Origin of the sequence: Streptomyces sp. NPDC059009 (genome assembly GCF_042740175.1) — a bacterium.
In the GTDB taxonomy this organism is placed as follows: domain Bacteria; phylum Actinomycetota; class Actinomycetes; order Streptomycetales; family Streptomycetaceae; genus Streptomyces.
Genome location: NZ_JBHYJB010000036.1, coordinates 1 through 115343, shown reverse-complemented (window position 1 = coordinate 115343; position 115343 = coordinate 1). Strand labels below are relative to the sequence as shown.

Below are 115343 nucleotides of genomic sequence, written 5' to 3'. Positions count from 1 at the left end.
GGGGTGCCCTGTTCGAGCTGCGGCTGCCGCTGGTGCGGCCCGGGGTCTGAGGGCCGCGGCGCGGTACGGGCCGGGGGACTGGTGTGCGGGGACGGTGCGGCGTGCGGGTGGGCCGGGGGTCAGGGCCTGCCGCGCTGCGCGCGTAGATGTTCGGCAATGGGCGCGAGCGCGCTGCGCAGCTCGCCCAGGGACTCGGGCGAGATGAGGTCCACGAAGTGCTGCCGCACGGAGGCGACATGGTGCGGGGCGACCTTCTTCATGGTCTCCATGCCCTCGTCGGTGAGGACGGTGTAGAGGCCGCGGCGGTCGGACTCGCAGTTCTCGCGGCGGACCAGGCCCGCGTTCTCCATGCGGGTGATCTGGTGGGAGAGGCGGCTCTTGGACTGCAGGGTTGCGGCGGCGAGATCGCTCATGCGCATCCGGTGCTCGTCGGATTCGGAGAGGTGCACGAGGATGTCGTAGTCGTTCATGGTCAGACCGAAGGGCTGGAGGTCCTTTTCGAGCTGATAAGTCAGCATCCTGTTGACCTCCACGTGAGTACGCCAGGCGCACTGTTCCTCGTCGGTCAGCCACTGCGGTGCCGTATCGGTCTCCATGGATTCGATTCTACCTAAGAAGTTGAAAGGTGAACGAGTGATGAGTGTGACACGCCTCGCACCCCTCTCGGAAAGGAGGGGTACAGGCGTTCGCCGTCACACTCCGCAGACTACCGCTCACAGGCCGAAGCGACGCTGGAGGTCCCCCAGTTGTCCGGGAAGGCGCGGTGTTCCCGGCTGCTGTCCCTGTTGACCCCGTTGCCCTCCCTGGGGCTGTTGCCCGGCTCCGCCGCGGCCGCCGGGCACCCCCGCCTGGTCCGGCACGGCGCCCGTCGCCTGCTCCGCCATGAGTGTCTCCGACGACTGCAGCAGGACCGTCCCCGCGCCCACGAACTCGAACTGGTGCTCCTCGCCCGAGCTCCCGCCGATCCCGGTCAGGGCCCGCACTCCGCCGAGGATGCCGGTCATGTATCCGTGGTCGTAGTGATGGCAGGGCGAGGGGCAGTCGGCCCAGCCTACGAGCGCCTGGGGGTCGACGCGGAGCGGGGGCTCCATGAACACCACCGGGCCGTTCGACGCGGCCACGAACTTGCCCGTGCCGATCAGCGTCAGGAAGCCCGGAACGATGGACTGCTTCAACGAAAGAGTTGGCTGAAAAGCGAGCAGATTGCCTGAGCGAACGGTGAGGTTGCCGTCGTCGAGGTCGTACGAATTCACATCGAAGGCCCGGTCGGCGAGGAGCATCTTGCCCTGGCCCTCGGCGACGACCCAGTCGCTCGCGTGCAGCGGCGAATGAAAGCTCGTTCGCACCAAGTGGTCGAGGCGGCCGTGTCCGATGCCGTTGAAGTCCACCCGCCCGTAGTAGGCGATCATCTTGCCCTTCTGCATGAACCACTGGTTGCCCTTGAGCTCCACGCAGAAGGTGTACGGGTTGACGTTGTCGTCGGACGGGAGCGTCATCGGGTCGAAGACGGCGGGGCCGTGCGCCATCGGGGACACAGGGGCGTTCACAGCTTCTCCTCCGATGCCTGGACGTAGACGGCGCCGCTTCCGGAGAGCTCCAGCTGGAACGCCTCGCCGGAGCCGCGCCCCACCATGTCGCGCCAACCGAGCGCCGTGGACAGCTTGTTGCGCACGTCACCGTGGTGCGCGACGTACGCCTGGGGGTCGACGTGGACCGGGCGCTGCGGGGTGATGGGGAGCTCGACGACTCCGCCGTGCGCCATGACCGCGACCGAGCCGTGGCCCTTCAGGGTCGTGGTGAACAGGCCCTGGCCCGAGACCTGGCCGCGCACCATGCCCATGACGCCGCCCTGGGAGCCCAGGAACAGCGTCCCCTGCTGGAGCGTGCCGTCGAAGGCGAGCAGCCGGTCGGCCTCCACGCAGAGGGTGTCCCCGGAGAGGCCGATCACCTGGATGTGGTGGCCGCCGTGCCCGAACATGACCGTGCCGGTGCCCTCGACCGTCATCAGCGGCGTCGCCTCATTGGCGAGCCTGCGGCCGATCATGGACATCAGCCCGCCCTGTCCGCCCTGCATGTTGGGGGTGAAGGAGACGTCCCCGCGGTAGGCGAGCATGGCGCCCCGCTGGCTGAAGAGCTTCTGGCCCGGGGCCACCGTGGCCTCGACCATCTTCGAGTTGATCTCGCGGAAGGGCATCAGACGTCGCCCCCGATCGTGTTGCGCTCACTGGGCTGGACATAGACGAGGCCGTCGCCCTCGAAGCGGATCTGGAACGCCTCGCCGCCGCCCTCGCCCATGAGAGTGCGGAAGGTCACTCCCGACTGGAACTTCTGCCGGAGGTTGCCCTGGTGCGCGATGTACGCGCCCGGGTCCACCGTCAGCGGATAGTCGCCGCTCACCCGCAGCGCCACCGCCGGGCCGTCCGACATGATCGCGGCCTGGCCCGTGCCCTCGACCGTCGTCGTGAACAGTCCGTTCCCCTGGGTGGCGCCGCGCAGGCCGGTGAACGTCGTGCCCGTGCGCAGCGCGGCGTCGGAGCAGAGGAGGTTGCTGGACTCGACGAAGAGCTTGTCGCCCTGCAGTTGAACAAGGCTGATCTCCGTCGCCCGGTCGGCGAACCAGCAGGTGCCGTTCCCCCTCACCTCCATCACCGTCATCTGCTCGCCGGTGAGACGGCGGGTCACCATGCCCCGTATGCCCTCGCCGCCGCCCGTCATCTTCTTGAAGGACACATGGCCGTCGTACGCGACCATCGAGCCGTTCTTCGCCTTGACGGCGTCGCCTGTCATGTCGACGGCGAGCACCCTGCTGCCTTGAAGCCGGAAGGTAGCCACGGCACGACGTTAGCGGCGGCAGAGCGCTCCGGAACAGGGCTTACGACCCTGACGCGACCCCCAAAATCGGACGGTTGAACCCTGACTGTCAGAATGGCTGAACCCTTGTGCATGCATTCACAAGATCAACCCCGACACCGAAGGTGCCCTGCCGTGGACATCAAGACCGCATCCGCACTCCGCCGACTTCGCCTGGTCTCGGCCCCCGAGGCCGTCTCCTTCCTGCTGCTGCTCGTCTGCTCGGTGCTGAAGCGGACCACGTCGTTCGACGGCGTCATGGTGATGGGCATGGTCCACGGCGTGCTCTTCATCCTGTACGTGCTCTTCTGGCTCGACGCCTGGAACCGCACGAAGTGGGACATCAAGACGGCCGCCCTCTACTTCGTCCTCTCCGTCCTGCCGACCGGCGGCTTCTTCGCCGAGCGCAAGCTCAAGCGCGAGGCCGAGGCCGCGGTGATCGCGTCGCGCGCCCGTCGCGAGGGGGTCGTGAACGCATGATCGTCGCCTTTTCCGTGACGCCGCTCGGCGTCGGCGAGGACGTGGGGGAGTACGTCGCCGACGCGGTCCGGATCGTCCGCGAGTCCGGTCTGCCGAACCGCACCGACGCGATGTTCACCTCGGTCGAGGGGGAGTGGGACGAGGTGATGGCCGTCATCAAGCGCGCCGTCGCCGTCGTGGAGGAGCGGGCGCCGCGCGTCTCCGTGGTCATGAAGGCCGACATCCGTCCCGGTGTGACGGACGGTCTGACGTCGAAGGTCGAGACGGTGGAGCGGCACCTCGCGCCGTAGAACCGCGACACCCTGACGTCTCCTGGGGCCCCTGCCGATTCCGGCAGGGGCCCTTCTGTGCTCTCCAGGTGCGCACCTTCGCACTTGAGCAACTGCTCAAACAGCTGTACCTTCTGTTTGAGCAGTCGCTCAAACACGTATTGACGTGGGGGTTCTCGTGAAGCAGCAGACGAAGCAGCAGACGCAGAGGCCGGGTCTCTATGTCGAGGCGCGCATCCGGGCGGAGCTCGACGAGCTCTGGGCGCGCACCCAGGAACCCGCTCGGCACCAGCGCTGGGACCTCCGCTTCACCGAGATCACGTACTTGCCGAAGGCCGAGGACGAGCCGCAGCACTTCCGGTACGCCACGCGCGTGCTGCCCTTCGTCACCGTCGCGGGCACGGGCATCTCGGCGGGAGAGCGGCGCCGCCCGGACGGCACCCGGACCTCCGCGCTGCGGTTCGCCTCGCCGCACCCGCTCTCGCTGCTCGCCGAAGGCAGCGGCTACTGGCGCTACGTACCCACCGAGGACGGCGTCCGCTTCGTCACCGGCTACGACTACCGGCCGCGCTGGGGCCGCTTCGGTGCCCTCGCCGACCGCCTGGCCTTCCGGCCGCTGATGGGCTGGGCCACCGCCTGGTCCTTCGACCGGCTGCGGCTCTGGCTGGAGCGCGGCATCACACCCGAGCGGGCGTTGCTGCAGGGCCTCGGCGAGGTGCTGCTGCGCCTCCTCGCGGTGCTCGCCGCCGTGCTCTTCGCGCCCATGACCGCGCTCGCCACCGCGGCGGTCGCCCTCATGCTGCCGCCGCTGCCCACCACGCCCGCCGCGCGGCGCTGTCTGCGCACCCCGCCCGAGCGCTCCCGCGCCCACGCGCCCCGAATCCTCGCCCGTCTCGCCACGCCTCAGGAGCAGCAGCAGTCATGACAGCCACTTCCTTCAGCGGCCCGGTCCCGTCGGTCTCCGGCAGCCCGGTCCCGTCGATCTTCCGCACCGTCATGGGCGCCGACTTCGAGCGCCTCCACCCGCAGCTCCAGCGGCGCTTCTCCGTGGGCCTGGCCAGTGCGGAGGCGTGCACCGGGCGGGGTGTGATGGACCGCATCTGGCACGGCCGGGGCTTCGTGAAGCCGTTCCTCGCGGTCGGCGGCACCCGCAACATCCTCGTCCCGCGCGCGGGACGCCGGGTTCCCTTCATCATCGAGAACGTGCCGTACACCGACACCTTCGGCCGTGAGACGGTGAGCTTCGTGCGCACCTTCGACCTGCCCGGCCGCTCCCGCCGCTTCGACGCCCAGATGGTCCTCGCCCCCCAGGGCGACCGGATCCTCGACTACCTGGGCACCCACCAGCACCTCGCCAGCGACCTCCACCTGAGCGCCGAGCCCGACGGCTCCCTGCTCATCCGGTCCGGCACGCACCGCTTCCGGGAGGGGCCGGTGGACGCCCGGGTGCCCGAGTTCATCGGCGGTGACGCGGAGGTCCGCGAGTCCTTCGACGACGCGGCGGGCCGCTTCCGCATCCAAGTCCGGGTCACCAACCGGTACTTCGGGCCGCTCTTCGGGTACGAGGGGTCGTTCACGGCGACGTATCAGGACGTGCGGGCGTGCGGGGTGCGGGCCGGGCTGCGGCCCGTGCGCGAGGAGGCGCGGGCGTGAGTCCTGCCGGGAACGGGAACGCGCCCGCGCGCAAGGGTTCCGCCAAGGACCCCGCCAAGGGGCAGGAGACCAAGGAGAAGCTCCTCGAAGGCGCCCTGCGCACCCTCACCGAGCAGGGCATCGCCAAGACCTCCGCGCGCACCATCGCGGCGTCCGCCGGGGTCAACCAGGCGCTGGTCTTCTACCACTTCGGGTCCGTCGACGAACTCCTCGCCGCGGCCTGCCGGTACGGGACCGAGCAGCGGGTCTCGCTCTACCGTGAGCGGCTCGGTGAGGTGCGGTCGCTCTCCGAACTCCTCGCGTTCGGGCGGGAGATGCATGAGCGGGAGCGGGCGGAGGGACATGTCGCCGTGCTCGGGCAGCTGCTCGCCGGCGCCCAGACCCAGCCCGCCCTCGCGCGGGCCACGGCGGCGGGGCTCACGCTGTGGATCGAGGAGATCGAGAAGGTGCTGGTGCGGGTGCTCGCGGCCACGCCGCTGGGGGAGTTCGCCGATCCTGCCGGCCTGGCGCGGGCGGTGGGGGCGTCCTTCGTAGGGATCGAGCTGTACGAGGGGGTCGATCCGGAGGGGGCGGCGAGCGGGTTCGACGCGCTGGAGCAGCTGGGGGTCGTGGCGGCCGCGCTGGAGGAGCTCGGGCCGGTGGCTCAGCGGGCGGTGCGGCATCGGTTGCGGAGGTCGGTGCGGCGGTGAGGCCGTGCCTGCGGCGCTTCTTTCCCCGCTGCATCTACTAGCGCGCTCCGCGCGCGGGCGCCCCTTCCCGAAACGCGACTCCGTCGCCCCTGGGGCGCCCTGATCGCGGCCTGCGGCCTGCTCGTCCTCAAGCGCCGGACGGGCTGGTTGCCTGCCGGAGCCCGTGGTGGACGGTCGCCGTACCGCGAAAGGCGCCCCGCAAAACCCGTCACGATAAATCGCTCGCACGGACGCATCCGGTTCGACACGCCGAGGAAACTCCACTTTTGTGTGGGTATCGGCTCGTTCGATCACCAGAACCTGGAGGGCGCTGTGCGGCCGGAGGGCTACGACTACGACACCCACAGCCGGCTCGCCGGACCGCTCACCGAGCCCCACGGCGGCGGCGAGGACGGCGGCGAGCCCTATCGGGTCCAGTACCGGTCGCTCCTGTCCCGCGAGCCCCACCGAATACGTGCCGTCCTGCTGATGACGCTCGCCCCGCTGCTCACCGGGGTCCTGCTCGTCTACCTCGTCTGGCCCACGCACTGGACCGAACGCGAGGGCGGCGACCGGTGGCTGATCGGGCTCGACATCACGATGCTCGTCGCGATCGGGCTGATCGAGCTGTTCATGCTCGTCAACGTCATATCCATCGCGCACGCCACGATGGTCGCCCGGGACCCGATACCCGTCGTGCCCGAGGAAGGGACGCGCGTCGCCTTTCTCACGACGTACGTGCCCGGGAAAGAGCCCCTCTCCATGGTGCGCGCCACCCTTGAGGGCGCGACCCGGATCACCCACAGCGGGCCCCTCGACGTATGGCTGCTCGACGAGGGCGACGACCCGGACGCGAAGGCTCTCTGTGCCGAGCTCGGTGTCCGGCACTTCACCCGTAACGGCGTCCCGGAGTGGAACCGCAAGAAGGGCCCTCACAAGGCCCGCACCAAGCACGGCAACTACAACGCCTGGCTCGCCCTGCACCACGGCGACTACGACTTCTTCGCCTCCGTCGACACGGACCATGTGCCGCTGCCCGGCTTCCTCGAGCGGATGATGGGCTACTTCCGGGACCCGGACGTCGCCTTCGTCGTCGGGCCGCAGGTGTACGGGAACTACACCTCGCCGGTCACCAAGGCCGCCGAGTCGCAGCAGTTCCTGTTCCACGCCCTCATCCAGCGCGCGGGCAACCGCTACCGCGCCCCCATGTTCGTCGGCACCAACAACGTGGTGCGGATCGCCGCCCTCAAGCAGGTCGGCGGGCTCTACGACTCCATCACCGAGGACATGGCGACCGGGTTCGAGCTGCACCGGCACAAGAACCCGCTGACGCGGCACCACTGGCGGTCCGTGTACACGCCGGACGTGCTCGCCGTGGGGGAGGGTCCCGCCTCCTGGACGGACTTCTTCACCCAGCAGATGCGCTGGTCCCGAGGCACGTACGAGACGCTCTTCAAGCAGTACTGGAAGGCGCCCTTCACGATGCCTCCCGGGCGGCTCTTCTCGTACTCGCTGATGCTCGTCTACTACCCGATGACGGCCGTCAACTGGCTCCTCGGCATCGTGAGTTGTGTGCTCTTCCTGTGGTTCGGGGCGTCGGGCACGCAGGTCGCCGCCTCTGTCTGGCTGATGCTCTACAGCGACGCCGCCGCGCTGCAGATCGGGCTCTATCTGTGGAACCGGCGGCACAACGTCTCGCCGCACGAGCCGGAGGGGTCCGGAGGGCTCGCCGGGATGGCGATGTCCGCGCTCTCCGCGCCCATCTACCTGAAGTCGCTCGGCGCCGCCTTCCTGCGCCGCCCGAGCCGCTTCGTGGTCACCCCCAAGGGGGGCGACGCCAGCCCGGACCGGGTGCTGACCTTCCGTATCCATCTGTTCTGGTCGGCCGTGCTCGTCAGCTCGCTCGTGGCCTCCTTCATGCTCGGCCACACCCACGTGGCGATGCGGACCTGGGCGGTGCTGGCCCTCGTCATCTCGCTCGCCCCCGTCACCATCTGGGGATGCACGCTGGTCAGGGAGCGCAGGCAGCGCAGGGAAGCGGCCCGGGAGCGGGCCGCCCAGCGGGCCGCGGACGGCGAGCCGGAGCCCGCCTTCGCCACCGGAACCACGACAGGAGGCAACTGACCCATGGCATACCGGCCTTCGAAGCGCACCAAGAAGACGCTCCTGGGAGTCGGGGCGGGCGCCCTCCTCGTGGGGCTCAACGCCCCCGCCGCGCTCTCCTTCGCCGAGGAGAAGTACCACGACTACAAGATCGCCCAGCCCGGCTACAAGAAGAAGTACGGCTCCTGGAAGCAGATCGACATCCCGGAGGAGTACCGGACCAACGCCATCCACGCCGCGCTCCTGCACACCGGGAAGGTGCTCATCGTCGCGGGCTCGGGCAATGAACAGAAGAAGTTCGACGCGGGGTCCTTCGACACCATCCTGTGGGACCCCGAGAAGAACACCTTCAAGAAGATCGCGACCCCGGAGGACTTCTTCTGCTCCGGTCACGCCCAACTCCCCGACGGCCGCCTCCTGGTGGCCGGCGGCACCGCGCGCTACGAGCTGCTCGACGGCGAGGTGCAGCGCGCGGGCGGCGGCATGCGCGTCAAGAACGAGAACCCCGACAAGGCCGTCGTCCTGAAGAAGGGCACCAAGTTCCGCTCGCCCTCCGGCATCGAGTACGTCTCCAAGTTCGACGTGAAGGTCCCCAAGGCCAAGCGGGACTTCGAGATCACGTACTCCCGTTCCGGAGTGATGCAGCCCTGGAAGACCAAGGTCACCGCGAGCGAGGCCCGCGTCTTCGTGGAGGCCCTCGACAGCGGCAAGCAGGCCGAGACCGGCAAGTCGGCCCAGTACGAGATCGAGGGGCTGACCGGGGAGGAGGCCGACAACACGTACGGCATCTCCGAGAAGCTCACCATGGACAAGCAGGACTTCCAAGGGATCAAGGCCGCCTACGAGTTCGACCCCAAGGCCGAGAAGTACGTGCCCGTCGAGCCCATGGAGAAGGCCCGCTGGTACCCGACCCTGGTCGGCCTCGAGGACGGCAAGGTCCTCGCGGTGTCCGGGCTCGACGACGTCGGCATGATCGACCCCGGCGACAACGAGATCTACGACCCGAAGACCAAGAAGTGGACCGACGGCCCCAAGCGCTACTTCCCGACCTACCCGGCGCTCTTCCTCACCAAGGGCGGCAAGCTCTTCTACCCGGCCTCCAACGCCGGGTACGGCCCCGCCGACAAGGGCCGTGAGCCGGGCCTGTGGGACATCAGGACCAACAAGTTCGAGAAGGTCCCCGGCCTCGACGACCTCGATCAGACCGAGACGTCCTCCTCCTTGCTGCTGCCGCCCGCGCAGGACCAGAAGGTGATGATCCTCGGTGGCGGAGGCGTCGGCGAGTCCAAGAAGGCCACCAAGCGCACCGCCGTCGTCGACCTCAAGGAGGACAACCCCTCCTTCAAGACGGGCCCGCAACTCCCGCAGGGCACCCGCTACTTGAACAGCGTGATCATGCCGGACGACTCGGTGTTCACGACGAACGGCTCCTCCGACTACCGGGGCCGCAGCGCCAGCAACATCCTGAAGGCGCAGTTCTACGACCCCAAGGAGAACGCCTTCCGCGAGGCCGCCGAGCCCAAGGTGGGCCGCAACTACCACTCCGAGGCGCTGCTGCTGCCCGACGGCCGGGTCGCCTCCTTCGGCTCGGACCCGCTCTACGACAACGAACAGAACACCAAGCTCGGCCACTTCGAGCAGCGCATGGAGATCTACACCCCGCCGTCCCTGCACAGGGCGGGCGAGAAGCGCCCCGTCCTCGGCGACGGACCCGAGACGCTCGCCGACAGCGGCCGCGCGACCTTCAAGACAGCGCACCCCGACACGATCGCCTCGGCCCGCCTGATGCGCCCGAGCGCGGTCACCCACACCACGGACGTCGAGCAGCGCTCCATCGCCCTCGGCCTCACCAAGAACAAGGACTCGGTGACCGTGGACGTACCGAAGGGCGACACCGCACTGGTGCCGCCCGGGTGGTACATGCTGTTCGTCACGGACAAGGACGGTGCCTCGTCCGAGGCGAAGTGGATCCAGGTGAAGTGACGGTCGGGGTGAAGCGACGGTCGGGGTGAAGTGACCGTCGGGGTGAAGTGGCCTGCGGTTAGGCGGACTTCGCGTTGCGGGCGAGCCCCAGCGCGTAGTCCGGCCACCACTTCCCGGCCGCCGGGCCGCCCCGGCACGGGCCGTCCGAGTCGCCGGGCCGCTTGATCCACAGGATGGCGTCGAGCAGCGGGTCGCCGGTGCGGTCGGTGGGCGGGGTGCCGAGGCCGCGGCCCGGCGGGTTGCACCAGGCGTCCTGGCGGTCGCCGGTCAGCGGGCCGCGGCCGTTGCGGCTGGTGTCGATGACGAAGTGCTTGCCGCCGAGGAGGCCGGAGAGGGTGCGGCCGTACGCCTTGGTCGTCTCGTCGCTCTGGAAGTTGGAGACGTTCAGGGAGAAGCCGTCGGCCTGGGCGACCCCGGCCCGCTGCAGCGGCTCGGCGAGCTTGTTCGCGTCGTTGATCCAGCCCGGGTTGCCCGCGTCGAGGTAGACCTTGGTCCTCGGCTGGCGCTTGAGCCGCTGGATGGCCTCGGAGAGCAGCTGGTAGCGCATCTCGTGGTACTCGGCGGGGGTGCAGCCGTCCACGATGTGCGGGACCGCGTCGGGCTCCAGGACCACCACGGCCGGGCTGGCGCCGATGCTGTTCGCGAAGCCGTCGATCCAGCTCCGGTAGTACTCGGGGCTGCCCGCGCCGCCCGCCGAGTGCTGGCCGCAGTCGCGGTGCGGGATGTTGTAGGCGACGAGCACGGTGGTGTGGCCGCCCTCGGCCGCGCCCGCGGTGGCCGCCTTGATGTCGGGGGCGGGGTTGTCGCCCGCGGGCCACAGCGCCACCGGGCGCTCGGAGATCCGCCGCAGCACCTCCGCGTCCTGGGCGCGGCCCTCGCCCTGCCACTGCTCGACCTGGCGGGCGGCCGCGCTGTCCGGGTCCACCCAGAAGGCGTTCTGCGGGGGCTGGGAGGGCCCGGTGGAGGGGCCGCGCACGGCGGCCGTCTTCTCGGCGTCGGAGCCCGAGGAGCAGCCCGCCGCGAACCCGAGGGCGGCGAGTGCCGTGAGTGCCGTGAACGTGCGGAGCAGCCGGTGCATCCAGACCCCTTGAGCGCGCGAAGGTGACGGTCAGTCAGCCCGGCAATCGTGACATAAAGGGCTAACCCGGCCCCTGCGCGACACCGGCACCGGTATCGGCACCGGCCCTGGTATCGGCACCGGCACCGGCCCCGGTATCGGCACCTCCCCCGGCGGCGAGCGCGATGCCGAGCGGCGTCCGCTCGTACAGGACCTGGTGCCCGTACCGCCGCGACAGCAGCAGCCCCGCGTCGCGCAGCGCCGCCAGATGGGCGGAGACGGACGACGGCGCGAGGCCGAGCCGGTGCGCGAGGCCCGTGGTGGTGGCGGGCTCCTCCAGGGCGGTGAGCACCGTGGCGCGGCCGCGGCCGAGGAGCCGTACGAGCGCGTCGGGCGTCTGGGCGGCGGGCTCGTCCCGCAGCCCGCCGATGCCGCGCACCGGATAGGCGAGCGTCGGCTGCCACGGCGGCTCGAAGCCGCTGACCACCTCGGGCCAGGTGAACACGCTCGGTACCAGGACCAGGCCCTGCCCCGCCAGATGGCGCACGTGCTCGTCCCGCCCCTCGACGGTGAGCGTGCCCGCGTCCCACGACAGGCGCCGGTCGAGCTCGGGCAGGAGCCCGCCGAGGCCGACCTCCGCGAGCCGCCGCGAGTGGAAGGCGACGTCCGCCTCCAGGAGGGCGCGCAGACGCGGCCAGTCCGGCTCGATCAGGGCGTGCCAGGCGGCCTCCATGGCGTCCGCCAACTCCCTTACGGCGCCTGCCGGATCGGCCAGCATGGCCCGCCCCTTCGGCGACTCGGCGGCGCCCGGCGTGCAGGCGAGCGCTTTCGCCATGTCGTCCCGGGCCGCCTCCGGATCGGCCGTCCGTACGGCTGCGATCTCCTCGTCGAAGCGGGCCGAGGGGGCGATCGGGGGCGCCCCGAGGAAGTCGGGGGAGTGGCCGCGCCGAGGCATCAGGAGCCACAGCGCATGGAGGTCGAGCCCGCGGCTCGCCTCCGCGACGCGGCGCAGCCACCTCGGGTGGTAGCCGTGCCGGTCGGGCCGCTTCAGGGTGCGGACCGCCTCCTGCGTCTCCCACAGCGGCGACACCGCGAACCGGCAGCGCAGCAGGTCGTCCTGCCCGAAGTGCATGCGGTGCGGCACGACGTCCCCCTCCCCGGAGCCTGAAGATTCGCCTGGGTCCGAAACTCTAGGGCGGTCGGCACGCACGCGTGCAGGGTGCCGTCATGCCAGCCGAACCCACCGGGTACACCCGGGTCTTCGCCGTACGCGAGTTCCGTGCCGTCTTCGCCGCGCACGCCCTCTCGCTGCTCGGCGTCATCGTCAGCGAGATCGCGCTGACTGTCCTCGTGTACGGGCTCACCGGCTCGCCGCTGCTCGGTGCGCTCACCTTCGCGCTCGGGATGCTGCCCTACCTGGTGGGCGGGACGCTCCTGTCCGGGATCGCCGACCGGTACCCGCCGCGCCGGGTGCTCGTCGTCTGCGACGTGCTCTGCGCCGGGTGCGCCGGGCTCATGGCGCTGCCCGCCACCCCCGTCGCGGGACTGCTCGCGCTGCGCTGCCTCATCGCCGTCGTCTCGCCCGTCTTCAACGGCACCCGGATGGCGACCCTCACCGATGTCCTCGGCGACGGCGACCTGTTCGTGCTCGGCCGCTCCCTGCTGCGGATCGTCTCGCAGAGCTCCGTCCTCGTCGGCTTCGGGCTCGGCGGCGTGCTGCTCACCCTCGTGACGCCGCGCGGCGCGCTCGTGATCACCGTCTGCACGTTCGCCGCGTCCGCGCTCCTGCTGCGGTACGGGACGAAACGGCGCCCCGCGCGCGGGGACACCGGCGCCGCCCTCGTGCGCTACTCCCTCGGCGGCGCCCGGCAGGTGCTCGGCAACCGGCGGGTGCGGGCGCTGCTGCTGCTCTTCTGGGTGCCGCCGATGTTCATGGTCGCCCCGGAGGCGCTCGCCGCCCCCTACGCGGACCAGATCGGGATCGGCGTCACGGGCGTCGGGCTCCTGATGTGCGCCCTGCCCGTCGGCACCATCGCCGGGGAGCTCTACGCCGGCTCCGCGCTCTCCACGGCCGCCCGGTCCCGGATCGTGCTGCCGCTCGCCGCCGTCACGCTGCTGCCGCTCGTCGCGTACGCGCTCACGCCCGGGCTCGGCCCGGCGCTCGTCGCCCTCGTGGCCGCCGGGGCCGGATCCGCGTACACCCTGGGCCTGGACCGGTGGTTCGTGGACGCCGTCCCGGAGGAGCTGCGCGGGCGGGCGATGACGGTGCACACGGCCGGGCTCATGACGGTGCAGGGGATCGGGATGGCGCTCGCGGGGCTCGCCGCCGAGTTCTTCGCGGTCGGCACGGTCGTGGCGGGTGCGGGCGTGCTCGGGAGCTGTTGCTGTCTGCTCCTTGTGGCCGAGGTGCGGGCCACCGCGCGCGGCGGCGCCCGGCCCACGGCAGGCGCGACGGGAACGCGCCACTCTGCACGGGAACACGCGACCGAATCCCGAGACGGGGCTGACCAGCATATGACCGGCGGGTAAGGTCGAAGCGTGCCGAAGCCGCTCAGCCTTCCCTTCGATCCCATCGCCCGCGCCGACGAGCTCTGGAAGCAGCGCTGGGGCTCGGTTCCCGCGATGGGCGCCATCACCTCGATCATGCGCGCGCACCAGATCCTGCTCGCCGAGGTCGACGCGGTCGTCAAGCCGTACGGACTGACCTTCGCGCGCTATGAGGCCCTGGTCCTGCTGACCTTCTCGAAGGCGGGCGAGCTCCCGATGTCGAAGATCGGCGAGCGGCTCATGGTGCACCCCACGTCGGTCACCAACACCGTGGACCGGCTGGTCAAGTCGGGCCTCGTCGCCAAGCGGCCCAACCCCAACGACGGGCGCGGCACGCTCGCCTCCATCACCGACAAGGGCCGCGAGGTCGTCGACGCGGCCACGCGCGAGCTGATGGCGATGGACTTCGGGCTCGGGGTGTACGACGCGGAGGAGTGCGCGGAGATCTTCGCGATGCTGCGGCCCCTGCGGGTGGCGGCCGAGGATTTCGAGGACACGTAGCGGGCCGGAAGACGGCGGGCGGGAGACCGGCCGGGGGCGCTGAAGATCGCGCAAAACGGGCCGTTACGCTCGGATACATGAAATCCAGCGTGCTGACCCGGTACCGGGTGATGGCCTACGTCACCGCCGTCATGCTCCTCATCCTGTGCGCCTGCATGGTGGCCAAGTACGGCTTCGACACGGGCAAGGACCTGACGCTCGTCGTCTCCCAGGTCCACGGCGTGCTCTACATCATCTACCTGATCTTCGCCTTCGACCTGGGCTCCAAGGCGAAGTGGCCGTTCGGCAAGCTTCTGTGGGTGCTGCTCTCGGGCACCATCCCGACCGCCGCCTTCTTCGTCGAGCGCAAGGTCGTCCGCGAGGTCCAGCCGCTGCTCGCCGACGCCTCCCCGGCCCTCTCCAAGGCGTAACCGGACGACCTCCAAGGGCGTAACCGGACGACGCGTCCCACCGCCGTGTGCAAGCACACGGCGGTTGCCCATCGACATTTACTAGGACGTCCTAGTAAATTTGCAGCATGGACGCTGACGCCATCGAGGAAGGCCGCCGTCGCTGGCAGGCCCGCTATGACGCCGCGAAGAAGCGCGACGCGGATTTCACCACGCTCTCCGGCGACCCGGTCGAGCCCGCCTACGGGCCCCGGCCCGGGGACACGTACGAGGGTTTCGAGCGGATCGGATGGCCCGGCGAGTATCCGTTCACGCGCGGTCTGTACCCGACCGGGTACCGGGGCCGGACCTGGACCATCCGCCAGTTCGCGGGCTTCGGCAACGCGGAGCAGACCAACGAGCGCTACAAGATGATCCTGGCCGCGGGCGGCGGCGGGCTGAGCGTCGCCTTCGACATGCCGACGCTCATGGGGCGCGACTCCGACGACCCGCGCTCCCTCGGCGAGGTCGGCCACTGCGGCGTCGCCATCGACTCCGCCGCCGACATGGAGGTCCTGTTCAAGGACATCCCGCTGGGTGACGTCACGACGTCGATGACGATCTCCGGGCCCGCCGTGCCCGCCTTCTGCATGTACCTGGTGGCCGCCGAGCGGCAGGGCGTCGACCCGGCCGTGCTCAACGGCACGCTGCAGACGGACATCTTCAAGGAGTACATCGCGCAGAAGGAGTGGCTCTTCCAGCCCGAGCCCCATCTGCGCCTCATCGGCGACCTGATGGAGCACTGCGCCCAGGGCATCCCGGCGTACAAGCCCCTGTCGGTCTCCGGCTACCACATCCGCGAGGCCGGGGCGACGGCCGCGCAGGAGCTGGCCTACACCCTGGCCGACGGCTTCGGATACGTGGAGCTGGGGCTCAGCCGCGGGCTCGACGTGGACGTCTTCGCGCCGGGGCTCTCCTTCTTCTTCGACGCGCACGTCGACTTCTTCGAGGAGATCGCCAAGTTCCGTGCGGCCAGGCGCATCTGGGCGCGGTGGATGCGGGACGTGTACGGGGCGCGGAGCGACAAGGCGCAGTGGCTGCGCTTCCACACCCAGACCGCCGGGGTCTCGCTGACCGCGCAGCAGCCGTACAACAACGTCGTGCGCACGGCCGTGGAGGCGCTCGCCGCGGTGCTCGGCGGCACCAACTCCCTGCACACGAACGCCCTCGACGAGACCCTCGCGCTGCCGAGCGAGCAGGCCGCCGAGATCGCCCTGCGCACCCAGCAGGTGCTGATGGAGGAGACCGGCGTCGCCAACGTCGCGGACCCGCTGGGCGGTTCGTGGTACATCGAGCAGTTGACCGACCGGATCGAGGCCGACGCCGAGCGGATCTTCGACCAGATCAAGGAGCGCGGGCTGCGCGCCCACCCGGACGGCAAGCACCCCATCGGGCCGGTCACCTCCGGCATCCTGCGCGGCATCGAGGACGGCTGGTTCACCGGCGAGATCGCCGAGTCCGCCTTCCAGTACCAGCAGTCCCTGGAGAAGGGCGACAAGAGGGTGGTGGGCGTCAACGTCCACCACGGCTCCGTCACCGGCGACCTGGAGATCCTCCGGGTCAGCCACGAGGTGGAGCGCGAGCAGGTGCGTGCGCTCGCCGGCCGCAAGGAGGCGCGCGACGACGCCAGGGTGCGGTCCGCGCTGGAGGCGATGCTGGCCGCCGCGCGCGACGGCTCCAACATGATCGAGCCGATGCTGGACGCGGTGCGTGCCGAGGCCACGCTGGGCGAGATCTGCGGGGTGCTGCGCGACGAATGGGGTGTGTACACGGAGCCGCCCGGCTTCTGAGCGTGAGCGGTCGGGCTGCTGAGCGCGCGCCGTCCGGAGGGTGAGAGCGAACCGTTCGGACAACTGCGTGACTTGAGTGGCCGGAGTGATCTGAGTTACAGGTGTTGTTCCCGGGGGCGCGGGTAGGCGCGGCCGCGTCCCTCCTTCCTGCCCCCTGGAGAACACCTGTGAGTCCGGACGCCCCCGGTCGCCCCGACCGCCACGCACGCACCGCCGCCGTCGCCCTCGGCGCCGCCACCCTCGCGGTGGTCGGCACCCTGCTCGTCGGCGGCTCCGAGGGGGTCCACGCGAGCCCGCCGCCCGCGCCGAAGGTCCAGGACGACTTCGACTCGCTCGGCCCCGAGGTGCGGGCCGCGAAGCTGGACGGCGGCCGCACCGCCCACTACGTCGACGCCGGCCCGCGGCGCGGCAAGCCGGTCCTGTTCATCGGCGGTACGGGTACCAGCGCCCGGGCCGCGCACATGACCGACTTCTTCCGCAGCACCCGCGAGGACCTCGGGCTCCGCCTCATCTCCGTGGAGCGCAACGGCTTCGGGGACACCGCGTACGACAAGGGCCTCGGCAAGGCCGACTTCGCGGCGGACGCCCTGCAGGTCATGGACCGGCTGCACGTGAAGAACTTCTCCGTCGTCGCGATCTCCGGCGGCGGCCCGTACGCGGCCGAGCTCGCCGCGAAGGCCCCGGGGCGCGTCTCCGCCCTGCACCTCGCCGCCGCCCTCCCGCCGTACGGCGCGAAGCCCGACTACTGCGGGCTCTCCGACGACGTGCTCACCGACGCGGTGCGGGACCAGATCAAGGACCCCAGGAAGTGGTGGTCCTTCCCCGACGACAGCCCCGTGAAGTCGATCCCGGGCTTCGCCGACACCGCGTACGAGGAAGGCGCCCGCACCTACAACCAGCGCGGCCAGCAGGCCGACCCGGCGCCGCAGGTGCACGAGCAGCGGCTGTACTGCGAGCGGCCGGGCCCCGACCTGTCGAAGCTCACGGCGCCCGTCTACCTCTACGGCGGCAAGAAGGACACGACCGTGCCCCCGTCGACGCTGAAGACCTGGCAGCAGAACCTGCCGGGCAAGCCCGTCGTGCGCACGTACGCCGACACCGGGCACGACGTGCAGTACCGGCACTGGGACCAGATCCTCGTCGACCTGGCGGGGCACGGGGACCGCACCGTCGTCTGCACGGAGAAGCACACGAAGGTGCTGCCCGCCGCCCAGGCCGACCGGCTCGTGTCCAACGGCAAGGCCACACTGGGCAGTTGTGCCTGGCAGAAGGGGAAGAAGTAGCCGTCAGCGCTGCGGCAGCGTCAGCCTGAACAGCGCGCCGCCGCCCGGTGCCGCCTCCGCCGTGAGGTCGGCGCCGTGGGCGTGCGCGATCTGCCGGGCCATCGCGAGGCCGAGGCCCGAGCCGGGCAGGGCGCGGGCCTTCTCCGCCCGGTAGAAGCGGTCGAAGACGTACGGGAGGTCCTCCTCGGCGATGCCGGGGCCGTGGTCGCGGACCGTCAACTCGCGCTCGGTGAGCGTGACTTCGACGGGCGAGCCGGTCGGCGAGAACTTGGCGGCGTTGTCGATGAGGTTGGTCAGGAGCCGGGAGAGGCGGGCCGGTACGCCGGGCAGGGACGTACCGGCGGCGGCCGGTGCGACGTGCAGCGCGAACGGGACGGCGGGCCAGTGGCCGCGCGCCGCGTCCACGACATGGGTGACCAGGGGGGCGAGCCGCACCTCCTCCAGGAGCGGCTGCGGCTCCTGGTCGCGGGCCAGCTCGATCAGGTCGTTGACGAGCCCGGTGACCTCGCGCAGCTGGCGGCCGAGCGCGCCCGAGGCCCGCTCGCGCTGGGCGGGGCTCAACCGCTCGGCGCGGGCGAGGAGTTCGGCGTTGGTGCGCAGCGCCGTGAGCGGGGTGCGCAGCTCGTGCGAGGCGTCGGCGACCAGGCGGCGCCGGGCCGCCACGGACTCCTCCAGCTCGCCGAGCATCGTGTTGAAGGTGGCGGCGAGGCGGGTCACCTCGTCCTCGCGCCCGCCCTGGCCCGGCGGCAGCTCGATGCGGTGGCGGGCGTCCCGGGTCGCCGCGATGCGCTCCGCCGTGGCGGTCAGCCGGGTGATGGGGGCGAGGCCGGTGCGCGAGACCCAGTAGCCGCTCACCGCCGCGAGCAGCACGCCCGCCCCGCCGACCGCGAGCAGCAGATAGGCGGTCTGGCGCACGCCGCGCTCGGCGATGTCGGCGCGCAGGGCGACCTGGAGGGCGGTGCCGTCGCCCTCCTTCATCGTGTACATCCGCACCGGCTTCCCGGCGAGCGTGATGTTCGTGTAGTAGGGCGCCAGTTGGCCCTTCGCGACCTGGCGGGTGGCCTGGCTCACCGGGAGCAGATAGGGCTTGGCGGGGTCCTCGGCGGGGTCGGCCGGGACCAGCTGTGAGCAGGCGGGGGAGCCCAGGAAGCGGCACTCGCCGGTGATGACGCCGAGCGTGCCCTCGGAGCGGTGCTGCTGGGAGATGAGCGTCGCCGACTGGGCGAGGTTCTGGTCGAGCTGCTGGTAGAGCTTGTAGCGGATCACGAAGAACGAGGCCACGCAGGCGCCGACGGCGACCAGGGCCACCGCCGCCGACGCGGCGACGGCCAGTCGGGTGCGCAGCGGGCGGCGGCGTCGCCAGCGGGCGCCGAGCCGGCGCCGCGTGCTCACGGGGAGCCCAGCCGGTAGCCGACGCCGTGCACCGTGTGGACGAGGCGTGTCTCGCCGCCCGCCTCCAGCTTGCGGCGCAGATAACCCACGTACACGGCGAGGGAGTTGGAGTCCGGGCCGAAGTCGCGGCCCCACACGGTCTCCTGGATCACCTCGCGCGGCAGGACCTGTCCGGCGTTGCGCAGGAGCAGTTCGAGGAGCGCGGCCTCGGTGCGGCTGAACTCGACGGGGCGTCCGGCGCGGTGCCCGGTGCGGGTCGCCGGGTCGAGGACGAGATCGCCGTACGTGAGGCCGGCGGCGCCGCCCGGGGCGGTGGGCTCGGGGGCGGTGCGGCGCAGCAGGGCGCGGACGCGGGCCACGAGTTCGTCGAGCGCGAAGGGCTTCACCAGGTAGTCGTCGGCGCCCGCGTCCAGGCCGTCGACGCGTTCGCTGACGGAGTCGAGGGCGGTGAGGACGAGGACGGGGGTGCGGTCGCCCGCGGCGCGCAGCTGGCGGCAGACGGCCAGGCCGTCCAGGACGGGCATCAGCACGTCCAGGACGAGCAGGTCGGGCTCCCAGCGGGCCACCGCGGTCAGGGCGCGCTGGCCGTCGCTCGCGCCCTTCACGGCGTGGCCCTCGATCGTCAGGGCGTCCTCCACCGCCGCCCGGACCTCGGGGTCGTCGTCGACGACCAGGATCTTCGCGGCCGTCATCCGCGCCACCCCCGCCGGTGCACCCAGCTCATGAACCTCGTGAACCTCATGAACCAAAGGTGCCAAATGCGGCTCTTAAAACCCTCTTAGGGCGGGGCGTGAAGCTCCGGTGCCATGCGAACGCCAACACCTTCACGTCTGTCCGTCGTCATCGGCGCGGGTGGCACCGGTGGGCACATCTACCCGGGCCTCGCCCTCGCCGACGCGCTGCGCCGCGCCGTGCCCGGCGCCGTCGTCTCCTTCGTCGGGACCCAGCGCGGCCTGGAGACCCGGCTCATCCCGGACGCCGGGTACCGGCTGCACACCGTCGACATGATCCCCTTCGATCCCTCGCTCGGCGCCAAGCGCTTCCTGCTCCCGGCCGCCCTCCTGAAGTCCGGCGCGCAGGTCCGCTCCATCCTGCGCGAGCAGCGCGCGCAGGCCGCCGTCGGCATGGGCGGCTACCCGAGCGCCCCCGTCATCGTCGGCGCCCGGATGGCGGGCCTGCCGAGCATGATCCACGAGTCGAACGCGGTCCCGGGGCGGGCCAACCGGTTCACCGCCCGGCTCACCCCGAACATCGCCGTCGCCTTCGACCGCAGCCGCGCACACCTGCCGGGCGGCGACGGCGCCGTCACCACCGGCATGCCCATCGCCGACGCCCTGGCCCGCCTCGACCGCCCCGCGCTGCGCGCCGCCGCCCGCCGCGAGCTCGGCGTCCCCGAGGGGGCCCGGCTGATCCTCGTCAACGGCGGCAGCCTCGGCGCCGCCCGGCTCAACGAGGCCGCCGTCGGCCTCGCCGAGCGCTGGCAGGCGCGCACCGACGTCCGGTTCCTCATCAAGACCGGACCCGCCGCCCTCGACCCGATACGGCAGCAACTGGCGTACGGGGGCGGGGACGCCGTCGCCCACGCCGTCCCGTACCTCGACCGCATGGACCTCGCCTACGCGGCCGCCGACCTCGTGGTGTGCCGCGCGGGCTCCGCCACCGTCGCCGAGCTGGCCGCGACCGGCGTGCCCGCCCTCCTCGTGCCCTATCCGCACGCCCCCGGCGACCACCAGACCCACAACGCCCGGGTCCTCACCGACGCGGGCGCGGGCCTGCTGCTGCCCGACGCCGAGACGACCGCCGAGCGACTGGAGTCCCTGCTCGGCCCGCTGCTCGCCGACCCGGCGCGGCTGAAGGCCATGGACGGCGCCGCCGACCCCGGCCCGCACGCCCGCGCCGCCGACCTGCTCGCCGAGCGGGTCCTGCGACTCACCCACCACAGCGACCACTTGAACACCCTGGAGTACGCATGAACACCGCCGCCCAGCCCTTCACCTGGCACGACCGCACCGTCCTCGTCACCGGAGCGGAGGGCTTCATCGGCTCCACGCTCGTCGACCTCCTCCTGGAGCGCGGCGCCAAGGTCCGCGCCTTCGCGCACTACAAGCCGTACGCGGAGAAGGGTCACCTGGCGCACCTCTTCGACGACCCGCGGGTCGAGATGATCGCGGGCGACGTGCGGGACGCGGGCCGGGTGATGGACGCCGTCGCCGGGTGCGACACGGTCTTCCACCTCGCCGCGCTCATCGGCATCCCGTACTCGTACGACTCCCCGGGCGCCTATGTGCAGACGAACGTCGTCGGCACCGAGAACGTCGCCGAGGCGTGCCGCCGCCACTCGGTGCGGCGCATGGTCCACACGTCCACGAGCGAGGTGTACGGCACGGCGCTCACCGCCCCGATCAGCGAGAGCCACCCGCTGCAGCCGCAGTCCCCGTACTCCGCGTCGAAGATCGGCGCCGACATGATGGCGCTCTCGCACTGGCACGCCTTCGAGCTGCCCGTCACGGTCGTGCGGCCCTTCAACACGTACGGGCCGCGGCAGTCGGCGCGCGCGGTGATCCCCACGATCCTGGCCCAACTGCACGCCGGGGCGCGGGAGATCAAGCTGGGCTCGCTCTCGCCGACCCGCGACTTCACCTATGTCACGGACACGGCGCGCGGCTTCCTCGCGATGGCCGAGGCCGAGCGGACCCTGGGCCAGGTGGTCAACCTCGGTGTGGGGCAGGAGATCTCGATCGGCGACCTGGCGCGCGAGCTGATCGCCGCGAGCGGGCGGGACGCGGAGGTCGTGGTGGACCCGGCGCGGCTGCGCCCTTCGGGCAGTGAGGTGGAGAGGCTGCTCTCCGACAACTCGCTGGCGCGGGAGCTTTCGGGCTGGGCGCCCGAGGTCTCCCTGCGGGAGGGGCTGAAGCTGACCTCCGAGTGGGTCGCGGAGAACCTCCACCTGTTCGCGGCCGACCGCTACCAGGTCTGAGCCTCTCCTGCCCACGCACCCTGCAGCCCGCCCAACAGCAGTGCCGTGAACCGGTGGGCCCACTCCACGTCCACCGGTTCCGCGCTGACCAGCGCCCGGTGCACCACCGCGCCCGCCGTCACGTCGAAGATGAGGTCCGCGGTGCGGCCCGCCGTCTCGGGGTCGGACTCCACGGGGAGTTCGCCGCGGGCCTGGGCACGCTCGCGGCCCTCCAGGACCAGCCGCTTCTGCCGCTCCACGATGGACGTGCGGATCCGCTCGCGCAGCGGGCCGTCCGTCGTGGACTCGGCGACCACCGCCATCAGGGCCGTCTTGGTCTCGGGGCGCCCGAGCAGCGCCGCGAACTGGAGCACCACGCCCTCGATGTCGGCCGCGAGGCTGCCCCGGTCGGGGAGCTCCAGCTCGTCGAAGAGCTCCGCGACCGCGTCCACCACGAGCTCGCTCTTGCCCGCCCAGCGCCGGTACAGCGTGGTCTTGGCGACCTTGGCGCGGGTGGCCACGTCCCCGAGCGTCAGCTTCGTCCAGCCCAGTTCGACCAGGGCCTGACGGGTCGCCTCCAGGATGGCCGTGTCCGTCGCGGCGTTGCGGGGACGGCCGCCACCGCGAGGGGCAGCAGCGGGCGGAGGGGGAGTGCGGCTTTGCATGGCCGCGACCATACCGGCCAGTACGGAGGAATCGGAGAAGAGGAGTCGGGCCGGATGAGTGAGGCAGATCACCGGGGGCGCCGTACCGGGGCGCCCTTGATCCAGTTACGCTACGACCCGTAGCGAAAACACCTCGCGACAACCACACAGCCACATACTTCGGCGCCAGGTGGGGACCCGGCGCCAACCATCGGCCTCCTTGGGGCTTACCGTCATGGGACCGGCACCGCTTGGGGGAGGATGTACTCATGCAGCCACGGAACATGTCCATGAGCGGAGTCGTCGACCTCGCCGCGGTGAAGGCGGCCCAGGAGGCCAAGGCGAAGGCGGAGCAGGCGCGCGCCGAAACGGCCCGGCAGGGCGGGGGCGGCGCCGTCACGCCCGCGAGTCTCGTCATCGACGTCGACGAGGCGGGTTTCGAGCGCGATGTCCTGCAGCTGTCCACCCAGGTGCCCGTCGTCATCGACTTCTGGGCCGAGTGGTGCGAGCCCTGCAAGCAGCTGAGCCCCGTCCTGGAGCGGCTCGCGCACGAGTACAACGGCCGCTTCGTGCTCGCCAAGGTCGACGTCGACGCCAACCAGATGCTGATGCAGCAGTTCGGGATCCAGGGCATCCCGGCGGTCTTCGCGGTGGTGGCCGGGCAGGCGCTGCCGCTCTTCCAGGGCGCGGCCCCGCTCGAGCAGATCCAGCAGACCCTGGACCAGCTGATCCAGGTCGGTGAGCAGCGCTTCGGCCTCACCGGGCTGACGGTCGACGGGGACGCCCAGGATGCGGAGCAGCAGCCCGCCGAGGAGCCCGCGGGCCCCTATGACGCGCTGCTCGAGGCCGCCGTGCAGGCCCTGGACGCGGGCGACCTGCCGGGTGCCGTGCAGGCGTACAAGAATGTGCTGGCCGACGACCCCGGCAACACCGAGGCCGAACTGGGCCTGGCCCAGGCCGAGTTGCTCCAGCGTGTGCAGGGCCTTGACCCGCAGCAGGTGCGCAAGGACGCCGCCGAGAAGCCCGCCGACGTGGCGGCGCAGATCACCGCGGCCGACCTGGACCTGGTGGGCGGCCATGTCGAGGACGCCTTCGGGCGGCTCGTCGAGACGGTGCAGCGGACGGCGGGCGACGACCGCAACGCCGCGCGGGTGCGCCTGCTCGAGCTCTTCGAAGTGGTCGGCCCGGACGACCCGCGGGTGATCACCGCGCGGCAGCGGCTCGCGCGGGCGCTCTTCTAGGGCCCGCGCCGGGGCCGGCGTCAGGACCGGGACCGGCGGCGGCAGTACGTCTGTTCTGCGCCGTTCTCTAGTGTCTTTTCGGACCTGTTCGCTGACCAGTCACTAAACGCGGGTGCCTGTGATGCCCACGTGAAAAGTCTGTCGACAAGCAGCCACAGTGGCCGCGCTTTACCAAATCTTGGTAAACGCGGCCGCTGTTACTTGGAGTAAGAGGACGGCAGTGATCTGTCCGCTTCTCAACCTTATTTTCCCCCTTCGTGACGCCCCTTGCTGCCACCGTCTGTTGCGGGCCGATGCCGGGCGGTCGCGCTTCGGTTATCCAGCCGTTACTAGCGAGTAACGAACCCCCTTGTGCGGGCGCCGAGAATGCACCACGATCGCTGACGCTCGGTCCAATTGACCCGCAGTCCGACAGCCGGTCGGGGCGCGGGGATTCTGGGTCCCCACCGAGTGGGCCGGCGACAGTGGCGCCGGCCGTGGACAGGGGGGTCTCTGCCGACCGGCAGGGCCTGTCCGGCAGGTTGTGCGTGATACGCGTCAGGCGCGACCAGTGGTTGTCGCTCGGGGGTGATCGCCGGTGCTAAGGGCGCAGTTGCGCGCCTCCGACGCGGGCGCTCTCCTTCCCGAGGACGTAGCACTTCTCCCATCCCTGCCCGGCTGAGCCGCCCGAACGGGAGCAGCCAGGGCCGGAGATGTACGTCCGAGAAGGAGGAAAGTCATGGAGTCCGTGACTCGTGGCGGAACCAGATGGAAGCGGTTCGCCGTAGTCATGGTGCCGAGCGTCGCGGCGACTGCCGCGATAGGCGTGGCCCTGTCACAGGGTGCGCTCGCGGCATCGTTCAGTGTGTCCGGTCAGCAGTTCAAGGTGACGGCTGACACCCTCGACGGCCAGGGATTCGTCCAGTACGGCGCCCTCGACAGCGGGAAGTCGGGCAACCACCCGGTGTCCGTCGTCGGCATCGACGAGGCGAAGATCACCAACCTGTGCCAGTCCGTGGTCGTCCCGGTGCCGGTCTTCGGCGACGTGTCGATGGTGCTCAGGGCCGGCGGCAAGGGCAACGACCGCGTCGAGGCCAAGAAGCTCTACATCGACGCCGACGACATGAAGGTCAAGAAGCCGACCTTCAACAACGTCGACATCGGCGTCTCGGTCGACCAGACGACCAAGGGCCCGGGCCCGTCCAAGGGCGACAAGTACGCCCCGGACTCGTTCGCCCAGCAGGCCGAGTCGGTGCACTTCGAGGGTGTCAAGCAGCGCGCGTGGGCGACCACCGCCGGCACCTTCAAGCTCTCTGGCCTGGGCATGTCGGTCAAGAAGGGCAAGCACGAGTGCTACTGAGGCAGTTGATGTCTCAGGCGTACTCGATGCGCTGAACGGCCGGGCGCGGGGGCCGCGACGGAACCTTGCGGAGCCGTCCCCGTGCCCGAATCCGACACACAGCGACACACAGAACCAAACGCCATTCCCCGAGGAGCTGTACGACATGAGCGCCGAAGCGCAAGCGGGCCTTGGCATCAAGCTCGGCCGGATGCGCCGATCGTTCCGAGGGTGGCGCGGTCAGCGCCCGTTCTGGGGTGGTCTGCTGACCCTGCTCGGCGGCATCCCGATCATGTACTTCCCGTACGCGAACCTGACGCTCGGCACGATGACGATCCGGATGGCGACCACCGCCGGTGCCGGTTCGCTGATCATCGGCGTGCTCCTGGTCGTGCTCGGCCTGACCATGTGGTTCCAGCCGCACTCCCGGGTGTTCGCGGGTGTGGCGGCGATCCTGCTCGCCCTGGTCTCCCTCGTGGTCTCCAACTTCGGCGGCTTCGTCATGGGCTTCCTCCTCGCGCTGATCGGCGGCGCCCTCGGCGTCTCCTGGGCGCCCGCGAGGGCCGCAGGCGAACCGGCGAAGGGACGGGCCGGCGGGGACGCCGACGGCTCGGACGACTCGGCCGCGGAACCCGCGGCCGCGGGGGCCGTGAACGGGGCGGGCGGTGCGACCGACGATCTGTCAGGAACGAGCCCGACGAACGGGACGAACGGGAGGCACCGTGCCGGCTGACGAGGTGCACCACGAGGACTCCGTGGAGGAGTCCCGTGCGAGAACCGGGCCGCGGCACGCGGCTCCCAAGAAGCCGCTGATCACCCGGCTGCACATTCCCGCGGGCAAGGCGATGGCCATCGCCGCCATGCCCACCGCGGTCCTCATGGGAATGGGCCTGACGCCGACGCTCGCCTCGGCGAAGCCCGGTGTGCCGAAGAACCCCTTCCAGGACGGCCCCTGCGTCACGGCTCCCGACAAGGACGCCGAGAAGGACGCCGAGGCCGACAAGAAGAAGGACGAGGCCGCCAAGGACGCCAAGGACAAGGCGGCCGCCGAGGAGGCCAAGAAGAAGGCCGACGACGCCAAGGACAAGGCCGAGCCCACCCCCGAGCCCTCCGCGGGCGACAAGGCGGGCACCGACTCCAAGGACAAGGCCGAGCCGACCCCGACGCCGTCCGCCGGCGACAAGGACGACGACGCGAAGGAGCCGGAGCCGACTCCCACGCCCACCGAGACCAAGAACCCCTTGGACCCGCTGGGTGTCGGCGACGCCATCAAGGACTTCTTCACCCCGGACGACAAGAAGTCCGAGAGCCCCGAGCCGACTCCCTCGGCCTCGGAGGAGTCCAAGAAGCCCGAGGACACGGCGAAGGACACGGCCGAGAAGGTCACCAAGCCCGTCGAAGACACCGTCGACAAGGTCAAGGACGGCGTCAAGGACACCACGGACAAGGCCGAGGACACCGCGGACAAGGCCGAGGACGAGGTCGACAAGGCGGCGGACAAGGCCAAGGACAAGGCCGACGACGCGACCCCGGGCGCCGAGGCCAAGGACCCGATGGCGCCGGACGAGAACGGCAAGAAGCCGTTCCCGTGCGTCGTCGAGAAGAAGGCCGACGGCAAGGACGAGAAGACGCCCGCCCCGATACCGGACGCGTCCTGGAAGCTGGAGGCCAGCTCCCTGCTCCTCAAGGGCGCCGACTACCAGGGCGTCGTGAATCTGACGACGGCCGGGGGCAAGCAGAAGCAGGCCCTCAAGTACGTCATCAGCAACGGCGTCGACATCGGCGATCTGCACCAGACCACCGAGGGCCCGAACGGCAGGAAGTTCCACCTCTACGGGGCCAAGGGCTCCACGTCCACGATGCGCGGAGCGCCGACGACGATGCTCACGGAGTCGATCTCGGGCAAGCTCTTCGGGCTCATCCCGATCACCTTCGACCCCGAGCACCCGCCGCCCATCAACATCCCGCTGATCTACTTCACCGATGTGACGGTCAAGCAGGCGGCGCAGTTCGACGGCAACCTGACGGTGCCCGGCCTGCACCAGTCGGTCACCGACACCGGTCCCGAGTAGCACCAGCAAGCCCGTACGTCCGGCATCCGTCCGGAACCGGTCCGGGAGCCGCACAGCACTGAGGGCGCCCCCCCTTCTCCAGGGGGCGCCCTCAGTGTCGTACGCGAGGCGCGAGGTGTACGAGGCTTACGCGGCCGGGATCAGTCGCGCTCGCCGCCGCCCAGGTGGTGCACCCGGACCATGTTGGTGGTGCCGGGAACGCCGGGGGGCGAGCCGGCGGTGATGACCATGGTGTCGCCCTCGTGGTAGCGCTGGAGCTTGAGCAGCTCCGCGTCCACCAGCTCGACCATCGCGTCGGTGTTGTCGACGTGCGGGACCACGAAGGACTCGACGCCCCAGCTCAGGGCGAGCTGGTTGCGGGTGCCCGCGTCGGTGGTGAAGGCCAGGATCGGCTGGGTCGCGCGGTAGCGGGACAGCCGGCGGGCCGTGTCACCGGACTTGGTGAAGGCGACCAGGGCCTGACCGTCCAGGAAGTCGGCGATCTCGCAGGCGGCGCGGGCCACCGAACCACCCTGCGTGCGCGGCTTCTTGCCGGGCACCAGCGGCTGCAGCCCCTTGGAGAGCAGCTCCTCCTCGGCCGCCTTGACGATCTTCGACATCGTCTTGACGGTCTCGATCGGGTAGGCGCCCACGGAGGACTCGGCCGACAGCATGACCGCGTCCGCGCCGTCCAGGATCGCGTTGGCGACGTCGGACGCCTCGGCGCGCGTGGGGCGGGAGTTGGTGATCATCGACTCCATCATCTGGGTCGCGACGATCACCGGCTTGGCGTTGCGGCGGCACATCTCCACGAGGCGCTTCTGCACCATCGGGACCTTCTCGAGCGGGTACTCGACGGCCAGGTCGCCACGGGCCACCATGATCGCGTCGAACGCCGCGACGACATCCGCCATGTTGGCGACGGCCTGCGGCTTCTCCACCTTGGCGATGACGGGGACCCGGCGGCCCTCCTCGTCCATCACCTTGTGGACGTCCTTGACGTCGTTGGCGTCGCGCACGAAGGACAGGGCGACCATGTCGCAGCCCATCTTCAGGGCGAAGCGGAGGTCCTCGATGTCCTTCTCGGAGAGCGCGGGCACGTTCACGGCCGCGCCGGGCAGGTTGATGCCCTTGTGGTCCGAGATGACGCCGCCCTCGATGACGATCGTCCTGACCCGGGGGCCGTCGACCTCGGTGACCTTCAGCTCGACGTTGCCGTCGTTGATGAGGACCGGGTCGCCCTTCTGGACGTCGCCGGGCAGGCCCTTGTAGGTGGTGCCGCAGATCGACTTGTCGCCGGGCACGTCCTCGGTGGTGATGGTGAACTCGTCACCGCGCACCAGCTCGACGGGGCCCTCGGCGAAGGTCTCGAGGCGGATCTTGGGGCCCTGGAGGTCGGCGAGCACGCCCACGGCGCGGCCCGTCTTCTCGGCAGCCGCGCGGACGCGGTCGTAGCGCCCCTGGTGCTCGGCGTGAGTGCCGTGGCTGAAGTTGAAGCGGGCCACGTTCATGCCGGCCTCGATCAGCGAGACGAGCTGCTCTTCGGAGTCGACGGCGGGGCCCAGCGTGCAGACGATTTTGGAACGGCGCATGGAGGCGATCCTATCGGTTTGTTTCGCTACGGAATATTCCGTCTGGTGGAATCTACAAATGGGCGGACAGGCGCTCAGGCGTGGGGAGTTCGGACCAGGGCGTAGGTCTGGGTGGCGATCTCCAGCTCCTCGTCGGTGGGCACCACGGCCACGGCGACCCGCGCGTACTCCGGCGAGACGAGGCGGGGTTCGTCGGAACGTACGGAATTGAGCTCACCGTCGACCGCGAGGCCCAGCTCCTCCAGGCCCGCGACGGCGGCCTCGCGCACCGGCGCCGCGTTCTCGCCCACACCCGCCGTGAAGGCGATGGCGTCCACCCGGCCGAGCACCGCGGAGTAGGCCCCGATGTACTTCTTCAGACGGTGGATGTAGACGTCGAAGGCGAGCTGCGCCTCCTGGTCGCCCTCGTCCACGCGGCGGCGGATCTCCCGCATGTCGTTGTCGCCGCAGAGGCCGATCAGGCCGCTCTTCTTGTTGAGCAGGTTGTCGATCTCGTCGGCCGACATGCCGCCGACGCGCATCAGATGGAAGATCACCGCCGGGTCCAGGTCGCCCGAGCGGGTGCCCATGACGAGGCCCTCAAGCGGCGTGAGCCCCATCGAGGTGTCCACGCACACGCCGCCGCGCACCGCCGACGCCGAGGCGCCGTTGCCCAGGTGCAGCACGATGACGTTGACCTCGGACGGGTCCTTGCCGAGCAGCTCGGCGGTCTTGCGGGACACGTACGCGTGCGAGGTGCCGTGGAAGCCGTAGCGGCGGATGCGGTGCTCGTCGGCCGTCTTCACGTCGATCGCGTAGCGGGCCGCGGACTCCGGCATCGTCGTGTGGAACGCGGTGTCGAAGACGGCCACCTGCGGCAGGTCCGGGCGCAGGGCCTGGGCCGTGCGGATGCCGGTCAGGTTGGCCGGGTTGTGCAGCGGGGCGACCGGGATGAGGCGCTCGATCTCCGCGAGCACCTCGTCGTCGATGACGGTCGGCTGGGTGAAGGTCTGGCCGCCGTGCACCACCCGGTGGCCGATCGCGGCCAGCTCGGGGGAGTCCAGGCCGAGCTTGTCCTTGCTGAGCTCGGCGGCGACGGCCTTCAGGGCGGCGTCGTGGTCGGCGATCGGCCCGAACTCCTCACGCAGCTCGCCGCCCCCCGTGAGGGGCTCGTGCTTGAGGCGGGAGTTCTCCTCACCGATGCGCTCGACCAGGCCCACGGCGAGACGAGCGCCGTCGCTCATGTCGAGCAGCTGGTACTTCAGCGACGAGGAGCCGGAGTTGAGAACGAGGACACGGGTCGAGGTCACTGCTGGGCAGCCTTTTCGGTGGGGGTCTGGGACTGGATGGCCGTGATGGCCACCGTATTGACGATGTCCTGGACGAGGGCGCCGCGGGACAGGTCGTTGACCGGCTTGCGCAGGCCCTGCAGCACCGGGCCGACGGCGATCGCGCCGGCCGAGCGCTGCACGGCCTTGTACGTGTTGTTGCCGGTGTTGAGGTCCGGGAAGATCAGCACGCTGGCCTGGCCCGCGACCTCCGAGTCCGGCAGCTTGGTGGCCGCGACGGACGGCTCCACGGCGGCGTCGTACTGGATCGGGCCCTCGATCTTCAGGTCCGGGCGGGAGGCGCGCACCTTCTCGGTGGCCTCGCGCACCTTGTCGACGTCGGCGCCGGAGCCGGAGGTGCCGGTGGAGTACGAGAGCATGGCGATCCGCGGCTCCACGCCGAACTGCCCGGCCGTCGCGGCCGACTGGACGGCGATGTCCGCGAGCTGCTCCGCGTTCGGGTCCGGGTTGACCGCGCAGTCGCCGTAGACGAGGACCTTGTCGGCCAGGCACATGAAGAAGACGGACGACACGATCGAGGCGTCCGGCTTGGTCTTGATGATCTCGAAGGCGGGCCGGATGGTCGCGGCCGTCGAGTGGACGGAGCCCGAGACCATGCCGTCGGCCAGGCCCTCCTGGACCATCAGGGTGCCGAAGTAGTTCACGTCCGCGACCACGTCGTACGCGAGCTCCACGGTCACGCCCTTGTGGGCGCGCAGTTCCGCGTACTTGGTGGCGAAACGGTCCCGCAGGGGGGAGGTCTGCGGGTCGATCAGCTGGCTCTCGGCCAGGTCGATGCCGAGGTCCGCGGCCTTCTTGCGGATGGTCTCCTCGGGGCCGAGCAGCGTCAGGTCGCAGACGCCGCGGCGCAGCAGCACATCGGCGGCGCGCAGCACGCGCTCCTCGGTGCCCTCCGGCAGGACGACGCGGCGCCGGTCGGCGCGGGCCTGCTCCAGGAGCTTGTGCTCGAACATCATCGGCGTGAGGCGGTCGGTGCTGGGCGCCGAGACGCGGCCCATGAGGCCGGCGGTGTCCACGTACCGCTCGAAGAGCCCGAGCGCGGTCTCCGCCTTGCGCGGCGTCGCGGCGTTCAACTTCCCTTCCAGGGCGAAGAGTTCGCCCGCGGTGGGGAAGGAGCCGCCGGTCACCGCGACGACCGGGGTGCCGGGCGCGAGGCGGTCGGCGAGCGTGAGGATCTCCCCGCCGGGCCGCTCGTTCAGAGTGAGCAGGACGCCCGCGATGGGCGGGGTGCCGGCGCTGTGCGCGGCGAGCGAGCCCACGACGAGGTCGGCGCGGTCGCCGGGGGTGACCACGAGACATCCCGGCGTCAGGGCATTGAGGAAATTGGGCAGCATGGCGCCGCCGAAGACGAAGTCCAGGGCGTCGCGGGCGAGCCCCGCCTCGTCGCCGAGCAGGACCTCGCCGCCGAGGGCGTGGGTGATCTGGGCGACCGTCGGGGCGGCGAGCGCGGGCTCGTCCGGCAGTACGTAGCAGGGCACGGGGAGCCGTGCGTCGAGCCGCTCGTGGATCTCGTCCCGGTCCTCGGCCGCCACCCGGTTGGTGACCATCGCGAGGACGTCGCAGCCCAGGCTCTCGTACGCCCGGTAGGCGTTGCGGGTCTCGGCGCGCACCGACTCGGCGGGCTGGTCCTTGCCGCCCACGACCGGGAGCACGGCGGCACCGAACTCATTGGCGAGCCGGGCGTTGAGCGCGAGCTCGTCGGGGAGCTGGGTGTCGGCGAAGTCGGTGCCGAGGACGAGGACGACCTCGTACTCCCTGGCCACCTGGTGGAACTTGTCCACGAGCCGCGAGACCAGCTCGTCGGTCCCCTGCTCGGCCTGGAGGGCGGACGCCTCGTGGTAGTCCATCCCATAGACCGAGGCCGCGTCCTGGGCGAGCCGGTAGCGGGCGCGCAGCAGGTCGAAGAGGCGGTCGGGGCCGTCGTGGACCAGCGGTCGGAAGACGCCGACCCGGTCGACCTGACGGGTCAGGAGCTCCATGACTCCCAGCTCGATGACCTGGCGGCCGTCGCCCCGGTCGATCCCGGTCACGTACACGCTGCGCGTCACGCGTGCTCTCCCCTTTCACAGCCCGTCGGGCTGGCTCGTCTCTCTGCTCGTCACTCCGGCCCGGCGCTCCGGCCCGTCTCCCCGGCCCGGCCCTCCGTGGCGGAGTGCGGCGGAGTGACCAGGTCGGGACCTGTTCGGGACTACCCAAAACACCCGATTTCGTGAGCTGTGTCCTCTTGACAATACCTCTGGTGGTGGCTAGGTCGCCCGCCGGACGAAGGCCCGTCCTGCCGGGACGAGAAGGCCCGCCCCAGGGGGACCAAAGGCCCCTGCCCCAGGATCGGTGGGAGTAGCCGCGGGCGGCGCCCCCCTTCTCGCCGTGGAACAATCGGACCGGCTCACAAGTACCAATAGCGAGCAGGAGACACAGCGCGATGCGTATCGGAATTCTCACCGCAGGCGGCGACTGCCCCGGCCTCAACGCAGTGATCCGGTCGGTCGTGCACCGAGCCGTCACGCACTACGGGGACGAGGTCATCGGCTTCGAGGACGGCTACGCGGGCCTGCTCGACGGCCGCTACCGCCACCTCGACCTGAACGCCGTCAGCGGCATCCTCGCCCGTGGCGGAACGATTCTCGGCTCCTCCCGCCTGGAGCGCGCCCGCTTCCGGGCGGCCTGCGACAACGCCAAGGACCTGGTCGAGAAGAGCGGCTTCGACGCGCTCATCCCGATCGGCGGCGAGGGCACGCTCACCGCGGCGAAGATGCTCTCGGAGGCCGGGATCCCGGTCGTCGGCGTCCCCAAGACGATCGACAACGACATCTCGGCGACGGACCGCACGTTCGGCTTCGACACGGCGGTGGGCGTGGCGACTGAAGCCATGGACCGCCTGAAGACCACGGCCGAGTCGCACCAGCGCGTGATGGTCGTCGAGGTCATGGGCCGGCACGCGGGCTGGATCGCCCTGGAGTCGGGCATGGCGGGCGGCGCCCACGGCATCTGCCTGCCGGAGCGTCCCTTCGACCCGGCCGACCTGGTCAAGATGGTCGAGGAGCGCTTCGCCCGCGGCAAGAAGTTCGCGGTGATCTGCGTGGCCGAGGGCGCCCACCCGCAGGACGGCACCATGGACTACGGCAAGGGCGCCATCGACCAGTTCGGCCACGAGCGCTTCCAGGGCATCGGCACGGCCCTCGCATACGAACTGGAGTCCCGCCTCGGCAAGGAGGCCAAGCCGGTCATCCTCGGCCACGTCCAGCGCGGCGGCACCCCCACGGCGTACGACCGCGTCCTCGCCAACCGCTTCGGCTGGCACGCGGTGGAGGCGGCGCACCGGGGCGACTTCGGGCAGATGACGGCGCTGCGGGGGACGGACATCGTGATGGCGCCGCTGGCCAGTGCGGTGACGGAGCTGAAGACGGTGCCGAAGAATCGGATGGATGAGGCGGAGTCGGTTTTCTAGAGCGCCGAGTTTGTTGCTTGTGGCTGTGAGCCCTTGGTCCCGGTGCGCCGGGACCAAGGGCTTCACTTTTCCCGGGACGTGTCCCTGTTCTTGTGCTCCCGGGTCACCTATGCGGCCAGGAGCTCCTCCAGGGCGTGCGCGTACTCCCGGAAGAGCCGGCGGGCGTCGGGCACGGCCGGGGAATCGGGGAGCAGGAGCGGGGCTAGGTGGGCTACGCGCCAGGTGCGGAAGGCGGTGCGGGGCGCGGTGGCGGGGGCGTCGTCCGTCGTCTCGGAGACGAGGCGGGTCCCGATGCCCAGGGCCTCGGCGATCAGCCGGGTGCCGCGTGTGACGTCGGGGCCGCGGGCGATCGAGGCGGTGACCAGGGCGTGGAGGAAGTCGGCCAGCTGGAGGTCGGCGCCCAGGCGGGTCATGCGGCGTACGGTGGCGGGGGCGTCGAGCTGGGATGGCCCGAGCCGGGACGAGATGTCCTGGTACCCGGAGGACCACATGAGGAGATACGGCGCTTCTACGGGGTGCTCGCGCAGGTAGCCCAGATCGTTGAGGATCTGCAGGGCCGGGGCGGTGAAGTCCCCGCTCTCCTGGATGAGTTCGAGGAGCCGGTCCAGCTCGCTCTGCCGCGCCGAGACGAAGGCGCTGACGGAGGCGTCGGCCAGGGACCAGGTGCCGGTCGCGGCGACGGCGCCGATCTGGATGAGGCCGCCGAGCGGCGCGAAGATCGAGCGGGCGAGGGCTTCTTCTGGGATGTTCCACTCTGTTGTGCTCAACTGGCCCACCCTTCGAGGTAGTTGTCCTCTGCGCTGCGTGTTCCGCCGCACGGTGCTCGAAGGGTGGATGCCCGGAGCGTGACAGTCCTGTATACGCCGTTGAGGGCGGCGGTCATGCTGGCGGCATGCGTAAATCCAGGGCAGCTGTGGGCAGTTCGGTGTTCATGGCGCTTGCGCCGGGCGTGGTGGCCGGAGTTGTGCCCTGGTGGCTCACGCGGTGGGAGTCCGGGGGCTGGTGGCTGCCCGTCCGGGTGTTGGGGGGTGTCGTGCTGGCGGTGGGCGCGGTGGTGCTCGTGCATGCCTTCGTGCGGTTCGTGGTGGAGGGGTTGGGGACGCCCGCGCCGGTCGCGCCGACTGAGCACCTCGTAGTGGGAGGGCTGTACCGGCATGTGCGCAACCCGATGTACGTCGCGGTCACTGCGTCGATCGGTGGGCAGGCGCTGTTGCTTGGGCGGCCGGTGTTGCTTGGGTACGGGGCGTTTGCTGGGGTGGTGATGTGGGCGTTTGCCCGGTGGTATGAGGAGCCGAAGCTGGTGGGGACGTTCGGGGCGGAGTATGAGAGGTATCGCGATGCGGTGCCGGGGTGGTGGCCGAGGGTGCGGGCGTGGCGAGGAGATATGTCTGTGGGTACGACATAGCTGCTCGGCCTCTGAGGCTTGGGGCGCTGGCTCCACTCCGGCATGCTTACGGGCCAGTTCTGAACTCACGGCAGCTCTGGGGACGCGAGTTCACGCAGGCGCCTGACCTCCTGCACGAGTCTGGGTACTGCGTCCCTTGCCATGGCAATGAATGCCGCGTTCTCGTCCCATTGACCGTCCGCGCTGTCCACGTAGCGAGGGCTCTGCACCAACGTGGCAGCGATGATCTCACTGTGATCGAATGCGGGCCGACGTTCGTCCTGTCCGGTGTCTCCCACTGTGCTCACGGCGACCAGATTCATGACGTGGTCGTCGTCCAGGTTTCGCAGAAACCAGGGGCCTTGCGTGGCGGCTGAGCACATCTCCTCGATCTCATCAAGATCCAGCCCACCGATGGGATCTGCTTGAGACATGCCGTTGTCGTCGTGCATGGCTGATGCATTTCTCCTGCGTCGGAGGTCGAAGTGGCGTCGAGCTCTGTGAGAGCCCCCGAGATTCAGGAACCGCGTAGTGAGTCAGAAGACCTCCGACTCGGTGTCCTCGCTCTCGTCGCCGGAATCCGGAGTATCAGGCCAAACCGGTGTGTAATCTCCGACGCGCTTTTCGTGTGCACTGTCTTCGTTTTTGGGGATGTCTGGTTGGGAGTTGTCTGGTGTGGCACCGTCGTGCTCGCGGTCGCTCGTACGCGACACGAGTGCGGGAATCACTTCTGCGTCTTCCGGAATCTCTGTTCGTGACAAATGGATTCCGAACATGCAGGTGTTGCACCAGAAAGAAGCGTAACCGATTCGTCCCGGGAGCTTCTCGGTGAACACCAACTCCAGTGTTTTGCATCGGCAGTTCGGGCAGGAGATTTCGGCGATGCGCAGGGGGGCCCTGTAGGCGCGTTCATAGACTGAGATCCAGTCGTTCCACTCGTTAGCCATTGCCATTTCCTCCCGTGTCGGGCCTGTTCAGGGGGTGATTCGTCCACCACTGGTCCTCGTGGGCATACGCTGCATCTTCCCATCGTTCCAGCTCCGCGACGTTGGTGGGTACACTCCCTCCTTGTCGGATCTGGTCGACGTGAAAACGCTCGTGCGCCAGCGTACGGGCCAAGGTCTCCTCGTCGTAGAACGCGTCCCGGTACAAGCGGATCTCAGAAGCCGAAGGCGTCGACCCCTGTAGGCCGGAAACCCTACGGTTGATATTGACGCGAATACCGGCCAGGTCGACGTTGTAACGCCCCGAGATCGAGCGAACGCTGTCCATGGTCATCGGCATGGGCGGCCCATTTCTCGGCCTTCGCCGAGCCCGCTGCAATACATCGTCGGAGCCGCCTGCACCTTCACGCCGCAGACCTCGGGCCATCGATTTGAGGCCCCTCCTGGCCAAATCCTTGAGGCCGCCCTTGGCTAGACCCTTGAGGCCCTTGGCGAGTTTGCCGACGGAGGTGATGCCCTTGCCGCCGGGTATGCAGTCGAGGGCGGCGAATGCGACGTCCCAGAGGCTGGCTTGTCCGTTGGCGTATTTGTTGAGGGTGTCGGCGAGGACGACGAGGGCGGCGACGACGACGATCGCGGCGAGGATGGGTCCGCCGATGATCATGGCGACGATGCCGAGGACGGCGACGACGACCTTGCAGACGGCGACGATGGTGTCCCAGTTGTCGGAGACCCAGTCGCCGACCTCTTCCCACCACTTGCGGTTGTGGATTCCGGCGTCGGAGGCTTCTTCGATCTTCTTCTTGGCCGTGCCCGCGGCGTCCTCGCGCATCTTGCGGGCGTCTTCCGCCATCTTCTTGGCGGCGTCCAGGGCGCCCTGCGCGTTGGAGACGTCGGACTTCGCTGTTGTCTGGGCCTGTTCGGCGGCATGCGCGTTGCGGGTGGCGGCCTTGACCTTGTCCTCGTCCGGCTTGGGGACGTCCTTGCCCTTGTCGCCGTCCTTGTCCTTGTACTTGTCGGCTTCTTTCCCGGCGCGGTCCACCCAGGAGTCGGCCGAGGAGAGCTTGGACTTTGCGGAGGACAAGTCGCCCTGTGCTTCACGGCCCTTGGCGAGCGCCTTGTCGGCCAGCGCCTGGGCGCGCTCCAGCTTGGGCCAGTAGTCCGCGAGGGCGTCGCCCGCCATCTCGTAGCTCTTCTTGAGCTTCTTGAGTTTGCCCGGGGCGTCTTCGAACTCGGCCGTGAAGGACTCGGCCGTCTTCCCCGCCCAGCTCAGGATCGCGTCCTCGCCCGCCATGCCCTTGATGTCGCGGAGTACGTCGGAGACGTCGTCTGCGAAGTCGTGCAGATTCTTGGCGAGTTGTCGAACTCGCTGTGGGTCGCCTGGAGTTGGGTCCTTGTCCAGGTCGAGTATGTGCCAGTCTGCCGGACGGTACGACACGTTCAGATACCCCCGTGGTACGTGTGCGTGTGGGCAGCTATCGATTGACTGCTTGGACCTCCTGGACCACCACGTTCTGGTCCGCACCGAATTCGCCGTCGGGCAGCGGCTTCTCCTCGTTCACGCCTGTTCCGGTCCAGTGGATCTTCCACGTGACCGTCGCCTTGAGCGGGAAGGTGCCGTCTCCCGATGAGCGGAGGTAGCGGACGCCGCAGGGTGGGGTCTCGTGGGACTTGCCCTTTGTGTAGGGCTCGCCGATCTGGTCGGTCTTGGTGTTGAGGGGGCAGACGCCTGAGGTGGGGTAGATTGCCGCGTCCTTGGTGCCTGGGTCGATCTTTAGGGAGATCGGTTCAGCTGTTGTCGTTGCCTGGATGTTCAGGACGGGGACGGAGGCCGTCACCGAGACCGGTTTAAATTCCGCCTTGTTCAGCCAGGCCCAGGTGGGGAGGTTGACCTTCGTCGTGTTGCCCTTGGGAGCGAGGGTCACCTTGGTGCCGGGGACGCGGATCTCGGCGTAGGCGAGTTTGGCGAGGACCTCCGGAGTGACTGCCTCGGGGATGTCGGCGGGGGGTGGGTCACCTTTGTCGACCCAGAAGGTTTCCTTGTCACAGTCGAAGGCGCCCGGCTCGGCCTCCCTGCCGTCCGGGATGTAGGAGTCCCACCAGTAGCCCTTGCCTGTCTTGTCCTTGTTGAAGTCCTTGTAGGGCTTGCCGTTCACGTAGCGGTCGCGTTGCTGCGCGTCCCATTGGTAGCCAGTGGACTCGGCTTCCCAGATCGGTTCGCGCTCCTTCTGGAGCTGGGCCGGGGTGTACTTCGGGGCGTACCAGCAGGGGGGTGGGGTCCAGTTGCCGGTCGGGGTGACGGCGCCGACCTTTCCGCCGGAGCCGTTCTTGGGGCGGTCGTACACGACGGCGCCGGCTTCGGCGCTGAGCTTTCCGTCGTCGGTGGCGCTTCCCTTTTCGTGGTGCCCCGGTGGGTTCTGCGTTCCTCCGCCGGGGAGGGTGTCGTCGGCGAGTGCCTGTCCGGGCAGGAGGAGAAGCAGCCCGGCGGCCACCGGCATCGCTGTCCTGCGTATCAAGGCTGACATTGGGCACTCCCACTCTGCGAGACGATCTTCTGGATGACCCATACGCCCTGCTTGTTCTTCCGGAGCGAGGTGTTGTAGACGACGTAGCTCTTCTTCGTCACCGGCGTCTTGTTGACCTTGTTGGTCTTCACGTTCCTGGCGAAAGCTCGGCTCTGGTCCTCGCAGTAGCTGAAGGTCGCGGCCCCGTCCTTCCTGACCGTCACGTTGGGCTTGTAGAAGCGGTACGTGCCCGTGGTGCGGAACTTCTGGTCCACGTACTTCTGAATGAACTCCTGCGTTCCGGCGGCGGCCTCGCCCTCGTAGTAGAAGCGGTATGCCTTGTCGAGCGCGTTCTGGTTGGCGATGGCCAGGTCCACGGCCTGGATGGACTGCTGGCTGTCCGAGAGGACCGCGTCCTTGGCTGCGTCGCCGGTCTTGGGCCAGGCGAAGGCGTAGTGGAGATCCGACGGCAATTCGATCTTGGGCCGTCCCGCGACTTCCTTCGATGCGCTCGGTGAAGGAGTCTTCTTTTCCTTCCCCGCTCCAGCGATCTTGTCGTCGTCCTTCGGCTTGTCGTCGCTGCCGCAAGAAGTCAGCAGCAGGGCCGCGGACGCGATGAGTGCGGCCGTCGTGAGGCGGAGAGGGCGGTTCACTGTCGGCTCCTGGCGGTGGGGTTAGCGTGAGCGAAGCCACGCTATCCGTGAGGAGTTGACGGCACCAGGGAGAAATTTGTTGTGGAGCGGGTGATTGGGGCAAGCCGGTGGGGAGTTGATGGTTCCGTTAGCGAGGGGTCAGCGGGGGATCAGTGGCCAGAAATGGTCCAGGATCGTGTCCAGGAATTCCTGGCCTGCCTTGTCTGATGTGTCGCGTTCCGTGGAGGACTGCGTGCCCCAGCTCAGGGTGCTGGCCGTGCGTGACTGGTACGTCTCGTGGAGGCGGCGCAAGGCCCGTTCCAGGTTGCGTTTCGGGACCGGGAGGAGTTTCGCGAGCGGGCGTACGTAGCCCTGCCAGCGGGAGGTGACCGCCGAGCGGAGGAGCGCGGCCAGGTCCTCTTCGCGGCCCGTCACCGTCATGAAGTCCTTGAGGGAGAGCGACAGTGCCTCCGCCAGGGCTGTCGACTGGCGGTCGTTGCCCTGCCAGGTGTTCGTCTCCTCCATGCGCAGGTATGCGTGGAGTTCCACGCCCGTTGTGCGTGCTACGTCCTCTGGGGCCAGGCCCCGTGCCAGGCGGTGTTCGCGGAGTGTCGTCGCCGCGCCCATCAGTTCGCTGGGGGAGCACCAGAGTGTGGCTGCCAGGGCCGTGAGTTCCGCGGAGGTCGGGGCGGTCAGGCCGCGTTCCCAGGATGTGATCGTGTCGGCCGTGATGTGCGTGAGGCCGTAGCTGGCGCGCATGCCGTAGGCCACGTGGCCCGGTGCCATGCCCAGTGCTTCGCGCAGGCGGCGTGCCGCGGGGAAGTTGAAGGGGGGCGTGGGCTGGCTCGGTTGCACGGGCACACGCTAGAGCCGGGCCGGGGGGAGGACTACGGTGCGTTCCTACGAGGATGCGGATCGTAGGAAGCTACGGGGTTGGGGCTTCTGTCTGTTGCCTAGCCCTTGACTGCTCCTCCGAGCGCGAAGCCGCCTCCCACCTTCCGTGCCACCAGGACGTACAGCAGGATCACCGGCGTCGAGTACAGGATCGAGAACGCCGCCAGTTCGCCGTAGACGACCGTGCCGCGGTTTCCGAAGAACTCGTTGATGCTCACCGATGCCGGCATTTGTTCGGGGGTCAGGAGCAGCATGAACGGGACGAAGAAGTTGCCCCACATCATGACGAAGGAGAAGACCGTCACCACCGCCACCCCTGGGCCCATCAGAGGGAGGACTATACGGATCAGGGATTGGAAGGGGGATGCGCCGTCCGTCCAGGCTGCTTCCTCCAGTTCCTTGGGGACTCCGTCCATGAAGTTCTTCATCAGCCATATCGCGAACGGGAGTTGGGACGCCGCGAAGAAGAAGATCGTGCCCTGCATGGTGTCGATCAGGTCTATCTGGACGAAGAGTGCGTAGACCGGGACCATGATCGCCGTGATCGGCAGGCACGTGCCGAAGAGGATCGTCAGCATGAACGGGCGGTTCAGGCGGGAGTGGAAGCGGGAGAGCGGGTAGGCCGCCAGAGCCGCGCAGATCACAGTCAGTAAGGTGCCGCCGCCGCACAGGAGCAGGCTGTTGAGGAGCGGGGTGAAGGTGATCTCGTCCGTCATCACCGCGTCGAAGTTGGCGAGGGTCAGGCCGGAGGGGGCCTTCACGCTGAGGTCTGCCTTGGGGTCCAGGGAGGAGAGGATCACCCAGGCCAGGGGGAGGGCGAAGGCCGCCGCTACGGCGAGTAGAGCCGTGTTCGCGGCTATTTTGCGGTTTCTGCGGTGGGATGCGAGCACCTCAGACCTCCGTGCGCAGCAGGCGCATGTAGATGAGGGAGAAGAGGGAGCCGACGACCAGGAGCAGCAGGGCCACTGCTGTGCCGTAGCCGATCATGCTCTTCACGAAAGCCTGCTCGTACATGAAGAGAGGGAGCGTCTGGCTGCGGTTGCCGGGGCCGCCGCGTGTCATCACCCAGATCAGGCCGAAGACGGAGAGGGTCTGGAGGGTGTTCAGCATGAGGTTCGTGCCTATGGAGCGGCGGATCATGGGGAGCGTGATGTGCCACATGCGGCGCCAGCCGCCTGCGCCGTCCACCTCTGCTGCTTCGGTGATTTCCTGGGGGATCTCATTGAGGGCTGCTGAGTAGACCAGCATCGAGAACGCCGTGCCGCGCCAGACGTTCGCGAAGGACACCGCCAGGATCGGGAGCGTGTACAGCCAGTTCTGGGACGGGAGATGGAGCCAGTCCAGGATGTTGTTCAGGGTGCCTTCGCGGCGGAAGAAGGCGTAGAGGAGGAAGCCGGCCACCACCTCCGGGAGTACCCAGGCCGTGATCACCACCGCGCCTGTGATCGTGCGGACTGTCTTCGACGCTCGCTGCATCAGGGACGCCAGGGCCAGGCCCAGGGTGTTCTGGCCGATGAGGGAGGAGAGGAACGTGAAGACGAGGGTGAGCCAGACCGCGTTCAGGAAGTCCTCGTCGGCGAACGCCGCGCGGAAGTTCTCGAAGCCGACGAAGGACGAGCTTGCCTGGCCCGTCAGTTGGAGGTCCGTGAAGGCTATGTACGCGCAGTAGCCGATCGGGCCCGCCAGGAACAGGAGGAGCAGGACGACTGCGGGGGAGACGGGGAGCGCGCGCAGGAGGGTGCGGGGCAGGGTGCTGCGGCGTCGTGTGGGGTGTTTGGAGGGTCGTCTGGGTGATGGCGGGCCCGGTGCCGTTTTGTGGACGCCGGGCCCGGCGGGGGGTGCGGTGGTCACTGGCCGGCTCGCTTCTCCCGTACGGGCAGATGAGGGGGCGTGGTTACTTTTTGATGACCGCGCCGTCCGTCGCCGACTTCACCTCGTCGTCGTAGCCGCTCGCCGCCTTGTCGACCGAGGCGTCCCCCGTCGTCACCGACTCCATCGCCTCCTGCATCGCCGTCGACACCTTCGGGTACGCCGGGTAGGCGGGGCGGTAGTGGGTCTGGCCCACCAGGTCGGTGAAGAACTTGATGCCGGGCTGCGCCTGCACGTACGCCGGGTCCTGCGCCACGTCCTTGCGGACCGCGATGCCCGAGTTGGCGATGTACCAGCGTTTGGCGTTCGCCGTGGTCTGCATGGTCTTGATGAACTCGAAGGCCAGGTCGGGGTTGCCCGCCTTGTCCGGGACCGCCCAGGTCCAGCCGCCCGACATGCTCACCTTGCCGGGTGCCTGCCCGTGCTGCGTGGGCATCGCCGCCAGGCCCAACTCCTTGGACCAGGTGGGCCATTCGTGGCCCGCGCCCTTCAGCCAGTCCTGGGGGAGCCAGGAGCCGTCGAGGTTGATGGCGAGCTTGCCCTCGGGGAGGAGTTCGCCGCGGACGCGCGTCGCCATGTTCGGGTCGAGGGCGTCGGAGACGTCGGGGCCCAGCTTCTCCTTGTAGACCGTCTCGACGAACTTGAGTGCGTCCTTGAAGCCTTGGCTCCCTGTGATCCACTTCTTTGACTGCGGGTCGTACAACGGGTCCTTGCCGGTGCCGTAGAGGAGCATCTCCAGGCCCTGCATCGCCGACGTCTCGCCGCCCGGCTTGCCCGTGTAGACGTTCAGCGGGATGACGCCGGGGACCTTCTTTTTGATCGTGCGGGCCGCCGACAGGACCTCGTCCCAGGTCTTCGGCTGCCAGTCGGTGGGGAGTCCCGCCTTTTTGAGGATGGACTTGTTGAACCAGAGGCCGCGGGTGTCCGTGCCGTCCGGTACGCCGTACGTCTTGCCGTCGGCGGCCTTCGCGGCGGTCTTCGCCGTGTCGATGAATTGGCCCCAGTCCTTCCACTTGGAAAGGTAGGGGTCCAGGGGCTTCAAGTATCCGCTGGTGATGTCGGAGTTGATGAGGAACGTGTCCTCGTACACCAGGTCAGGGGCGGTCTTGGGGGAGCGCAGCATCTGCTGGAGCTTGGTGTAGTAGTCGGCGTCCGGCGCCTTGATCGGGACCAGCTTGACCTTCTTGCCGGGGTGGTCCCTCTCGAACTGCTTCTTCATGGCGTCCAGATAGCCGTCCATGACCCGGATCTTGTTGTCCGTCGACTGCTTGAAGGACACCTTCACGGTGTCGGGGTCGCTGCCCGAACCGGAGCCGCACGCGGTGAGGGTGCTTGCGGCGAGCAGGGCGCCGAGGAGCAGCGGGACGGAGCGGGTGGAGCGGAGGGTGGAGCGAGTGGTGGGGCGGGTGGTGGGGCGCACGGGCACGACCTCCTCCTGGCCTACGCGGCTGGGGGGATGGATGCCGCGTGGGGCTGCGAGGTGAACGTAAGCGGGGGCTCGGAGCAAGGTCAATGGGCGTGCGTGGGTGCCGCGTTGATGCGTGACAACGTTGTTATTCGGGGGTGGAGGCTGGAGGGAACCTTGGCTGTGCCCTGTTAATTGGAGTGCTGGGGTGGGTAGTTGGGGGTACTTGGAGGAGTTTACGGGCGTGGGGTGCGTGTCCAGCGGTAGCTCAGCTCCGGGCGGCCCACCTGGCCGTAGCGGGGGGTGCGTTCGGCGCGGCCCGCGTCGACGAGGTGTTCCAGATAGCGGCGGGCCGTGATGCGGGAGATGCCCAGGGTTTCGGCGGTGGTTGTTGCTGTCAGGCCCTCGGGGTCGGCCTGGCGGAGCGCCTGGGTGACCCGTTCCAGGGTGGGGGCGCTCAGGCCCTTCGGGAGCTCGGCGGGGCCCGGTGCGCGCAGGGCCGAGAGGGCGCGGTCCACCTCGTCCTGGCCGCCCGCCTCGCCGGTGGCCGCGCGGAACTCCGCGTACCGGACGAGGCGGTCGCGCAGGGTCGCGAAGGTGAAGGGCTTGAGGACGTACTGGACGACGCCGAGCGAGACACCTTCTCGTACGACGGTCAGGTCGCGGGCCGACGTCACGGCGATGACGTCCGCGCGGTGGCCCGCGGCGCGGAGTGAGCGGGCGAGCTGGAGGCCGTGGCCGTCGGGGAGGTTGAGGTCCAGGAGGAGGAGGTCGACGGGTTCGCGGTCCAGTGTGCGTTGCGCTTCCGCGCCGGTGTGGGCGGGTTTCGCTATCGCTGTGAAGCCGGGGACTCTGTTGACGTAGAGGACGTGGGCGTCCGCCGCGACGGGGTCGTCTTCGACGACGAGTACGCGGATGTCGGGTGCCGTCTTGGTGGGGGCTGGACTCATGGGTGGGGCTCCCGGCCTTTTTCGGGGCTTGGCCTCTTGTACTGCGTTCCCTCGGGGGTGGGTGTTTCTTCGGCGCTCCGCGCCGGGGCCTTGGCGCTCCGCGCCGCCTCCCCGCCGCTCCGCGGCGCATCTCCCACCCGCCCACCCGGCACCCTGCGACCCCCCGCCGAACCAGCCCCCGGCAGTCTCACCGTGAATTCCGCGCCGCCCTCCGGAGCCCCGGACACCCTCAGCGTCCCCCCATGCCTCCCCACCGCCTGCCGCGTCAGCGCGAGCCCCAGCCCCCGTGTCCCCTTCGTCGTCTTCGTCGTCCAGCCGCGGCGGAACACCGCCTCCCGGTGAGCCGGATCCACGCCAGGGCCTGTGTCCGAGACGCGGAGAAGGAGGGCGCCCTCGTCGGCGCGGGCCGTGACCGTCACGTGGGCCCGCGGGGAGCCCTGTGCCGCCTCCACCGCGTTGTCGATGAGGTTGCCGAGGATCGTCACCAGGTCGCGGGAGGGGAGGGCGGACGGGAGGACCGCGTCGTCGATGCGGGTGTCGGGGGAGACCAGGAGCTCCACCCCGTTCTCGTTGGCCTGGGCCGCCTTGCCGAGGAGGAGTGCCGCGAGGATCGGTTCGTTGACCGCTGCCACCACGCGGTCGGTGAGGGCCTGGGCCAGTTCCAGCTCGGCCGTGGCGAAGTCCACCGCCTCGTCGGCGCGGTCGAGTTCGATGAGGGAGACCACCGTGTGGAGGCGGTTGGCGGCCTCGTGGGCCTGGGAGCGGAGGGCGCGCGTGAAGCCGCGCTCCGAGTCCAACTCGCCTGTCAGGGCTTGGAGTTCGGTGTGGTCGCGGAGGGTGACCACTGTGCCGCGGCGTTCGCCGCCGGAGACGGGGGAGGTGTTGACCACCACCACCCGGTCCGCGGTGAGGTGCACCTCGTCGACGCGGGGCTCGGCGGCGAGGAGCGCGCCGGTCAGGGGGGCGGGCAGGCCCAGTTCCGCCACGTTGCGGCCGACCACGTGGTCCGTCCCGCGCACCCCGAGGAGGTCGCGGGCGCCGTCGTTGATCAGGGCGATGCGGCGCTGTCCGTCGAGCATCAGCAGGCCCTCGCGCACGGCGTGCAGGGCGGCCTGGTGGTAGTCGTGCATGCGGCTGAGCTCGGCGGCGTTCATGCCGTGGGTGTGGCGGCGCAGGCGGGCGTTGATGACGTAGGTGCCGACGGCGCCGAGCAGGAGCGCCGCCGCGGCCACGCCGAGGAGCGTGAGGAGCTGGCCCCGGGCCCGCTCGCTGATGTTCTCGATGGTGATGCCCGCGCTGACCAGTCCGGTGATGCGGCCGCCGTCGTGGACGGGGGTGACCACGCGCACGGAGGCGCCGAGGGTGCCGGTGTAGGTCTCGGTGAAGGTCTCGCCGCGCAGGGCGGCCGCGCGGTGGCCGAGGAAGCGTTCGCCGATGTGGCGGGGGTCGGGGTGGGTCCAGCGGGTGCCGTCCGGGGCCATGATCGTGACGAAGTCGACGCCGGTGTGGGCCCGCACCTGCTTCGCGTACGGCTGGAGCTTCGCCGTGGGGTCGCTGCCGCGGATGGCCTCCCGTACCGAGGGGGTGTCGGCGACGGCCCGCGCCGTCGCGGTCGCCTGGCGGCGCGCGGACTCCTCCGCCTGGCGCCGGTCGCTGACGTAGGTGAACAGGGCGCACCCGGCGACGACGATCGTGACCAGCACGATCTGCATCGCGAAGAGCTGGCCCGCGAGGCTGCGGGGGCGGTGTGGACGGGTGAGCGGCACGCTGCCAGTCTGCCTTCACGTATAAGCGTGAACTAAATGAACGTAAGGGTGACCGTCCTCACAGGGCGGGAGATAGTCGCCGGGATCGCCAGGACGTGAGCCGCACGCACTGCGCGTACGCGAGCCGGCCACGGCCGGGGCACATGGCTCGGGCCGGGTACGGCCGGAGCACTGGGCATGACGACATCGAAGGCTGACGACGCAGTCGGCAAGGAGGCACCCGTGACCGAGGGACAGGGAACGGCACCCGCCGCCAGACGGGACCGCACGCACTATCTCTACATCGCCGTCATCGGTGCCGTGTTCCTCGGCATCGCGGTCGGCTTCATCTGGCCGGACTTCGCCAAGGAGCTGAAGCCCATCGGCACGGGCTTCGTCGCGCTCATCAAGATGATGATCTCGCCCATCATCTTCTGCACGATCGTGCTCGGCGTCGGCTCGGTGCGGAAGGCCGCGCAGGTCGGCAAGGTCGGCGGGCTCGCGCTCGGCTACTTCATCGCGATGTCGGCGGTGGCGCTCGCGATTGGCCTGATCGTGGGCAACATCCTGCACCCGGGCTCCGGCATGGACCTCACGAACTCGGTGAAGGAGGCCGGGCACACGGCCGCCGACGAGGCGAGCGAGGGGCCCGTCAAGTTCCTGCTCGGGATCATCCCGACCACCATGATCTCGGCGTTCACCCAGGAGAAGGTCCTGCAGACCCTCCTCGTCGCGCTGCTCGTCGGCTTCGCGCTGCAGGGGATGGGGGCGGCGGGCGAGCCGATCCTGCGCGGGGTCGGCCACATCCAGAAGCTGGTCTTCCGTGTCCTCGCGATGGTCATGTGGGCCGCACCGGTCGGCGCGTTCGGCGCGATGGCGGCCGTCGTCGGGGAGACCGGCGTGGACGCGTTGAAGGCGCTCGCCACGATCATGATCGGGTTCTACGTGACCTGTGTGCTCTTCGTGGTCGTGGTGCTCGGCACGCTGCTGCGCCTGGTCACCGGGGTCAATCTCTTCAAGCTGCTCAGGTATCTGGGCCGGGAGTTCCTGCTGATCCTCTCCACGTCCTCGTCCGAGTCGGCGCTGCCGCGGCTCATCGCGAAGATGGAGCACCTGGGGGTCAGCCGGCCGGTCGTCGGCATCACCGTCCCGACGGGGTACTCCTTCAACCTCGACGGCACGATGATCTATCTGACGATGGCCTCGCTGTTCATCGCCGATGCCATGGACCAGCCGCTGGGCATCGGTGAGCAGATCACCCTGCTCCTGTTCATGATGATCGCGTCCAAGGGCGCGGCGGGCGTGTCCGGTTCGGGCATCGCGGTGCTCGCGAGCGGGCTGCAGTCGCACAAGCCGGCGCTCGTCGACGGGGTCGGGCTCATCATCGGCGTCGACCGCTTCATGAGCGAGGCCCGCGCCCTCACCAACTTCGCGGGCAATGCGGTGGCCACGCTCCTGATCGGTACGTGGACGAAGGAGGTCGACCGGGAGCGGGTCGCCCAAGTCCTCGACGGGAAGCTGCCGTTCGACGAGAAGACGCTGCTGGACGACGGTCACGGGGACGTTCCGGAGCAGCGGAAGCCGGAGCCGGAGGCGGTCACCCAGCGTTGATCACTGAGAGGTGATCCGGGCCACCAGCCGGGTGGCCTCGGAGGCGGGCAGGCCCGCCGCGGTCAGGAACGTGACCGCGGCGGCCCTGCCCGCCTCTTCGCGTGCCAGGTCCCCCGCGTTGACCGCGTCCATCAGGCCCAGCATCACGTGGTCGCAGACGTGCGAGAGCGCCTCGGCCGGTACGGGGGACTGGAACGCGCCCTGCTCCTGGCCCCGCCGGATCACCGCGGCCCCGGCGGCGCGCACCGGGGCGAGCCGTGCGTGCAGCCCCTCCACCGTGACGCTGCGCCGGGCCAGGGAGAGCAGCAGCCGGTAGCGGTCGGCGACCTCCCAGACGGCGAGCACCGAGCGGGCCAGGGACTCGGCCGGGTCGTCGACGCCCTCGGCGCCCGCGTGGTGCGCGTCGAGCACGGCGGTCATGGCCTCGTCCACGAGCGCGCCGACCAGCGCCTCGCGGCTGGGGAAGTGGCCGTACACGGTGCGCCGTACGACGCCCGCGGCGCGCGCGATCTGGTCCATGGACGCGTCGGGGTCCTGGAGCAGTTCGGCGAGGGCTACCTCAAGGATGCGGCGGCGGTTGGCGTCGGCTCTGACGCTCGCCTTGCTCGGGTTCGTGGGCCCCTGGCTCGGGTTCATGGGCCCATTCTGCCCCGCGCCCCGCCACGAGTTGCACACTGCTGTGCAAGTTCGGGTAAGTTGCACAGCAGTGTGTAGTTGCACAGCCGTGTGCAGAATGTGAGGGGTGGCTGCCGATGCCTTTGCTGATCAACGAACCCGTCGAGCGGATGGAGAAGCCGTACGCCCGCCGCTGGTGGGCCCTCGGCGTGCTCTGTCTGAGCCTGCTGATCGCCGTGATGGCGAACACCGCGCTGACGGTGGCGGCCCCCGACATGACCATGGACCTCGGCCTGTCCAGCTCGGACCTGCAGTGGGTCATCGACGCGTACACCGTCCCGTATGCCGCGCTGATGCTGCTGCTCGGCGCGATCGGCGACAAGTACAGCCGCCGGGGCGCCCTGGTGCTCGGGCTCCTCGTGATGTGCGGGGGCGCGGCCGCGGGCTCGCTCGTGGACAGCGCCGCCGCGGTCATCGCGGTGCGCGCCGTGATGGGCGTGGGCGCGGCGCTCATCATGCCCGCGACGCTCTCGCTGCTCGCCTCGACGTTCCCGCGGGCGGAGCGGGCCAAGGCGATCACCATCTGGGCGGCGACGTCCGGCATCGCGATCGCGGCGGGCCCGCTGATCGCGGGCGCACTCCTTCGCGACAACGGCTGGCACTCCACGTTCCTGATCAACATCCCAGTGGCGGCGGTCGCGATCATCGGCGCGTTCGTCCTGGTCCCGCCGTCCAAGGCGGCACAGCACGGCCGCATCGACTACGTGGGCGGGCTGCTCTCGGTGGTCTGGGTGGGCTCGCTGATCTTCATGATCATCGACGGCCCGCACTTCGGCTGGGGCGCCCGCGCGATCGGCGCCGCCGTCGTGGCGGCCGTGGGTCTGGTGCTCTTCGTGATCTGGGAGCTGCGCCACCCGCGCCCCGTCCTGGACGTGCGGAAGTTCGCGGGCCGCGCCTTCGCGGGCTCGAACCTGGCCGTCGCGCTCTTCTTCCTCGCGGTCTTCGGCGCCTTCTACTACCTGACCCAGCACCTCCAGTTCGTCCTCGCCTACGACCCGTTGGAGACCGGCGTACGGATGCTGCCGCTGGCCGGCGCGGTCTTCGTCGGCTCGGCGGTCACCGGCATCCTGGCGCCGCGCATCGGCGGCAAGATCATGGTGGTGGCGGGGCTCGTCGGCGGCACGGTGGCCCTCGCGCTGCTCACACAGATCGACGGCGCCTCGACGTACGGGGACTTCGTGGCGCCCCTGATCATCCTCGGGCTCGCGCTGGGCTTCGCGGTGTCGCCGTGCACGGACGTCATCATGGGCGCCTTCCCCGAGTCGGAGCTCGGCGTGGGCGGCGCGGTCAACGACACCTCCCTGGAGCTCGGCGGTTCGCTGGGCATCGCGGTGCTCGGCTCGGTGCTCGCGAGCTCGTACTCCTCGCACCTGACGGACGCGGCACAGGGCACGAAGCTGCCGCCCGAGGCCCTGGAGACCGCCAAGGACTCGGTGGGCGCGGGCAACGGCGTGGCCCAGGCCATCGCCGAGCAGGCCCGCGGTCTCACGGAGAAGGCGGCCCACGCGAGCTCGCCCGAGCAGGCCGCCCAGCTGAAGGCGCAGGCCGAGCAACTCACCCACGGGGCCGTGCAGATGAAGGACGCGGTGGGCTCGGCGTTCTCGGACGCGGTGGCCCACACGAGCCTGGTGGGCGCCGTGCTCCTCGGTGTGGGCGCGGTCGTGGTGGCCCTGGTGCTGCCGGGGCGGCGGTCGGGGGCGGAGGGGGCGACGGGTTCCGCGGAGCCCGAGGCCGCCGAGGCCGCCGCTCCTGTCGCCGAGCGGGCGGACGCGGTCCGCTAGCCTCGTGGTCCTCGGCCCCGCCCGGTTCTGAGCTGGGCCGATGACCGACGGGGGAAGGGGAACTGCCATGGCGCGCAAGCCGGTCCGGGCGGCGATAGGCGAGGTGTGGATCACGTGCCAGGTCTGCGACGGTGATCTGTTCCGCGACCGGGAGGTCAAACTCAACAGCTCGGGCGCGGAGTTCATGAACCTCGCGTGGGCCAACGAGTCCGCGACCGGGCTGATCTGCTGGATCTGCGGCTATGTCCACCTGTTCGCGAACCGGGACATCAAGCTCTACAAGGCGGACAAGTGAGTCGGGGCGCCGCCGCCCGGTCGCCGTGCCTCGCCTGCGAACTGGCCGACGGGCGGGCCGAGTTGCCCGGCGGCACCGTCCTGCGGACCGCGCTCTGGACCGTCGAGCACTGCGTCGGCCCGCTCGGCGTCGGCACCCTCGTGGTCAAGCCGCTGCGGCATGTCACGGGGGTGCACGAGCTGACCGGCGCCGAGGCGGCGGAGCTCGGTCCCCTGCTCAGCCGGGTAAGCGGCGCCGTCCGCGAGGTGGTTGAGGACTGTGAGCAGGTGTACGTCTGCCTCTGGTCGCACGCGGGGCGGGTGCCGGGCCACCTCCACTTCGTCGTGCAGCCGGCCCGCACCGCCGACCTCGACCGGCACGACGCGTACGGGCCCGCCCTGCAGACGGCCCAGTTCGCGGCCGGTGAGGCACCGGAACCGGGCGCCGTCGCCGAGGTGTGCGAGCGGCTGCGCGGCCTGCCGGTCTGACCCGGCCGACCCGTGCGGCCGCGTTGACGGTGGCGCTGCTTCCGGGTCACGCTGAGGCGTGGATGACGCGGCGCAGCCCGCCGGACGGGCCGATCTCGAGCGTGTGGGAGACCTGTTCCAGGAGTTCCTGGAGGCCGTGGCGCGCCGGGGCCGGGGCGAGGACCAGGGGCGTGAACTCACTGCCCGGCTGCGCGAGCACCTCGGTTCGGAACCCGGCGGGACACCCGTCCTCAAGGCGACCTACCCGGCGTACGACCATCCCAATGTGCACCGCGCCCTGGAGCGCTGGTTCACCACGGACGGGCGGACCCATGAGCTCATCGGCCTGACGGGCGCCGCGCACCGCGGCATGTACACCCTCTCCGAGATGCTCGAATCGGCCGACCGCTACGACAAGTTCGTGGTCGGCGCCGTCGACTACGCCTATCTCCCGGTGTCGCCGGACGAGGAACTCGCCTGCGTCTCCTTCGGGTTCTACCTCGGCACGGACGGCGCCGACCGCTATGTGGTGCTGCTGCGCGGCCCGAACGACGAGTACGGCAGCGAGAAGGTGCAGGTCGAGGTGATCGCCCCGGCGCGGGACGCGGCCCGGCGGCTGCTCGGCGGCATCGACGCGCTGATCCGCGCGGACAACATCTACCGCGGCCAGGTCCTCTCCTTCGAGGGCTCCGACTTCGGCGACGGCCTCGGCCCGTTCCGCTTCCACCGCAGGCCCGGCCTCGACCGCGACCGGATCGTGCTGCCCCCGGGGCTGTTGGAGCGGGTGGAGCGGCAGGTCGTCGGCGTCGCCCGGCACCGCGACCGGCTGCGGTCCGCGGGCCAGCACCTGCGGCGCGGCCTCCTGCTGTACGGGCCGCCGGGCACCGGCAAGACGCACACGGTGCGCTATCTGCTCTCCCACCTCCCGGACTTCACCGTCGTGCTGCTCGCCGGCTCCGGCATCGACCGGATCGGCTCGGCCTGCGCCCTCGCCCGCATGCTCCAGCCCGCCCTCGTCGTCCTGGAGGACTGCGACCTGATCGCCGAGTCCCGCGACTACCCCGGCGAACACTCGCTGCTCTTCGAGGTGTTGAACGAGATGGACGGCCTCGGCGACGACGCCGACGTGACCTTCCTGCTCACCACGAACCGCGCCGACCTGCTCGAACCCGCCCTCGCCCAGCGCCCCGGCCGCGTCGACCTCGCCGTGGAGATCCCACTGCCCGACGCGGCGGGGCGGCGCGCGCTGTTCTCCCTGTACGGGGGCGGGCTCGGCCTCGCGCCGGAGGCGGCCGGGGAGATCGTGGCGCGGACGGAGGGCACCACGGCGTCCTTCATGAAGGAACTGGTGCGCCGGGCGGTCCTGATCGGCGCCGAGCGCGCCGCGGGCCCCACGTCCCCCGACGACCTGCGCACCGCCGCCGACGAGCTCCTCTCCGACCGCGACCTCCTCACCCGCCGCCTGCTGGGCGTGCCGGGCGAGGAGGACCCGGAGGAACCGGAGGGCCCAGAAGGCATGGAGGACATGGAGGACCTCGACGAATAGCGCTGGCCTTGACCCCGGCGTCAACGTCTACCGTCGTACGCATGCGAATCGGCGAGCTCGCGGCCCGCGCGGGGACCACCACGCGGACGCTGCGCTACTACGAGACCCGGGGCCTGCTGCCCGCACGGCGCGGCGGCAACGGCTACCGCACGTACGACGAGGACGATCTGCGGCTGCTGCGGCAGATCAAGACGCTGCAGGACTTCGGCTTCGACCTGGAGGAGACGCGGCCCTTCGTGGAGTGCCTGCGCTCCGGGCACCAGGAGGGCGACTCCTGCCCGGCCTCGCTCGCCGTCTACCGCAAGAAGCTGGCCGAACTCGACGCGCTGATAGGCGAGTTGAGCGCGGTACGGGAACAGGTCGGCGCGCAGCTCGTGCGCGCCGAGGCGGCGCTTCCGGGTGGTCCGGAGCCGCGCTGTGAACTGCACGGGAAGGGTGAGGGGCGATGAAGGCAGCCGGGGTGGCCGAGGTGAGTGACGCGGATTTCGCGGGGGAGGTGCTGGGGGAGCGGGGCAGGCCGGTCCTGGTGGAGTTCACGGCGGACTGGTGCGGGCCCTGCCGTCAGCTCGCGCCCGTACTGAGTGAGATCAACCGCGAGGAGGCGGACCGGATCAAGATCGTGCAGCTGGATGTGGACCGGAGCCCGGAGACGGCGATCGCGTACCGGGTGCTCTCCGCGCCGACCATGATCGTTTTCCGGGACGGTGAGCCGGTGAAGCAGATGGTGGGGGCGCGGCCGAAGCGGAAGCTCCTCGCGGACCTGGCCGACGTGCTCTGAGAACTGATGGGCAAAGAAAAAGCCCCGGACGAATTGACGTCCGGGGTCTTTCTCTGCGTATATTGGATTCTTTCGCGAAGCCCTGTCCAAATAGACATGCGGGCATCACGGGAAGCTTTATAAGAGCACTGTAACTGGCGAGGGGCTGAATTGTCAACCGAGGAATTGCGGGAAGAGCAGCAATTCGTCTCCGGGCTGTACGCGCGCCTGGACGCGCTGCGCGAGGAGGCCGAGACCGCCGTGCAGGCGTCGTTGTCGCAGGTCGGCAACGGTCTTCAGGCGCGCCTCGAGCGCGATGTGATGGTGGCGGAGCGGTCCGGACTGCTCGCCGCCCTCAATGCGGGCGAGAACGGACTGTGCTTCGGACGGCTCGAATTCCGGGACGGCCGTGATCACCACATCGGCAGGATCGGAATCCGCGCCTCCGACACCGAGCGCACCCCGCTCGTGATCGATTGGCGTGCCGAAGTCGCGCGGCCCTTCTATCTCGCCACCGGGCACACCCCCATGGGCCTGCGGCGGCGCCGCCACCTCACGACCGAGGGGCGCGAGGTCACCGCGCTGCACGACGAGATCCTGGACCTGAGCGACACCACCCGCACCGGGCACGAGGGCGCCAACGCCGACGAGGTGCTGCTCGCCGCCCTCGACTCGGCGCGCACCGGCCGCATGCACGACATCGTGCAGACCATCCAGGCCGAGCAGGACCGCATCATCCGCGCACCCCATCGTGGTGTGCTCGTCGTGGAGGGCGGGCCCGGGACCGGCAAGACCGTCGTCGCGCTGCACCGGGCCGCCTTCCTGCTCTACGCCCACCGTGAGCTGCTCGCCAAGCGCGCCGTCCTGATCGTCGGGCCCAACCCGGCCTTCCTCGGCTACATCAGCGAGGTGCTGCCCGCGCTCGGCGAGACCGGGGTGCTCCTGTCCACGGTCGGGGAGCTGTTCCCCGGCGTGACCGCCACCGGCACCGACAGCCCGGCCGCCGCCGAGGTCAAGGGCCGCGCCGAGATGGCGGACGTGCTCGCCGGCGCCCTGCGCGACCGGCAGCAACTGCCCGAGCCCGGCGCCCCGTTGCTCATCGAGCACGACGACGGCGAGCTGGTCCTGGACTGGACGATCGCCTACGAGGCGCGGGAGAAGGCGCGCGAGGCCGACGTGCCGCACAACCTCGCCCGGCCCACCTTCGCCTTCCACGTCATCGACGCGCTCACCCGGCAGGTGGCCGACCGCATCGGGGCCGACCCGTACGGCGGGCCCAACTTCCTCGGGCCCGACGACCTCGCGCAGATCGGCAAGGCGGTCGCGGCGAGCGCTGAAGTGCACGCGGCCATCCAGGAGTTGTGGCCGGTGCTCACGGCGCAGCAGTTCGTCACGGACTATCTGGAGGAGCCCACGGGGCTCGACGAGACCGATGCCTTCGTCATCCGGAGGCCGCACGGCAGCGCCTGGACGCCCGCCGACATCCCGCTGCTCGACGAGGCCGCCGAGCTGCTCGGCCACGACGACAGCGCCGAGCGGGCCGCCGCCGAGGCCGAGTGGCAGGAGCAGGTCGCCTACGCGCAGGGCGTGTTGGACGTGTCGCGGGCCTCGCGGACGTACGAGTTCGAGGACAAGGACGAGGAGGACGCCGAGGTCCTGCTCGCGCACAACATCATCGACGCCGAGCGGATGGCCGAGCGGCAGGAGGAGCTGGATCACCGCAGCGCCGCCGAGCGGGCGGCGGCCGACCGGACCTGGGCGTTCGGGCACATCATCGTCGACGAGGCGCAGGAGCTGTCCGCGATGGCGTGGCGGCTGCTGATGCGGCGCTGCCCCACCCGCTCCATGACGCTCGTCGGCGACCCGGCGCAGACCGCCGAGGCCGGCGGCTGCGGCTCGTGGGAGTCGATCCTCCAGCCGTACGTCTCTGACCGGTGGGAGTACACGCGGCTCGGGGTCAACTACCGCACGCCCGTGGAGATCATGGACGTCGCGGCCGAGGTGCCGAGGGCGACCGACCCCGGCTTCCGGCCGCCGAGTTCGGTGCGCTCCACCGGCGTACGGCCGTGGGCGCGGCAGGCCGACGACCTGGCGGCCGCCGTGGCCGACGCGGTCGCCGAGGGGCTGCCCGAGGAGGGGCGCCTCGCCGTGATCGCCCCGCGCGAGCTCCACGGTGAGCTCGCCGGAAAGCTCCCCGGGGTGACGGCCGGGGAGGCCCCGGACCTGACGCGGCCGGTCGTGCTGATCGACCCGCGTCAGGCGAAGGGCCTCGAGTTCGACGCGGTGCTCGTCGTGGAGCCCGCCCGGTACGGCGCCAGCGATCTGTACGTGGCCCTGACCCGGGCCACCCAGACGCTCGGCGTCCTGCACCGGGAGGGGCTGCCGGACGCGGTCGCGGCGGCACTCACACCGGCCGCAGCCACACCGTAGCCAGCGGGGGCAGGGTCAGCTGGAGGCTCGCGGGGCGGCCGTGCGCGCCCCGCGAGTCCGGCTTCAGGGGGCCGGGGTTGAGGATGTCGCCGCCGCCGTAGCGGGCCGCGTCCGTGTTCAGGACCTCCTGCCAGGCCGTGAACTCCTCGGGCACGCCGAGCCGGTACTCGTGCCGCACCACCGGTGAGAAGTGCGAGACCGCGAGCAGCGGCGTGCCCTCGGCGTCGTAGCGGAGGAAGGCGAAGACGTTGTCCTCGGACGCGTCGCCGTCCACCCAGGCGAAGCCGCCGGGGTCGGTGTCGCGCTGCCAGAGCGCGGGCTCCGTCCGGTAGACCATGTTCAGGTCGCGGACCAGGTCCCGCACGCCCCGGTGGTCCGGCTCCGCCCCGTACGCCGGGTCGAGCAGCCACCAGTCCGGTCCGTGCGCCTCCGACCACTCGGCGCCCTGCGCGAACTCCTGCCCCATGAAAAGGAGTTGCTTGCCCGGGTGGGCCCACATGAAGCCCAGATAGGCGCGGTGGTCGGCGCGCTGCTGCCACCAGTCGCCCGGCATCTTGGAGACCAGCGACCGCTTGCCGTGCACGACCTCGTCGTGGGAGATCGGCAGGACGTAGTTCTCGGAGTACGCGTACACCATCGAGAACGTCATCTCGTTGTGGTGGTACTTGCGGTGGACCGGCTCGTGGGTCATGTACTCCAGCGAGTCGTGCATCCAGCCCATGTTCCACTTCAGGCCGAAGCCGAGCCCGCCGAAGCCGCCGGGGCCGCTGTGGTGCGTCGCACGGGTCACGCCGTCCCAGGCGGTGGACTCCTCGGCGATGGTGACGACGCCGGGGGAGCGGCGGTAGACGGTGGCGTTCATCTCCTGGAGGAAGGCGACGGCGTCGAGGTTCTCGCGGCCGCCGTGCACGTTCGGGGTCCACTCGCCGTGCTCGCGCGAGTAGTCGAGGTAGAGCATCGAGGCGACGGCGTCCACCCGCAGGCCGTCGATGTGGAACTCCTCGCACCAGTAACTCGCGTTGGCGACCAGGAAGTTGCGGACCTCCGTGCGGCCGTAGTCGAACTCCAGGGTGCCCCAGTCGGGGTGCGCGGCCCGCGCCGGGTCCTCGTGCTCGTACAGGGGCCGCCCGTCGAACTCGGCGAGCGCCCAGTCGTCGCGCGGGAAGTGCGCGGGCACCCAGTCCATGAGGACGCCGATGCCCGCGCGGTGCAGACAGTCGACCAGGTACTTGAAGTCGTCGGGGGTGCCGAGCCGGGCCGTCGGCGCGTAGAAGCCGGTGACCTGGTAGCCCCAGGAGCCGCCGAAGGGGTGCTCGGCGACGGGCAGCAGCTCCACGTGCGTGAAGCCCAAGTCTGCTACGTACGGAGGGAGTTGGTGGGCAAGCTGGCGGTAAGTGAGGCCGGGGCGCCAGGACGCCAGATGGACCTCGTACACGGAGAACGGCGCCGCGTGCACGGGCCGGTCCGCGCGCCGCCGCAGCCACTCCTCGTCGTGCCACTCGTGGTGCGACTCGTGCACCACCGAGGAGTTGGCGGGCGGGGCCTCGGTCCGCTGTGCGAGGGGGTCGGCGCGCAGGGTCACGGAACCGTCGGGCCGGGTGACCGCGAACTTGTACAGCTCGCCCTCGCCGACGGACGGCACGAACAGCTCCCACACCCCGCTGGAGCCGAGCGAGCGCATCGCGAAGCCGGTGCCGTCCCAGAAGTTGAAGCCCCCGACGACCCGCACCCCCTGGGCGTTCGGGGCCCACACGGTGAAGCGGGTGCCGGTGGCGCCCTGGTGGACCATCGGGCGGGCCCCGAGCGCCTGCCACAGCTGCTCGTGCCGGCCCTCCCCGATCAGATGGAGGTCGAGCTCCCCGACGGCGGGCAGGAACCGGTACGCGTCGTGGACCTCCAACTCCGTGCCCTCGTACGTGAGATGGAGCCGGTAGTCGTCTGGGACCTCCCGCAGCGGGAGCACCGCCGAGAAGAACCCGTCGCCGTCATCGTGCAGCTCGGCCCGGAAGTCCTTGGCCACGACGGAGACCTTGAGGGCGTACGGGCGCAGCGCGCGGAAGGCGACGCCGTCGGGTGTGGGGTGGGCGCCGAGGACGGAGTGCGGGTCGTGGTGCGTGCCGCGCAGGAGGCGGACGCGGTCGGCGGCGGGGACGGGGGAGACGGGCGGGCTGGTGCCTTCGGGGCCGGTGCCTTCCGTGGTGGCACCTTCCGGGTTGGTGCCCTGTTGGGCGGGAACCGTGGGGGCCTCGGGGGACTTGGGTGCCGCTGTCTTCCGCGCGGCGGGCCTCGGCTTCCCCTGTGCCCCCTTCGTACCCTTGGTTGCTTTGGCACTCTTCGCGGCCGAACGCGGCTTCGGCTGGTCGGACTTGGGGGACACGGGGCAGCCTCCTCGGCGGGAGCAGGAGCAGGAGCGGGACGGTCAGGTGGTGGAGCCGTTGCTGGCGAGGCGGTCGATCGCGGCGAGCGGGACGGGGAGCCAGTCGGGGCGGTGGCGGGCCTCGTAGAGGACCTCGTAGACCGCCTTGTCCGTCTCGTACGCACGCAGGGTGACCGGGTCCGTGCGCGGGTCGCGGCCCGCGACCTCCGCGTACCCGGTGCAGTACGCCGACCGGGCGTGCTCGGCCCACTCGGGGGCCCAGGTCTCGGTGGAGCGGGCCGCGTAGTCGAAGGAGCGGAGCATGCCCGCGACGTCCCGGACGGCGGGCTGCGGGACCCGGCGTTCGGCGAGCGGGCGCACGGGCTCCCCCTCGAAGTCGATCAGGGTCCAGCCCCCGTCGGGGGAGCGCAGGCACTGGCCCAGGTGCAGATCGCCGTGGACCCGCTGGGCCCGCCGGGCGGCGCCCTCGTCGGCGAGCCCGGCGAGCGCTTCGTAGGCGGTGTTCAGGGCGGGGGCGTAGGGGCGCAGCGCCGGGACGGCGACGGCGGTGGCGTCCAGGCGCGCCGTCATGGAGTCGGCGAGGGCGCGCAGCTGGGCACGGCCGAGCGTCACCGTGGGCAGGGCCCGGGCGAGCGAGGTGTGCACCTGGGCGGTGACCCGGCCGAGCGCCCGCGCCTCGTCCTGGAAGTCCTGGCCCTTGGCGAGCTCGCGCAGGGCCAGGTCCCAGCCGTCGGCCGCGCCCTGCAGATAGGGCTGGAGGACGCCGAGGACGAGGGTGTTCTCCGGGGTGTCGGCGTCCGGCTCGGGGTGCGCGGAGAACCACGCGACCGGCGCGGGCACGTGGTCGCAGCCCTGCCGGGCGAGGGCGAGCGGCAGCTCCAGGTCCGGGTTGACGCCGGGCACGACGCGGCGGAAGAGCTTCAGGATGAACGTATCGCCGTAGACGAGCGAGGAGTTGGACTGTTCGGCGCCGAGGGGGCGCGGCACCAGGTCGCCCGGGATCTCTCGCTCCAGGTCCCTGCGGAACCGCAGCACGCCGAGCCGCCCCGGCGAGCGCAGCCGCTCGAAGAGCACCCGCGCGAGCGCCTGGTCGGGCAGCGCGTCGTACACCGTCCGCCCGGCCAGCGGCCCCTCGGTGACATGGCCGATGAGGGCGGGTGCCAGGTGTGGCGGCAGGGCGTCGCGCACCCCGAGCAGCAGCTGGTAGCAGTCCGACGACCGCTCGGACACGGCGTCGACGAGCAGGTGCACAAGCCCCAACTCGCGGCCGGGGGGCAGGAGTTCCGTCGCCGCCAGCACGTCGAACCCGTCCACGGGCCGCCCCTTGCCCGCGAACCACCGCTGCCGCGGCAGCCACGCGCGCAGCAGCGGATCGAGCGAGGCGAGCAGGGCGTTCGTGGTGGCACTTGAGCGGATGGCGGCTTCCGACATGGCGTCGTGTCCTTTCCGCGCCGCGGACAAGGGGGTGCCGGTCGTATCAAGGGGGTGCCGGTCGTATCAGGGGTTGTGGGGAGCGAGTGCCCAACTCTCAGGCTAGGACGCGTCCTTGCGCAGACGGAACCAGTAGAAGCCGTGTCCCGCCAGGGTCAGGAGGTACGGCAGTTCACCGATGGCCGGAAAGCGCACGCCACCGATGAGCTCCACCGGGTGGCGGCCGTTGAACGCCTGCAGGTCCAGCTCCGTGGGCTGCGCGAACCGGGAGAAGTTGTGCACGCACAGCGCGAGGTCGTCCTTGTACTCGCGGAGGAAGGCGAGGACCGCGGGGTTGGACGACGGCAGCTCCGTGTACGTGCCGAGCCCGAACGCCGGGTTCTGCTTGCGGATCTCGATCATCCGGCGCGTCCAGTGCAGGAGCGACGACGGGGACGACATGGACGCCTCGACGTTGGTGACCTGGTACCCGTAGACGGGGTCCATGATCGTCGGCAGGTAGAGGCGGCCCGGATCGCAGGACGAGAAGCCCGCGTTGCGGTCCGGGGTCCACTGCATGGGGGTGCGCACCGCGTCGCGGTCGCCGAGCCAGATGTTGTCGCCCATGCCGATCTCGTCGCCGTAGTAGAGGATCGGCGAGCCCGGCAGGGACAGCAGCAGGGCGGTGAACAGCTCGATCTGGTTGCGGTCGTTGTCGAGGAGCGGGGCGAGGCGGCGGCGGATGCCGATGTTGGCGCGCATGCGCGGGTCCTTGGCGTACTCCGCGTACATGTAGTCGCGCTCCTCGTCGGTGACCATCTCCAGGGTCAGCTCGTCGTGGTTGCGCAGGAAGATGCCCCACTGGCAGCCGGACGGGATGGCCGGGGTCTTGGCGAGGATCTCGGAGACGGGGTAGCGGGACTCGCGGCGCACCGCCATGAAGATGCGCGGCATCACCGGGAAGTGGAACGCCATGTGGCACTCGTCGCCGCCGTTCTCGAAGTCGCCGAAGTAGTCGACGACGTCCTCGGGCCACTGGTTGGCCTCGGCGAGCAGCACGGTGTCGGGGTAGTGCGCGTCGATCTCCGCGCGGACCCGCTTGAGCAGGTCGTGGGTGCGCGGGAGGTTCTCGCAGTTGGTGCCCTCCTCCGCGTACAGGTACGGCACGGCGTCCAGCCGGAACCCGTCGATGCCCAGGTCGAGCCAGAACCTGAGCGCCGAGACGATCTCCTCCTGGACGGCCGGGTTCTCGAAGTTGAGGTCCGGCTGGTGGGAGAAGAAGCGGTGCCAGTAGTACTGCTTGCGGACCGGGTCGAAGGTCCAGTTCGACGCCTCGGTGTCGACGAAGATGATGCGGGCGTCCTGGTACTGCTTGTCGTCGTCGGCCCAGACGTAGTAGTCGCCGTAGGGGCCCTGAGGGTCGGTGCGGGACGCCTGGAACCACGGGTGCTGGTCGCTGGTGTGGTTCATGACGAAGTCGATGATGACCCGCATGCCGCGCTGGTGGGCGCTGTCCACGAACTCCACGAAGTCCGCGAGGTCCCCGAACTCCGGGAGCACCGCGGTGTAGTCGGAGACGTCGTAGCCGCCGTCCCGCAGCGGCGACTGGAAGAACGGCGGCAGCCACAGGCAGTCGACGCCGAGCCACTGCAGATAGTCCAGCTTGGCGGTGATGCCCTTGAGGTCGCCGATGCCGTCGCCGTTGCTGTCCTGGAAGGAGCGGACGAGTACCTCGTAGAAGACGGCGCTCTTGAACCAGTCGGGGTGACGGTCCTTGGCCGGAGTGTCCTCGAATGTGTCCTGGACGGGCTCGTTGACGATCATGGTGTGGGTGACCCTCCGATCAGCGGGGAGGAGGACGGTCGCAGGACGAGTACGTGCGCGGGCGCCCGGCCCGGCTCGAGGCGCACATAGTTGGTCCTGCCCCAGTGGTAGGTCTCGCCGGTGAGCTCGTCGCGCACCGGCACGAACTCGTGCCAGTCCAGGCCGAGTTCCGGCATGTCCAACGAGACCGTGGCCTCCTGGGTGTGGTGAGGGTCGAGGTTGGCGACCACCAGAACCGTGTTCGAGCCGTGGGTGTCCGTGACGGTCTTCGAGTACGCGATCACCGCTTCCTGGTCAGTGGAGTGGAAGTGCAGGTCACGCAGTTGCCGCAGGGCGGGGTTGGCGCGCCTGATCCGGTTGAGGGTGGTGATGAGGGGCGCGATGCTCTGCCCCGTGCGCCCCGCGGACTCCCAGTCGCGCGGCCGCAGTTCGTACTTCTCCGAGTGCAGATACTCCTCGCTGCCCGGACGCAGAGCGGTGTTCTCGCACAGCTCATATCCGCTGTAGACGCCCCAGGTCGGCGAAAGGGTTGCGGCGAGCACGGCCCGCACTTCGAAGGCGGGGCGCCCGCCGTCCTGGAGGTAGGCGTGCAGGATGTCGGGGGTGTTCACAAAGAGGTTGGGCCGCAGATAGTGCGCCGACTCACCGGCCAACTCCCGCAGGTAGTCGGTGAGTTCGTCCTTGCCGTTGCGCCAGGTGAAGTAGGTGTACGACTGCTGGAAGCCGATCGCTGCGAGGGTGCGCAGCATCGCGGGGCGGGTGAACGCCTCGGCGAGGAAGACGACGTCCGGGTCGGTGCCGTTGATGTCCGCGAGCACCGCCTCCCAGAAGGCGACGGGCTTGGTGTGCGGGTTGTCGACGCGGAAGATCCGCACGCCGTGCCCCATCCAGAAGCGGATGAGCCGGATCACCTCGGCGGTGATCCCGGCCAGGTCCCGGTCGAAGGCGATGGGGTAGATGTCCTGGTACTTCTTCGGCGGATTCTCCGCGTACGCGATGGAGCCGTCCGCTCGATGCCGGAACCAGTCGGGATGTTTCTCCACCCATGGGTGGTCGGGGGAGCACTGGAGGGCGAAGTCCAGGGCGACTTCGAGCCCGTGCGACATGGCCTCCCGCACGAAGGCGTCGAAGTCGTCGAGGGTGCCGAGGTCCGGGTGGACGGCGTCGTGCCCGCCCTCCGGGGAGCCGATCGCCCAGGGCACGCCGACGTCGTGCGGCCCGGGGGAGAGGGAGTTGTTGCGCCCCTTGCGGTAGGTGGTGCCGATGGGGTGGACGGGCGGCAGATAGACCACGTCGAAGCCCATCGCGGCGATCGCGGGCAGGCGCCGGGCCGCCGTGCGGAAGGTGCCCGACACGGGTGGCGCGTCGGCGCGCACGACGGCGCCCTCGGAGCGCGGGAAGAACTCGTACCAGGAGCCGAAGAGGGCGCGCTCCCGCTCCACCCGCAGGGGGAACTCCTCGGTGGAGGTGAGGGGTTCGCGCAGCGGGTGGGCGGCGAGCGCGGCGTCCACGTCCGGGGTGAGCGCGGCGGCGAGCCGGGCGACGGGGGAGCGCCCCGAGTCGCGCAGGCCCTCGACGGCGGCGAGGACGGCGGCCCGCAGGCCACCGCCCTCCGCTGCCCCGCCCCCCGGTGCCCCGGCGCTCTCCGGTATCCCGGCGGCCGCCCGCTCGTACAGCCGGGCGCCCTCCTCCAGGACGAGCTCGGTGTCGAGGCCCGCCGGTATCTTGATGTGCGCCGTGTGCCGCCAGGTCGAGACGGGGTCGCCCCACGCCTCGACGGCGAACGTCCACTCGCCCACGCCCCCCGCCGCGGTCGGCGTGACGCGCGCCCCCCACCGGTCGGTGCCCGGCGCCAGCTCCCGCATCGGCGTCCAGGGCCCGGCCCGCCCCTCGGGATCCCGCAGCACGACGTTGGCGGCGACCGCGTCGTGCCCCTCGCGGAAGACGGTGGCGGAGACCTGGAACGTTTCTCCGAGCACGGCCTTGGCGGGGCGCCGGCCGCGGTGCACCACGGGTTCGACGTCGAGGACGGGCACAGTGAGTGAGGGGTCCCCGGTCCTGGAGGGGTCCCTGATTTCGGGTGAGGGCATGACCGCTCCTGTCCGCGTGCGCGAGGGTTGCTGGCGGATTGCTGGGTGTGGAGGGTTCTGCGTCGCTGTACGGGCTTCTGCAAGGGTCCACGTGCATACCGGCCGTACCGGATTCGGCGTACCGGGGGAGCCTTCCCACTCGGTCCGGGTGGGCAATCCGGCCCTTTGTTAACTACTCGCACGTAACGACCCACACAAGACCGGCCCCGCGACGAGATGCGGGGCCGGCCTGTCAACGTGCGGATTCTTTACGGTTGTTGGCCAGATGTCTCACGGTCCGTCTCACGGGCTGAGGCGAGGGCCGCCGCACGGTCCGTCTCACGGCTTGTGCACCTGAAGCAGCCGGTTCGGCGACCCGGCCCCCGGTCCCTTCACCTTTCCCTTGGCCGCCCGCCCGGTGAGCGCCTTCGCGACCTCGGCCGGCGAGGCCCAGGAGTGACCGGCGAGATACAGGGCGGCCGCGCCCGCGGCGTGCGGCGAGGCCATCGACGTACCGGAGAGGGTCGCCCTGGCGGTGTTGCCGCGGTTCGAGGCCGAGGTGATCGCGACGCCGGGGGCGAACAGGTCCAGGCGCGCGCCCCAGTTGGAGAAGGAGGCACGGGCGTCCTTCTTGTCCGTGGCGCCGACCGTGATGGCCTGGCGGACCCGGGCGGGCGAGTAGAGGCTCGCCGGGAGCCCGTCGTTGCCCGCCGCCACCGTGTAAGTGACCCCGGAGGCAATGGAGTTGCGGACCGCCGCGTCCAGCTGGGCGTTGGCGTAGCCGCCGAGGCTGAGGTTGGCGACGGCGGGCTTCTGCGCGTGCCGCGTCACCCAGTCGATGCCCGCGATGACCTGGGCCGTGGTGCCCGAGCCCTCGTTGTCGAGCACGCGCACGCCGACCACCTTCGCCTTCTTCGCGACGCCGAAGGTCCGGCCCGCGATGGTCCCGGCGACATGGGTGCCGTGGCCGTTGCCGTCCTGCGCAGTGCGGTCGTGGTCGACGAAGTCGTAGCCGCTGCGCGCGCGGCCGCCGAAGTCGCGGTGCGTGGTGCGGATGCCGGTGTCGATCACGTACGCGGTGACGCCCGCGCCCGCGTCGGCGGACTCCGGCCAGGTGTAGGAGCGGTCGAGCGGCAGGTTCTTCTGGTCGATCCGGTCGAGGCCCCAGGACGGCGGGTTCTTCTGCGTGTGCCGCAGGGAGACCCTGCTGTCCTGCACGACGGCGGCCACCCGCTTGTCACCGGCGAGCCGCTTCGCGGCGCCCGAACTGGCGGTGACGGCATAGCCGTTGAGAGCCGTGCCATAAGTCTGGCGAATTTTCGCCCCGTACTTCGCGGCGATCTCCTTGCCCGCACGCGAGAGGGCCCGCACACCCCCTTGGCCCCCTCTGCCCTCCTTGAGGGTGACGATGTAACTGTCGCTGACCGAACCGGGCTTCCCGGCGCCGAGGATCCGCCCCGCGGGGCCGTCGGCGGACGCGGTGTGTGCGGCGGGCGCGGCGTGCGCGGGCAGCGTGACGGCCGACACCACGGCCGCCGTGGTGGCGGCCGTGACGGCTCCCGCCCATCGCAGACGCTTGCTGCGTGACAGAGTCATAGGCTGGCTTCCCTCCCCAACTCGACGTGTGCCTCGCGGAGTTGGACCGGCGCTGCGCCGGGTCCCCCACAACTCCGCGAGCGTCAGTGGGCAGCCTCTCGTGCGGTGTGAAGCGCTACAAGACCGTACGAGGGGGCGGAATCGGCCATATCGCCCGTGAGGGGTGTGTGAGGGTTGCGGCGAAAACTGGCCGAATCACGCGCTCTTGCGGGTCTCGCCTTCCTGTCGTAGGGCCCGCAGGGAGGTCACGCCTTCTTGTCGTACGTGAGGAAGAGCGTGCCGCTGTCCAGGACCTTGCTGTCCGTGAGCTCGAACAGGGTGGGTTCGAAGGGGGTCTTGTGGGCGAAGAGCGGCGTGCCCGAACCCACGGTGAGCGGGGCGACCTTGAGGATCAGCCGGTCGATCTCCCCGTAGAGGGCGCTCGCGAGCTCCCCGCCGCCGATCAGCCAGATGTCCTTGCCCTCGCCGGGCTCCTGCTTGAGCTCGCGGACGCGGGCGGCCGGGTCGGTGCCGACGAGTTCGACGCCCGGAGCCGGGCTCTCGGTGAGGCTGCGGGAGAACACCAGGTGCCTCAAGTGCGGGTAGCAGTCGGGGAATCCGAGGTCCAGGCCGATCTGGTAGGTGCGGCGGCCCTCGACGACCGTGTCGAAGTGGGTGCCGGGTTCGGTGATGCCGAGGGCTTCCCTGACATGGGCGGGGAGCGTCTCGGGGTACCGGGTGACGAGCTGCTGGAGATAGTCCTCGCCGACCGGCCAGAAGCCGTCGGGGCCGGTGGGGTCGGAGCCGTCGGGACCGGCGATGTGACCGTCGAGGCTGGCGGCGATGAAGTAGACGAGCTTTCGCATGCGGGTCTCCTCTGAAGTGCCGTGCGGCCCTTCGGTTCGGGCGGTGGCTGATGTACTGTGTTTGCAGTGGTTAGAACGTAGTACTTCACTTGCAGTGGTGTCAACGCCCTTTCCTCGATTCCTGACCCCCTGATCCCCGGCTTCCGGGAGGCCCTCATGCGACAGAACTCCGCCCGCCGTACCGCGCTCCTGGACGCCTCCATCGAGGTTCTCGCGCGCGAGGGCTCGCGCGGTCTCACCCTGCGCGCGGTCGACGCGGAGGCGGGCGTGCCCAAGGGCACCACCACCAACTACTTCGCGAACCGGGGGGAGTTGCTGGCCCAGGTGATGGGCCGGGTCCAGGAGCGGCTGACCCCCGACCCGGACGCACTCTCCGAGACGATGCGCGAGAAGCCGTCGCACGAGCTGGTGGCCACACTGCTCGGGCAGCTGGTCGAGCGGATGAGGGCGGACCGCAGCAGTCACCTCGCGCTCCTGGAGATGCGCCTGGAGGCCACCCGCCGCCCCGAGCTGCACACCGAACTGACCCGCTTCTTCGCCGCCCAGCTGGAGGGCAACATCGGCTTCCACCTGGACGCGGGGCTGCCCGGCGACCGTACGGGGGTGGTGCTGCTGTACCTGGCGATGCTGGGGCTGATCGTGGACGACCTGACGGTGCCGGACCTGCTCGCGCCGTTCCCCTTCGAGGAGTTGATCGGGGAGCTGACGCGGCGGGTGCTGGGCTGAGGGGGGCGGGACCGTCGGCCGCCCGGCGGACCCCATTGAACTAGTACATAAATGGTTGACGCTAATGCAATGCGATGGCTAACGTCGGCCGCATGATCACCGTTTCCCCGGCCCGCCCCGAGGACCACGCCGCCTGGCGCGAACTGTTCGCCGGATACGCAGCGTTCTACGAGGTGGAGCTCGACGACGCCGCGTACGACCGGGCCTGGTCCTGGATCCATGACCCCGCGCGCTCGACGCACTGCCTGCTCGCGCGCACCGGCGACGGCACGCCGATCGGCCTCGCCCACTACCGGGCGGAGGACTCACCGCTGCGGGGCACCCGCGGCTTCCTCGACGACCTGTTCGTGGCCCCGGAGCACCGGGGCGGCGGCGCCGTCGACGCGCTCTTCGCCGAGCTGCGCCGCGTCACGGCGGCGGAGGGCTGGCCGTCGCTGTCCTGGCGGACCGCCGAGAACAACTACCGGGCGCGGGCGGTGTACGACCGCTACGCGGCCCCGTCGGGCTTCCTCACGTACGCGATGTAGGACGTGGCGGGGCGACCGCTGAGCTCGATCTCGCCGGCGGGTCCGGCGGGCGTGAACCCGGCGCGGGCGAGGACGGTCCGCGACGCCTCGTTGTCGAGGGTCGTCGCGGCGCGCAGCGAGGTCAGCCCGTACTCCGTGGCGGCGAGCGCGAGGACCTGCCGGACGGCGGCCGTGGCGAGCCCGCGGCCCGCGGCGCGCTCCGCGATCCGGTAGCCCAGCTCGGCGGAGCCGTCCGCCACGTCGACGATGTTCACGCGCCCGACGATCGCCCCGCCGTCGTCCACCAGCACGTGGAAGTGGCAGACCCCGGCGGCCTGTTCGGCGAGCAGCGCGTCGAGGCGCGCCGCGAACTGCGCCTCCTCGAAGAACGCGTCACCGCGGTCCGGCACGAGGGCGGCGAAGTAGGCCCGGTTCTCCCGCTCGAAGGCGAGGAGGGCGGGGGCGTGGGCGGGGTGGAGGCGCTGGAGGTCGGGCATGGCCGGAATCCTAAGCGGAGTGCTGCTCAACTTCCGTTCCGTTTACGGGCCGTTGGCGTGGGGCGGGGGAGTAGCCTTACGGCGCGTCGGGGCGCCGATGCCCAGGAGGACACGGGGACGGGGGAACGGGGCGGATGATCGGGCCACTGCGGGAGACGTCGCCGCGTCGCATCGGCCCCTACGAGACGCTGGCGCGACTGGGTGCCGGCGGGATGGGGGAGGTCTTCCTCGGGGTGCCGGCCGGTGACGGACCACCGGTCGGTGCCGGTGAGACCGGCGGCTATGCGCCGGAGGCGCTCGTCGCCGTCAAGGCCATCCGGCGGGACGTCGCGGACGAGGCCGCCTTCCGGGCCCGGTTCCGGCGCGAGATCGCCGTCGCGACCGCTGTCGACAGCCCCTACGTGGCCCGCCTCGTCGGCGGGGACGCGGACGCCGACGTCCCCTGGATGGCGACGGAGTACGTGGCGGGGCCGACCCTCTCCGAAGCGGTGCGGCGGCACGGTGCGCTCGACGGGCCGGCCGTGGCGGCGCTCGGCATCGGCATCGCCCGTGCCCTGGAGGCGGTGCACGCCGCGGGCGCCCTGCACCGCGACCTGAAGCCCGGCAACGTCCTCGTCGCGACGACCGGGCCCAAGCTCATCGACTTCGGCGTCGCCCGCACGCTCAACGCCACGACGCTGACGTCCACGGGCCTGCTCGTCGGCACGCCCGGGTTCATGTCGCCCGAGCACATCGCGGGCGGCCGTCATGTGGTGCCCGCGTCGGACGTGTTCTGCCTCGCGTCGGTGCTCGCGTACGCGGCCGCGGGCGAGGACCCGTTCGGGGACGGGCCGGTGGCCGCGGTCCTGTACCGGGTGTCGCAGGCCGAGGCCCGGCTGGACGGCGTGCCCGAGGAGTTGCGGGAGGTACTCGCCGACTGCCTGGTGCGGGAGGCAGGGGCGCGGCCGGGGACGGGAGAGCTGGCGGCGCGGCTCGCGGGGCTCTACGGGGGTCCGGCGGACCTGGTCGGGCCGGACTTGCCGGACGGCGTGACGGAGGCGATCGGGCAGGCGCGGCGGGACGTCGAGCAACTGTGCGCGGCGGGGCGGCCGTTGCTGCCGGTGCCGGAGCCGGAGCGGTCCGAGACGCCACTTGGACCGACGCCGACGGCTCCGGGTTCGGCTCCGGGTTCGGCTCCGGGTTCGGCTCCGGGTTCGGCGTCTGTGGGCCCGCCGGGGTCCGGGCAGACGCCTGGACAGGCGCCCGGGCGGACGCCGACGGCTCTTGGCGCGCCCGCGACCGCGCCAGGGTCCGCGCCCGCACCCGCGCTCGGGTCCGCACCCGCGCCCGACCCGCACAGCCTCCCCACCATGAGCGGTGCGGCTCCCGGCGCCACGGGTCCGGGGGACGGTCGCCCACGCCCACGCAGGCGCCGTGCGCTCGTCGCGGTCGTGGCGGTAGCCGTCATCGGCGGCGCGGTCGGCGCGCTGCTCGCCCTGCGGGGCTTCGGCGGTGGCGACGGCGGTACGGGCGGCGGCGGAGGGCAGGCCGCCGGGCCCGCACCCACCACCACCCTCACCCCCGCCCAGCTCGCCGCCCGGGCGGGCGTCGACGAGCAGGGCACGGACGACCACAGCGGCTATGTACCGCAGTTCGCCCAGCAGCGCCCCGAGGGATGGAAGCCGTGGCGCGCCAAGTTCACTCACGCGCCCCTGAGTTGTGCCACCGATGCCCGCGCCGTGGTCTGTCAGCTCACCAACGGCACCTACGAAGCGCTGGGTGCCGCCGACGGGCGCAGGCTGTGGGCCTCCGACGGCCGTTCCGCCGCGGACCGGGACCTCGGCGAGGCGTACATGAGCCCGTCCGGCAACTTCTTCATGCCCGGCGACGACCTGGACCCCGTGGTGCGCGGCGGGACGACCGTCATCGCGTACAAGGGCCGCCTCCAGGTCCGTGACTCCGTGACCGGACGCGTGCGCTGGTCCGCCGAGCCGCCCACCGGCACCCACTTCACCTCCGCCCGGATCACCGAGGACCGGATACTCGCCGCCACGGAGGGCGACGCGGAGGGGGTGGAGCCGTCGACAGGCGCCACACTCCTCGCGTACGACGTGCGGCGCGGCGGCGACCCGCAGTGGACGTACCCGCTCAGCACCGACGCCATCTCGGACTCCGAGAAGAACGACTACGGCGCCGAGTTCGACCGCGACGGCCGCATCTACGTTCTCGCCAAAAAGGGGCTCGTCGCCCTCGACGCCCGGACGGGCGAGCAGCGCGGGGCGGCCTTCGACGAACGCCGGACCGAGTGCCTCGACGTCATGGCCGACGCCGACCAGATCCTGTGCGTCCAGATCCTCAGCGACGGCAGCGACTTCGACGAGTCGAACGCCGCACCGCAGACCCGGGTCACCCGCCTCGACGCGCGCACCCTCAAGCCGGAGGGGCGCCGCCTCGAGTTCAAGACGCCACCGTCCAAGGGGGGTTTCGCCGCGGGCAACGTCATGGTCTCCGCGGTCGGCCCGGACGCCGTGCTCGCCGATGACACCGAAGCCGGGAAGATCCTGGTGGCCGAGCCGGAGCGGGCCCGCATCGGGCGGCGCGTGCAACCGCCGAAGCTCGGCTCCTCGCCCCTGATCACCGGCGACCGCGCGCTCTACGCCGACAACTCCACGCTCCGCTCCCTGCCGTTGAAGGGCGCGGGCGCCGTCCGGAGCACACCGGTCGCGGGGGCGCCGGGAGACCGCCCCGAGAAGCCCGCTTCGGACGGCAGTACGGTGATCGCCGACTCGCTGCGCCCGCCGAAGCTGCTGCTCCTCGGCGGGGTGGCCACGATCGTGTACGACCAGGGCACCGTGGTCTCGGTCCGGCAGCCGTCCTGAGTGTCCGAGGAGGACCCGTTGCTCGCCCCCTTGCCCGGCCCGCCCCGGCACATAGGCCCGTACCGGCTGCTCGCCCTCGTCGGGGCCGGAGGCATGGGCGAGGTCTATCTCGCGCGCGAGGAGGCGCCGGAGCCGGGGCTGGAGCCGGGGCCGAAGCCGGAGCCGGGGCTGGAGCCGGTGGCGTCGTCGCCGGCCCGCCCGCGCCTCGTCGCGGTCAAGACCGTGCGGGCGGACCTCGACATCGACCGGGAGTTCCGGATCCGCTTCCGCCGCGAGATCGCCGCGGCCCGCGCGGTCTCGGGCGCGGGCACGGCCGCGCTCCTCGACGGGGACGCGGACGCCGAAGTGCCGTGGCTGGCAACGGAGTACGTGGCCGGGCCCGCCCTCGCCGAGACCGTGGCCCGGTGCGGCCCGCTGCCCCCGGCCGCGGTGCGCGCCGTCGGCGCCCGGCTCGCCCGTGCCCTCGCCGCCGTGCATGCGGCCCGGGTGCTGCACCGCGACCTCAAGCCGGGCAACGTGCTGCTCACCTCCGACGGCCCCCGCCTCATCGACTTCGGCATCGCGCAGGCATTCGAGGCGACGGCGCTCACGGCGGCGGGCATGCTCGTGGGCACGCCCGGCTTCATGGCGCCCGAGCAGATCGAGGGCAGCCACGCGGTCGTGCCCGCCTCCGACGTCTTCACGCTAGGAGCCGTCCTCGCGTACGCGGCCACCGGGCGCGGCCCGTTCGACGACGAGGAGCTCGCCGCGGTGATCTTCCGGATCACCCAGGGGGACGCGGATCTCTCGGGCGTGCCCGAGGAGTCGGGGCTGCGGGAGACCGTCGCCGCGTGTCTCGCGCCCGACCCGGGGGAGCGGCCGACGGCGGCCGAGCTGGCCTCCCGCCTCGGCATGGCGGACGGATCCGCGCCCGCCGTACCGTGGCCCGCCGAGGTGCTGTCCCTCTTCGCGGAGCACCGGGAGGCCGTGGCGCGCTGCGAACGGGAGGCGGCGGAGGCGTCGTTCGCGCAGGCCCCCACGGCCACGTCGCTGGGAGCCGCGCGGCCGACGCCGGCCCCGGCCCCGACCCCGCCATCGACCTCGACCTCGCCCCCGACACCGACAGTGGACGCGATAGCCCCTGCCCCTTCACCGCGCCGTCGTTGGCCGTGGATCGCCGCTGCGGTGGTGGCCGCCGCGGCCGTGACCGTGGCGGCGGTGCTGCTCCCGGGAGACTCCGGTGGCAGTGGCGGCGGGGGAGGGGACGAAGCCGGAGGCGGGGGCGGAGGCAAGAAGGACGCCCCCGCCCGTATCGTCACCGCCTACGGAAACCCGGGCCACTCCGGCGAGTTCGGCTCCGCGGCCGCCCGCGCCGACTCCCGTCCCCAGGGCTGGAAGCCCTGGTCCGTCCGGCTCCCCAAGGGCCTGGACTCCATGGGCGGCGGCTGCGTCCTGGTGGCCGACACCCTGGTGTGCCGTGACGGCAAGGGCGCGGCGGCCGCCCTCGACGCGGCGACCGGACGCCACAAGTGGACCACCCCCGGATTCAAGGCTGCCGCGAACAGCCTCGACGGAGTGCAGACCAACGGGCCCGAATCCGACGGCCGCAGTGTCTTCGTCCCCAGCCAACTGGGCATCACCAAGGTCGACTTGGCCTCCGGGCGGGAACGCTGGCGCAAGCGCCTCCCCGCCGACGCGGGCCTCCTGACCCTCACCGTGGCGCAGGGGGTCGTCTACAGCGCGGAGTACCAGTACGAGACCGCGAAGCACCCCTACCGGACCATCATCCGCGCCCGCCGCGCCTCGGACGGCGACCAGCTGTGGGAGTCCGAGCCGCTGCCCAAGACGCAGGGCGCGCTCCTCCTCGCCGGGGGAGCTGCCGGACAGGCCGCCGGGGAAGCGGCCGGAGAAACCACCCGAGAAACCACCCGAGAATCCGCCGGGGGAGATGCGGGAGGAGCCACCGAGGCCCGGGTCGTGACCTCGCTGGAGAGCGGCGGCGTGGCGACGCTCTCGGCCAGGACCGGCCGCACGGTCCGCACCGCCACGTCCGTCAGCTGCGACGACGTGCTGGCCCACGGCGCGGATCTGCTCTGCTGGGGCGGCGGCAGAAAGGGCGTACGCGTCCTGGACGCCGCGACGCTCGCCCCGCGCCGCACCCTGGCCCCGGGCACGGAGCCGGACGGCCCGGCACCGGTCGTCGGCGAGCGGGGCGTCCTCGTGCTCGCGACCCGCAACCCGGACGGGACCAGCCCCGTCGACCACCGGCTCACCGGCTACGACTACCGCAGCGGCAGGAAGCTGTGGCGCTTCGGGTCCCCGCAGGAACTCGGCCCGGTGGCGCTCGCGGGCCGTCGGGTGATCGCCATCGGCGCGTACGACATGTGGGGCCTGGACACGTCGGGCGACCCCGACAGGACCCGGACGAAGTCGGTCCCGGAGACCGACGCCGACAAGCCGGTCGAGGCCGTTCACGGGAGCCTCGCGGCGCCGCTGTTCTTGGGCGGCGCCGTGTTCGGCGAGACGGACACGGGGAAGATCGTCTCCGGGTACGCGCCCTGACGGCCGGTCGCACCCGCGTACTGCACCTCAACAGGCCGTCAGTGCCCTGTAGTTGACCGTACGGTCCGACCGCTACCGTCGTGGTTCGTGGCGTACACCGCCCGTCCGCATGGCCGTCCGCCCGCCTCGCTCCATGACGCGACCCATGAAGGTGGCAACCGTGAAAGCGATCCGTCGGTTCACCGTACGACCCGTCCTTCCCCAACCCCTCGGCGAGCTGGCCGAGTTGGCGCGCAACCTGCGCTGGTCCTGGCATCCCGCGACCCGTGACCTCTTCGAATCCGTGGACCCGGCGTTGTGGGCGGCCTCGGGCGGCGACCCCGTGCGGCTGCTGGGCGGGGTGGCGCCGGAGCGGCTCGCCGAACTCGCCGGGGACGAGGCATTCTTGGGGCGCCTGGCGGAGGTCGGCGAGGACCTGCGTTCCTACGTGAGCGGGGCCCGCTGGTACCAGGAGCAGACCGATGCGGGGGCGGCCGGACGCGAACTCCCGCGCGCCATCGCCTACTTCTCGCCCGAGTTCGGTGTCACGGCCGCTCTCCCGCAGTACTCGGGCGGCCTCGGCATCTTGGCGGGGGACCACCTGAAGGCGGCGAGCGACCTCGGCGTTCCGCTGATCGGCGTGGGACTCCTCTACCGCCACGGCTACTTCCGCCAGTCGCTCTCGCGCGACGGCTGGCAGCAGGAGCACTATCCCGTGCTCGACCCGAACGAGCTGCCCCTGTCCTTGCTGCGGGAGACGGACGGCACCCCGGCCCAGGTCGGCCTGGCCCTGCCCGGCGGGCGGCTGCTGCGGGCGCGGGTCTGGCAGGCGCAGGTGGGCAGGGTCCCCCTGCTCATGCTCGACTCGGACATCGAGGACAACGACGTCGGCGAGCGCGACGTGACCGACCGGCTGTACGGGGGCGGCAGCGAACACCGCCTGCTCCAGGAGATGCTGCTGGGCATCGGCGGGGTGCGCGCGGTCCGCACGTACTGCCGTCTGACGGGCCACCCCGAGCCGGAGGTGTTCCACACCAACGAGGGCCATGCGGGCTTCCTGGGTCTGGAGCGCATCCACGAACTGACCGCGCAGAGGCGGGACTTCGACGGGTCCCTGGAGGCGGTGCGCGCCGGCACGGTCTTCACGACCCACACCCCCGTCCCCGCCGGGATCGACCGCTTCGACCGCGAGCTGGTCGCCCACCACTTCGGCCCCGACGCCGAGCTGCCCCTCATCGACGTGGCCCGGATCCTCCGCCTCGGCATGGAGACGTACCCGGGCGGCGACCCCAACGTCTTCAACATGGCGGTGATGGGCCTGCGCCTGGGGAGGCAGGCGAATGGCGTCTCGACTCTGCACGGCAAGGTGAGCCGGGACATGTTCGCGGGACTGTGGCCGGGCTTCGACGCGGACGAGGCGCCCATCACGTCCATCACGAACGGCGTGCACGCCCCGACGTGGGTGGCGCCGGAGGTCTTCCGCCTCGGCGCGCGCGTCATCGGCGAGCGGCGCACCGAGACGGCGCTGACGGTGGGCGGCGGCGACGGCCGCTGGGACGCGGTCGCCGACATCGACGACGCGGACATCTGGGAGCTGCGGCGGGCGCTGCGCGGGCAGTTGGTGGCGGAGGCCCGGCGGCGACTGCGGGAGTCGTGGCGGGGGCGGGGCGCGGCGACGGCGGAGCTGGGCTGGGTGGAGGAGGCCCTGGACCCCGATGTGCTGACCGTGGGTTTCGCGAGGCGAGTCCCTTCGTACAAGCGCCTGACGCTGATGCTGCGCGACCCGGACCGCCTGATGGAGCTGCTGCTGCACCCGGAGCGCCCGATCCAGATCGTGGTGGCGGGCAAGGCGCACCCGGCCGACGACGGCGGCAAACGCCTCATCCAGGACCTGGTCCGCTTCACGGACGACCCGCGCGTACGCCACCGCATCGTGTTCCTGCCGGACTACGGAATGGCGATGGCCCAAGCCCTGTACCCGGGCTGCGACGTCTGGCTGAACAACCCCCTGCGCCCCTTGGAGGCATGCGGAACGTCCGGCATGAAGGCGGCGCTCAACGGCTGCCTCAACTTGTCGGTCCTGGACGGCTGGTGGGACGAGTGGTTCGAGCCGGACTTCGGCTGGGCGATCCCGACGGCGGACGGGGCGGCGACGGATGACGTGCGGCGGGACGACTTGGAGGCGGGCGCGCTGTACGACCTGCTGGAGCAGCGGATCGCTCCCCGCTTCTACGAGCGGGGGGCGGAGGGCCTCCCGGACCGCTGGATCGAGATGGTGCGACGGACACTGACGCGCCTCGGTCCGAAGGTGCTTGCGGGACGGATGGTGCGGGAGTACGTGGAGCAGCTGTACGTCCCGGCGGCGCGGGCGCATCGGACGCTGGACGCCGTGTCGGCGGGGGAGCTGGCGGCGTGGAAGGCGCGGGTGCGGGAGGGGTGGCCGCGGGTGGGGGTGGACCATGTGGAGGGCACGGCGGTCGGTGCGACGGCCGAACTCGGCGCGGCCCTCACGCTGCGCGTCCGCGTCCGGCTCGGCGCTCTCACGCCCGATGACGTGGAGGTCCAGGTGATCGCGGGCCGGGTCGACGCGGAGGACCACATCACGGATGCGGTGGCGGTCCCCCTGAAACCCACCGCGGGCCCCGACGAGGAGGGCCGCCTGCGGTACGAGGGCCCCCTGGCCCTGGACCACACGGGCCCCTTCGGCTACACGGTCCGCATCCTCCCGTCGCACCGGCTGCTGTCGGGCGGGGCCGAGCTGGGGCTGGTGGCGGTGGCTTCGGATGAGGGGATGGGGGAGGGGGGTGGGGTGTTGATGCGGTGAGTTCGTGGAGCCGCTGAGGGCGTTGCGAGGGCGTGTACGACGATGGAGCCGTGCATACGGAACGGGAACACGTCCGCGGGTGGCTGTCGGGTCGCGAGCACTGGATCCTCGAACGGGAGACTTCCGAGGCGTTCAACGACTTCTTGTGCCGATTTCCCTGGACGACGAGTCGTGTGCGGTGGAGCGAGGTCCCGCACACGACGAGGGAGCTACCGGAGGCGGAGACACCGGATCTCCCGGAGGGAGACGACGACTGGTCCCGGTTCCTCACGGACTTCCGTACACTCCCGGCCGGGCGCCACGACTTCGTGTTCCTCATGTACGCGTGGCGAGAGCCCGGCATCGTCTGCGCGACGGCGGACGCGCTCCAGGACCTCGACCACCTGTACTCCTCGGCTCCGGGCCCCCGGTACTTCTGCGGCGCGGACGTGAGCGAGGGAGTGGTGATCCCGGTGTTCGGGGACTTCGCGGAGTACGACGACGGTGGGGGAACGGTCACCGCGTTCACGGGGGAGACGAGATGAGGCTCACGGTCCGAGCCGTCGGCATGGCAGAGGACGAAGACGACGAGGTGCTGGAGGCCGGGTTCTCCGAGAACGAGGACGGCTCGGGGATCGCCGTGTTCTTCCAGCGGGACTTGTTCGCAGAGGACCCCTGGGAGGCCCCGGCGGAGGAGACACCTGAGACGTCTCAGGCACCTGAGGCGGACCTCTTCAACAACAGCTACTGCGTGACGACGGGCGCGGGCGCGACCGCATACGGGGGAGTCCTGTCGATCGACCTCTCCCAGAGCCCGGCGCAGTTCCGCCTCTCCCCGAGGGCGGCGAGCACGCTGGGCCTGTCCGAGACGCTGGAGATCACCTTCGACGTACCGGAGGAGGACTGGGAGAGGTTCAGGCGAGGGCTGAGGCGGGTGGTGACGTGGGGAGTTCCGAGCCAGGTGCCTGAGGTGCGGGGACTCTAGGCGGAAGCCGAGGTGCGTCAGGGGGGAGGCGGGACGAAAGGCTCAACTGACGGCGATCACCACGAGCATCACCGCCCAGCACACGGCGATCAGCGCGGGCAGCAGCACCATGATGAGCCCCGTGGGGGACTGCTTGAGCCACCCGTTGCCCTCGACCTCCGCCTCACGGGCGACGATGCGCTGCCCACCGTGCCAGGCGAGATACTCCTCCAGCTCCGAGGCTGCCTGCTTGCGGGCGTTGAGGTAGCGGCGTCCGAACCGCAGCATCTGGGAGAAGGCGGCCGCGGACGCCATGCCGATGACACAGATGACGAGGGCGAGGTTACGTGCGACACCGTCCATGGACGTCGATGCCGATGCCGATGCCGCCGACGACGTCGACGTCTGGTCGCCATTCCCGAGCACGAATCCGAGCGACGCGGCCAGACCCACCGTGATGTAGAAGAAGTTGTTGAGCTTGTGCCAGTTGGTGGCGTCCTCATGCTTGTAGAGGTCTATGGCGACCGCGTACTGAGCCTGGAGCAGCGCCTCGCGCGGCCGCCGCCACACCCACACCATCCGCTGCTTCCCGTCCGGCGGCGTCAGCCGGGTCAACTCGTCGAAGCCCAGCTTGCGATGGAACTTCGTAGACGCTTCATTGAACGGCTCGCACACGACGGCCGCGATCACCGGACTCTCCGACCACTGCTCAAGGACGTGGTAGTAGAGGCGGGAGGCGACCCCGCCACGGGCCGCCGCACGCGAGACGCAGATCTGCTTGATGACGAGGAAGTCGCCCAACGTCGTCTTGATGCGGTGGTTGAGCCACTCCTCGGGCTCGATGCGCTCATCGCTGTAAGCCATCAAGTAGCCGAGGACCTCCGACCCCTTCACCGCCACCCAGAAGTGCTCCGCCGTGGTGAGCCGCGCACGGTAGTCGTCGACGGTGTAGTCGGACACGAGGAAGCCGTCGCGGCCCGCGTTCTCCGGGTCACTGGAGTCGAGCCGCCGCTCTTCGGCGAGGGCGACGACGGCCGGTAGGTGCGACTCGTTGGCACGGACGATCTCGATGGTCTCGGTGTGGGGACCGGAGTGCGGACCGGAGTGCGGATCAGCGTGCTCGGGCGTGGACATGTGTGAACCCCCGTGGTCGGCATGAACTGGGCCAACATAGCGGGAGACAGGGAGAGTTGGGATGCCTGGCCGTCTGTGCGACGGTCGCGTTGACGCCCGCTCCCGCCAGGAATTCGCCACCGTGAAACCATGGCCCCTCACGTACAGTCCACCGCGCCAGATGCCCTCGCCCCACAGGAGTCCGTCGAGGCGGCCAAGAACCCTGCGGGAAGGGACGAAGCGATGACGTTGCACTCTGATGTGACCGAGTTGCTGGCGGAGGCCGGCATCCTCGACGTGGACATCGACGAAACCGTCGCGGACGACCACGCCCGGACGTCCGCGTACCTACGCGTCGTCTCGGTGACCGCCGCCTCGAAAAGCCGTGACCGGGACCGCGCGATCGTGGCCACGATCCTGCGCGACCCCGACGAGATGGGGGCCAAGACGGTGGTGGTCGCCCTCGTGGACGAGATCGCGATGAAGGCGACCGGCCCTGCCGAGTTCCGGCAGTGGTCGGCCGGACTACTGCCGGAGATCGACCACCTCAAGGCGGAGGGCAACCGCACATTCATCCACTGCCGCATCCACGACTGGCTGCTCTACCTGTCCGTCAAGGACGGTCACGTGCCCACCCCCGCAGAATTGGCGGAGGCCACGAACTGGATGCAGCGCTTCCTCGCCGAGGTGTCGACGTCGCCGGCGGTACTCGCCCTGCTCGCCGAGTCGGCCAACACCAGGAAGACGCGGAACATCGCGAGGAACCGAGCCGGAAGCCGCGAGCTGAGGACGGAATGAGTCGGTAGTGGTCATGGGCAGGCTGGCGGTCTGGTCATATCAGGCGGCGAGGCCGCACCACTGCTTGGGTCTCGCCCCCTCGGCCCTGCCCCCGCAGGCGGGGCAGGGCCGAGGGGGATATCTCCCGTTGCGGCGGGGTTACCTCGTCACGTCTGCAATGTGCACGCCTCGCTGAGGTGACCGGCTTCCCACCTATGTGAGGGCGGCAGCCGTGGCGGGTGTCCCGAACTGAGGCGACGGGGTTTGGCTGGAATGGGTGGGATTGCACCGAAAACACCGCTGGCGAATTGGGCAACCCCACAGGTAACGTCGGCGCGTTGGAGACACCCCTCGCCCCACCGGGAGCCGACTGTGAACCGCCGCACCACGCCCATTGCTACCGCGATCGTCGCGGCCACGACACTGCTCCTGACCGCCTGCGGCGGCGGCTCAGATTCGGATGATGACATCAAGGGCGCCGACAAGGACAAAAGCTCCAGCCCGACGAGCTCCGTCCCGTCACCCACCGCATCGACCAAGGTCCGTGACTTCGGTCTCCCGGATGACATCAAGGTGGACATCGCGGCGGCCAAGACCGGAGACAAGGGCAAGGACGAGATCCTGGCCGGTCAGGCAGAGGTTCTGATGGCACGTCAGCGGCTGTTCGTGGACCTCGACCCACATTCCAAGTACCTCAATGTCTACTTCACCGGTCAAGCGAAGAAGTTCTACGCGCAGCAGGTAAAGGACTCGAAGAAGCGCGGCAAGACCATCGCGGGAACCTATCGCTACTACGACCGGAAGGTCACCCAGCACACGTCGGATCTCGCCTACGTCTCGTACTGCGAAGACCAGACGAAAGCCTTCCCCAAGGACATCAAGACCAAGAAGGTCGAGTCCACCACTCCCTCCTCCAAGGACTACACGTTGTACAACGTGGTCATGAGGAAGTCCCCCGGCGGAGTGTGGCAACTCCAGTCCCTCGGCGGCCAGTCCAGCGCGAGGGAATGCCAGTAGTGATGACATCTCGCCGATCCCTCACCATTGCGTGCATGGCTGCCTTGGCATGCGTGCTCTCCACGCCGGTGGCGTTCGCCGGGGACGGGAATCCGCAACTGCCTGAGGAAGGCACAGAACAAGGCGGCGAATCGGGCGGCGGAGCTGTCGCTGCCCAAGTCAAGTACGCGACGAACCTGAAGGAAGAGAAGGGGACGAGCTACATCGAGCCGACCGACTCCTCCTGGGAGCCTCCGGTCTGCTGGACCCAGCCGAAATTCACCCCCAAGCAGTACAAGGAAGAGACGAAGAAGACTGCTCCCATTGACCCGGGAACCGGAAAGACGCTGCCCGGCTGGGACAAGGGTAAGGACTTCCACGAGGGAGACGAGGGCGCCTGGTGGTACCGAACCTATGCCGTGGAGCAGCTGAGGTCGGGAAAGCTGCAGCCGGGTGACCTTGACCACTGCACTACGATCCCGGGAATCCAGTGGGTGAAGAAGGGCAACCCCCAACCGGCAGACGCCATTTCCCCGAAGGCGCTGGCGGGCCTTGCGTACGCCGAGACGAAGCTCCCCGCACCCCCCGTGACGCTACGCCCGGCCGCTGACAGGCAATTCGTGAAGTTGGGAACGCGCGTGAAGTTCGATGCGCCACTCCAGCGGATCTGGGTCACGGCCAGCTTCAACCACTTCGGCGTCAACCTCGCTGCCACGACCGTCGCGACCCCGGTTGCCCTTCGGGTGGACGCGGGCACGGATGACGCGGACCCCAGGACGTGCATCTACGACCTGAACAAGTCCAAGTCCGGCTACCAGGTCGACACTTCGAAGTCCGACTGCAACATCGCGTATCAGGAGTCTTCGGCCGACGGCACGTATCCGCTGCAGGCCCAGATCACGTGGAAGGTCACGTGGACCGACTCCGCCGACCCTGACGGCGCACCGCAGCAGCCGGCACTGCCGGATGGACTGTCCACCTTCGTGCAGGACGTAACAGTGAAGGAAGCCCAGGCCGTCAACCGGTGAACGGACGCTGCCAGATGAGCTCCTGGTGCGTCTCGGAACGTATGTAAACGACTTAACGGGGGAATGTTTCGGTGTCGCACCGTCCGGCTGACTGGCACATACTCGACCTGGACAAGGATCCGACTCCGGGCGATCCCCAGCGAGTTCGCAAGCTGGCCAAGAATCTCCACGATTTCGCGGATGACGTGTCGGATGTGCTCCGTGACATCAAGGGGATGGCGGGCGATGACGCGATCCTGACCTGGGCGGGGAAGACGGCGGACTCCTTCACCGCCGAGTTCGAGGATGCTCCGGGCAAGCTGAAGAAGCTCAAGAAGAGCTACGAGATGGCCGGTGACGCGCTCGCGGACTACTGGCCGAAGCTGGAGCGCGCCCAGGCCCTGGCGGACAAGGCGCTCGCCAAGGGGCGCGAGGCCCAAGGGGACTTGAGCAGCGCCAAGTCGAAGCTGTCCTCGGCGGACTCGTGGGTGGACCGGGCGGGCAAGGAAGCCGACAAGTACAAGGACAAGGACGGCGGGGGCTCCGGCGGCAAGGATGTCCCCAAGCCGGACGAGGACAAGGTCAAGGCCGCCACCCGCAACGCGCATGCCGCCGAAAAGGCCCAGTCCGACGCCAAGACCGACGTCTCCAACGCTCAAAGCGCCCTGGACGCCGCGAAGAAGATGGCGGAAGACGCCCGCAAGATGCGCGAGGACGCCGCGGGCACGGCGAAGAAGAAGATCGACGAAGCCTCCGACGCGGGCATCCACAACCGCAAGTGGTGGGAGGAGGTCGGCGACTGGGTCTCCGACAACTGGGACACCATCGTCGCCGTCTGCAAGGTCGTCGTCGCCGTCCTCGGCATCGTCGCCATGATCATTGGTGGGCCGATCCTCGGCGCGATCGTGCTGGTCGCCGCCCTCGTCGTCCTGGCCGACACCCTCAACAAATACGCCAACGGACAAGCATCGCTCTGGGACGTGGGCTTCGCCGCCCTGGACTGCATACCCGGCATGAAGGGGCTGACGTCCCTCCGCGGTCTGGCCAAGGGGATCAAGGGGTTCAGCAAGGTCGGCCTCAAGGGCATGGCCATGGGTGTCAAGGGCATGGGCAAGCGCATGCAGGGCCTGGGCCGGAAGATGCAGGACCTCTTCACCTGTGGCGACCCCATCGACATGGCCACCGGCCAGATGGTCATGTCCATCGCTGACCTCTCCCTGCCGGGCGTACTGCCTCTCGTCCTGGAGCGCAGCCACCGCACGGGCGTCCGGGCGGGGCGCCGCTTCGGCTCGGACTGGGTGTCTACGCTCGACCAGCGGCTGCTGATCGGTGACGACGGACTCCGTTTCGTCGCCGCCGACGGGACCGTGCTGTACTACGCGGTCCCCGAGGCCGGCGAACCACAGGGCCCGATCGTCGGCCCCAACTGGCCGCTGCACTGGGATGGTTCACCTAGCGGTGAGATGGAGATCCAGCAGCCTGAGGACGGCACCACGCTTCGCTTCGCGCCCGTCCCCGGAGCGCGTACCGCCGAACTGTCCCTGGTCGAGGTGGCCGACCGTAACGGCAACACCATCGGCATCCGGTACGCGAGCGACGGCTCTCCCATGGAGCTGGTCCACCACGGCGGCTACCGCATCGGTGTCACCACCGACGGCGAGCAGGTCACCGCCCTCACTCTGCTGAGCGCGCCTGAACAGCCCCTTCTGGTCACTTACGAGTACGACGAGCAGGGGCGTCTCACCGGGGTCGTCGACTCGTCCGGCGTTCCCCAGAGCTACAGGTACGACGACCGTCAGCGGATCACCGGCTGGCAGAGCCGCCACGGCGACTGGTACCAGTACGCCTACGACGACGTCGACCGCTGCGTGCGCACCGGCGGCACCGGCTCCATGGACGGAGTGCTGGCCTACACGTACGCGTACGACGAGGACGCGGGCACCACGGTCGCCACCGACTCGCTCGGCCACGCCCTCACTTACCGCTTCGATGAGGCGTACCGGCCGCTGAGCGAGACTGACCCACTCGGTCACACCTTCACGCGCGAGTGGGACGACCGCGGTCGGCTCACCGCCCTGATCGACCCGCTCGGACGGACCACGCACTTCCGACACGACGGCGCGGGCAACGTCATCGAGGTCGTTCGGCCCGACGAGGGAGTCATCACTCGTGAGTACAACGACCAGTACCAGGTCACCAAGGTCACGCAGCCGGACGGCAGTTCCTGGGAGTCGACCTATGACGAGCGGGGCAACCGTATCGCCGTCGTCGACCCGCTGGGCGCGCGGACTTCTTTCACCGTCGACCAGCACGGTGCCCTCACCTCGATCACGGACGCGCTCGGGCAGGTGCAGCAGAGGATCTCCAACGACGCTGCCGGACTCGTCGTAGCCACCCAGGGCCCGCTGGGGGACGGCACGTCGCTCGTACGTGACGCCTTCGGTCGGATCACCCAACTCGCCGATCCCTTCGGACAGATCACGCGAGTGGGCTGGACCGTGGAGGGGCAGCTTGCCTGGCGCGAGTTGCCCAACGGCACCAGCGAGCACTGGTCCTACGATGCCGAGGGCAACCCGCTGGAGTATCGCTCATCGGATGGACGTCGCACCTCCTACGAGAACACTCATTTCGATCTCTGCGCGGTGCGCACGAGCGAGGACGGCACGCACGAGGAATTCACCTACGACACCGAATTGCGGCTGCGTCACGTCACCAACGCGGCCGGACAGCAGTGGAGTTACGAGTACGACTCTGTCGGTCGCATCCTCGCCGAAACCGACTTCAACGGGCGCACACTGACCTACCGCTACGACGCGGCAGGACAGCTCGTCGAACGAGTCAATGGCGCCGGACAGGTCACTGCCTTCCGCTATGACGCACTCGGCAACATCGTCACGATGGACGCCGACGGGGTCGTCACCCACTACGCCCACGATGTACTGGGCCGGCTCGTTGGGGCACGCAACGCAGAGGTCGAGCTCGGCATCGAACACGATGCGGCAGGCCGCGTCCTTGCCGAGCGCTGGAACGGCCACGAGGTCCGCTCTGCCTACGACCCCACCGGCCGCCGCACCACACGCCGCACCCCGAGCGGCGCGGTCACCGACTGGACCTACGACGTGGCAGACCGCTCCCTCACCCAGCACGTGGGGGAACACGACGTCGCCTTCCGCTATGACATCGCGGGCCGCGAGATAGAACGCCTTCTTGGGGATGCGGCACGCCTGACACATACATGGGACGGCGAACGTCTGCGCGCCACCCAGCGGCTCTCCGCGGCTGACGGCGCGCCGCTGCGTGAGCGCGCCTATCAGCACCGCACCGACGGTGCGCTCACCTCGATCACGGAGTCCGGACACGGGGAGCGGTCCTTCGCCCTCGACCAGGCCGGGCGAATCACGGCCACACACAGCGGTGCTGGGGATGAGACCTACGAGTACGACGTGCTCGGTAACCTCACCCGCTACGAGACGTCGATGCCGGTACGCGAGGCGGACGAGACGACAGGGTTGGGCGCCGCTGCTGAACTCTCGTACACCGGTACGCTCATCGACCGCGCAGGTCGCACCTTCTACCGTCATGACGGCCAGGGCCGCGTCGTGCGCCGAGTCACCAAGCTGCTGTCCGGTGGCCGCCAAGAGTGGCGCTACATCTGGAACGCCGAGGATCAGCTCACCGACGTCCGGACGCCGAACGGACAGCACTGGCACTACGTGTACGACCCGCTCGGCCGACGTGTGGCCAAACAACTGCTAGACGAGGACGACGCGAGGGTCCTTGAGCAGGTGTCCTTCTTCTGGGACGGCGACCGGCTTGCCGAGCAGACTGACGGGTCCACCAGCACCACGTGGGACTGGGATGACAACGGGGACTTTCCCGTCAGTCAGCGAGTGCGCAGGCTCACCTCCGCGGCGGGCGCTTCGCAGGAAGAGATCGACGAACGCTTCTACGCGATTGTCACTGACCTCATCGGTACCCCGACAGAACTGTTGGACACACAGGGGGGCATCGTCTGGTCACGGAACTCCACCCTCTGGGGCGTGCCAACCCGCGGACCAGGGTCCAGAGTTGGATCAGTCGACTGCCTGCTGCGCTTTCCCGGCCAGTACTACGACGCTGAAACTGGTCTCCACTACAACCACCATCGCTACTACGAACCAGGCACGGCCCGCTACCTGAGCCCGGACCCGCTGGGGCGGACACCTTCGTCCAACCACTACGCGTATGTGAAGAACCCGCTGCAGTGGAAGGACCCACTGGGGCTCAAGGCGCCATGCATGGTGGATCTCTACCACGGCACCTTCGGCAAGGCTGCGGACAGCATCGTGGGCGATGGGATCAATCTTGCAGCCAGTAATCGCGCCATGGACTTCGGTAAGGGTGGGTTCTATGTGACCAACGACCCCAAGCAGGCCCTCGAATGGGCCAACAGGCTGGCCAAGCAGAAGAATGACGTCCCCGCGATTCTGCACTTCAGGGTTCCGAAGAGTGAACTGGACAGCTTGAACGGCAAGATTTTCAATGGCCCGAGTGACGAACTTGCCTCTTTCATCAAGCATCATCGAAACGAAGGTGCCATGCACGGCTACGATCTGGTCGAGGGTCCGATGCTGAGGAACGTGAGAGGGTTCGCGTTCGGTAACAAGCCGCCCGTATTCTCGGGACACCAGGTAGCCATCTACTCGGACCGCGCGGCGGATTTGTTCAACCGCTCGTTCCATCGAAGGCATGGGCCAAGCTCCTGAGGCCAGGGGCCACTTCCATCCACCGCATCACAGATTCTGGACACTGATGACCGAAGAATTTCTTGCACAGCTCGATGAGGAAATGCTGGACTATTTTCGGGATATGGTGAATGTGCTCGTGGAGCGCTTCGGTGTGTCGCGGGCGGAAGCCGTCGCGCGGATCAACGCAATGTATGGCGCTGATGAGGAGATCCAGGAGGGAGACCTCATGGGCCATGAGATGCCGGAATTCTGGGCGTACGGGCTCTACTTCGAGCCTAGCGACGACGCCCGACCGATGCCGTCGGGGAGGAAGGGCGAGGATCTCGCAGGCTGGCAACCACGCCCGGCGCCTCCCAAGAGCTCCCCGGTCTGGACCCTGCCGAACGACGACCACTGAACCTCGACGATCCGGCGGGCCTCGCCCCACACCAAAGCGGCACCCAGAGGGAGGAAGGAACCTCCGGGTGCCGCCCGTTGAGGTGGAGCGCGAGCAACTAGCCCGTCAGGAAAGCCAGTTGCAAGAACTTACTTGACCGCGACGCCCGTCCACGCCGCCTCGACCGCCTTGACCTCCGCCGAGTCCGCGCCGTACAGGTCCGTCGCCGCCTTCACGGTGCCCTCACGCGCGTCCTTGTACTGCGTGGTCGTCGTGAAGTACGTCGTCAGGGCCTTGAACCAGATCTTCTCGGCCTTGTCGCGGCCGATGCCCTCGACCTTGGAGCCGTCGGCCGTGGGGGAGTCGTACTTGACGCCGTTGATCTCCTTGGCGCCGCTGCCCTCCGAGAGGAGGTAGAAGAAGTGGTTGGCGATGCCGGAGGAGTAGTGGACGTCCACGTTGCCGGCGTCCGAGCTCCAGTTGTCCAGGGACTGGCCGTCCTTCGAGGGCTTGTCCATGTAGCGGAGCGGGCTGCCGTCGCCGTTGATGTCGATCTCTTCGCCGATGAGGTAGTCGCCGATGTCCTCGGCGTTCTTGGCGTTGAACTCGACCGACGTGCCGAAGATGTCGGACGTGGCCTCGTTCAGGCCGCCGGACTCGCCGCTGTACTCCATGTTGCCGGTGGCCGAGGTGACGCCGTGCGACATCTCGTGGCCCGCGACGTCGATCGAGGTGAGCGGCTTCTTGTTGCCCTCGCCGTCGCCGTACGTCATGCAGAAGCAGCTGTCGTCCCAGAAGGCGTTGACGTAGTTCTGGCCGTAGTGGACGCGCGAGGTCGCGCCCTTGCCGTCGCCCTTGATGCCGGAGCGGCCGTGCACGTTCTTGTAGTAGTCCCACGTGACCTGCGCGCCGTAGGCGGCGTCGACGCCGGCGGTCTGCGGGTCGTCCGGCTTGCCGTTGCCCCACGTGTCGTCGTCGTCGGTGAAGATCTTGCCTTCGCCCTCGCCGTTCTCCAGGTTGTACGTGGAGTGGCCGCCGCGCTCGTCGTCGGTGAGGTCGAAGCCGCTGGAGCCCTTCTTCGAGCCGACCTCGACCTTGCCGCTGTACTGGCTGTTACCGGTGCCGGTCTCGATGCCCTCGTACTGGAAGAGCTTCTTGCCGGTCGTGGCGTCCGAGATGACGTGGAGCTTGGAGGGCGTGCCGTCCTTCTGGACGCCCGTGACGATCGTCTCCCAGGCCAGGGTCGGCTTGTTGTTCGCCGCCCAGACCACCTTGCGGGGCTGCTGCGCGTCGGTCTTCTTCGTCTTGACCGCCGCCGCGCGCGACTCGGCGGACTTCGCGGCCGCCTTCGGGGTGACCTTCGCGGACGTCGAGGCGACCTTGATGGTGGCCTTGGCCGCCTTGGTGACGCCCTTGACGGAGCCGCTCTTCGACTTGTGCACGATGAGGTCGCCGCCGAGGACCGGCAGGCCCTCGTAGGTGCGCTCGTAGCGGGTGTGGGTCGCCCCGTCGCGGTCCTTCACGACGTCCTTGACGACCAGCTTCTCCTTGCTGCCCAGGCCGATCTTCGTGGCGGTGGCGGCGGCCTGGGAGTGAGCGTCCTGGAGCAGGTTCGCGCGCGCCGACGCCGACAGCGTCGTGGGCTGGGCGCCGAGGGCGGACGCCGAGGTGGGCTGTGCGGAGGCGCCGGTGGTCAGACCGGCGGTCAGCAGCGCTCCGGCCGCAACAGCGGTGGCTATCACGAGAGTTGAGCGCTTCTTGCTGAACTTGTGGGGGGTCACGCAGGCTCCTTCTGTGGGGGGCCCGGGTGGCATGGGGGACTACCCGGGCATGAAAGATGCTGTGCGGGTGAACGGACGTACATGTGTACTTCTGTGCTGTGCGAGGGAAGAGTGTCATTCGAGTCAGGCACATGTCAGGACCCTGGCTCATGTTGGCTGGAAATCGTCCGCTGGCCGATGGTCCACGTACGCAATGCGAACAGGTCGTGAAAAAACGCGCCGCCCCGGGGAGTTGACCACCCGGGACGGCGCGCGTTCTGTCAGGGACTCAGATCAGGGGACGATCAGGGGAAGGTTACTTTCCAGCCATTGATGTAGCCGGTGTCCTGAGCCGCCTGGTCCTGGACCTTCAACTTCCAGGTGCCGTTGGCCGTTTCGGTCGAGGCGTCGACCGTGTAGGTCTCGTTGATGTTGTCCGCCGAGTCGCCGGAGCTGAAGCTCTTCAGGCGGTACGACTTGCCGGACGGGCCCACCAGGTCGACGACCAGGTCGCCGCGCCAGGTGTGCACGATGTCGACCGCGACCTTGAGGTTGTTCGGCGCGTTGCCGGTGCGGCCCGTCACGTTGATCGAGGACGTGACCGCGGCGCCGTTGTCGGGAATCGCCACGTCCGCGGTGTTCTCGAACGAGGTGCCGCCCTCGCCGCCGCCCGGCCGGGTGCCGACGTTGACGCCCGCCCACGCGTGGGCCACGGCCTTGTACTCGGCGCTCGTGGTGCCGTACAGCTCACCGGCCGCCGCGAGCGTTCCGGTGCGCGCCGCCGCGTAGTTGGTGGTCGAGGTGAACTTCGTGGTGAGCGCCTTGAACCAGATCTTCTCCGCCTTGTCGCGGCCGATGCCGGTCACCGGCAGGCCGTCGGAGGTCGGCGAGTCGTAGTGGACGCCGTTGATGTCCTTGGGTCCGCTGCCCTCGCTCAGGAGGTAGAAGAAGTGGTTCGCGGGGCCCGACGAGTAGTGCACGTCGATGCCGCCGATGCCCGAGTACCAGGCGTCCTTGGACGAGCCGTCCTTGCTCGGCTTGTCCATGTAGCGCAGCGGGGTGCCGTTGCCGCGGATGTCGATCTTCTCGCCGATGAGGTAATCGCCCTTGTCCGAGGCGTTGTTGGCGTAGAACTCGACGGTGGTGCCGAAGATGTCGGACGTCGCCTCGTTCAGACCGCCCGGCTCACCGCTGTACTGCATGTTGCCGGTGGCCGCGGTGACGCCGTGCGTCATCTCGTGGCCCGCGACGTCGATCGCGGTCAGCGGCTTCGCGTTGCCCGAGCCGTCGCCGTACGTCATGCAGAAGCAGCTGTCGGACCAGAAGGCGTTGACGTAGTTGTTGCCGTAGTGGACCCGGGAGTACGCGCCGACGCCGTCGCCGCGGATGCCGCTGCGCCCGTGCACGTTCTTGTAGTAGTCCCAGGTCTCCGCCGCGCCGTAGTGGGCGTCGGCGCCGGCCGTCGCCGCGTCGGAGTTGGTGCCGTTGCCGAACACGTTGGTCGAGTTCGAGAACAGGGTGCCGGTCCCCGAGGTGCCGTGGTTGAGGTTGTACGTCTTGTGGTTGCCGCGGCCCGTGTCGGTCAGGCTGTAGGTGGACCCGGACTGGGCGGTGCCGAGCTGGACCTGGCCGCTGTACATCGTGTTGCCCGTGCCGGCGTTGTCGATGGCCTGCCACTGGCGGAGCTTCTTGCCCGTCGCGGCGTCCGTCACCACGTGCAGCTCGTTGGGGGTGCCGTCGTCCTGGAGCCCGCCGACCACCGTCTCGTACGCGAGCGTGGGCTTGTTGTCGACGAGCCACACGACCTTGCGCGGCGCCCGGTCGGCCACGGTCTTCTTCGACCCCTCGGCCTTGGCGGCGCCGAGCGCCTGCTTCTCGGCGGTGGCGGCCCTGACCTCCGCGCTGGTGTCGATGCCCTTCAGCTGCGCCTTCGCCGCCCGCGTCACGCCCTCGGTCTTCCCGGACTTGGCGGTGTCCACCACCAGGTCGCCGCCGAGGACGGGCATGCCGTCATAGGTGCGCTCGTAGCGGGTGTGGAGGGTGCCGTCGCGGTCCTTGAGGACGTCCTTGACGGTCAGCTTCTCCTTGGCGCCGAGGCCCAGCTGCCTGGCGACCGCGGCCTTGGCCGCGGGGGCGTCGGCGTCACGCAGCAGCTCGGCGCGCTGGGCCGGGGTGAGCTTCACGGGGAGTGCGCCGGGGTTGACCTTGGAGCCCTTGGTGGTCTGGGCGGTGGCGGCCTTCCCGGCGTCCGCCGAGGCGGCTCCGGTCTGGACGGCCATGCCGAGCAGGGCGGCGGTGGCGGTGAGGGCGCCGAGAGCGGTGGCGCGGCCGAGGGGCGTGCGTCTGTGGGAGGTGTTTTTCAACACGGGCTCCTTCTGCGCGGCCGCGGGGTTGCGCGGCCAGGGCGACCGGGCGGCGGGTGACCGTCCGGGCATTGCAAGGCAGTACGCAGAACAGGGCGGTACGCAGTGCTGACGCCGGACACGGGATCACACGAGGTTGAAAGCCGTGCGACCGGCGAGGGGAAGAGTGGCACTGGCGCACGCGCGCTGTCAGGGGAGCGTGAAGAGTTGGCTGGAAATAGTTCGATGGCCGGGAAGTTGCGTTCGGTATGCGGAGCACGGTCCGGGTCCTCGGGCGCACCGTAGCGACCGGGCCCCGACCCGGACCCGGCCCTCCAGCTCCCGCGAAGGCTCCCGCCATGGCTCCCGCGAGGGCTCCCCGAAGGATCTCCGAAGGCTCCTCGAAGGTTCTCCTACGAGCGCGGCTCCACCCACAACGCCTCGCCCACCACGCACAGTTCGCCCGCCGCCGTGGCGATCGCGACCCCCGTCGTGTGCTTGCGGCCGCTGTGGGCGACGGGCCAGGCGAAGGTGATGTGGCCCTCGCCCGTGGTGACGGGCCGCAGCGCCGTCGCGGTGAGCGCCGCCGTCACCGCGCCCTTGCCGAGGCGTCCGGCGAGCACGCCCGCCCAGGCGCTCGGGCAGTCGAGCGCCGCCCAGAGCACCTCGGTCGTCAACTCCCCGTTCCCGTCCGCGAACACGGGGTGCGGCGTCCACGCCGTCGCGACCAGCCCGCGGCCCGGCACGAGCGAGCAGTGCTGGCGCAGGCCCCGGTCCGGAGTTCGGTCGAGGCCGCAGCCGAAGCAGTCCAGCTGCTCGTCGACGAGCCCCGTCGGCGGGTGGGCGCGGTACTCCTCCGCCGCGGCCACCGCCTCCGCCCACGACGGCACGTCCGGAACCGGCCCCGACAGATCGGCGGCGGGCGTCGCGGTGGCGAGGGTGGCGCCCTCCTTGTCGAGCAACCGGGCGCCCCCGCCCGGCACTTCGGCCAGCTCGACGGGGATGCCGACGGGGGTGACGGCGCGGAAGTCCACCCGTACCGTCCGCGCCGCGGAACGCCCCGCGAGCAGCCCCGCGACATAGCCGCCGAAGGCGACCCCCGGGTATCCCTGGTACGCCTCCGGGACGACTGTCTCGGTCATGGTCTCCTCAATCGCCGCTACGGATAAGGATGTTGACTGTAGTGATCAGTTGACTGTAGTGATCAGTGGCTCAGCCCACCACGCTCTCCCGCCACGCCCGGTGCAGCCGGGCGAACCGGCCGGTCCCCGCGATGAGTTGCTCCGGCGGCCCGTCCTCCACGACGCGGCCGTGCTCCATCACCAGGACCCGGTCGGCGATCTCCACGGTGGAGAGCCGGTGGGCGATGACGACAGCCGTACGTCCCTTCAGGACCGTGTGCATCGCGCGCTGCACCGCACGCTCGCCGGGGATGTCCAGCGAACTGGTCGCCTCGTCGAGGATGAGCACCGCCGGGTCGGCGAGCAGTGCGCGTGCGAACGCCACCAGCTGCCGCTGCCCGGCCGAGACGCGCCCGCCCCGCTTGCGTACGTCGGTGTCGTACCCGTCCGGCAGCGCGGCGATGAAGTCGTGGGCGCCGATGGCCTTCGCGGCCCGCTCGATCTCCTCGCGGGAGGCGTCCGGGCGGCCGATCGCGATGTTCTCCGCGACCGTGCCGGAGAACAGGAACGCCTCCTGGGTCACCATGACGACGCCGCGCCGCAGCTCGGCGGTGGCGAGCTCGCGCAGGTCGACGCCGTCCAGGCGCACGACGCCCCCGGAGGGGTCGTAGAAGCGGGCGAGGAGCTTGGCGAGGGTGGACTTGCCGGCGCCGGTGGAGCCCACGACGGCGACGGTCTGCCCGGCCGGGATCGTCAGGTCGAAGCGCGGCAGGATCTCGCCGCCGGTGCGGTAGCCGAACCGGACGCCCTCGAAGGCGACTTCGCGGCCGGGGTGCTCCGGGGCGCGCGCGGGCAGCGGGCGCCGGGCGTCCTCCGGGGGCTCGGGGACCGACGGTGCCTGGGCGAGCAGCCCGGCGATCTTCTCCAGTGAAGCGGCCGCCGACTGATAGGAGTTGAGGAACATCCCGAGCCGGTCGATCGGGTCGTACAGACGCCGCAGATACAGCACGGCGGCGGCGAGCACGCCGAGCGCGAGGGTGCCCTCCGCGACGCGGTAGGCGCCCCACAGCACGATGCCCGCGACGGCGGTGTTGGCGACGAGCCGCGAGCCGACCACGTACTGGGCCATCTCCAGCATCGCGCTGCCGTTGGTGCGCTCGTGGCGGTGGTTGAGCTCCGCGAACCGGGCGTCGTTGGCGCGCTCGCGCCGGAAGGCCCGTACCGGACGGATGCCGTTCATCGTCTCCGCGAACTTCACGATGACCGCGGCGATCGCGGTGGACCGGGTGCGGAAGAGGGCGCCCGCGCGCCGCTGGTAGCGGCGGATCAGCAGATACAGCGGCAGGAAGGAGAGGACGGCGACCGCACCGAGCCCGAGGTCCAGCCAGAGCAGCAGCACGGAGATGTAGACGAACGACAGGATGACCGTGACGAGTTCCTGCAGCCCTTCGCTGAGCAGCTCGCGCAGCGACTCCACGTCCGTGGTGGACCGGGAGATGAGCCGCCCCGAGGTGTAGCGCTCGTGGAAGTCGACGCTGAGGGCCTGCGCGTGCCGGAAGATCCGCCCGCGCAGATCGAGCAGCACGTCCTGGTTCACGCGCGCGGACGCCGCGATGAAGGCGTACTGCAGCGCGCCGGAGAGCCCCGCGCACAGCAGGTACCCGAGCGCCACGGCGATCAGCGGGCCGTAGTCGTCGGCCCGCACGGCGGGCACGCCCCGGTCGATGGCGTACGCGACGAGCATCGGCCCGGCCTGCACGGCGGCCTGCTGCAGCAGCAACAGGACGGTGGTCACCACGACCCGCCCGCGCAGCGGCGCGAGCAGCGACCGCAGCAGGGCGCGGGTGGCGCCGGGCGGGGCGGGGAGGGCGTCGCGGTCGAAGGGGTCGCCGTCGCCGGGGCCGCCGGGTCCGCCGGGGCCGCCGGGGGCGGCCGGTGATGAACCACCCTTTGGCGAAGGGGACTTGGGCGGTACGGGGGGCTGGGTGCCCTCCGGTTCATCGTTGAGGTCGCCCGTGTCCCCTCTGCTCCCCGTGTCCCCCCTGCTCCCCGTGTCCCCTCTGTTCCCTGCGTCTCCTGCGGTCAGCGAAGACGGTGTCGATGCGGTCATCGGGTGCTGCCCTCCCCTTCGTACGACGGCTCCTCCGCTGCCCCCTGCGCCGGGGAGTCCGCCCCCGACATCAGCCACGCGTACTCCGCGTTCTCCCGCAGCAGTTGCTGGTGCGTGCCCACGGCGGTGACGCGGCCTCCGGACAGCAGGGCCACCCGGTCCGCGAGCAGGACCGTGGACGGGCGGTGCGCCACGACCAGGGCCGTCGTGTCCGCGAGGACCCGTCTGAGCGCCTCCTCCACGAGCGCCTCCGTGTGTACGTCGAGCGCGGACAGCGGGTCGTCCAGAACCAGGAAGCGGGGGCGCCCCACGACCGCGCGGGCCAGGGCGAGGCGCTGGCGCTGGCCGCCGGAGAGGCTCAGGCCCTGCTCGCCCACCTGGGTCCCGGTGCCCTGCGGCAGGGCGTGCGCGAAGTCGGCCTGCGCCACCGCGAGCGCCCGCCCCAACTCCTCGTCGCCCGCGCTCTCGTCGGCACCCATCAGCACGTTCTCGCCGACCGTCGCGGAGAACAGCGTGGGCTCCTCGAAGGCCACCGCCACCAGGGTGCGCAGGTGTTCCCGGTCCATCGCGGCGATGTCCGCGCCGTCCAGGGTGATCCGGCCGCCGCTCACCTCGTGCAGCCGCGGCACGAGCGCCGTGAGCGTCGTCTTGCCGCTGCCCGTCGCCCCGACCAGGGCCATGGTCTCGCCGGGGCGTATGTGCAGGTCCACCCCGGAGAGGACAGGCGGCTCGTCGGCGGGCGCGTCCGGGTAGCGGAACTCGACGCCGTCGAAGCGCAGCCCGCCACCACCGGCCGCACTCGACTCCGGAGCCGACCCCGACCCCGGCTCCGACCCGGGCTCCGACTCCGATCCCGACCCCGTCTCCAACTCCCGCTCCGCGTCCAGCACTTCGAAGTACCGCTGCGTCGCCGTCGCCGCCTCCTGGCTCATCGCGAGCAGGAACCCGATCGACTCCACCGGCCAGCGCAGCGCGAGCGCCGTCGAGAGGAAGGCGACCAGGGTGCCCGCCGACAGGTCCCCGTCCGACACCCGGAGCGTGCCGAGCACCAGGGCCGCGCCGATCGCGATCTCCGGCAGCGTCACGATGACCGCCCAGATCCCCGCGAGCAGCCGCGCCTTGCCCAGCTCCGTGCCGCGCAGCGTGTGCGAGAGCTCCCGGAAGGCGTGCGCCTGGCTGCGGTGGCGGCCGAAGCCCTTGATGATGCGGATGCCGAGCACGCTCTCCTCGACGACCGTCGTCAGATCGCCGACCTGGTCCTGCGCCCGCCGCGCCACCGTCGCGTACTTCCCCTCCGTGTACGCGAGGAAGAGCACCATCGGCACCACGGGCGCGAGCAGCACCAGCCCGAGCGTGAAGTCCTGGGCCAGCAGGATGACCATGCCGACCACGATCGTCACCCCGTTGACCAGCAGGAACGTCATGGGGAAGGCCAGGAACATGCGCAGCAGCATCAGGTCCGTGGTGCCCCGGGACAGCAGCTGGCCCGACGCCCAGCGGTCGTGGAAGGCGACCGGGAGGCGCTGCAGATGCTCGTACAGGTCCGCCCGCATCCGCGCCTCCACGTGCGCGAGCGGCCGCGCGACCAGCCACCGCCGCAGCCCGAAGAGCAGCGCCTCCGCGATCCCGAGGACGAGCAGGAGCAGCGCCCCGAGCCACACCCCGCGCGGATCCCGGTCGGTCACCGGGCCGTCCACCATCCACTTCAGCACGAGCGGGAAGACCAGGCCCGTGCAGGAGGCGGCGACCGCGACACATGCCGCCGTGAACACGCGAGTTCGCACCGGGCGGACATAGGGCCACAGGCGCAGCAGAGTGCGGACGGCGGACCTGTCCTCGGCGGGTTCCCCGGCGGATTCCTTGGTAGGTGCATCAGTTGTCGGCATCACGAGTGAGCGTACGGATCGCCACTGACAGTGCCCACCGAGTTTCGCCCCGCGCGCACTCGTCTCCTGGTCCTAGGACCAGGGGCCCGAGCCGCGAGGTCGTCACCCCCATCAACCGATCGGATGATGCGTTCCCGAGCGTGATGGGCGATGCCAGAACCACCTCCCACCAGCGATTCTCTGAGCATGCCTCTCATCGAAGTGAACGACCTGAAGAAGGTCTACGGCGGCCGGAACGTCGTCGACGGCGTCACCTTCGCCGTCGAGGAGGGCGAGATCTTCGGGATCCTCGGCCCCAACGGGGCGGGCAAGACCACCACCGTCGAGTGCCTGGAGGGCCTGCGCGTTCCCGACGGGGGCGGCGTCCGCGTCGCCGGGCTCGACCCGGTGGCCGACCACGACCGCGTCACCCGCATCCTCGGCGCCCAGCTCCAGGAGAGCGAGCTGCAGCCGAAGCTCACCGTGCGCGAGGCGCTCGAGCTGTACGCCGCGTTCTACCCGGACCCGGTCGACGGGCGCTCCCTCGCCGAGCGGCTCGGCCTGACCGAGAAGCTCGACACCCGCTTCGCGAAGCTCAGCGGCGGCCAGAAGCAGCGCCTGTTCATCGCGCTCGCCCTCATCGGCAACCCGAGGGTCGTCGTCCTGGACGAGCTGACCACCGGGCTCGACCCGCGCGCGCGGCGCGACACGTGGCGGCTCATCGAGGACGTGCGCGCGGGCGGCGTCACCGTCGTCCTCGTCACCCACTTCATGGAGGAGGCACAGCGCCTGTGCGACCGCGTCGCGGTCATCGACCGGGGCCGCGTCGCCGCCCTCGACACCCCCGCGGGCCTGATCAGCCGGGCCGCGAGCTCCACCGTCATGTCCTTCACGCCGTCGGCGCCGCTGGACGGCCGTGAGCTCGCCGGACTCCCCGCGCTCGCCTCCGTCGACCACCGCGACGGCCGCTACACCCTGGGCGGCACCGACGAGACCGTCAACGCCGTCATCAGCCTGCTGGCGCGCCGGCACATCACCGCCCACCAACTCCGCGTGTCCGACGCCACGTTGGACGACGCGTTCCTGGACCTGACGGGAGCCACCCCCTCATGAGCACCGTGAGCCGCCTCGCCACGACCCCCGTACCTCCCGCGCACCCGGAGTCCACCGCCCGCGCGCGGGGCGCCGTCCGCGCCGTCCTCAGGACGGAGATCCGCCTGTTCAGGAGGGAGCCCGCCGCCCTCTTCTGGATCCTCGTCTTCCCGACGCTGCTGCTCGTCGTCCTCGGCTCGATCCCGTCGTTCCGCGAGGTCGACAAGACGCTCGGCTCCGGCGGCGGCATCCGCCTCGTCGACGCGTACGTGCCCGTCGCCGTGCTGCTCCCCATGATCATGGCCGCGCTCCAGGCCATGCCGCCGGTCGTCACCGGCTACCGGGAGCGCGGCATCCTGCGCCGCATGTCGGCCACGCCGATGCGGCCCAGCTGGCTGCTCGGCGCGCAGATGGGCATCCACGGCGCCGCCGCGCTCGGCTCGGCGCTGCTGTCGGTCACGGTCGCGCGGGCCGCCTTCGACGTGCCGTTGCCGGAGCAGCCCGCCGGCTACCTCCTCGCCCTGGTCCTCGCGATCCTCGTCGCGCTCGGGCTCGGCGCGGTCGTCTCGTCCCGGGCCCGCACCTCGAAGATCGCCAACGCGATCGGCACGGTCGTCTTCTTCCCGATGATGTTCTGCGCGGGCGTCTGGCTGCCCGTCCAGGCCATGCCCGACGGCCTCGCCCGCGTCGTCGAGTACACCCCCTTCGGCGCCGCCGCCCAGGCCCTCAACCAGGCGGCCACGGGGGACTGGCCGAGCTGGTCCCACCTGGCCGTCATGGTGGTGTGGACGGCCCTGCTCACCGGCGCCGCCGCGCGCTGGTTCCGCTGGGAGTGAGCCGGTGGGCGACGGGGGCGACAGGTTCGAGGGTGTCGACGGGGAAGCGATGCAGACTGGGTGCATGAGCACGGGACCGGGCCGCGACGCCGCGACCACCGTCGAGGAGCGCTGGGGCGCCTTCAACCGGTACGGGCCCTACGCCCTCCTCGGCTTCGGCTTCGCCATCTCGGCGGCCACGACGAACGTCATCGGCATGGGCCGGGCCGACTGGGCCGTGGCGGGGAGTCTGACCGCCGCCGCGGCGGCCCTCCAGGTCTGGTGGAACCGGGCGGCCCGCACCCGCCCCGGCCCCTCCGTCGCCGGGACCGTCTACTACGGGGTCCGCTGGGCGATCGGCTTCGTCCTGTCCTGGCTGAACCCGTTCTTCGTGTTCTACGCCGCGAGCGGCTACTTCGGCGCCGCCCAGCTGCTCCCGAGGCGCCTGCTGCGGCCGGGGCTCTTCGCCACGGCCGTGGTCCTGGCCGGTTCCCAGGCCGGCGGCCTGCCGCCCGACGGCCCGCTCGCCTGGGTGCTCTTCGGGGCGCTGCTCGCGGTCAACATGGCCCTGATCACCGTCATGGGGCACCTCGCCGCCAAGGAGGACGAGCGGGCCGCGGCCCAGGCCGACACCATCCAGGAGCTGGAGCGCACCAACGCCGCGCTCCAGCAGGCCCTGGACGAGAACGCGGCCCTGCACGCCCAACTCCTCGTCCAGGCACGGGAGGCGGGCGTCGCCGACGAGCGCCGCCGCCTGGCCGCCGAGATCCACGACACCATCGCCCAAGGGCTCACGGGCATCATCGCCCAGCTCCAGGTCGTCGCGAACGCCCCGGACCGGGCGGTCGCCCACGAGCACCTCGACCGCGCCGCCGACCTGGCCCGGCACAGCCTCGGCGAGGCCCGCCGCTCCGTGCAGAACCTCGCGCCGGTCGCCCTGGAGCACGACACGCTGCCGGAGGCGCTGAAGAAGACGGTGACGGAGTGGTCCGAACGCACGGGAGTCCGCGCCCAGTTCACGACGACGGGCACGACAACCCCCCTCCACGAGGAACTGGAGTCCACCCTCCTCCGCATCGCCCAGGAGGCCCTCTCGAACGCCTCCCGGCACGCGGCGCCCACGCGCGTGGGCGTGACGCTCTCCTACATGGACGGCGAGGTCACGCTGGACGTCCGCGACGACGGCACCGGCTTCGACCCGCTCGGCCTGCCGGCCCGATCCGGCACGGGCGGCTTCGGCCTCGACGGCATGCGGGCCCGCGCGGAGCGCGTCGCGGGCTCCCTCACGGTGGAGTCCGAGCCGGGACACGGCACGGCGGTGTCGGCTCGCGTACCGTTGGTGCGCGATGAACGCTGAGAACACTTCGGGCGCGGCCTCGAACCCCGAGGTCATCACCCTCCTGATCGTCGACGACCACCCCGTCGTACGGGACGGGCTGCGCGGCATGTTCGAGTCGTCCCCGGACTTCTCCGTACTCGGCGAGGCGTCCGACGGCGTGGCCGCGCTCGGCCAGGTGGCGGCCCTGGACCCGGACGTCGTCCTGATGGACCTCCGCATGCCCGGCGGCAACGGCGTCGACGCGATCGCCGAACTCACCCGCCGCGGCGCCCGCGCCCGTGTCCTCGTCCTCACCACGTACGACACGGACTCCGACACGCTGCCCGCGATCGAGGCGGGCGCGACGGGCTACCTCCTCAAGGACGCGCCGCGCGAGGAGCTCTTCACGGCGGTACGGGCTGCCGCGCAGGGGCGGACGGTGCTCTCGCCCGCGGTGGCGTCCCGCCTGGTCTCGGCGGTCCGCACCCCGGCTGCGGCGCCGGACGCGTCCCTGTCCGCCCGCGAGCGGGAGGTCCTCGTCCTGGTGGCGAAGGGCACGGCGAACCGTGAGATCGCGCGGGAGCTGTTCATCAGCGAGGCGACGGTGAAGACGCATCTGACGCACATCTACGGGAAGTTGGGCGTGAAGGACCGCGCGGCGGCGGTCGCTGTCGCGTACGACCGGGGCATCCTGGGCTAGTTCCTCTTCCCCAACCCCGCCCCTTCCCGAAACGGCGACTCCGTCGCCCTGGGGCACCCGATATCGCCTCAAGGGCTCGTCCTCAAACGCCGGAGGCACCCCCTCAACCCCCCACCACCCGCAACAGCACCACAGACCGCGCTCCCACCACCACCGACTCCCCACCCCGGCACACCACCCCCGGCACCTCCCCCTGCTCCTCGACCGCCGTATCCACCACCACCTCGTACGCCGCCCCCCACGGCTCCCCGGGAAGCACAAAGCTGACCCCCCGGTCGCCCGCGTGGAACACCGCCAGAAAGCTCTCGTCCCGCACCGCCGCCCCCCGCGCGTCCCGCCCGGGAATGTCGAGCCCCGACAGGTACATCCCGAGCGTCGCCGCGGGCGCGTACCAGTCCGCCTCCGTCATCTCCTCGCCCCGGTCCGTGAACCACGCCAGGTCCCGCAGCCCGTCCGCCGAATGCGCCCGCCCCGAGAAGAACGCCCGCCGCCGCAGCACCGGATGGGCGTGCCGCAGCGCGATCAGCCGCGCGGCCAGCTCGAACAGCCCCCGGCAGCCCGGGTCGTCCAGGTTCCCCCAGTCGACCCAACTCACCTCGTTGTCCTGGCAGTACGCGTTGTTGCTGCCCCCCTGCGTACGCCCCATCTCGTCGCCCGCGACCAGCATCGGCACCCCGGTGGACAGCAGCAGCGTCGTGAGGAGGTTCCGCAACTGCCGTCGGCGCAGGGCGCGTACGGCCTCGTCGTCCGTCTCGCCCTCCACCCCGCAGTTCCAGGACCGGTTGTCGTCGGACCCGTCCCGGTTCCCCTCCCCGTTCTTCTCGTTGTGCTTGCGCTCGTACGTGACCAGGTCCCGCAGTGTGAACCCGTCGTGGGCCGTCACGAAGTTGACGGAGGCGTACGGGCGCCGGCCGCCCCATGCGTACAGGTCGCTCGACCCGGAGAGCCGGTAGCCCAGGTCCCGGACGTCCGGCAGCGCGCCGCGCCAGAAGTCCCGCACCGCGCCCCGGTAGCGGTCGTTCCACTCCGTCCACAGCGGCGGGAAGGCGCCCACCTGGTAGCCGCCGGAGCCCACGTCCCACGGCTCCGCGATCAGCTTCACGCGCCGCAGCACCGGGTCCTGCGCGATCACCGCGAGGAACGGCGACAGCATGTCGACGTCGTGGAAGGACCGGGCCAGAGCGGCGGCCAGGTCGAAGCGGAAGCCGTCCACCCCCATCTCCGACACCCAGTACCGCAGCGAGTCCGTGATCAGCCGCAGCACGTGCGGCTGCACCACGCTCAGGGTGTTGCCGCAGCCCGTGTAGTCCGCGTACCGCCGCGCGTCGTCCTGCAGCCGGTAGTACGCGCGGTTGTCGATGCCGCGCAGCGACAGCATCGGGCCCAGCTCGCCCGCCTCCGCCGTGTGGTTGTAGACGACGTCCAGGATCACCTCGATCCCGGCCTCGTGCAGCGCCCGCACCATCCGCCGGAACTCGCCGACCTGCTGGCCGCGCGTCCCCGACGCCGCGTACGCCGCGTGCGGGGCGAAGTAGCCGATGGAGTTGTAGCCCCAGTAGTTGCGCAGGCCCCGCCTCAACAGGTGGTCCTCATGGGCGAATTGGTGCACGGGCAACAGCTCCACCGCCGTCACGCCCAGCTTCACCAGGTGCTCGATCGCCGCCGGGTGCGCAAGGCCCGCGTACGTGCCGCGCAGTTCCTCGGGGATCCCCGGGTGGAGTTTGGTGAAGCCCTTCACATGGAGCTCGTAGATGACCGAGTCCGCCCACGGGGTCTTCGGGCGGCGGTCGTCGGCCCACTCGTCGTCCGGCGCGTCGTCGTGCACCACGACGCCCTTCGGGACGTACGGGGCGGAGTCCCGGTCGTCGCGCACGGTGTCCGCGACATGCTGCTGGGGCCAGTCGCGGACGTGCCCGTACACCTCGGCGGGGAGAGTGCTGTAATCATTTCCTTTGGCGCCGTCCACCGCCCGTGCGTACGGGTCGAGGAGCAGCTTCGCCGGGTTCCAGCGGGCGCCCGTCCACGGGTCCCAGCGGCCGTGCACGCGGTAGCCGTAGCGCTGCCCGGGGTGCACGCCCGGCACGAAGCCGTGCCAGATCTCATGGGTCAGCTCGGTCAGCGGGCAGCGGGTCTCGGCCCCGTCGTCGTCGAAGAGGCACAGCTCCACGGAGTCCGCCCCGCCCGCCCACAGCGCGAAGTTGGTGCCCGCGACGCCGTCCGGGCCCACCCGGAAGCGCGCCCCGAGCGGCGTCGGCGCCCCGGGCCACACCGGCGGGGCGGGCCGCGGGCGCCCCTTCCTCCGTACGCCGTTCAGCGCCGCCCGCTCGCTCGCGCGCACCGCATGACCGCCGCGCCCCTCCTGTACTGCCTCCTGCTCGGGTGCGCTCGACACCGTTCAGCCTCCCGCGGCTCACCGGGACCGGCGGGGCACAAGGCGCACGGCGTCCCGGCCGCGGCCTCCCGGGCCGGTCCTCCCCACTGTTCTGCCCAGCGGGTGCGTCGCACTCACGTTTCCCCAGGAGGGGCACGGTCGTTGGCACCTACGTGACACAGGTAGCGAGGCGCGCACGGCGCGCAGGGGCCGCGCTGGCCGCCGTACTGACATGGGCAGGACTGCTGGCCGGGGCCGCGGGCTGTTCCGGCACCGGCCTTGACGGGATGTTCGGCAAGCCCCGGTCGCCCGAGGACGCGATCAAGGTGGCGCCGGACGACGGCGCCAAGGGCGTGAAGCCGAACGAGCGGATCGAGGTGTCCGTCCCGGACGGGCGCCTGGAGTCGGTGAAGGTCGTCCGGGCGCAGGACGCCCAGGAGTTCGACGTGCCGGGCCGCATCGACGAGGACGGCATGACGTGGCGGCCGCTGGACCCGGGTGCGCTGCCGCTCGCCGCGAAGTACAGCGTCGACGCGGTCGCCCTCGACGGGCACGGCCGCCGCTCGGCCCGGCACACGACGTTCACGACGTATGTGCCCGACGAGCGCTTCATCGGGTACGTGACGCCGGAGAACCGGGCGACCGTCGGCACCGGCATGATCGTGTCCCTGGAGTTCAACCGGGAGATCTCCGACCGGGCGGCCGTGCAGCGCGCCATCCGCGTCACGTCGAAGCCGGCCGTGGACATCGCCCCGCACTGGTTCGGCGACACCCGCCTGGACTTCCGCCCGGAGAAGTACTGGAAGCCCGGTACGAAGGTCACCGTCGACCTGGACCTGCGCGACGTGCAGGCGGCGCCCGGTGTCTACGGGCTGCAGGACAAGTCGTTCACGTTCACGGTCGGCCGCAGCCAGGTCAGCCTCGTCGACGCCGCCGCGCACACCATGGAGGTGCGCCGCGACGGGGAGGTCCTCTCCACCGTCCCGATCACCGCGGGCGCCCCCAAGACCACCACGTACAACGGGAGGATGGTGGTCGCGGAGATGTACGAGGTGACGCGCATGAACGGCGCGACGGTCGGCTTCACCGACGACGACGGCAAGGGCGAGTACGACATCAAGGACGTCCCGCACGCCATCCGCCTCACCACCTCCGGGACCTTCCTGCACGGCAACTACTGGTCGCCGAACGCCCCCGGCAACACGAATGTCAGCCATGGCTGCGTGGGCCTGCGCGATGTGAAGGGCGGCAGCTCAGCGACGCCCGCGGGCTGGTTCTTCGACCGCACCCTCATCGGGGACGTCGTCGAAGTCGTCAACAGCGATGACAAGAAAGTCGCTCCTGACAACGGGCTCAGCGGTTGGAACATGGAGTGGAAGGACTGGAAGAAGGCCGGGTGAGACGAGGGTGAAGGGGGTCGTGTGAAGGGACTGCCCGCACCACACACGAGGTTGGGACTGAACGGTGACATTGGCGGGGATCCATCGGTCAGAGGCGTGTGGTTACCTAGCGCAGTGCGCGATCTGAGCGCATACGCGCACGGGGGTGCGCGAGGGTGCGGGCCTGGTCCAGGCCGTGCGAGGGGAGAAGACATCTTGAACGGGCGACCGATATCGGGGGCGTCGGTTGACGCGTACGGCCGGGGGCGGAAGCACGGGAGGGGCGCGAGGGCCGCTCTCGCGCTCGCCTCGGGTGCGACGCTGCTGCTCGTCGCCGCGTGCGGCGGGGGAGGCGGCTCGGACTCGGGCGGCAAGGACAAGGGCGGGGCGGACAAGAACGCCCCGTCGCAGGCGGTCGTGACGATCGCCCCGAAGGACGGCGCGGACAAGGTCGCCACCAGCGGCGCCCTGAAGATATCCGCGGCCAAGGGCAAGCTGTCCGAGGTCACCGTGAAGGACCCGAAGGGCAAGGAGATACCCGGCAGGATCGCCGCGGACGGCGCCCGCTGGATCCCGGACGGGCACCTCGCGGCGTCGACGAAGTACGAGGTGCACGCGGTCGCGAAGGACTCCGACGGCCGCACGGCCGCCAAGGACTCGGACTTCACGACGCTGGTCCCGCAGAACACCTTCGTCGGCCAGTTCACTCCGGAGGACGGCTCCAAGGTCGGCGTGGGGATGCCCTTCTCGGTGCACTTCACGCGCGGCATCACCGACCCGAAGGCCGTGCAGAAGGCGATAAAGATCAAGACCGAGCCGTCGGTCCCGGTCGAGGGCCACTGGTTCGGCAACGACCGCCTGGACTTCCGCCCGGAGAAGTACTGGAAGTCCGGCACGAAGGTCACCGTCGACCTCAACCTCGACGGCGTCGAGGGCCGCCCCGGCGTCTACGGCAAGCAGGCCAAGACCCTGAAGTTCACGATCGGCCGCAGCCAGGTCTCCACCGTCGACGCCAAGACGCACCAGATGAAGGTCGTCCGCGACGGCAAGCTCATCAAGAAGATCCCGGTGACCACGGGCAAGCCCGGCTACGAGACGTGGAACGGCCAGATGGTCATCAGCGAGCGCCTCGAGGTGACCCGCATGAACGGTGACACGGTCGGCTACGGCGGCGAGTACGACATCAAGGACGTCCCGCACGCCCAGCGCCTGTCGAACTCCGGCACCTTCATCCACGGCAACTACTGGGGCGGCGGCACCTTCGGCAACGTCAACTCCAGCCACGGCTGCATCGGCCTGCGCGACGTGCGCGGCGGCTACGACAAGAAGGTCCCCGCCGCCTGGTTCTTCGACAACTCGATGACCGGTGACGTCGTGGTCGTGAAGAACACGCACGACAAGACCATCGCCCCGGAGAACGGCTACAACGGCTGGAACATGTCCTGGGAGAAGTGGAAGGCATAGCACCCCTGGAGCGCCCCCCGGAGCGCCCCCTGATGTGACCCGCGCCCTGGACCGCAGGGGGTGAACGCCCGTTAGCCTGCGGTCATGACAGCGACTCTTGAAGTAGCCGAGGGCGTCGGCACGATCCGCCTCGACCGTCCGCCGATGAACGCCCTGGACAGCGCCACCCAGGACCGCCTCAAGGAGCTCGCCGAGGAAGCGACGGCCCGCACCGACGTGCGGGCCGTCGTCCTGTACGGGGGCGAGAAGGTCTTCGCCGCCGGGGCGGACATCAAGGAAATGCAGAACATGGACCACACCGCGATGGTCCTGCGCTCCCGCGAACTGCAGGAGTGCTTCACGGCCGTGGCCCGCATCCCCAAGCCCGTCGTCGCCGCCGTCACCGGCTACGCGCTCGGCGGCGGCTGCGAGTTGGCGCTCTGCGCCGATTTCCGCATCGCCGGGGACAACGCCAAGCTGGGCCAGCCGGAGATACTGCTCGGCCTGATCCCGGGCGCGGGCGGCACCCAGCGCCTGGCCCGCCTCATCGGCCCGTCCAAGGCGAAGGACCTCATCTTCACCGGACGCATGGTCAAGGCCGAGGAGGCGCTCACGCTCGGCCTGGTGGACCGCGTCGTGCCCGCCGCCGAGGTGTACGAGCAGGCGCACACCTGGGCCGCCCGGCTCGCCCAGGGCCCGGCGCTCGCGCTGCGCGCCGCCAAGGAGTCGATCGACTCGGGTCTGGAGACCGACATCGACACCGGCCTGGCCGTCGAACGCACCTGGTTCGCGGGCCTGTTCGCGACCGAGGACCGGGAGCGCGGCATGCGCAGCTTCGTCGAGGAGGGTCCCGGTAAGGCCAAATTCGTCTGAATTCGCGGTAGTTGAGGGGCCGTCAGCCAGGCGTGTCCCCCGAAGGGGCGGATTAGGGCTGACTTAAGCGAACCTTAAGGCAACCTTGGCCGAGGCGCTCGGTGATCACTCGTAAGCGAGAAGTCATCGCAGGTCGGAGCGGGTGTGCCGGACCCTTAACTGCCAACGGCATATGCCTACTTGACCCCCCGGAATGAGGCGTTCCGGGGGGCTTATTCCGCCGGAACGGCCCCGGAGAGCGCTCTGGGCGGCCATGATGGTGGACATGGCGGGGCTGGAGGGTATCGAACCGCCGCGGCGGCACGTGAGTGCGACCGCGGCACGCTGGTCGCCGGCGGTTGAGGACGAACACGCGCTGAAGGCGCTGGAGTTGTTCGGCAATCCGACGGACGCGGAGGTTCCGCTGCCGTCGCGCCCGGAATCCGCCGCCATCGCGCGCCGCCTCGCCCAGGTCGTCGTCCTGCGCCACTGGGGCCTGACCCCGAAGCTCACCGAGGATGTCGTGCTCCTCGTCTCCGAACTCGTCGGCAACGCCGTGCGGCACACCGGTGCCCGCGTCTTCGGCCTGCGGATGCTGCGGCGGCGCGGCTGGCTGCGGGTCGAGGTGCGCGACCCCTCGCGCGGGCTGCCCTGCCTGATGCCCGTCCGCGACCTCGACGTCAGCGGCCGCGGCCTCTTCCTCGTCGACAAGCTCTCCGACCGCTGGGGCGTGGACCTGCTGCCGCGCGGCAAGACGACCTGGTTCGAGATGCGCGTCGTCGACCGCTGAGCCCGCCCGGACCCGCGGCGGTCCGGGTACACGAAAGCCCCCGGGAGCCTGGTGCGGCGCCGTGGGGGCTTTTCGCGGAGGGCCGGGACCGGAAGGGGTGTGGTCCACGGCCGCTGATGACGACCTGAGCCCGGGTCAATGGGGGTCGTGGCTCCGACTATGGCAGACGGGACCCAGGGATCCAAAAGTCCCAACCAGGACATACAGGGACTAACCATTGCACTTTAGGGGTGAATCCTTGGTGAGATGGGCCACCTGCCTGGTAAACGCTGGTTAAGAGCCCGCTGTGGCGGGCGATACCCAAGGGCTGCGACGCGCAACAGTCCCGAAAGGGGCAAATCACCAGTTTCCCGAAGCTTTGCCTATTAAATGGCCGGGTGACCGAGACAGACCGTCGTGGAGCCCTGCGCGCGGGCGCCGGGCTGATCGTCGCGGGCGCGCTCACCACGGGCTGCGCGACCGGCGACCCCGAGACCCCCGCGCCCGACCGCCCGGCACCCACGGGCGACCGCCTCGACCACCCCGCAGCCAAGGCCCGCCGCCCGGCCGCCGCCCCCGCCCCCCGCCGCTTCCCCGGCCTGCCCGCCCAGATCGCGCACGGCCCCGGCGCCCGCCCCCGGGTCGCTCTCACCTTCCACGGCCAGGGCGACCCGGCCATCGCGAAGGCCCTGCTCGGCCAGGCCGAGCAGGCGGGCGCCCACGTCACCGTCCTCGCCGTCGGCACCTGGCTCGACGAACACCCGGACCTGGCCCGGCGCATTCTCGACGGCGGCCACGACCTCGGCAACCACACCCACCACCACCGCGACATCAACGCGATGACCGAGGCCGAGGCGTACGCCGAGATCACCGGCTGCGCGGACCGGCTCCGCCGCCTCACCGGCTCCATCGGCACCTGGTTCCGGCCCTCCCGCACGCAGACCGCGACGCCCCTCGTGGAGCGCCTGGCCCGCCGCGCCGGCTACCCGCACGTCCTCTCGTACGACGTCGACTCCCTCGACTTCACCTCGCCGGGCGCCCCCGCGATCACCCGCAAGGTCGCCGCGGAGATCCGCCCGGGCTCCGTGGTGAGCCTCCACTTCGGGTACGCGGACACGGTGGCCGCGCTCCCCGCCGTCCTGGAAGAACTCGACCGCCGCGGCCTGCGCGCGGTGACGACCACGGAGCTGCTGACCTGATGAACCACAAGCCGAACCAGAAGCCGAACCAGAAGCCGAGCCAGAAACTGGCCCTCACCAAGCGCACCGGCGCGCTCCTCGCCGCCGGCGCCGTCCTCGCCGCGCTCGCCGGCTGCGGCACCGACGGCAAGCGCGCCAACGAGGCCCTCGGCACCCAGGGCGTGCGCAAGCCCCCCGCCAAGCCGAAGGTCGTGCCCGGGCTGCCCGGCATGCCGCCCGTCCTCGACCCGAAGGACGCCTACGCCGCTGACCGCCCGAACGCCCTCCAGCCGGAGGTCAAGAAGTTCCTGCCGCGCGTCTACGTGCCCAACACCAACTCCAACACCGTCTCCGTCATCGACCCCAAGACGTACGAGGTCGTCGAGACCATCCCGGTCGGCAACCAGCCCCAGCACGTCGTCCCCTCCTGGGACATGAAGACCCTCTGGGTCAACAACGACCTGGGCGACTCACTCACCGCCATCGACCCCGCCACCGGCAAGACCGGGCGCACCGTCGAGGTCTCCGACCCCTACAACCTCTACTTCACGCCGAACGGCAAGTACGCCGTCGTCATGGCCTCCATGGACCGCGAGCTGGTCTTCCGCGACCCCAGAACCATGAACCGGGTGAAGACCGTCCCGGTGACCTGCGCGGGCGTCAACCACGCCGACTTCTCCATGGACGGCCGGTACTTCATCGTCTCCTGTGAGTTCTCCGGCGAGCTCCTCAAGGTCGACACCGAGAAGATGGAGATCGTCGGCCAGCAGAAGCTGCCCTTCGAGGGCGCCATGCCGCAGGACGTGAAGATGTCCCCGGACGGCAAGACCTTCTACATCGCCGACATGATGGCGCACGGCATGTGGGTCCTGGACGGCAAGAGGTTCACCACCCCGAAGCTGCTGCCCACCGGCAAGGGCTGCCACGGCCTGTACGTCAGCCGCGACTCCAAGGAGATGTACATCTCCAACCGCGGCGAGGGCACCATCTCCGTCTTCGACTTCCCGAAGAACAAGCTCACCAAGAAGTGGAAGCTCCCCCAGGGCGGCAGCCCCGACATGGGCGGCGTCTCCGCCGACGGCAACACCCTGTGGCTGTCCGGGCGTTACGACTCCGAGGTGTACGCCATCGACACCCGCACCGGCGTCCAGCTCGCCCGCATCCCCGTGGGCGGCGGACCCCACGGCCTCGCCGTCTATCCGCAGCCCGGCCGCTACTCCTTGGGGCACACGGGGATCTTCAGATGACCTGCGGATACCCTGTGGCCCGTCAGTAGGGCAACAAGAAGGGGTGGACGCGGTGGCGGACATCGAGGAAGCGCGCAAGACGTTCGACCGGTTCGACCAGGACGGCGACGGCTTCATCACGGCGGCAGAGTGGAAGACCGCCATGGCGCAGATGGGGGACTTCCACGTCACCGAGGCCGTGGCGGAGGCCGTCATAGGCACCAAGGACCTCAACTCGGACAAGAAGCTCAGCTTTGATGAGTTCTGGGCGAGCTTGAACAAGTAGGGCGATACGGCCCTGCGGTGATGGGGCCCGGGGCGCATGCGAGCGCACCGGGCCCCACCGCCATGTCCGGCGTCAGCGCCGGGTGCGTACGCTCCAGCGCCCGTCCGTGCGCGCCAGCTCCACCGGGTGGTCGAAGCACTTGGTCACCAGGTCGCTGGTGAGCACCGACCCGACGGCACCCGAGGCGAGCGCCCGCCCGTCCCGCAGCAGCAGCGCGTGCGACGTACCGGACGGCAGCTCCTCCAGGTGATGGGTGACCAGGACCGTCGCGAGCTCCGGATGGCCCTTCCGCAGCGCGTCCAGACTGTCCAACAGCCCCTCGCGGCCCGCGAGATCGAGCCCCGTCGCGGGCTCGTCGAGCAGGACGAGCTGCGGCTGCGGCATCAGCGAGCGGGCGATCAGGGCCCGGCCGCGCTCACCCTGGGAGAGCGTCGGCCAGCGCGCGCCGGACCGGTGGGCGAGCCCGAGCAGCGCGATCAGCTCGTCCGCCCGCCGCTCCTGCTCCGGCGTCGGCCGCCAGCGGGGGAGGGGCTCCACGCTGTTGGTCAGGCCCGTCAGGACGACGTGGCGCACGGACAGCGGGGAGCGCAGCGGGTGGCGCGGGTTCACATGACCCACGTACGTCCGCAGCTCCCGCAGATCGACGCTCCCGAGGCGCCGCCCGAGCACCTCGACCGAGCCGTGCGTGGGATGCGCGACCGCGCCGAGGAGGCTCAACAGGGTTGACTTTCCCGCCCCGTTGGCGCCGAGCAGCGCCCAGTGCTCGCCCGGCCGCACGGTGAGCGAGACGTCGTCCAGGATGGGGCGGCCGTCGCGCACGACCGTCACATCCGTGGCCGCCAGCACCGGCGTCGCAGCCACCGCCGTGGCCGTCGGGGCCGTCGTCACCGTCCCGCCCCCGCCCGGTTCACGGCCGCCAGGACCGCGTGCACGGACGCCGTGAGCACGGAGGTGTCCCGGCCGGCACCCCAGTACGTCTCTCCCGCGTCCCCGCCGACGCGGCACTCCGCGTACGCGACGGCCTCACTGCCCGGACCCGCGGTGGTGGCGTGCTCGGAGTAGTCGAGGATGTCGACGGCGATGCCCGCGCCCGCGAGGGCGTCCACGAACGCCGACAGCGGACCGTTCCCCACCCCCTCGAAGTCCCCCGCCCTGTCGCCGATCTGGAGGGTGCAGACGAAGCGGTGCGCGCCGGTCGACGGATCGCGGTCGACGGTCCAGGAGGACAGCGCCACATGATCCCCGTCGGTCCCCGGCGCCAGATAGGTCACCCGGAACAGCTCGTACAGCTCCTTCGGTGTCGCCTCGCGCCCGCTGTCGTCCGTCGCCTCCTGCACCACCCGCGAGAAGTCCGGCCGCAGCCGCCGCGGCAGGTCCAGGCCGTGGTGCTCGCGCAGCAGATACGCCATGCCGCCCTTGCCCGACTGGGAGTTGACGCGGATCACCGCCTCGTAACTGCGCCCGATGTCCGCCGGGTCGATCGGCAGATACGGCACCTCCCACGGCGCCTCGCTCTCCGCTACCCCCAACTCGGCTGCCCTCGCGCTGTGTTGGATGAATCCCTTGCTGATCGCGTCCTGATGGGTGCCGGAGAACGCGGTGTGGGTGAGCTCGCCCGCGTACGGGTGGCGGGGGTGCACGGGGATGCGGTTGCAGTGCTCGACGACGTCCCGCACGGCGTCGATGTCGGAGAAGTCGACCATCGGGTCCACGCCCTGCGCGTACAGATTGAGCGCCAGCGTCACGAGGTCGACGTTCCCCGTCCGCTCGCCGTTGCCGAACAGGCATCCCTCCACGCGCTGCGCGCCCGCCAGGACGGCGAGTTCGGCGCAGGCCACGCCGGTGCCGCGGTCGTTGTGCGGGTGCACGGACAGAATGACGGAGTCGCGTCGGGCCAGATTCCGGTGCATGTACTCAATCTGATCCGCGTACACGTTCGGCGTGGCGATTTCGACAGTGGCCGGAAGGTTGTGTGTGACGGGCCGCTCCGGCCGGGCGTCCCACAACTCGCTGACCATGTCGCAGAGTTCGATGATGTAGTCGGGCTCGGTCAGGTTGAAGGTCTCGGGCGAGAACTGGAAGCGGATGTCCGCGTCCGGCCGCTCGGCCGCGCGCCGCGCCATGCGCTCCGCGGCCTCCCGCACGGTGGCGGCCACGGCCTCCCGGTCCTTCCCCAGCACGACGTCGCGCCACACGGGCGAGGTGGCGATGTACAGGTGCACCACGGCGCGCGGCAGCCCGTCGATGGACTCGAAGGTCCGGTCGATGAGGTCGGGCCTGGCCGGGGTGAAGACGACGGGCGTGACGTCGTCGGGCACGGCGCCGGAGGCGCAGAGCGAGACGACGTGACGGACGAAGTCGAAATCGGTCCGGGAGGCGGACGGATAGCCGATCTCGATCTCCTTGAACCCCCTGCGGACCAGCAGGTCGAAGAGGCGGTGCTTGCGCTCGGTGTCCATCGGCTCGACGAGCGCCTGATTGCCGTCGCGCAGGTCGACGGGGACCCAGAGGGGCGCCTCGGTGATGCGGCGGCCGGGCCAACTCCGTTCCTGCACAGGGACGTTGACCCGCTCCTCGTAAGGGCGGTAGCGGTGGAAGGGCATGGCGCTCGGGCGCTGCGGATTCCAGGGGTACATGGGTGGGGCCTCTGTTCGGTCGCTCGGTCGTGGTGGTGGCGTGACGACCGGCAGCACGGCACCCCGCGGCGGGGTGCCGGTCGCGTCAGGCCCCGCCGCGGCGGCCGAGAAGGAGACCACGGAAGATCATGCGGCTACACTAACCACAGCTCAGGTCCTCAGACAAGTACTCCTCAGACAAGTTGGAGCCCGAGGTGCCCCCACCCTCGCCCTCACCCTCATCCCCGTCTCCGTCTCCGTCCTCGCCTTCATCTGCGCCCTCGCTCGGCGCCCTCCGCCCCAGCCCGCTGGTCGAACAGGCGGCGGCACGCCTGCGCGCCCAGATCTCCGAGGGCCACTGGCCGGTCGGCAGCAAGCTGCCCGGCGAGACGACCCTCGCTAAGGAGCTCGGCGTGGGCCGCTCCACGGTCCGCGAGGCGCTGCGTGCGCTCGCGGGTGCGGGCCTGGTGCGGGCCCGGCAGGGCGCCGGGGTCTTCGTCACGGCGGCGGAGGCGAAGGAGGACTGGCCGACGCGCCTGCGCAGAGCGGCAGTTGGAGACGTCTACGAGGTCCGGATGCTGGTCGAGGTCCAGGCGGCCCGCCTCGCCGCGCACCGCCGCACGGACGAGGACATCAGCGCGATGCGAGCGGCCCTCGAGGGGCGCCGGGCGGCGTCCGCGGGCCCCGACCCGGCCTTCGTCGACGCCGACATCGCCCTGCACGCGGCGGTGGTGGCGGCCGCCCACAACCCCGTACTCGCCGACCTCTTCGCCGAGTTCGCCCCCGCGCTGCGGGAGGGGCTCATCGCCCTGCTGGACCTGACGGGCGTACGGGCGGACGAGTCCAACCACGGGGACGAGGCGCACGAGGCACTCGTACGGGCGGTGGCGGAGGGGGACGGGGACGAGGCGGAGCGGGCGGCGCGGACGGAACTGGAGGCGACGATGGGGAGGTTGGAAGGAATCAGCCCGTCCGGCGTTTGAGGACGAGGCCGTCCAGGCCGAAAAGGGGGTCTAGGGGCAAAGCCCCAGCACGGGCACCCCAGGGGCGACGCAGTCGCCGTATTCGGGAAGGGGCGGGATCGGGGAAAGGAACCACCCCCCTCACCCGGCGACCCGCACCTTCCGATACCGCCCCGGCGCCACCCCGAACTCCCGCTTGAACGCCTTGGCGAAGGCGAACTCCGAGGCGTACCCGGCCTGTTGGGCGACGATCCGCAACGGCGCGTCGCCCTCCCGCAGCACCCGCCCCGCCACTGTCATCCGCCACCACGTCACATACGCCAGCGGCGGCACCCCCACCGCCCCCGCGAACCGCCGCGCGAACGGCGCCCGCGAGAGCCCCGTCAGCGCCCCCAGCTCCGCCACGGTCCACGCCCGCCCGGGATCGTCGTGCACCGCATGCAGCGCCGCCGCCACCGACGGATCGGCGAGCGCGGCGGCCCACCCGGTCGGATGCCCGGACCCGTGCCGCTCCCGCAGCCACCAGGCCCGCAGGATGTACAGCAGCAGTGTGTCGAGGAGAGCCGACACGATCGTGTCGGACCCCGGCTGCGGATCCGCCAGCTCCGCCCCGAGCAGCTCGACCGCGCCGCGCAGCGAGGGATGCGAGCCGACCCGCGCGGGCAGATGCACCACCGCGGGCAGCTCCGAGAGCAGCGGGTGGGCACGGGCCCGGTCGAGCCGGTAGGCGCCGCAGAGCAGCACGGTGTCGGGCCGCCGTCCGTCGGAACGGGCCGCGGGCGAAGGGAAGTCGGGCCACGAGCCGTCCTCCTCCAGGTCGAACCGCTCCACCTCCACACCCGGCTCGCTCACCAGCGCATGCCCGTAGCCATGGGCGAGGAAGACGACGTCGCCGGGCCCGAGCGCGACGGGCTCACCGGCCTTCTGGCCCTCACCCCCCTCCGGGATGAGCCAGGCCGACCCCTGCAGCACCACATGGAACCCGGCCCCGCCATGCGTCCCGAAGTGCACGCCCCACGGGGCGAACTTCTCCCGGAGCCCCGAGTGCGGGCGGCCCATGCGCATGGCGGCGATCGCGTCACTGAGTACATCCATGTCCCGTACGGTAGCGACCTCTTGAATGTCAGAGACGTACGGACATGAAAGAGAGACCAGCAACCATGGTTCGTCTCTCCAGGCCCCGCCTACCGTGATCGTCATGACAACACCGACCCTGCTCTCCGTCCCCACCGTCGTCTTCGACACCCTCGGCGGCCCCGAGGTCCTCCAGACCAAGGAGCTGGACCTCGCGGCCCCGGCCCCCGGCCAACTCCTCATCCGCGTCGAGGCGTTGGGCCTCAACCGTGCCGAGGCCCTCTTCCGCGCGGGGACGTACTACTACCGGCCGACCCTGCCCGGCTCCCGGCTCGGCTACGAGGCGGCGGGCGTGGTGGAGGCGGTCGGCGAGGGCGTCACCGCGTTCGCGCCGGGCGACCCCGTGATGACGGGGCCCGGCATCGAGATGGGCGCGCAGGGCGTCTACGCCGAGCGGATCGTGCTGCCCGAGAGCGCCGTGGTGGCGCGGCCCGCCGGGATCGACGCGGTGACGGGGGCGGCCGCGTGGCTCACGTACACGACGGCGTACGGGGGGCTCCTGGAGACGGCGGGGCTGCGGCCCGGCGACCATGTGCTGATCACCGGTGCCTCCAGCGGCGTCGGCACCGCCGCGATCCAGGTGGCCCGGCGCATCGGCGCGATCCCGCTCGCCACGACCCGCACCGCGGCGAAGCGCGCCGAACTCCTCGCCCTGGGCGCGGAACACGTCATCGTCACGGACGAGCAGGATCTCGCGGCGGAGACCGAGCGGGCCACGGGCGGGCGGGGCGCGGAGGTCCTCTTCGACGCGATCGGCGGCCCGGACCTGCCGGAGCGGGCCGGGGGCCGGACCTGCCCGCGGGCATCCTCGACGGCGCGGCCGAGAACGTCGTCGTCATCGACACCGGCAACTACTACCCGCAGCAGCGGGACGGCAGGATCGCCGCGATCGAGGACGGCCTGACCGAGAGCCGCTGGACCGAGCGGCAGCTCGGCCACCCGGTCGTCAAGGCGTTCAACGGCACCTACGCCGAGGACATCCTCGACAAGCCGCTCCCCAAGGGGACCCCGGGCCGCGTAGCCCTGCCGGTCTCCGGCGACGACAAGGCCGCCAAGCAGGTCGTACGGGCGCTCATCGACGAACTCGGCTTCGACTCCGTCGACAACGGCGGCCTCGACGACTCCTGGCGCCAGCAGCCGGGCACGCCGGTGTACGGCAACAGGGGCGACGTCGAGACGATCATGAAGGCCCTCGCGGAGGCGTCCCCGGAGCGCACGGCGGAGTGGCGGGCCTGACGGTACGGGACCTCGCGGCCCCAACGGCGGGGAGGCGCTAGGGAGTTGCCCAGTCCCGCAGCGCGTCCTCGTCGTCGAAGGCCGCGACGTCCTTGTCCAGCGGCGTCGACGTGTACTGGTGGATCGTCCACTTCGCCTTGATGCGGGGCTTGCCCGCCGTCACGTAGTCGGCGATCCAGAGACCGTCGCCCGCATACGACGTTGTGTCGTGATTGAGCCAAAAGTCCCTATTGCAATAGAGCATGACCCTATGGTCCGGGCGAAGTCGCTTCACCTCTCGGATGAAGCGGTCCTTCTCGGCGTTGCTCGCGCGGGTGTGGTCCCCGGTCGTCTCCCAGTCCACCGCCAGCAGATCCCCCTCCTTCTCCGGCGCCTTCTTCACGAAGTACTCCGCCTGCGCCGCGATGTTGCCCGGCCACAGGAAGTGGTAGAAGCCGACGACGCAGCCGCCGTCGCGGGCGAGTTTCGTCTGGGCGGTCAGACGTGGATTCACGTAACTGCGGCCCTCCGTCGCCTTGATGAAGACGAAGGAGAGACCGTCGGTGTTGAAGGAGGACTGATAGGAACTGACGTCGATGCCACGGATCATGGGCGTCTCCCGGGGCTGGGAGGAGGCCGGGCGGTGAACCTCCTGGGTTGCCTAGTGGTTCCCGGAGCCGCGCCCCTCCACCCTCGAACGCCCCGATCCGCTTGCCAAGAAGCTGCGCGCTACTCGCTGCGCAGCGAGAACGTGTGGCCCGCCGGGTCCGAGTACAGCCTGCAGTCGTGCGTGCCGTCGTTGTCCTTGGTGTCCAGGGGGCGGCCGCCGAGGTCCATGACGCGGCGCTCGATGGCGTCCATGTCCGCGCGGGGGACGAGGAGTTGGAGGTGGGCCTGCTGGGAGTCGTCGGGGCGGGGCCAGGTCGCGGGTGCGGCGCCGTTGTCGCGGCGGAACGCCATGCGGGCGCCGCCGCTGCCGGTGATGTCGATGCGGGCCAGGTCGCGTTCCCGGGGTATCTCGGCGCCCAGCAACTCCCCGTAGAACTCGGCGAGTTGTTCCGGCTCGGCGCAGTCGAGCACGAGGACGGCGGCTGCTACGTGCCGGGCCGAGGATTCCATGGGCTGCCTCCGGAGGGCGGGGAGCGTCAGGGGCGTCCACCGTGGTGGTGGACGCCCCTGACGAGTGCCCTGTTCAGAGGCGGGCAATCCGTTGCGGACGGCTCAGTCCGCTCAGTCGGCTCAGTATTCGGTGGGTCAGCATTCGATGATGTTGACGGCGAGGCCGCCGCGGGCGGTCTCCTTGTATTTGACGCTCATGTCGGCGCCGGTGTCCTTCATGGTCTTGATGA

General features: G+C 70.4%; 97 protein-coding genes and 2 pseudogenes (1 of these 99 running past the window's edge). 55 read left to right on the top strand and 44 right to left on the bottom strand.

Annotated elements, in window-relative coordinates; translation table 11 throughout:
* Positions 1-50 carry the final stretch of a sensor histidine kinase gene (locus ACFWYM_RS31505; protein WP_384845000.1) on the top strand. The gene continues 1426 nt to the left of window position 1, outside the view, so the window shows 50 of its 1476 coding nt (coding positions 1427-1476); its start codon lies off the left edge, out of view; it ends in the stop codon at positions 48-50.
* Positions 51-119: 69 nt separating this feature from the next.
* On the opposite strand, the gene ACFWYM_RS31500 is transcribed toward ACFWYM_RS31505, so the two are convergent.
* From ACFWYM_RS31500 to ACFWYM_RS31485, 4 genes are all read right to left on the bottom strand, one after another.
* A complete protein-coding gene (locus tag ACFWYM_RS31500) occupies positions 120-596 on the bottom strand; it encodes a MarR family winged helix-turn-helix transcriptional regulator (RefSeq protein ID WP_384844997.1) in 477 nt (158 codons plus the stop codon).
* Positions 597-713: 117 nt separating this feature from the next.
* The gene (locus tag ACFWYM_RS31495; protein ID WP_384845021.1) at positions 714-1526 is read right to left on the bottom strand and encodes an AIM24 family protein; all 813 of its coding nucleotides are present in this window, start codon (positions 1524-1526) and stop codon (positions 714-716) included.
* Positions 1527-1543: 17 nt separating this feature from the next.
* A complete protein-coding gene (locus ACFWYM_RS31490; protein WP_384844994.1) occupies positions 1544-2194 on the bottom strand; it encodes an AIM24 family protein in 651 nt (216 codons plus the stop codon).
* Positions 2194-2832: an AIM24 family protein gene (locus ACFWYM_RS31485; RefSeq protein ID WP_384844991.1), complete on the bottom strand. Its 639-nt coding sequence runs from the start codon at positions 2830-2832 to the stop codon at positions 2194-2196. The genes ACFWYM_RS31490 and ACFWYM_RS31485 overlap by 1 nt, the downstream gene beginning before the upstream one ends.
* A gap of 153 nt (positions 2833-2985) precedes the next feature.
* Here ACFWYM_RS31485 and ACFWYM_RS31480 point away from each other — a divergent pair, with 153 nt between their 5' ends.
* The 7 genes from ACFWYM_RS31480 to ACFWYM_RS31450 all read left to right on the top strand — a co-directional run bounded on the left by ACFWYM_RS31480 (position 2986) and on the right by ACFWYM_RS31450 (position 10006).
* Complete coding sequence (locus ACFWYM_RS31480) at positions 2986-3330, top strand: DUF3817 domain-containing protein (RefSeq protein WP_384844988.1); 345 nt, start codon at positions 2986-2988, stop codon at positions 3328-3330.
* Positions 3327-3620 (top strand): MTH1187 family thiamine-binding protein, encoded by a 294-nt coding sequence (locus ACFWYM_RS31475; protein ID WP_384844985.1) that lies wholly within the window; start codon positions 3327-3329, stop codon positions 3618-3620. The genes ACFWYM_RS31480 and ACFWYM_RS31475 overlap by 4 nt, the downstream gene beginning before the upstream one ends.
* Positions 3621-3777: 157 nt before the next feature.
* Complete coding sequence (locus ACFWYM_RS31470) at positions 3778-4524, top strand: hypothetical protein (protein WP_384844982.1); 747 nt, start codon at positions 3778-3780, stop codon at positions 4522-4524.
* Positions 4521-5252 carry a DUF4166 domain-containing protein gene (locus ACFWYM_RS31465; RefSeq protein WP_384844979.1) on the top strand — a complete coding sequence of 244 codons (732 nt, stop codon included), beginning with the start codon at positions 4521-4523 and terminating at the stop codon, positions 5250-5252. The genes ACFWYM_RS31470 and ACFWYM_RS31465 overlap by 4 nt, the downstream gene beginning before the upstream one ends.
* Positions 5249-5941: a TetR/AcrR family transcriptional regulator gene (locus tag ACFWYM_RS31460; protein WP_384844976.1), complete on the top strand. Its 693-nt coding sequence runs from the start codon at positions 5249-5251 to the stop codon at positions 5939-5941. Before ACFWYM_RS31465 ends, ACFWYM_RS31460 begins: the two co-directional genes overlap by 4 nt.
* A gap of 312 nt (positions 5942-6253) precedes the next feature.
* Complete coding sequence (locus tag ACFWYM_RS31455; protein ID WP_384845018.1) at positions 6254-8044, top strand: glycosyltransferase family 2 protein; 1791 nt, start codon at positions 6254-6256, stop codon at positions 8042-8044.
* Positions 8045-8047: 3 nt separating this feature from the next.
* Entirely contained in the window at positions 8048-10006 is a 1959-nt protein-coding gene (locus ACFWYM_RS31450) for a galactose oxidase-like domain-containing protein (protein WP_384844973.1), read from the top strand.
* A gap of 58 nt (positions 10007-10064) precedes the next feature.
* Here ACFWYM_RS31450 and ACFWYM_RS31445 read toward each other — a convergent pair whose 3' ends face one another.
* Positions 10065-11084: a glycoside hydrolase family 6 protein gene (locus ACFWYM_RS31445; protein ID WP_384844970.1), complete on the bottom strand. Its 1020-nt coding sequence runs from the start codon at positions 11082-11084 to the stop codon at positions 10065-10067.
* A gap of 61 nt (positions 11085-11145) precedes the next feature.
* Entirely contained in the window at positions 11146-12207 is a 1062-nt protein-coding gene (locus tag ACFWYM_RS31440; RefSeq protein ID WP_384844967.1) for a DUF5937 family protein, read from the bottom strand.
* An 83-nt stretch (positions 12208-12290) separates the two neighbouring features.
* Between ACFWYM_RS31440 and ACFWYM_RS31435 the strand changes: the two genes are divergently transcribed.
* From ACFWYM_RS31435 to ACFWYM_RS31415, 5 genes are all read left to right on the top strand, one after another.
* Positions 12291-13592, top strand: coding sequence for an MFS transporter (locus ACFWYM_RS31435; RefSeq protein ID WP_384844964.1), 1302 nt, complete (start codon positions 12291-12293; stop codon positions 13590-13592).
* 9 nt (positions 13593-13601) lie between these two features.
* On the top strand, positions 13602-14111 hold the full coding sequence (locus ACFWYM_RS31430; RefSeq protein WP_384844961.1) for a MarR family winged helix-turn-helix transcriptional regulator: 510 nt from the start codon (positions 13602-13604) through the stop codon (positions 14109-14111).
* Positions 14112-14188: 77 nt separating this feature from the next.
* The gene (locus tag ACFWYM_RS31425) at positions 14189-14521 is read left to right on the top strand and encodes a DUF3817 domain-containing protein (protein ID WP_384844958.1); all 333 of its coding nucleotides are present in this window, start codon (positions 14189-14191) and stop codon (positions 14519-14521) included.
* Positions 14522-14628: 107 nt separating this feature from the next.
* Entirely contained in the window at positions 14629-16329 is a 1701-nt protein-coding gene (locus ACFWYM_RS31420; RefSeq protein ID WP_384844955.1) for a methylmalonyl-CoA mutase, read from the top strand.
* Between the two features lie 167 nt (positions 16330-16496).
* On the top strand, positions 16497-17612 hold the full coding sequence (locus ACFWYM_RS31415) for an alpha/beta fold hydrolase (protein ID WP_384844952.1): 1116 nt from the start codon (positions 16497-16499) through the stop codon (positions 17610-17612).
* Positions 17613-17615: 3 nt separating this feature from the next.
* On the opposite strand, the gene ACFWYM_RS31410 is transcribed toward ACFWYM_RS31415, so the two are convergent.
* On the bottom strand, positions 17616-19004 hold the full coding sequence (locus ACFWYM_RS31410) for a sensor histidine kinase (protein WP_384844949.1): 1389 nt from the start codon (positions 19002-19004) through the stop codon (positions 17616-17618).
* Positions 19001-19696 (bottom strand): response regulator transcription factor, encoded by a 696-nt coding sequence (locus ACFWYM_RS31405; protein WP_384844946.1) that lies wholly within the window; start codon positions 19694-19696, stop codon positions 19001-19003. Before ACFWYM_RS31405 ends, ACFWYM_RS31410 begins: the two co-directional genes overlap by 4 nt.
* Positions 19697-19810: 114 nt before the next feature.
* On the opposite strand from ACFWYM_RS31405, the gene murG reads away from it, so the two are divergent.
* Positions 19811-20977 (top strand): undecaprenyldiphospho-muramoylpentapeptide beta-N-acetylglucosaminyltransferase, encoded by a 1167-nt coding sequence (gene murG / locus ACFWYM_RS31400; protein ID WP_384844942.1) that lies wholly within the window; start codon positions 19811-19813, stop codon positions 20975-20977.
* Complete coding sequence (locus tag ACFWYM_RS31395; RefSeq protein ID WP_384844939.1) at positions 20974-21981, top strand: SDR family NAD(P)-dependent oxidoreductase; 1008 nt, start codon at positions 20974-20976, stop codon at positions 21979-21981. The genes murG and ACFWYM_RS31395 overlap by 4 nt, the downstream gene beginning before the upstream one ends.
* Here ACFWYM_RS31395 and ACFWYM_RS31390 read toward each other — a convergent pair.
* Positions 21969-22625, bottom strand: coding sequence for a TetR/AcrR family transcriptional regulator (locus ACFWYM_RS31390; RefSeq protein WP_384844936.1), 657 nt, complete (start codon positions 22623-22625; stop codon positions 21969-21971). The two genes, ACFWYM_RS31395 and ACFWYM_RS31390, sit on opposite strands and share 13 nt — an antisense overlap.
* Positions 22626-22873: 248 nt before the next feature.
* Here ACFWYM_RS31390 and ACFWYM_RS31385 point away from each other — a divergent pair, with 248 nt between their 5' ends.
* From ACFWYM_RS31385 to ACFWYM_RS31370, 4 genes are all read left to right on the top strand, one after another.
* Entirely contained in the window at positions 22874-23845 is a 972-nt protein-coding gene (locus ACFWYM_RS31385; RefSeq protein ID WP_384844933.1) for a tetratricopeptide repeat protein, read from the top strand.
* Positions 23846-24563: 718 nt separating this feature from the next.
* Positions 24564-25184 carry a DUF6230 family protein gene (locus ACFWYM_RS31380; protein WP_384844930.1) on the top strand — a complete coding sequence of 207 codons (621 nt, stop codon included), beginning with the start codon at positions 24564-24566 and terminating at the stop codon, positions 25182-25184.
* Between the two features lie 145 nt (positions 25185-25329).
* Complete coding sequence (locus ACFWYM_RS31375; protein WP_384844928.1) at positions 25330-25896, top strand: DUF6114 domain-containing protein; 567 nt, start codon at positions 25330-25332, stop codon at positions 25894-25896.
* On the top strand, positions 25886-27235 hold the full coding sequence (locus ACFWYM_RS31370; RefSeq protein ID WP_384844925.1) for a hypothetical protein: 1350 nt from the start codon (positions 25886-25888) through the stop codon (positions 27233-27235). The genes ACFWYM_RS31375 and ACFWYM_RS31370 overlap by 11 nt, the downstream gene beginning before the upstream one ends.
* Before the next feature lie 140 nt (positions 27236-27375).
* Here the strand turns inward: ACFWYM_RS31370 and pyk are convergent, their stop codons facing one another.
* The 3 genes from pyk to pta all read right to left on the bottom strand — a co-directional run bounded on the left by pyk (position 27376) and on the right by pta (position 32182).
* Complete coding sequence (pyk, locus tag ACFWYM_RS31365; protein ID WP_384844922.1) at positions 27376-28806, bottom strand: pyruvate kinase; 1431 nt, start codon at positions 28804-28806, stop codon at positions 27376-27378.
* A gap of 74 nt (positions 28807-28880) precedes the next feature.
* Positions 28881-30095 (bottom strand): acetate kinase, encoded by a 1215-nt coding sequence (locus tag ACFWYM_RS31360; RefSeq protein ID WP_384844919.1) that lies wholly within the window; start codon positions 30093-30095, stop codon positions 28881-28883.
* Complete coding sequence (gene pta, locus ACFWYM_RS31355; RefSeq protein WP_384844916.1) at positions 30092-32182, bottom strand: phosphate acetyltransferase; 2091 nt, start codon at positions 32180-32182, stop codon at positions 30092-30094. The genes ACFWYM_RS31360 and pta overlap by 4 nt, the downstream gene beginning before the upstream one ends.
* 374 nt (positions 32183-32556) lie before the next feature.
* Between pta and ACFWYM_RS31350 the strand changes: the two genes are divergently transcribed.
* A complete protein-coding gene (locus tag ACFWYM_RS31350; protein ID WP_384844913.1) occupies positions 32557-33582 on the top strand; it encodes a 6-phosphofructokinase in 1026 nt (341 codons plus the stop codon).
* Positions 33583-33689: 107 nt separating this feature from the next.
* Here the strand turns inward: ACFWYM_RS31350 and ACFWYM_RS31345 are convergent, their stop codons facing one another.
* Positions 33690-34349, bottom strand: coding sequence for a hypothetical protein (locus ACFWYM_RS31345; RefSeq protein WP_384844910.1), 660 nt, complete (start codon positions 34347-34349; stop codon positions 33690-33692).
* A 125-nt stretch (positions 34350-34474) separates the two neighbouring features.
* Between ACFWYM_RS31345 and ACFWYM_RS31340 the strand changes: the two genes are divergently transcribed.
* On the top strand, positions 34475-34987 hold the full coding sequence (locus tag ACFWYM_RS31340; RefSeq protein ID WP_384844907.1) for a methyltransferase family protein: 513 nt from the start codon (positions 34475-34477) through the stop codon (positions 34985-34987).
* 65 nt (positions 34988-35052) lie between these two features.
* Here ACFWYM_RS31340 and ACFWYM_RS31335 read toward each other — a convergent pair whose 3' ends face one another.
* The 11 genes and pseudogenes from ACFWYM_RS31335 to ACFWYM_RS31285 form a co-directional block, all read right to left on the bottom strand.
* On the bottom strand, positions 35053-35418 hold the full coding sequence (locus ACFWYM_RS31335; RefSeq protein WP_384844905.1) for a hypothetical protein: 366 nt from the start codon (positions 35416-35418) through the stop codon (positions 35053-35055).
* Between the two features lie 84 nt (positions 35419-35502).
* On the bottom strand, positions 35503-35913 hold the full coding sequence (locus ACFWYM_RS31330; RefSeq protein WP_384844902.1) for a hypothetical protein: 411 nt from the start codon (positions 35911-35913) through the stop codon (positions 35503-35505).
* Positions 35914-36316: 403 nt separating this feature from the next.
* A pseudogene (locus ACFWYM_RS31325) lies at positions 36317-37348 on the bottom strand (putative T7SS-secreted protein); the annotation flags it as partial.
* 37 nt (positions 37349-37385) lie between these two features.
* Positions 37386-38435 (bottom strand): hypothetical protein, encoded by a 1050-nt coding sequence (locus ACFWYM_RS31320; protein ID WP_384844899.1) that lies wholly within the window; start codon positions 38433-38435, stop codon positions 37386-37388.
* Positions 38423-39067, bottom strand: coding sequence for a hypothetical protein (locus tag ACFWYM_RS31315; protein ID WP_384844896.1), 645 nt, complete (start codon positions 39065-39067; stop codon positions 38423-38425). Before ACFWYM_RS31315 ends, ACFWYM_RS31320 begins: the two co-directional genes overlap by 13 nt.
* 138 nt (positions 39068-39205) lie before the next feature.
* Complete coding sequence (locus ACFWYM_RS31310) at positions 39206-39832, bottom strand: XRE family transcriptional regulator (protein WP_384845015.1); 627 nt, start codon at positions 39830-39832, stop codon at positions 39206-39208.
* A 167-nt stretch (positions 39833-39999) separates the two neighbouring features.
* Positions 40000-40830, bottom strand: a complete 831-nt coding sequence (locus ACFWYM_RS31305; RefSeq protein WP_384844893.1) for a carbohydrate ABC transporter permease — start codon at positions 40828-40830, stop codon at positions 40000-40002.
* Between the two features lies 1 nt (position 40831).
* Positions 40832-41791, bottom strand: coding sequence for a carbohydrate ABC transporter permease (locus ACFWYM_RS31300; protein ID WP_384844890.1), 960 nt, complete (start codon positions 41789-41791; stop codon positions 40832-40834).
* A gap of 43 nt (positions 41792-41834) precedes the next feature.
* Positions 41835-43235, bottom strand: coding sequence for an extracellular solute-binding protein (locus tag ACFWYM_RS31295; protein ID WP_384844887.1), 1401 nt, complete (start codon positions 43233-43235; stop codon positions 41835-41837).
* 215 nt (positions 43236-43450) lie between these two features.
* Complete coding sequence (locus tag ACFWYM_RS31290; protein ID WP_384844884.1) at positions 43451-44164, bottom strand: response regulator; 714 nt, start codon at positions 44162-44164, stop codon at positions 43451-43453.
* Positions 44161-45876: an ATP-binding protein gene (locus tag ACFWYM_RS31285; protein WP_384845012.1), complete on the bottom strand. Its 1716-nt coding sequence runs from the start codon at positions 45874-45876 to the stop codon at positions 44161-44163. Before ACFWYM_RS31285 ends, ACFWYM_RS31290 begins: the two co-directional genes overlap by 4 nt.
* Positions 45877-46107: 231 nt before the next feature.
* Here ACFWYM_RS31285 and ACFWYM_RS31280 point away from each other — a divergent pair, with 231 nt between their 5' ends.
* Positions 46108-47520: a cation:dicarboxylate symporter family transporter gene (locus ACFWYM_RS31280; RefSeq protein WP_384844881.1), complete on the top strand. Its 1413-nt coding sequence runs from the start codon at positions 46108-46110 to the stop codon at positions 47518-47520.
* Here ACFWYM_RS31280 and ACFWYM_RS31275 read toward each other — a convergent pair whose 3' ends face one another.
* A complete protein-coding gene (locus tag ACFWYM_RS31275) occupies positions 47521-48156 on the bottom strand; it encodes a TetR/AcrR family transcriptional regulator (protein ID WP_384844878.1) in 636 nt (211 codons plus the stop codon).
* Positions 48157-48272: 116 nt separating this feature from the next.
* Between ACFWYM_RS31275 and ACFWYM_RS31270 the strand changes: the two genes are divergently transcribed.
* From ACFWYM_RS31270 to ACFWYM_RS31240, 7 genes are all read left to right on the top strand, one after another.
* On the top strand, positions 48273-49976 hold the full coding sequence (locus ACFWYM_RS31270; protein ID WP_384844875.1) for an MFS transporter: 1704 nt from the start codon (positions 48273-48275) through the stop codon (positions 49974-49976).
* A gap of 67 nt (positions 49977-50043) precedes the next feature.
* Entirely contained in the window at positions 50044-50271 is a 228-nt protein-coding gene (locus ACFWYM_RS31265; protein ID WP_384844872.1) for a hypothetical protein, read from the top strand.
* Positions 50268-50738: an HIT family protein gene (locus tag ACFWYM_RS31260; RefSeq protein ID WP_384844869.1), complete on the top strand. Its 471-nt coding sequence runs from the start codon at positions 50268-50270 to the stop codon at positions 50736-50738. The genes ACFWYM_RS31265 and ACFWYM_RS31260 overlap by 4 nt, the downstream gene beginning before the upstream one ends.
* A 58-nt stretch (positions 50739-50796) precedes the next feature.
* Positions 50797-52263: an AAA family ATPase gene (locus ACFWYM_RS31255; RefSeq protein WP_384844866.1), complete on the top strand. Its 1467-nt coding sequence runs from the start codon at positions 50797-50799 to the stop codon at positions 52261-52263.
* A 41-nt stretch (positions 52264-52304) separates the two neighbouring features.
* The gene (locus ACFWYM_RS31250) at positions 52305-52712 is read left to right on the top strand and encodes a MerR family transcriptional regulator (protein WP_384844863.1); all 408 of its coding nucleotides are present in this window, start codon (positions 52305-52307) and stop codon (positions 52710-52712) included.
* Positions 52709-53041 (top strand): thioredoxin, encoded by a 333-nt coding sequence (gene trxA / locus ACFWYM_RS31245; RefSeq protein ID WP_384844861.1) that lies wholly within the window; start codon positions 52709-52711, stop codon positions 53039-53041. The genes ACFWYM_RS31250 and trxA overlap by 4 nt, the downstream gene beginning before the upstream one ends.
* Positions 53042-53191: 150 nt before the next feature.
* Positions 53192-55450 (top strand): HelD family protein, encoded by a 2259-nt coding sequence (locus ACFWYM_RS31240; protein WP_384844858.1) that lies wholly within the window; start codon positions 53192-53194, stop codon positions 55448-55450.
* Here ACFWYM_RS31240 and glgB read toward each other — a convergent pair.
* The 6 genes from glgB to ACFWYM_RS31210 all read right to left on the bottom strand — a co-directional run bounded on the left by glgB (position 55425) and on the right by ACFWYM_RS31210 (position 65571).
* Positions 55425-57827 (bottom strand): 1,4-alpha-glucan branching enzyme, encoded by a 2403-nt coding sequence (gene glgB / locus ACFWYM_RS31235; RefSeq protein WP_384844855.1) that lies wholly within the window; start codon positions 57825-57827, stop codon positions 55425-55427. The two genes, ACFWYM_RS31240 and glgB, sit on opposite strands and share 26 nt — an antisense overlap.
* A gap of 42 nt (positions 57828-57869) precedes the next feature.
* Positions 57870-59258, bottom strand: coding sequence for a maltokinase (locus ACFWYM_RS31230; RefSeq protein ID WP_384844852.1), 1389 nt, complete (start codon positions 59256-59258; stop codon positions 57870-57872).
* Positions 59259-59360: 102 nt separating this feature from the next.
* A complete protein-coding gene (treS, locus tag ACFWYM_RS31225; RefSeq protein WP_384844849.1) occupies positions 59361-61061 on the bottom strand; it encodes a maltose alpha-D-glucosyltransferase in 1701 nt (566 codons plus the stop codon).
* Positions 61058-63151, bottom strand: coding sequence for an alpha-1,4-glucan--maltose-1-phosphate maltosyltransferase (locus tag ACFWYM_RS31220; RefSeq protein ID WP_384844846.1), 2094 nt, complete (start codon positions 63149-63151; stop codon positions 61058-61060). The genes treS and ACFWYM_RS31220 overlap by 4 nt, the downstream gene beginning before the upstream one ends.
* A 318-nt stretch (positions 63152-63469) precedes the next feature.
* On the bottom strand, positions 63470-64726 hold the full coding sequence (locus tag ACFWYM_RS31215; protein ID WP_384844843.1) for a S8 family peptidase: 1257 nt from the start codon (positions 64724-64726) through the stop codon (positions 63470-63472).
* A 245-nt stretch (positions 64727-64971) separates the two neighbouring features.
* Positions 64972-65571: a dihydrofolate reductase family protein gene (locus ACFWYM_RS31210; RefSeq protein WP_384844840.1), complete on the bottom strand. Its 600-nt coding sequence runs from the start codon at positions 65569-65571 to the stop codon at positions 64972-64974.
* Between the two features lie 156 nt (positions 65572-65727).
* On the opposite strand from ACFWYM_RS31210, the gene ACFWYM_RS31205 reads away from it, so the two are divergent.
* The gene (locus ACFWYM_RS31205) at positions 65728-66297 is read left to right on the top strand and encodes a TetR/AcrR family transcriptional regulator (RefSeq protein ID WP_384844837.1); all 570 of its coding nucleotides are present in this window, start codon (positions 65728-65730) and stop codon (positions 66295-66297) included.
* Positions 66298-66389: 92 nt separating this feature from the next.
* Positions 66390-66824 (top strand): GNAT family N-acetyltransferase, encoded by a 435-nt coding sequence (locus ACFWYM_RS31200; protein WP_384844834.1) that lies wholly within the window; start codon positions 66390-66392, stop codon positions 66822-66824.
* On the opposite strand, the gene ACFWYM_RS31195 is transcribed toward ACFWYM_RS31200, so the two are convergent.
* Positions 66785-67300, bottom strand: coding sequence for a GNAT family N-acetyltransferase (locus ACFWYM_RS31195; RefSeq protein WP_384844831.1), 516 nt, complete (start codon positions 67298-67300; stop codon positions 66785-66787). The genes ACFWYM_RS31200 and ACFWYM_RS31195 overlap by 40 nt on opposite strands.
* Positions 67301-67434: 134 nt before the next feature.
* Between ACFWYM_RS31195 and ACFWYM_RS31190 the strand changes: the two genes are divergently transcribed.
* The 5 genes from ACFWYM_RS31190 (at position 67435) to ACFWYM_RS31170 (ending at position 76466) form a co-directional block, all read left to right on the top strand.
* Positions 67435-70158 (top strand): protein kinase, encoded by a 2724-nt coding sequence (locus ACFWYM_RS31190; RefSeq protein WP_384844829.1) that lies wholly within the window; start codon positions 67435-67437, stop codon positions 70156-70158.
* Positions 70159-70176: 18 nt separating this feature from the next.
* Complete coding sequence (locus ACFWYM_RS31185; protein ID WP_384844826.1) at positions 70177-72699, top strand: serine/threonine-protein kinase; 2523 nt, start codon at positions 70177-70179, stop codon at positions 72697-72699.
* A 160-nt stretch (positions 72700-72859) separates the two neighbouring features.
* Entirely contained in the window at positions 72860-75502 is a 2643-nt protein-coding gene (glgP, locus tag ACFWYM_RS31180; RefSeq protein WP_384844823.1) for an alpha-glucan family phosphorylase, read from the top strand.
* 50 nt (positions 75503-75552) lie between these two features.
* Positions 75553-76026: a hypothetical protein gene (locus ACFWYM_RS31175; protein ID WP_384844820.1), complete on the top strand. Its 474-nt coding sequence runs from the start codon at positions 75553-75555 to the stop codon at positions 76024-76026.
* On the top strand, positions 76023-76466 hold the full coding sequence (locus ACFWYM_RS31170) for a hypothetical protein (protein WP_384844817.1): 444 nt from the start codon (positions 76023-76025) through the stop codon (positions 76464-76466). Before ACFWYM_RS31175 ends, ACFWYM_RS31170 begins: the two co-directional genes overlap by 4 nt.
* 42 nt (positions 76467-76508) lie before the next feature.
* Here the strand turns inward: ACFWYM_RS31170 and ACFWYM_RS31165 are convergent, their stop codons facing one another.
* Entirely contained in the window at positions 76509-77579 is a 1071-nt protein-coding gene (locus tag ACFWYM_RS31165) for a GNAT family N-acetyltransferase (protein ID WP_384844814.1), read from the bottom strand.
* A gap of 222 nt (positions 77580-77801) precedes the next feature.
* Between ACFWYM_RS31165 and ACFWYM_RS31160 the strand changes: the two genes are divergently transcribed.
* From ACFWYM_RS31160 to ACFWYM_RS31140, 5 genes are all read left to right on the top strand, one after another.
* Positions 77802-78356, top strand: a complete 555-nt coding sequence (locus ACFWYM_RS31160; protein WP_384844811.1) for a hypothetical protein — start codon at positions 77802-77804, stop codon at positions 78354-78356.
* Between the two features lie 351 nt (positions 78357-78707).
* On the top strand, positions 78708-79352 hold the full coding sequence (locus tag ACFWYM_RS31155; protein WP_384844808.1) for a hypothetical protein: 645 nt from the start codon (positions 78708-78710) through the stop codon (positions 79350-79352).
* Positions 79353-79387: 35 nt separating this feature from the next.
* Positions 79388-80359 (top strand): hypothetical protein, encoded by a 972-nt coding sequence (locus ACFWYM_RS31150; protein WP_384844805.1) that lies wholly within the window; start codon positions 79388-79390, stop codon positions 80357-80359.
* Between the two features lie 71 nt (positions 80360-80430).
* Positions 80431-85083: an RHS repeat-associated core domain-containing protein gene (locus ACFWYM_RS31145; protein ID WP_384844802.1), complete on the top strand. Its 4653-nt coding sequence runs from the start codon at positions 80431-80433 to the stop codon at positions 85081-85083.
* Positions 85084-85129: 46 nt separating this feature from the next.
* Complete coding sequence (locus ACFWYM_RS31140; RefSeq protein WP_384844799.1) at positions 85130-85462, top strand: hypothetical protein; 333 nt, start codon at positions 85130-85132, stop codon at positions 85460-85462.
* Positions 85463-85590: 128 nt separating this feature from the next.
* Here the strand turns inward: ACFWYM_RS31140 and ACFWYM_RS31135 are convergent, their stop codons facing one another.
* The 5 genes from ACFWYM_RS31135 to ACFWYM_RS31115 form a co-directional block, all read right to left on the bottom strand.
* On the bottom strand, positions 85591-87255 hold the full coding sequence (locus ACFWYM_RS31135; RefSeq protein WP_384844796.1) for a M4 family metallopeptidase: 1665 nt from the start codon (positions 87253-87255) through the stop codon (positions 85591-85593).
* 251 nt (positions 87256-87506) lie between these two features.
* Positions 87507-89567: a M4 family metallopeptidase gene (locus tag ACFWYM_RS31130; protein ID WP_384844793.1), complete on the bottom strand. Its 2061-nt coding sequence runs from the start codon at positions 89565-89567 to the stop codon at positions 87507-87509.
* 389 nt (positions 89568-89956) lie between these two features.
* Positions 89957-90685 (bottom strand): hypothetical protein, encoded by a 729-nt coding sequence (locus ACFWYM_RS31125; protein WP_384844790.1) that lies wholly within the window; start codon positions 90683-90685, stop codon positions 89957-89959.
* Between the two features lie 70 nt (positions 90686-90755).
* Positions 90756-92774 (bottom strand): ABC transporter ATP-binding protein, encoded by a 2019-nt coding sequence (locus tag ACFWYM_RS31120; protein ID WP_384844787.1) that lies wholly within the window; start codon positions 92772-92774, stop codon positions 90756-90758.
* The gene (locus tag ACFWYM_RS31115) at positions 92771-94660 is read right to left on the bottom strand and encodes an ABC transporter ATP-binding protein (protein WP_384844784.1); all 1890 of its coding nucleotides are present in this window, start codon (positions 94658-94660) and stop codon (positions 92771-92773) included. The genes ACFWYM_RS31120 and ACFWYM_RS31115 overlap by 4 nt, the downstream gene beginning before the upstream one ends.
* Positions 94661-94846: 186 nt before the next feature.
* Here ACFWYM_RS31115 and ACFWYM_RS31110 point away from each other — a divergent pair, with 186 nt between their 5' ends.
* From ACFWYM_RS31110 to ACFWYM_RS31095, 4 genes are all read left to right on the top strand, one after another.
* Positions 94847-95752 carry an ABC transporter ATP-binding protein gene (locus ACFWYM_RS31110; RefSeq protein ID WP_384844781.1) on the top strand — a complete coding sequence of 302 codons (906 nt, stop codon included), beginning with the start codon at positions 94847-94849 and terminating at the stop codon, positions 95750-95752.
* On the top strand, positions 95749-96567 hold the full coding sequence (locus ACFWYM_RS31105) for an ABC transporter permease (protein ID WP_384844778.1): 819 nt from the start codon (positions 95749-95751) through the stop codon (positions 96565-96567). Before ACFWYM_RS31110 ends, ACFWYM_RS31105 begins: the two co-directional genes overlap by 4 nt.
* A 64-nt stretch (positions 96568-96631) precedes the next feature.
* On the top strand, positions 96632-97903 hold the full coding sequence (locus ACFWYM_RS31100) for a sensor histidine kinase (RefSeq protein ID WP_384844775.1): 1272 nt from the start codon (positions 96632-96634) through the stop codon (positions 97901-97903).
* On the top strand, positions 97893-98564 hold the full coding sequence (locus ACFWYM_RS31095) for a response regulator (protein ID WP_384844772.1): 672 nt from the start codon (positions 97893-97895) through the stop codon (positions 98562-98564). The genes ACFWYM_RS31100 and ACFWYM_RS31095 overlap by 11 nt, the downstream gene beginning before the upstream one ends.
* 103 nt (positions 98565-98667) lie before the next feature.
* Here ACFWYM_RS31095 and glgX read toward each other — a convergent pair whose 3' ends face one another.
* The gene (glgX, locus tag ACFWYM_RS31090) at positions 98668-100956 is read right to left on the bottom strand and encodes a glycogen debranching protein GlgX (protein ID WP_384844769.1); all 2289 of its coding nucleotides are present in this window, start codon (positions 100954-100956) and stop codon (positions 98668-98670) included.
* Positions 100957-101222: 266 nt separating this feature from the next.
* On the opposite strand from glgX, the gene ACFWYM_RS31085 reads away from it, so the two are divergent.
* From ACFWYM_RS31085 to ACFWYM_RS31055, 7 genes are all read left to right on the top strand, one after another.
* Positions 101223-102335 (top strand): Ig-like domain-containing protein, encoded by a 1113-nt coding sequence (locus ACFWYM_RS31085; protein ID WP_384844766.1) that lies wholly within the window; start codon positions 101223-101225, stop codon positions 102333-102335.
* Positions 102336-102530: 195 nt separating this feature from the next.
* Entirely contained in the window at positions 102531-103778 is a 1248-nt protein-coding gene (locus tag ACFWYM_RS31080; protein ID WP_384844763.1) for an Ig-like domain-containing protein, read from the top strand.
* An 84-nt stretch (positions 103779-103862) separates the two neighbouring features.
* A complete protein-coding gene (locus tag ACFWYM_RS31075; RefSeq protein ID WP_384844760.1) occupies positions 103863-104630 on the top strand; it encodes an enoyl-CoA hydratase/isomerase family protein in 768 nt (255 codons plus the stop codon).
* Between the two features lie 265 nt (positions 104631-104895).
* Positions 104896-105399, top strand: coding sequence for an ATP-binding protein (locus ACFWYM_RS31070; protein WP_384844757.1), 504 nt, complete (start codon positions 104896-104898; stop codon positions 105397-105399).
* A gap of 377 nt (positions 105400-105776) precedes the next feature.
* The gene (locus ACFWYM_RS31065) at positions 105777-106577 is read left to right on the top strand and encodes a polysaccharide deacetylase family protein (RefSeq protein WP_384844754.1); all 801 of its coding nucleotides are present in this window, start codon (positions 105777-105779) and stop codon (positions 106575-106577) included.
* Positions 106577-107803, top strand: a complete 1227-nt coding sequence (locus ACFWYM_RS31060; protein ID WP_384844752.1) for a YncE family protein — start codon at positions 106577-106579, stop codon at positions 107801-107803. Before ACFWYM_RS31065 ends, ACFWYM_RS31060 begins: the two co-directional genes overlap by 1 nt.
* Before the next feature lie 52 nt (positions 107804-107855).
* Complete coding sequence (locus ACFWYM_RS31055) at positions 107856-108068, top strand: EF-hand domain-containing protein (protein ID WP_384844749.1); 213 nt, start codon at positions 107856-107858, stop codon at positions 108066-108068.
* Positions 108069-108140: 72 nt separating this feature from the next.
* On the opposite strand, the gene ACFWYM_RS31050 is transcribed toward ACFWYM_RS31055, so the two are convergent.
* Both ACFWYM_RS31050 and leuA read right to left on the bottom strand, forming a co-directional pair.
* Positions 108141-108956, bottom strand: a complete 816-nt coding sequence (locus tag ACFWYM_RS31050; RefSeq protein WP_384844746.1) for an ABC transporter ATP-binding protein — start codon at positions 108954-108956, stop codon at positions 108141-108143.
* Positions 108953-110704 (bottom strand): 2-isopropylmalate synthase, encoded by a 1752-nt coding sequence (gene leuA, locus ACFWYM_RS31045; protein WP_384844743.1) that lies wholly within the window; start codon positions 110702-110704, stop codon positions 108953-108955. The genes ACFWYM_RS31050 and leuA overlap by 4 nt, the downstream gene beginning before the upstream one ends.
* A gap of 287 nt (positions 110705-110991) precedes the next feature.
* Here leuA and ACFWYM_RS31040 point away from each other — a divergent pair, with 287 nt between their 5' ends.
* Positions 110992-111666 carry a FadR/GntR family transcriptional regulator gene (locus ACFWYM_RS31040; protein WP_384845009.1) on the top strand — a complete coding sequence of 225 codons (675 nt, stop codon included), beginning with the start codon at positions 110992-110994 and terminating at the stop codon, positions 111664-111666.
* A gap of 120 nt (positions 111667-111786) precedes the next feature.
* Here the strand turns inward: ACFWYM_RS31040 and ACFWYM_RS31035 are convergent, their stop codons facing one another.
* Positions 111787-112740, bottom strand: a complete 954-nt coding sequence (locus ACFWYM_RS31035; protein WP_384844740.1) for an AraC family transcriptional regulator — start codon at positions 112738-112740, stop codon at positions 111787-111789.
* Positions 112741-112843: 103 nt separating this feature from the next.
* Here ACFWYM_RS31035 and ACFWYM_RS31030 point away from each other — a divergent pair, with 103 nt between their 5' ends.
* Together ACFWYM_RS31030 and ACFWYM_RS31025 are read left to right on the top strand one after the other, a co-directional pair.
* Positions 112844-113683 carry a zinc-dependent alcohol dehydrogenase family protein gene (locus ACFWYM_RS31030; RefSeq protein ID WP_384844738.1) on the top strand — a complete coding sequence of 280 codons (840 nt, stop codon included), beginning with the start codon at positions 112844-112846 and terminating at the stop codon, positions 113681-113683.
* A pseudogene (locus ACFWYM_RS31025) lies at positions 113566-114015 on the top strand (NADPH-dependent F420 reductase); the annotation flags it as partial. The gene ACFWYM_RS31030 and the pseudogene ACFWYM_RS31025, both read left to right, overlap by 118 nt.
* A 37-nt stretch (positions 114016-114052) precedes the next feature.
* Here the strand turns inward: ACFWYM_RS31025 and ACFWYM_RS31020 are convergent.
* Together ACFWYM_RS31020 and ACFWYM_RS31015 are read right to left on the bottom strand one after the other, a co-directional pair.
* On the bottom strand, positions 114053-114604 hold the full coding sequence (locus ACFWYM_RS31020; protein ID WP_384844735.1) for a glycoside hydrolase family 25 protein: 552 nt from the start codon (positions 114602-114604) through the stop codon (positions 114053-114055).
* Positions 114605-114723: 119 nt separating this feature from the next.
* The gene (locus tag ACFWYM_RS31015; protein WP_384844732.1) at positions 114724-115113 is read right to left on the bottom strand and encodes a VOC family protein; all 390 of its coding nucleotides are present in this window, start codon (positions 115111-115113) and stop codon (positions 114724-114726) included.
* Between the last annotated feature and the right edge of the window lie 230 nt (positions 115114-115343).

What these genes read in the sequence shown, in the direction of transcription:
- ACFWYM_RS31500 (WP_384844997.1), bottom strand. Translation starts at nt 596, where the DNA reads ATGGAGACCGATACGGCACCGCAGTGGCTGACCGACGAGGAACAGTGC.
- ACFWYM_RS31495 (WP_384845021.1), bottom strand. Translation starts at nt 1,526, where the DNA reads ATGGCGCACGGCCCCGCCGTCTTCGACCCGATGACGCTCCCGTCCGAC.
- ACFWYM_RS31490 (WP_384844994.1), bottom strand. Translation starts at nt 2,194, where the DNA reads ATGCCCTTCCGCGAGATCAACTCGAAGATGGTCGAGGCCACGGTGGCC.
- ACFWYM_RS31475 (WP_384844985.1), top strand. Translation starts at nt 3,327, where the DNA reads ATGATCGTCGCCTTTTCCGTGACGCCGCTCGGCGTCGGCGAGGACGTG.
- ACFWYM_RS31465 (WP_384844979.1), top strand. Translation starts at nt 4,521, where the DNA reads ATGACAGCCACTTCCTTCAGCGGCCCGGTCCCGTCGGTCTCCGGCAGC.
- ACFWYM_RS31450 (WP_384844973.1), top strand. Translation starts at nt 8,048, where the DNA reads ATGGCATACCGGCCTTCGAAGCGCACCAAGAAGACGCTCCTGGGAGTC.
- ACFWYM_RS31445 (WP_384844970.1), bottom strand. Translation starts at nt 11,084, where the DNA reads ATGCACCGGCTGCTCCGCACGTTCACGGCACTCACGGCACTCGCCGCC.
- ACFWYM_RS31435 (WP_384844964.1), top strand. Translation starts at nt 12,291, where the DNA reads ATGCCAGCCGAACCCACCGGGTACACCCGGGTCTTCGCCGTACGCGAG.
- ACFWYM_RS31425 (WP_384844958.1), top strand. Translation starts at nt 14,189, where the DNA reads ATGAAATCCAGCGTGCTGACCCGGTACCGGGTGATGGCCTACGTCACC.
- ACFWYM_RS31420 (WP_384844955.1), top strand. Translation starts at nt 14,629, where the DNA reads ATGGACGCTGACGCCATCGAGGAAGGCCGCCGTCGCTGGCAGGCCCGC.
- ACFWYM_RS31405 (WP_384844946.1), bottom strand. Translation starts at nt 19,696, where the DNA reads ATGACGGCCGCGAAGATCCTGGTCGTCGACGACGACCCCGAGGTCCGG.
- murG (WP_384844942.1), top strand. Translation starts at nt 19,811, where the DNA reads ATGCGAACGCCAACACCTTCACGTCTGTCCGTCGTCATCGGCGCGGGT.
- ACFWYM_RS31395 (WP_384844939.1), top strand. Translation starts at nt 20,974, where the DNA reads ATGAACACCGCCGCCCAGCCCTTCACCTGGCACGACCGCACCGTCCTC.
- ACFWYM_RS31390 (WP_384844936.1), bottom strand. Translation starts at nt 22,625, where the DNA reads ATGCAAAGCCGCACTCCCCCTCCGCCCGCTGCTGCCCCTCGCGGTGGC.
- ACFWYM_RS31385 (WP_384844933.1), top strand. Translation starts at nt 22,874, where the DNA reads ATGCAGCCACGGAACATGTCCATGAGCGGAGTCGTCGACCTCGCCGCG.
- ACFWYM_RS31380 (WP_384844930.1), top strand. Translation starts at nt 24,564, where the DNA reads ATGGAGTCCGTGACTCGTGGCGGAACCAGATGGAAGCGGTTCGCCGTA.
- ACFWYM_RS31375 (WP_384844928.1), top strand. Translation starts at nt 25,330, where the DNA reads ATGAGCGCCGAAGCGCAAGCGGGCCTTGGCATCAAGCTCGGCCGGATG.
- pyk (WP_384844922.1), bottom strand. Translation starts at nt 28,806, where the DNA reads ATGCGCCGTTCCAAAATCGTCTGCACGCTGGGCCCCGCCGTCGACTCC.
- ACFWYM_RS31350 (WP_384844913.1), top strand. Translation starts at nt 32,557, where the DNA reads ATGCGTATCGGAATTCTCACCGCAGGCGGCGACTGCCCCGGCCTCAAC.
- ACFWYM_RS31340 (WP_384844907.1), top strand. Translation starts at nt 34,475, where the DNA reads ATGCGTAAATCCAGGGCAGCTGTGGGCAGTTCGGTGTTCATGGCGCTT.
- ACFWYM_RS31335 (WP_384844905.1), bottom strand. Translation starts at nt 35,418, where the DNA reads ATGCACGACGACAACGGCATGTCTCAAGCAGATCCCATCGGTGGGCTG.
- ACFWYM_RS31330 (WP_384844902.1), bottom strand. Translation starts at nt 35,913, where the DNA reads ATGGCTAACGAGTGGAACGACTGGATCTCAGTCTATGAACGCGCCTAC.
- ACFWYM_RS31320 (WP_384844899.1), bottom strand. Translation starts at nt 38,435, where the DNA reads ATGTCAGCCTTGATACGCAGGACAGCGATGCCGGTGGCCGCCGGGCTG.
- ACFWYM_RS31310 (WP_384845015.1), bottom strand. Translation starts at nt 39,832, where the DNA reads ATGGCACCGGGCCACGTGGCCTACGGCATGCGCGCCAGCTACGGCCTC.
- ACFWYM_RS31290 (WP_384844884.1), bottom strand. Translation starts at nt 44,164, where the DNA reads ATGAGTCCAGCCCCCACCAAGACGGCACCCGACATCCGCGTACTCGTC.
- ACFWYM_RS31285 (WP_384845012.1), bottom strand. Translation starts at nt 45,876, where the DNA reads ATGCAGATCGTGCTGGTCACGATCGTCGTCGCCGGGTGCGCCCTGTTC.
- ACFWYM_RS31280 (WP_384844881.1), top strand. Translation starts at nt 46,108, where the DNA reads ATGACGACATCGAAGGCTGACGACGCAGTCGGCAAGGAGGCACCCGTG.
- ACFWYM_RS31275 (WP_384844878.1), bottom strand. Translation starts at nt 48,156, where the DNA reads ATGAACCCGAGCCAGGGGCCCACGAACCCGAGCAAGGCGAGCGTCAGA.
- ACFWYM_RS31270 (WP_384844875.1), top strand. Translation starts at nt 48,273, where the DNA reads ATGCCTTTGCTGATCAACGAACCCGTCGAGCGGATGGAGAAGCCGTAC.
- ACFWYM_RS31265 (WP_384844872.1), top strand. Translation starts at nt 50,044, where the DNA reads ATGGCGCGCAAGCCGGTCCGGGCGGCGATAGGCGAGGTGTGGATCACG.
- ACFWYM_RS31250 (WP_384844863.1), top strand. Translation starts at nt 52,305, where the DNA reads ATGCGAATCGGCGAGCTCGCGGCCCGCGCGGGGACCACCACGCGGACG.
- trxA (WP_384844861.1), top strand. Translation starts at nt 52,709, where the DNA reads ATGAAGGCAGCCGGGGTGGCCGAGGTGAGTGACGCGGATTTCGCGGGG.
- ACFWYM_RS31230 (WP_384844852.1), bottom strand. Translation starts at nt 59,258, where the DNA reads ATGTCGGAAGCCGCCATCCGCTCAAGTGCCACCACGAACGCCCTGCTC.
- treS (WP_384844849.1), bottom strand. Translation starts at nt 61,061, where the DNA reads ATGATCGTCAACGAGCCCGTCCAGGACACATTCGAGGACACTCCGGCC.
- ACFWYM_RS31220 (WP_384844846.1), bottom strand. Translation starts at nt 63,151, where the DNA reads ATGCCCTCACCCGAAATCAGGGACCCCTCCAGGACCGGGGACCCCTCA.
- ACFWYM_RS31215 (WP_384844843.1), bottom strand. Translation starts at nt 64,726, where the DNA reads ATGACTCTGTCACGCAGCAAGCGTCTGCGATGGGCGGGAGCCGTCACG.
- ACFWYM_RS31210 (WP_384844840.1), bottom strand. Translation starts at nt 65,571, where the DNA reads ATGCGAAAGCTCGTCTACTTCATCGCCGCCAGCCTCGACGGTCACATC.
- ACFWYM_RS31205 (WP_384844837.1), top strand. Translation starts at nt 65,728, where the DNA reads ATGCGACAGAACTCCGCCCGCCGTACCGCGCTCCTGGACGCCTCCATC.
- ACFWYM_RS31200 (WP_384844834.1), top strand. Translation starts at nt 66,390, where the DNA reads ATGATCACCGTTTCCCCGGCCCGCCCCGAGGACCACGCCGCCTGGCGC.
- ACFWYM_RS31195 (WP_384844831.1), bottom strand. Translation starts at nt 67,300, where the DNA reads ATGCCCGACCTCCAGCGCCTCCACCCCGCCCACGCCCCCGCCCTCCTC.
- ACFWYM_RS31190 (WP_384844829.1), top strand. Translation starts at nt 67,435, where the DNA reads ATGATCGGGCCACTGCGGGAGACGTCGCCGCGTCGCATCGGCCCCTAC.
- ACFWYM_RS31170 (WP_384844817.1), top strand. Translation starts at nt 76,023, where the DNA reads ATGAGGCTCACGGTCCGAGCCGTCGGCATGGCAGAGGACGAAGACGAC.
- ACFWYM_RS31165 (WP_384844814.1), bottom strand. Translation starts at nt 77,579, where the DNA reads ATGTCCACGCCCGAGCACGCTGATCCGCACTCCGGTCCGCACTCCGGT.
- ACFWYM_RS31160 (WP_384844811.1), top strand. Translation starts at nt 77,802, where the DNA reads ATGACGTTGCACTCTGATGTGACCGAGTTGCTGGCGGAGGCCGGCATC.
- ACFWYM_RS31150 (WP_384844805.1), top strand. Translation starts at nt 79,388, where the DNA reads ATGGCTGCCTTGGCATGCGTGCTCTCCACGCCGGTGGCGTTCGCCGGG.
- ACFWYM_RS31140 (WP_384844799.1), top strand. Translation starts at nt 85,130, where the DNA reads ATGACCGAAGAATTTCTTGCACAGCTCGATGAGGAAATGCTGGACTAT.
- ACFWYM_RS31135 (WP_384844796.1), bottom strand. Translation starts at nt 87,255, where the DNA reads ATGCCACCCGGGCCCCCCACAGAAGGAGCCTGCGTGACCCCCCACAAG.
- ACFWYM_RS31125 (WP_384844790.1), bottom strand. Translation starts at nt 90,685, where the DNA reads ATGACCGAGACAGTCGTCCCGGAGGCGTACCAGGGATACCCGGGGGTC.
- ACFWYM_RS31120 (WP_384844787.1), bottom strand. Translation starts at nt 92,774, where the DNA reads ATGACCGCATCGACACCGTCTTCGCTGACCGCAGGAGACGCAGGGAAC.
- ACFWYM_RS31115 (WP_384844784.1), bottom strand. Translation starts at nt 94,660, where the DNA reads ATGCCGACAACTGATGCACCTACCAAGGAATCCGCCGGGGAACCCGCC.
- ACFWYM_RS31110 (WP_384844781.1), top strand. Translation starts at nt 94,847, where the DNA reads ATGCCTCTCATCGAAGTGAACGACCTGAAGAAGGTCTACGGCGGCCGG.
- ACFWYM_RS31105 (WP_384844778.1), top strand. Translation starts at nt 95,749, where the DNA reads ATGAGCACCGTGAGCCGCCTCGCCACGACCCCCGTACCTCCCGCGCAC.
- ACFWYM_RS31100 (WP_384844775.1), top strand. Translation starts at nt 96,632, where the DNA reads ATGAGCACGGGACCGGGCCGCGACGCCGCGACCACCGTCGAGGAGCGC.
- ACFWYM_RS31095 (WP_384844772.1), top strand. Translation starts at nt 97,893, where the DNA reads ATGAACGCTGAGAACACTTCGGGCGCGGCCTCGAACCCCGAGGTCATC.
- ACFWYM_RS31085 (WP_384844766.1), top strand. Translation starts at nt 101,223, where the DNA reads ATGTTCGGCAAGCCCCGGTCGCCCGAGGACGCGATCAAGGTGGCGCCG.
- ACFWYM_RS31075 (WP_384844760.1), top strand. Translation starts at nt 103,863, where the DNA reads ATGACAGCGACTCTTGAAGTAGCCGAGGGCGTCGGCACGATCCGCCTC.
- ACFWYM_RS31070 (WP_384844757.1), top strand. Translation starts at nt 104,896, where the DNA reads ATGGCGGGGCTGGAGGGTATCGAACCGCCGCGGCGGCACGTGAGTGCG.
- ACFWYM_RS31060 (WP_384844752.1), top strand. Translation starts at nt 106,577, where the DNA reads ATGAACCACAAGCCGAACCAGAAGCCGAACCAGAAGCCGAGCCAGAAA.
- leuA (WP_384844743.1), bottom strand. Translation starts at nt 110,704, where the DNA reads ATGTACCCCTGGAATCCGCAGCGCCCGAGCGCCATGCCCTTCCACCGC.
- ACFWYM_RS31035 (WP_384844740.1), bottom strand. Translation starts at nt 112,740, where the DNA reads ATGGATGTACTCAGTGACGCGATCGCCGCCATGCGCATGGGCCGCCCG.
- ACFWYM_RS31030 (WP_384844738.1), top strand. Translation starts at nt 112,844, where the DNA reads ATGACAACACCGACCCTGCTCTCCGTCCCCACCGTCGTCTTCGACACC.
- ACFWYM_RS31020 (WP_384844735.1), bottom strand. Translation starts at nt 114,604, where the DNA reads ATGATCCGTGGCATCGACGTCAGTTCCTATCAGTCCTCCTTCAACACC.
- ACFWYM_RS31015 (WP_384844732.1), bottom strand. Translation starts at nt 115,113, where the DNA reads ATGGAATCCTCGGCCCGGCACGTAGCAGCCGCCGTCCTCGTGCTCGAC.